Annotated in this window: 80 protein-coding genes, 11 tRNA genes, 1 other RNA gene and 1 riboswitch (1 of these 93 running past the window's edge); of the genes, 42 read left to right on the forward strand and 50 right to left on the reverse strand. The window is 71.3% G+C overall.

The window, feature by feature from the left end; all coding sequences use genetic code 11:
- On the forward strand, nucleotides 1–1040 hold the 3' portion of the coding sequence (locus ACGFZA_RS24315; protein ID WP_393681824.1) for an MFS transporter. 487 nt of this gene lie to the left of the window's left edge; only the last 1040 of its 1527 coding nucleotides appear in the window; its start codon lies off the left edge, out of view; it ends in the stop codon at nucleotides 1038–1040.
- 93 nt (nucleotides 1041–1133) lie between these two features.
- Entirely contained in the window at nucleotides 1134–1925 is a 792-nt protein-coding gene (locus ACGFZA_RS24320) for a TetR/AcrR family transcriptional regulator (protein WP_385282175.1), read from the forward strand.
- Here the strand turns inward: ACGFZA_RS24320 and ACGFZA_RS24325 are convergent.
- From ACGFZA_RS24325 to ACGFZA_RS24345, 5 genes are all read right to left on the reverse strand, one after another.
- Nucleotides 1919–2851 carry an NAD(P)-dependent oxidoreductase gene (locus tag ACGFZA_RS24325; RefSeq protein WP_393681826.1) on the reverse strand — a complete coding sequence of 311 codons (933 nt, stop codon included), beginning with the start codon at nucleotides 2849–2851 and terminating at the stop codon, nucleotides 1919–1921. The genes ACGFZA_RS24320 and ACGFZA_RS24325 overlap by 7 nt on opposite strands.
- Nucleotides 2852–2856: 5 nt before the next feature.
- Nucleotides 2857–3327 (reverse strand): PPOX class F420-dependent oxidoreductase, encoded by a 471-nt coding sequence (locus ACGFZA_RS24330; RefSeq protein WP_356319172.1) that lies wholly within the window; start codon nucleotides 3325–3327, stop codon nucleotides 2857–2859.
- A 24-nt stretch (nucleotides 3328–3351) separates the two neighbouring features.
- Complete coding sequence (locus tag ACGFZA_RS24335; RefSeq protein WP_385282169.1) at nucleotides 3352–4170, reverse strand: YceI family protein; 819 nt, start codon at nucleotides 4168–4170, stop codon at nucleotides 3352–3354.
- Between the two features lie 213 nt (nucleotides 4171–4383).
- Entirely contained in the window at nucleotides 4384–6876 is a 2493-nt protein-coding gene (locus ACGFZA_RS24340) for a DHA2 family efflux MFS transporter permease subunit (RefSeq protein WP_393681830.1), read from the reverse strand.
- Between the two features lie 23 nt (nucleotides 6877–6899).
- Nucleotides 6900–7421: a MarR family winged helix-turn-helix transcriptional regulator gene (locus ACGFZA_RS24345; RefSeq protein ID WP_385282163.1), complete on the reverse strand. Its 522-nt coding sequence runs from the start codon at nucleotides 7419–7421 to the stop codon at nucleotides 6900–6902.
- A 491-nt stretch (nucleotides 7422–7912) separates the two neighbouring features.
- Between ACGFZA_RS24345 and ACGFZA_RS24350 the strand changes: the two genes are divergently transcribed.
- On the forward strand, nucleotides 7913–8125 hold the full coding sequence (locus ACGFZA_RS24350) for a hypothetical protein (RefSeq protein WP_326737519.1): 213 nt from the start codon (nucleotides 7913–7915) through the stop codon (nucleotides 8123–8125).
- A gap of 87 nt (nucleotides 8126–8212) precedes the next feature.
- Here the strand turns inward: ACGFZA_RS24350 and ACGFZA_RS24355 are convergent, their stop codons facing one another.
- From ACGFZA_RS24355 to ACGFZA_RS24395, 9 genes are all read right to left on the reverse strand, one after another.
- Nucleotides 8213–9061, reverse strand: coding sequence for a hypothetical protein (locus ACGFZA_RS24355; protein ID WP_393681833.1), 849 nt, complete (start codon nucleotides 9059–9061; stop codon nucleotides 8213–8215).
- A gap of 79 nt (nucleotides 9062–9140) precedes the next feature.
- A complete protein-coding gene (locus ACGFZA_RS24360) occupies nucleotides 9141–10007 on the reverse strand; it encodes an RNA polymerase sigma factor SigF (protein WP_385282156.1) in 867 nt (288 codons plus the stop codon).
- 234 nt (nucleotides 10008–10241) lie between these two features.
- Nucleotides 10242–11120 (reverse strand): RNA polymerase sigma factor SigF, encoded by an 879-nt coding sequence (locus ACGFZA_RS24365; protein ID WP_393681835.1) that lies wholly within the window; start codon nucleotides 11118–11120, stop codon nucleotides 10242–10244.
- A gap of 373 nt (nucleotides 11121–11493) precedes the next feature.
- Nucleotides 11494–11787: a Dabb family protein gene (locus ACGFZA_RS24370; protein WP_385282151.1), complete on the reverse strand. Its 294-nt coding sequence runs from the start codon at nucleotides 11785–11787 to the stop codon at nucleotides 11494–11496.
- A 9-nt stretch (nucleotides 11788–11796) separates the two neighbouring features.
- Entirely contained in the window at nucleotides 11797–11961 is a 165-nt protein-coding gene (locus ACGFZA_RS24375) for a hypothetical protein (protein ID WP_168713694.1), read from the reverse strand.
- Nucleotides 11962–12630: 669 nt separating this feature from the next.
- Nucleotides 12631–12715, reverse strand: a tRNA-Ser gene (locus ACGFZA_RS24380).
- A 78-nt stretch (nucleotides 12716–12793) separates the two neighbouring features.
- The gene (gene tadA / locus ACGFZA_RS24385; RefSeq protein ID WP_385282148.1) at nucleotides 12794–13306 is read right to left on the reverse strand and encodes a tRNA adenosine(34) deaminase TadA; all 513 of its coding nucleotides are present in this window, start codon (nucleotides 13304–13306) and stop codon (nucleotides 12794–12796) included.
- Between the two features lie 9 nt (nucleotides 13307–13315).
- Nucleotides 13316–13876, reverse strand: a complete 561-nt coding sequence (locus ACGFZA_RS24390) for a hypothetical protein (protein WP_385282145.1) — start codon at nucleotides 13874–13876, stop codon at nucleotides 13316–13318.
- A gap of 249 nt (nucleotides 13877–14125) precedes the next feature.
- Nucleotides 14126–14335, reverse strand: a complete 210-nt coding sequence (locus ACGFZA_RS24395; RefSeq protein ID WP_385282142.1) for a hypothetical protein — start codon at nucleotides 14333–14335, stop codon at nucleotides 14126–14128.
- A 103-nt stretch (nucleotides 14336–14438) separates the two neighbouring features.
- On the opposite strand from ACGFZA_RS24395, the gene upp reads away from it, so the two are divergent.
- Nucleotides 14439–15074, forward strand: a complete 636-nt coding sequence (gene upp, locus ACGFZA_RS24400; protein ID WP_328949585.1) for a uracil phosphoribosyltransferase — start codon at nucleotides 14439–14441, stop codon at nucleotides 15072–15074.
- 232 nt (nucleotides 15075–15306) lie between these two features.
- Here upp and ACGFZA_RS24405 read toward each other — a convergent pair whose 3' ends face one another.
- The 6 genes from ACGFZA_RS24405 to ACGFZA_RS24430 form a co-directional block, all read right to left on the reverse strand.
- The gene (locus tag ACGFZA_RS24405) at nucleotides 15307–15903 is read right to left on the reverse strand and encodes a LytR C-terminal domain-containing protein (protein ID WP_385282292.1); all 597 of its coding nucleotides are present in this window, start codon (nucleotides 15901–15903) and stop codon (nucleotides 15307–15309) included.
- A 148-nt stretch (nucleotides 15904–16051) separates the two neighbouring features.
- On the reverse strand, nucleotides 16052–16348 hold the full coding sequence (locus ACGFZA_RS24410; protein ID WP_073736427.1) for a type II toxin-antitoxin system VapB family antitoxin: 297 nt from the start codon (nucleotides 16346–16348) through the stop codon (nucleotides 16052–16054).
- 338 nt (nucleotides 16349–16686) lie between these two features.
- Nucleotides 16687–17307 (reverse strand): HhH-GPD-type base excision DNA repair protein, encoded by a 621-nt coding sequence (locus ACGFZA_RS24415; protein ID WP_393681840.1) that lies wholly within the window; start codon nucleotides 17305–17307, stop codon nucleotides 16687–16689.
- 253 nt (nucleotides 17308–17560) lie between these two features.
- On the reverse strand, nucleotides 17561–18808 hold the full coding sequence (locus tag ACGFZA_RS24420) for an RNA polymerase sigma factor (RefSeq protein WP_393681842.1): 1248 nt from the start codon (nucleotides 18806–18808) through the stop codon (nucleotides 17561–17563).
- Nucleotides 18805–19218: a YciI family protein gene (locus tag ACGFZA_RS24425; RefSeq protein WP_385282132.1), complete on the reverse strand. Its 414-nt coding sequence runs from the start codon at nucleotides 19216–19218 to the stop codon at nucleotides 18805–18807. The genes ACGFZA_RS24420 and ACGFZA_RS24425 overlap by 4 nt, the downstream gene beginning before the upstream one ends.
- A 255-nt stretch (nucleotides 19219–19473) precedes the next feature.
- Nucleotides 19474–19770, reverse strand: a complete 297-nt coding sequence (locus ACGFZA_RS24430) for a DUF3303 family protein (RefSeq protein WP_385282129.1) — start codon at nucleotides 19768–19770, stop codon at nucleotides 19474–19476.
- Nucleotides 19771–20460: 690 nt separating this feature from the next.
- Here ACGFZA_RS24430 and uppS point away from each other — a divergent pair.
- Together uppS and ACGFZA_RS24440 are read left to right on the forward strand one after the other, a co-directional pair.
- On the forward strand, nucleotides 20461–21231 hold the full coding sequence (gene uppS / locus ACGFZA_RS24435) for a polyprenyl diphosphate synthase (protein WP_385282127.1): 771 nt from the start codon (nucleotides 20461–20463) through the stop codon (nucleotides 21229–21231).
- 41 nt (nucleotides 21232–21272) lie between these two features.
- Complete coding sequence (locus tag ACGFZA_RS24440) at nucleotides 21273–22739, forward strand: oxygenase MpaB family protein (protein WP_393681948.1); 1467 nt, start codon at nucleotides 21273–21275, stop codon at nucleotides 22737–22739.
- A 188-nt stretch (nucleotides 22740–22927) separates the two neighbouring features.
- On the opposite strand, the gene ACGFZA_RS24445 is transcribed toward ACGFZA_RS24440, so the two are convergent.
- On the reverse strand, nucleotides 22928–23512 hold the full coding sequence (locus tag ACGFZA_RS24445) for a TetR/AcrR family transcriptional regulator (protein WP_385282124.1): 585 nt from the start codon (nucleotides 23510–23512) through the stop codon (nucleotides 22928–22930).
- 149 nt (nucleotides 23513–23661) lie between these two features.
- Between ACGFZA_RS24445 and ACGFZA_RS24450 the strand changes: the two genes are divergently transcribed.
- The 3 genes from ACGFZA_RS24450 to ACGFZA_RS24460 all read left to right on the forward strand — a co-directional run bounded on the left by ACGFZA_RS24450 (nucleotide 23662) and on the right by ACGFZA_RS24460 (nucleotide 25397).
- The gene (locus tag ACGFZA_RS24450) at nucleotides 23662–24219 is read left to right on the forward strand and encodes a hypothetical protein (RefSeq protein ID WP_385282122.1); all 558 of its coding nucleotides are present in this window, start codon (nucleotides 23662–23664) and stop codon (nucleotides 24217–24219) included.
- A gap of 610 nt (nucleotides 24220–24829) precedes the next feature.
- Nucleotides 24830–25111: a type II toxin-antitoxin system Phd/YefM family antitoxin gene (locus ACGFZA_RS24455; RefSeq protein WP_350988139.1), complete on the forward strand. Its 282-nt coding sequence runs from the start codon at nucleotides 24830–24832 to the stop codon at nucleotides 25109–25111.
- 4 nt (nucleotides 25112–25115) lie between these two features.
- Nucleotides 25116–25397, forward strand: coding sequence for a type II toxin-antitoxin system RelE/ParE family toxin (locus ACGFZA_RS24460; RefSeq protein WP_350988137.1), 282 nt, complete (start codon nucleotides 25116–25118; stop codon nucleotides 25395–25397).
- 68 nt (nucleotides 25398–25465) lie between these two features.
- On the opposite strand, the gene ACGFZA_RS24465 is transcribed toward ACGFZA_RS24460, so the two are convergent.
- Nucleotides 25466–25553, reverse strand: a tRNA-Ser gene (locus tag ACGFZA_RS24465).
- Nucleotides 25554–25685: 132 nt separating this feature from the next.
- Here ACGFZA_RS24465 and ffs point away from each other — a divergent pair.
- The 6 genes from ffs (at nucleotide 25686) to ACGFZA_RS24495 (ending at nucleotide 34498) form a co-directional block, all read left to right on the forward strand.
- Nucleotides 25686–25782, forward strand: an RNA gene (gene ffs / locus ACGFZA_RS24470) — signal recognition particle sRNA small type.
- Between the two features lie 121 nt (nucleotides 25783–25903).
- The gene (locus tag ACGFZA_RS24475) at nucleotides 25904–28063 is read left to right on the forward strand and encodes a DNA polymerase III subunit gamma and tau (protein ID WP_385282119.1); all 2160 of its coding nucleotides are present in this window, start codon (nucleotides 25904–25906) and stop codon (nucleotides 28061–28063) included.
- Nucleotides 28064–28380: 317 nt separating this feature from the next.
- On the forward strand, nucleotides 28381–29631 hold the full coding sequence (gene purD, locus ACGFZA_RS24480) for a phosphoribosylamine--glycine ligase (protein ID WP_385282116.1): 1251 nt from the start codon (nucleotides 28381–28383) through the stop codon (nucleotides 29629–29631).
- Between the two features lie 453 nt (nucleotides 29632–30084).
- Nucleotides 30085–31812 (forward strand): hypothetical protein, encoded by a 1728-nt coding sequence (locus ACGFZA_RS24485; protein ID WP_393681849.1) that lies wholly within the window; start codon nucleotides 30085–30087, stop codon nucleotides 31810–31812.
- A 181-nt stretch (nucleotides 31813–31993) separates the two neighbouring features.
- Nucleotides 31994–33457 carry a N,N-dimethylformamidase beta subunit family domain-containing protein gene (locus ACGFZA_RS24490; RefSeq protein WP_393681851.1) on the forward strand — a complete coding sequence of 488 codons (1464 nt, stop codon included), beginning with the start codon at nucleotides 31994–31996 and terminating at the stop codon, nucleotides 33455–33457.
- A 126-nt stretch (nucleotides 33458–33583) separates the two neighbouring features.
- Nucleotides 33584–34498 carry a phosphoribosylaminoimidazolesuccinocarboxamide synthase gene (locus tag ACGFZA_RS24495; protein ID WP_385282108.1) on the forward strand — a complete coding sequence of 305 codons (915 nt, stop codon included), beginning with the start codon at nucleotides 33584–33586 and terminating at the stop codon, nucleotides 34496–34498.
- Between the two features lie 165 nt (nucleotides 34499–34663).
- Here ACGFZA_RS24495 and ACGFZA_RS24500 read toward each other — a convergent pair.
- From ACGFZA_RS24500 to ACGFZA_RS24535, 8 genes are all read right to left on the reverse strand, one after another.
- A tRNA-Gly gene (locus ACGFZA_RS24500) sits at nucleotides 34664–34736 on the reverse strand.
- A 22-nt stretch (nucleotides 34737–34758) separates the two neighbouring features.
- The gene (locus ACGFZA_RS24505; RefSeq protein WP_385282105.1) at nucleotides 34759–35370 is read right to left on the reverse strand and encodes a response regulator; all 612 of its coding nucleotides are present in this window, start codon (nucleotides 35368–35370) and stop codon (nucleotides 34759–34761) included.
- Nucleotides 35367–36653 carry a sensor histidine kinase gene (locus ACGFZA_RS24510; protein WP_385282102.1) on the reverse strand — a complete coding sequence of 429 codons (1287 nt, stop codon included), beginning with the start codon at nucleotides 36651–36653 and terminating at the stop codon, nucleotides 35367–35369. Before ACGFZA_RS24510 ends, ACGFZA_RS24505 begins: the two co-directional genes overlap by 4 nt.
- Nucleotides 36654–36672: 19 nt before the next feature.
- A complete protein-coding gene (locus ACGFZA_RS24515; RefSeq protein ID WP_393681854.1) occupies nucleotides 36673–37485 on the reverse strand; it encodes an ABC transporter permease in 813 nt (270 codons plus the stop codon).
- Nucleotides 37482–38429: an ABC transporter ATP-binding protein gene (locus tag ACGFZA_RS24520; RefSeq protein ID WP_385282096.1), complete on the reverse strand. Its 948-nt coding sequence runs from the start codon at nucleotides 38427–38429 to the stop codon at nucleotides 37482–37484. Before ACGFZA_RS24520 ends, ACGFZA_RS24515 begins: the two co-directional genes overlap by 4 nt.
- Before the next feature lie 145 nt (nucleotides 38430–38574).
- Nucleotides 38575–38647: transfer RNA gene (locus ACGFZA_RS24525), tRNA-Gly, on the reverse strand.
- 81 nt (nucleotides 38648–38728) lie between these two features.
- Nucleotides 38729–38800 (reverse strand) — tRNA-Gly (locus ACGFZA_RS24530).
- Nucleotides 38801–38965: 165 nt separating this feature from the next.
- The gene (locus tag ACGFZA_RS24535) at nucleotides 38966–39301 is read right to left on the reverse strand and encodes an Lsr2 family protein (protein ID WP_385282093.1); all 336 of its coding nucleotides are present in this window, start codon (nucleotides 39299–39301) and stop codon (nucleotides 38966–38968) included.
- A 384-nt stretch (nucleotides 39302–39685) separates the two neighbouring features.
- Between ACGFZA_RS24535 and purS the strand changes: the two genes are divergently transcribed.
- From purS to ACGFZA_RS24560, 5 genes are all read left to right on the forward strand, one after another.
- The gene (gene purS / locus ACGFZA_RS24540; protein WP_030929711.1) at nucleotides 39686–39946 is read left to right on the forward strand and encodes a phosphoribosylformylglycinamidine synthase subunit PurS; all 261 of its coding nucleotides are present in this window, start codon (nucleotides 39686–39688) and stop codon (nucleotides 39944–39946) included.
- Entirely contained in the window at nucleotides 39943–40623 is a 681-nt protein-coding gene (gene purQ, locus ACGFZA_RS24545) for a phosphoribosylformylglycinamidine synthase subunit PurQ (RefSeq protein WP_385282090.1), read from the forward strand. The genes purS and purQ overlap by 4 nt, the downstream gene beginning before the upstream one ends.
- Nucleotides 40620–42869 (forward strand): phosphoribosylformylglycinamidine synthase subunit PurL, encoded by a 2250-nt coding sequence (gene purL / locus ACGFZA_RS24550; RefSeq protein WP_385282087.1) that lies wholly within the window; start codon nucleotides 40620–40622, stop codon nucleotides 42867–42869. The genes purQ and purL overlap by 4 nt, the downstream gene beginning before the upstream one ends.
- A 177-nt stretch (nucleotides 42870–43046) precedes the next feature.
- Nucleotides 43047–43685 (forward strand): TetR/AcrR family transcriptional regulator, encoded by a 639-nt coding sequence (locus ACGFZA_RS24555; protein WP_385282286.1) that lies wholly within the window; start codon nucleotides 43047–43049, stop codon nucleotides 43683–43685.
- Between the two features lie 140 nt (nucleotides 43686–43825).
- Entirely contained in the window at nucleotides 43826–44626 is an 801-nt protein-coding gene (locus ACGFZA_RS24560) for a sterol carrier family protein (protein WP_393681857.1), read from the forward strand.
- Nucleotides 44627–44653: 27 nt separating this feature from the next.
- On the opposite strand, the gene ACGFZA_RS24565 is transcribed toward ACGFZA_RS24560, so the two are convergent.
- Together ACGFZA_RS24565 and ACGFZA_RS24570 are read right to left on the reverse strand one after the other, a co-directional pair.
- Nucleotides 44654–46096 (reverse strand): sulfatase, encoded by a 1443-nt coding sequence (locus tag ACGFZA_RS24565; RefSeq protein ID WP_393681859.1) that lies wholly within the window; start codon nucleotides 46094–46096, stop codon nucleotides 44654–44656.
- Nucleotides 46097–46446: 350 nt separating this feature from the next.
- On the reverse strand, nucleotides 46447–46539 hold the full coding sequence (locus ACGFZA_RS24570) for a putative leader peptide (RefSeq protein ID WP_385282077.1): 93 nt from the start codon (nucleotides 46537–46539) through the stop codon (nucleotides 46447–46449).
- Nucleotides 46540–47013: 474 nt separating this feature from the next.
- On the opposite strand from ACGFZA_RS24570, the gene purF reads away from it, so the two are divergent.
- Both purF and purM read left to right on the forward strand, forming a co-directional pair.
- Nucleotides 47014–48540, forward strand: coding sequence for an amidophosphoribosyltransferase (gene purF, locus ACGFZA_RS24575; RefSeq protein ID WP_393681862.1), 1527 nt, complete (start codon nucleotides 47014–47016; stop codon nucleotides 48538–48540).
- A 60-nt stretch (nucleotides 48541–48600) separates the two neighbouring features.
- The gene (gene purM, locus ACGFZA_RS24580; RefSeq protein ID WP_385282071.1) at nucleotides 48601–49674 is read left to right on the forward strand and encodes a phosphoribosylformylglycinamidine cyclo-ligase; all 1074 of its coding nucleotides are present in this window, start codon (nucleotides 48601–48603) and stop codon (nucleotides 49672–49674) included.
- A 185-nt stretch (nucleotides 49675–49859) separates the two neighbouring features.
- Here the strand turns inward: purM and ACGFZA_RS24585 are convergent, their stop codons facing one another.
- Entirely contained in the window at nucleotides 49860–50114 is a 255-nt protein-coding gene (locus ACGFZA_RS24585) for a DUF3073 domain-containing protein (protein ID WP_385282068.1), read from the reverse strand.
- 332 nt (nucleotides 50115–50446) lie between these two features.
- The gene (locus ACGFZA_RS24590) at nucleotides 50447–51529 is read right to left on the reverse strand and encodes a Leu/Phe/Val dehydrogenase (protein WP_393681865.1); all 1083 of its coding nucleotides are present in this window, start codon (nucleotides 51527–51529) and stop codon (nucleotides 50447–50449) included.
- 176 nt (nucleotides 51530–51705) lie between these two features.
- Here ACGFZA_RS24590 and ACGFZA_RS24595 point away from each other — a divergent pair, with 176 nt between their 5' ends.
- On the forward strand, nucleotides 51706–52551 hold the full coding sequence (locus ACGFZA_RS24595; protein ID WP_385286299.1) for a hypothetical protein: 846 nt from the start codon (nucleotides 51706–51708) through the stop codon (nucleotides 52549–52551).
- A 512-nt stretch (nucleotides 52552–53063) separates the two neighbouring features.
- Complete coding sequence (gene bldC / locus ACGFZA_RS24600) at nucleotides 53064–53270, forward strand: developmental transcriptional regulator BldC (RefSeq protein WP_003949541.1); 207 nt, start codon at nucleotides 53064–53066, stop codon at nucleotides 53268–53270.
- Between the two features lie 511 nt (nucleotides 53271–53781).
- Here bldC and ACGFZA_RS24605 read toward each other — a convergent pair.
- The 3 genes from ACGFZA_RS24605 to hrpA form a co-directional block, all read right to left on the reverse strand.
- Nucleotides 53782–54444 (reverse strand): DUF6274 family protein, encoded by a 663-nt coding sequence (locus ACGFZA_RS24605; RefSeq protein WP_393681867.1) that lies wholly within the window; start codon nucleotides 54442–54444, stop codon nucleotides 53782–53784.
- Between the two features lie 140 nt (nucleotides 54445–54584).
- Nucleotides 54585–54659 (reverse strand) — tRNA-Asp (locus tag ACGFZA_RS24610).
- Nucleotides 54660–54774: 115 nt separating this feature from the next.
- On the reverse strand, nucleotides 54775–58695 hold the full coding sequence (hrpA, locus tag ACGFZA_RS24615) for an ATP-dependent RNA helicase HrpA (protein WP_393681869.1): 3921 nt from the start codon (nucleotides 58693–58695) through the stop codon (nucleotides 54775–54777).
- Nucleotides 58696–58854: 159 nt separating this feature from the next.
- Here hrpA and ACGFZA_RS24620 point away from each other — a divergent pair, with 159 nt between their 5' ends.
- The 3 genes from ACGFZA_RS24620 (at nucleotide 58855) to ACGFZA_RS24630 (ending at nucleotide 61043) form a co-directional block, all read left to right on the forward strand.
- Nucleotides 58855–59214, forward strand: a complete 360-nt coding sequence (locus tag ACGFZA_RS24620) for a hypothetical protein (protein WP_385286294.1) — start codon at nucleotides 58855–58857, stop codon at nucleotides 59212–59214.
- 63 nt (nucleotides 59215–59277) lie between these two features.
- Nucleotides 59278–60162 carry a DsbA family protein gene (locus tag ACGFZA_RS24625; RefSeq protein ID WP_393681872.1) on the forward strand — a complete coding sequence of 295 codons (885 nt, stop codon included), beginning with the start codon at nucleotides 59278–59280 and terminating at the stop codon, nucleotides 60160–60162.
- Nucleotides 60159–61043 carry a cytochrome c biogenesis CcdA family protein gene (locus ACGFZA_RS24630; RefSeq protein WP_393681874.1) on the forward strand — a complete coding sequence of 295 codons (885 nt, stop codon included), beginning with the start codon at nucleotides 60159–60161 and terminating at the stop codon, nucleotides 61041–61043. The genes ACGFZA_RS24625 and ACGFZA_RS24630 overlap by 4 nt, the downstream gene beginning before the upstream one ends.
- 38 nt (nucleotides 61044–61081) lie before the next feature.
- Here the strand turns inward: ACGFZA_RS24630 and ACGFZA_RS24635 are convergent.
- From ACGFZA_RS24635 to ACGFZA_RS24650, 4 genes are all read right to left on the reverse strand, one after another.
- Nucleotides 61082–61158 (reverse strand) — tRNA-Phe (locus tag ACGFZA_RS24635).
- Between the two features lie 22 nt (nucleotides 61159–61180).
- A tRNA-Asp gene (locus ACGFZA_RS24640) sits at nucleotides 61181–61255 on the reverse strand.
- A 36-nt stretch (nucleotides 61256–61291) separates the two neighbouring features.
- Nucleotides 61292–61364: transfer RNA gene (locus ACGFZA_RS24645), tRNA-Glu, on the reverse strand.
- A gap of 177 nt (nucleotides 61365–61541) precedes the next feature.
- The gene (locus tag ACGFZA_RS24650; protein ID WP_385286289.1) at nucleotides 61542–63095 is read right to left on the reverse strand and encodes a metallophosphoesterase; all 1554 of its coding nucleotides are present in this window, start codon (nucleotides 63093–63095) and stop codon (nucleotides 61542–61544) included.
- An 85-nt stretch (nucleotides 63096–63180) separates the two neighbouring features.
- On the opposite strand from ACGFZA_RS24650, the gene ACGFZA_RS24655 reads away from it, so the two are divergent.
- From ACGFZA_RS24655 to ACGFZA_RS24680, 6 genes are all read left to right on the forward strand, one after another.
- Complete coding sequence (locus ACGFZA_RS24655; RefSeq protein ID WP_359131836.1) at nucleotides 63181–63531, forward strand: metallopeptidase family protein; 351 nt, start codon at nucleotides 63181–63183, stop codon at nucleotides 63529–63531.
- Between the two features lie 424 nt (nucleotides 63532–63955).
- The gene (locus tag ACGFZA_RS24660; RefSeq protein ID WP_393681877.1) at nucleotides 63956–64531 is read left to right on the forward strand and encodes a hypothetical protein; all 576 of its coding nucleotides are present in this window, start codon (nucleotides 63956–63958) and stop codon (nucleotides 64529–64531) included.
- Between the two features lie 241 nt (nucleotides 64532–64772).
- Nucleotides 64773–66989, forward strand: coding sequence for a DEAD/DEAH box helicase (locus tag ACGFZA_RS24665; protein WP_385286309.1), 2217 nt, complete (start codon nucleotides 64773–64775; stop codon nucleotides 66987–66989).
- Between the two features lie 234 nt (nucleotides 66990–67223).
- Nucleotides 67224–69371 (forward strand): FG-GAP-like repeat-containing protein, encoded by a 2148-nt coding sequence (locus ACGFZA_RS24670; RefSeq protein WP_393681879.1) that lies wholly within the window; start codon nucleotides 67224–67226, stop codon nucleotides 69369–69371.
- Nucleotides 69372–69529: 158 nt separating this feature from the next.
- Nucleotides 69530–71044 carry an amino acid permease gene (locus tag ACGFZA_RS24675; RefSeq protein WP_393681951.1) on the forward strand — a complete coding sequence of 505 codons (1515 nt, stop codon included), beginning with the start codon at nucleotides 69530–69532 and terminating at the stop codon, nucleotides 71042–71044.
- A 91-nt stretch (nucleotides 71045–71135) separates the two neighbouring features.
- Nucleotides 71136–71209 (forward strand) — tRNA-Lys (locus ACGFZA_RS24680).
- Between the two features lie 244 nt (nucleotides 71210–71453).
- Here ACGFZA_RS24680 and ACGFZA_RS24685 read toward each other — a convergent pair.
- Both ACGFZA_RS24685 and ACGFZA_RS24690 read right to left on the reverse strand, forming a co-directional pair.
- The gene (locus ACGFZA_RS24685; RefSeq protein WP_385286284.1) at nucleotides 71454–71864 is read right to left on the reverse strand and encodes an SHOCT domain-containing protein; all 411 of its coding nucleotides are present in this window, start codon (nucleotides 71862–71864) and stop codon (nucleotides 71454–71456) included.
- Between the two features lie 165 nt (nucleotides 71865–72029).
- Entirely contained in the window at nucleotides 72030–72404 is a 375-nt protein-coding gene (locus ACGFZA_RS24690) for a hypothetical protein (RefSeq protein ID WP_393681882.1), read from the reverse strand.
- Nucleotides 72405–72921: 517 nt separating this feature from the next.
- Here ACGFZA_RS24690 and ACGFZA_RS24695 point away from each other — a divergent pair.
- From ACGFZA_RS24695 to ACGFZA_RS24710, 4 genes are all read left to right on the forward strand, one after another.
- Nucleotides 72922–72995: transfer RNA gene (locus ACGFZA_RS24695), tRNA-Met, on the forward strand.
- 260 nt (nucleotides 72996–73255) lie between these two features.
- Nucleotides 73256–74377, forward strand: coding sequence for a PP2C family protein-serine/threonine phosphatase (locus tag ACGFZA_RS24700; protein WP_393681884.1), 1122 nt, complete (start codon nucleotides 73256–73258; stop codon nucleotides 74375–74377).
- Between the two features lie 271 nt (nucleotides 74378–74648).
- A riboswitch (cyclic di-AMP (ydaO/yuaA leader) is annotated at nucleotides 74649–74802 on the forward strand.
- 11 nt (nucleotides 74803–74813) lie between these two features.
- Entirely contained in the window at nucleotides 74814–75989 is a 1176-nt protein-coding gene (locus ACGFZA_RS24705) for a M23 family metallopeptidase (RefSeq protein ID WP_385286281.1), read from the forward strand.
- A gap of 213 nt (nucleotides 75990–76202) precedes the next feature.
- Nucleotides 76203–77147, forward strand: coding sequence for an aldo/keto reductase (locus ACGFZA_RS24710; protein WP_385286279.1), 945 nt, complete (start codon nucleotides 76203–76205; stop codon nucleotides 77145–77147).
- 185 nt (nucleotides 77148–77332) lie between these two features.
- Here the strand turns inward: ACGFZA_RS24710 and ACGFZA_RS24715 are convergent, their stop codons facing one another.
- The 4 genes from ACGFZA_RS24715 to ACGFZA_RS24730 form a co-directional block, all read right to left on the reverse strand.
- Nucleotides 77333–78994: a PrsW family intramembrane metalloprotease gene (locus tag ACGFZA_RS24715; RefSeq protein ID WP_393681887.1), complete on the reverse strand. Its 1662-nt coding sequence runs from the start codon at nucleotides 78992–78994 to the stop codon at nucleotides 77333–77335.
- Between the two features lie 274 nt (nucleotides 78995–79268).
- Nucleotides 79269–80228, reverse strand: a complete 960-nt coding sequence (gene trmB / locus ACGFZA_RS24720) for a tRNA (guanosine(46)-N7)-methyltransferase TrmB (protein WP_385286275.1) — start codon at nucleotides 80226–80228, stop codon at nucleotides 79269–79271.
- Nucleotides 80221–81477 (reverse strand): L-2-hydroxyglutarate oxidase, encoded by a 1257-nt coding sequence (gene lhgO, locus ACGFZA_RS24725; RefSeq protein ID WP_385286273.1) that lies wholly within the window; start codon nucleotides 81475–81477, stop codon nucleotides 80221–80223. Before lhgO ends, trmB begins: the two co-directional genes overlap by 8 nt.
- A gap of 133 nt (nucleotides 81478–81610) precedes the next feature.
- Complete coding sequence (locus tag ACGFZA_RS24730; RefSeq protein WP_385286272.1) at nucleotides 81611–83317, reverse strand: sporulation protein; 1707 nt, start codon at nucleotides 83315–83317, stop codon at nucleotides 81611–81613.
- Between the two features lie 1317 nt (nucleotides 83318–84634).
- Here ACGFZA_RS24730 and ACGFZA_RS24735 point away from each other — a divergent pair.
- On the forward strand, nucleotides 84635–86752 hold the full coding sequence (locus ACGFZA_RS24735; RefSeq protein ID WP_385286271.1) for an asparagine synthase-related protein: 2118 nt from the start codon (nucleotides 84635–84637) through the stop codon (nucleotides 86750–86752).
- A 328-nt stretch (nucleotides 86753–87080) separates the two neighbouring features.
- On the forward strand, nucleotides 87081–90500 hold the full coding sequence (locus tag ACGFZA_RS24740) for a BTAD domain-containing putative transcriptional regulator (protein ID WP_393681891.1): 3420 nt from the start codon (nucleotides 87081–87083) through the stop codon (nucleotides 90498–90500).
- Between the two features lie 206 nt (nucleotides 90501–90706).
- Here ACGFZA_RS24740 and ACGFZA_RS24745 read toward each other — a convergent pair whose 3' ends face one another.
- Together ACGFZA_RS24745 and ACGFZA_RS24750 are read right to left on the reverse strand one after the other, a co-directional pair.
- A complete protein-coding gene (locus tag ACGFZA_RS24745) occupies nucleotides 90707–92707 on the reverse strand; it encodes a sigma-70 family RNA polymerase sigma factor (RefSeq protein WP_393681893.1) in 2001 nt (666 codons plus the stop codon).
- A gap of 954 nt (nucleotides 92708–93661) precedes the next feature.
- Nucleotides 93662–94573, reverse strand: coding sequence for a TetR/AcrR family transcriptional regulator (locus tag ACGFZA_RS24750; protein ID WP_393681895.1), 912 nt, complete (start codon nucleotides 94571–94573; stop codon nucleotides 93662–93664).
- Nucleotides 94574–94910: 337 nt separating this feature from the next.
- On the opposite strand from ACGFZA_RS24750, the gene ACGFZA_RS24755 reads away from it, so the two are divergent.
- Together ACGFZA_RS24755 and ACGFZA_RS24760 are read left to right on the forward strand one after the other, a co-directional pair.
- Nucleotides 94911–96308, forward strand: a complete 1398-nt coding sequence (locus ACGFZA_RS24755) for an NAD(P)/FAD-dependent oxidoreductase (RefSeq protein ID WP_385286266.1) — start codon at nucleotides 94911–94913, stop codon at nucleotides 96306–96308.
- Between the two features lie 193 nt (nucleotides 96309–96501).
- Nucleotides 96502–98154, forward strand: coding sequence for a SpoIIE family protein phosphatase (locus ACGFZA_RS24760; protein ID WP_385286305.1), 1653 nt, complete (start codon nucleotides 96502–96504; stop codon nucleotides 98152–98154).
- A gap of 27 nt (nucleotides 98155–98181) precedes the next feature.
- Here ACGFZA_RS24760 and ACGFZA_RS24765 read toward each other — a convergent pair whose 3' ends face one another.
- Nucleotides 98182–99492: an MFS transporter gene (locus ACGFZA_RS24765; protein ID WP_393681954.1), complete on the reverse strand. Its 1311-nt coding sequence runs from the start codon at nucleotides 99490–99492 to the stop codon at nucleotides 98182–98184.
- A gap of 147 nt (nucleotides 99493–99639) precedes the next feature.
- On the opposite strand from ACGFZA_RS24765, the gene ACGFZA_RS24770 reads away from it, so the two are divergent.
- Complete coding sequence (locus ACGFZA_RS24770; protein ID WP_385286264.1) at nucleotides 99640–100194, forward strand: MarR family winged helix-turn-helix transcriptional regulator; 555 nt, start codon at nucleotides 99640–99642, stop codon at nucleotides 100192–100194.
- Nucleotides 100195–100653 lie beyond the last annotated feature (459 nt).

Here is a 100653-nt window from a genome sequence, read left to right on the forward strand (position 1 = left end):
CGCTGATCGGCGGGGTCATGCTCGACCACTTCTGGTGGGGCGCGATCTTCCTGATCAACATCCCGGTCGCCGTGATCGGCCTGGTGGCCGTGGCGCGGCTGGTCCCGGAGTCGAAGAACCCGAGCGGGGAGCGCCCCGACCTGCTCGGCGCGCTGCTCTCCACCATCGGGATGGCCGCCGTCGTGTACGCGATCATCTCCGGTCCCGGACACGGCTGGACCTCCGGCCAGGTGCTGCTGACCGCCTTCGTCGGGGTCGCCGTCCTCACCGGATTCGTGCTGTGGGAGCTGCACATCCCGTATCCGATGCTGGACATGCACTTCTTCCGGAACCAGAAGTTCGTCGGCGCGGTCGCGGGCGCGATCCTGGTCGCGTTCGGGATGGGCGGCTCGCTCTTCCTGCTCACCCAGCAGCTCCAGTTCGTGCTCGGCTACGGGCCGCTGGAAGCGGGCCTGCGCACGGCACCGCTGGCGCTGAGCGTCGTCGCGCTCAACCTCACGGGGCTGGGGGCGCGGCTGGTGCCCAAGCTCGGTACGCCCGTCACCATCGCCTCCGGGATGGCGCTGCTCGCCGCGGGTCTGGCCGCCATCGCCCTGCTGGGCGGGGAGGGCTACGGCGGGACACTGCTCGGCCTGCTCGTCATGGGCGCGGGCATCGCGCTCGCCATGCCCGCCATGGCCAACGCGATCATGAGCGCCATCCCGCCCGAGAAGGCCGGCGTCGGCGCCGGGGTCAACGGCACCCTCGCCGAGTGCGGCAACGGCCTCGGGGTCGCGGTGCTCGGCGCGGTCCTGAACTCCCGCTTCGCCGCCCTCGTCCCGTCGGCCGTCGGCGCGGCCTCGCTGCCCGCCGCCCTGGCCGCCGTGAGCGGCGACGGGGAGCGGCAGCGGATCACGGACGCGTTCTCCCAGGGCCTGGAGACCAGCATGCTGGTCGGGGCGGCGGCCGTGCTGGCCGGCGGACTGCTGGCGGCCGTGCTGCTGCGCCGGGCGGAGCGAGGAGAATCGGCTCGGGCTGATTCGGCCGCGGCAGCGGCATAGCATCGGACGGGACGTACCGGACCGTACGACTCCGTTTTTGGGGAACGGGGTACGTATCCGGTTCGTCCCGCCGGCAAGACGAGGGAGTGCCCCATGGTGTCCGCGGCCGATCGCGCGAAGGACCCTGCCCGGACCAGTGTGTGGCTGAACCACCGGCCACCGTCGCGCACCCGGAAACCGGACCAGCCCGCCGGGCTCGACCGCGACCGGATCACCGCCGCGACGGTCCGGCTGCTGGACGCCGAGGGCCTCGCCAAGTTCTCCATGCGCAGGCTGGCCGCCGAGCTGAACGTCACGGCGATGTCCCTCTACTGGTACGTCGACACCAAGGACGACCTGCTGGAGCTCGCCCTCGACTCGGTCTACAGCGAGATCGGCCCCCCGCAGGCGGACGCCTCCTGGCAGACCCGGCTGCGCGCGCTCGCGACCGCGTACCGGGAGCTGCTGGTCCGGCACGTCTGGGTCTCCCCGCTCGTCGGGAAGTTCCTCAACGTCGGCCCGCACGCGATGCTCATGTCGTACGCGATCCAGGACGTGATCCGTGCGACCGGTCTCCCGCTGGGGCGCCAGACCGGCGCGCTCTCGGCGGTCTTCCAGTTCGTGTACGGATTCGGCACCGTCGAGGGCCAGTTCGCCCAGCGCAGCGCGGAGGCGGGGCTCACCCAGGACGAGTACTTCCAGCAGGCGATGTCGGCCATGAAGGGACAGCCGCAACTGGGCCCGATCGTGGAGGACTCGCAGGACCTCATCGCGGCGCGGGGCGCCGACACCGTTCACGAGATGCACGAGCGGGACTTCGCGTTCGCGCTCGACCTGCTGATCGCGGGGATCGAGGCGATGCGGGAGCGGTCCCGGGACGCCGAAGAGGCCCGCCCCCGTCAGTAGCCCCGGGCCGGGTCCACGGCGAGCGCGGGCACCCGCCCCGCCTCCAGCTCCCGCAGACAGGCCGTGAAGTCCGTGACCACGTCGGCGTCGGCCGTGATGCCCGCGGAGTGCGAGGTGATCACCGTACGGGGGAGCCGCCAGCAGGGGTCCCCGGGCGCGGCGGGCTCGTCGGGCAGGACGTCGAGTACCGCGCGTCCCACCGTGCCCGCCTCCAGTGCCGCCTCCAGCGCCACCAGGTCCACGGTCGCGCCCCGGCCCACGTTGACGAAGGTGGCCCCGCCCAGGGCCGCGAACCGGGCCGCGCCGAAGTACCCGGCCGTCGCCCCGGTCAGCGGAAGGGCGGAGATCACCCAGCGGGCGGCCACCGGCTCGTCCGGGCGGACCATCGCGTCGAAGCCCGGCGGGACGGCGCGCGGGGTGCGGGCCACCCCCACTGTCCGGATGCCGCACGACCGCAGCAGCCCGGCGACGGCCGAACCGATCCTTCCGGCGCCGTGCACGACAGCCGTCTGCCCGGCCACCAGCTCCGAGGGGATGCGGCGCCATTCGCCCCGGGCGTGCTGCGCGGCGAACTCCGGAACCGACTGGCATTCCGCCAGCACCCAGGCCAGCACGTACTGCGCGATCCGCTCGCCCATCCGGCCCACCGTCCGGGTGAGCAGCGCCCCGGCGGGCCACGGACCGGCGCCCAGCAGGGCGTCCGTACCGGCGTTCACGCTGTGGAACCACACCAGGCCGTCCCCGCGCAGCGCGTCGGGCAGTGCGGCCCCCACGTACACATAGGGGCCGCCACCGGCCGGACCGCCGCGCTCCACGGGGCGTCCGGCGGCCCGCTCCAGGGCATCCGCCACCGGGGAGCCGACCTCGGGCCCGGCCAGCAGCCGGGCCCGGGACAGCAGTTCGGGCCGGGGGTGCGGCACGGCCACCGGGGTCAGCTGCCCGGGGCCAGGTGCGCCGGGAAGCCGCCCGTGGCGACCGGACCCCATCGCTCGGGGGTGATCCTGATGATCGACTTGCCCTGCTTCACCATGGCCGCCCGGTACTCGTCCCAGTCGGGGTGCTCCCCCGAGATGTTCCGGAAGTACTCGACGAGCGGCTCGACCGAATCCGGTGAGTCGATCACCTCGGCCGAGCCGTCGATCTGCACCCAGGGCCCGTTCCACTCGTCCGACAGGACGATCACGCTCACCCGCTCGTCACGCTTCGCGTTGCGGGTCTTCGCCCGTTCGGGGTACGTCGAGACGACGATCCGGCCCGCGTCGTCGACGCCGCAGGTGAGCGGGGAGCCCTGGGGGCGGCCGTCGGACCGGGTGGTCAGCAGGATCGCCCGGTGCCGGGGCCGGACGAAGGCCAGCAAGTCGTCGAGTTCCACGGCGGTGTTGGTCGCGATGTTCGATGCCATGGGACCGACCCTACGGCCGTGCGCTCAGGCAGTCGGCAGGGAATCGCCCTGCACGGCCTGGATGTCGAGCTCCACCCGCAGCGTGGTGCCGATCGCCGAGATGCCCGCCTGGATCACCTGGTTGTAGTTCATGGCGAAGTCCTCGCGGCGCAGTTCTGCCGTGGCGCTGAACGCCGCGCGGACGCCGCCCCACGGGTCCGGGCCGGTGCCGAGGTAGCTCAGGTCCAGGTCGACCGGACGCTCCACGCCGTGCAGCGACAGCTCGCCGTGCACGGTCCAGCGGTCGGGTCCTGCCGGAGTCAGCCCGCTGGAGCGGTAGGTGATCTCCGGGAACCGCTCGGTGTCGAGGAAGTCCGGCGAGCGCAGGTGCTTGTCCCGCATGCCGTTGCCGGTGTCGATGCTCGCCGCGTTGATGACCGCGTCCACGCGCGAGCGCTGGATGTCCTCGGCGATCTCGATCCGGCCGCCGAACTCGGTGAACCGGCCGTGCACGCTGGAGATGCCCAGGTGCTGCGCGACCGCGCCCACGGAGGAGTGCGCCGGATCCAGCGACCAGGCGCCCGGCGGCGGCAGTTCCACGCCGCCCTGGCGGGCCAGCACCACCGTGCCCGCCTCGACCCGGCCGCTCGCCGTGACGAGGGCGGTGGAGGCGGAGGGGGCGTACCCGACCGCCGTCACGATCACGGTGTACGCGCCGGCGGACAGCAGTGCGTCGGTGCGCACCGCCCCGTCCTCGTCGGCGGCGGCCCGCAGCACCTGCGTCCCGGTCATGTCGGTGACCGTCACGACCGCGTGCTGGACGGCCCAGCCGTCCCGCGTGCGTACCTGTGCGCGAAGTCCCATCCCGTTTTCTCTCCTTGCCCGTTGCTCAATGGCCCGCCCGCTTCGACCGAACGGGTCACTCAATGAGTCGGGCCCCGGGGCGGGGACGGCAGGCCGTCCCCTGCCTGCCGTCCCCACCGCCGGGGCCCATTTTTCCGCCGGCCGGGACAGACTCTCCGCTCGAAGTGCCATCCCGCCAGGGGTCTTGCGCGTCCGGGGAAATCCCCGGACGGATTACTCGCCCGGGTGGACGAGCTCGATGTCGTGGCCGTCGACCCCGTGACCGGCCACGGTCAGGGAGCCGGCCACCGGCGGGTAGCCGGTCGCGATGACCGAGTACTCGCCCGCGTCCAGGTCGGCGAAGGCGTACGCCCCGTCCTCCCCGGTCGTCGAGGTGGCGATCACGTTGCCGGCCGCGTCGACCAGCGTGACGCGGGCGTCGGCCAGCGGACGCCGGTTGGAGCCGGCCCGCACCACGCCCTGGACCAGCGCACCGGACTGCAGTGCGGCGTCGACCCGGGTGACACCCTGGCCGCCGATCTCCACGGGCAGCGCCAGCGGACGGAAGCCGGCCGCGTTGACCGCGACGGTCACCGAGCCGGGGACCAGCTCACCGAAGGTGAACTCGCCCGCGTCGCCGGACTTTCCGGTGGCCAGCACGTCGCCGCGCACATCGGTCACGATGACCATGGCGCCCTCGACCGGCGAGCCGCCCTCGGCTGCCCGCACGGTTCCGGCCAGGCCGCTCGTACCGGCGAGCAGGATGTCGTAGGCGAGCGGCTCGTCGCCGACGACCACGGTCGACGCCTGCGGCTGGAAGCCGTCGGCCGACGCGATCAGCACGTACGAACCTGCGCCCGGGGCGTCCAGACCGTAGCTGCCGTCGGCCTGCGCGACCGAGATGCCCAGCTGCCGGCCGCCCAGCGAGATCAGCGTGACGGCGGCCCGGGCCACGGGTGCGCCCTCGGCGCCGCGCACCACACCGCGTACCGCGGTGCCCTGCACGGTCTCCAGCGGGGCCGCGGCCTCCAGGGTGTCGACCGAGGTGACCCCGGCCGTGCCCTCGGAGACCAGCGCGGTGGTGCCGGCCGGGACCTCGGCCGCGGCGGCGGCCGGGACGGCCTCCGTCTCCGCCGAGGTGTCGCCCACGGCCTTCGTCCGCAGGGCGACCTCCTTGATGAAGATCGTGATGAGGAACGCGAGCAGTGCGGCCGGAGCGGCGTACAGGAAGACGTCGCCGACGCCGTGCCCGTAGGCGCTCTCCACGACCGTACGGAACGGTGCGGGCAGCGTGTCCAGGTTGGGGATGCCCCCGCCGCCGGTACCGCCGTGGCCCATGGCCGCGCCCTGGGGACCGAGGTCCGCCAGGCCGTCCTTGACGTAGTGGGTGACCCGGTTCGCCATGACGGCGCCCAGCGCCGAGACGCCGATCGCACCACCGAGGGAACGGAAGAAGGTGACGACGGAGCTGGCGGAGCCGAGGTCGGACGCGGCCACCTGGTTCTGCGTGGCGAGCACCAGGTTCTGCATCATCATGCCGATGCCGAGACCCATCACGAACATGAAGATCGCGATGTGCCAGTACGTCGTGTCGTACCGGATGGTGCCGAGCATCCCGAGGCCCGCGGTGAGCAGGAAGCCACCGCTGACCAGCCAGGCCTTCCAGCGGCCCGTCTTGGTGATGATCTGTCCCGAGACCGTCGAGGAGAGGAAGAGACCCGCGATCATCGGGATCGTCATCACACCGGACATCGTCGGCGACTTGCCGCGCGCCAGCTGGAAGTACTGGCTGAAGAAGACGGTGCCCGCGAACATCGCGATACCGACGAACAGCGAGGCGAGCGAGGCGAGCGTGATCGTCCGGTTGCGGAACAGCCGCAGCGGGATGATCGGCTCCTTGGCCCGGGACTCGGTGAAGACGAACAGCAGCACGAGCACCAGGGAGCCCGCGAGCATCACGCCGGTCTGCCAGGACATCCAGTCGTACTTGTCGCCCGCGAAGGTCACCCAGAGGAGCAGCAGCGAGACGGCGGCGCTGATGAAGAAGGCGCCGGTCCAGTCGACCTTGACCTCACGCTTGACGACCGGGAGCTTCAGGGTCTTCTGGAGCACGATCAGGGCGATGACCGCGAACGGCACACCCACGTAGAAGCACCAGCGCCAGCCCATCCAGCTGGTGTCGGTGATGACACCGCCGAGCAGCGGACCGCCGACGGTGGCGACGGCGAAGACGGCGCCGAGGTAGCCGCTGTAGCGGCCGCGCTCGCGCGGGGCGATCATCGCGGCCATCACGATCTGCGCGAGGGCGGACAGACCGCCGACGCCGATGCCCTGCACCACACGGCAGGCGATCAGCATGCCGCTGCTGGTCGACATACCGGCGACGACCGAGCCCGCGACGTAGATGACGAGCGCTATCTGGACCAGCAGCTTCTTGCTGAACAGGTCGGAGAGCTTGCCCCACAGGGGGGTGGTCGCCGTCATGGCCAGCAGCGAGGCCGTGACGACCCAGGTGTAGGCGCTCTGGCCGCCGCCCAGGTCGGAGATGATCTCCGGCAGGGCGTTGGAGACGACGGTGGACGACAGGATGGCGACGAACATGCCGAGCAGCAGCCCGGTGAGCGCTTCCATGATCTGCCGGTGTGTCATCGGCGTGCCGTCGGAGGAGTCGCTTCCTCCGTGCTTGGCGTGGCCGCCCCGCACACCGGTTGGTGTGGTCGTAGCCATTTAATTCCTTCTCTTTGCTTCTGTTACACGGGTGTACGGGTGTACGAGCCGTCGTGGCTGTCGGTGTGCCGGTAGCGGCAGTCGCCGCTGTGCTTTCCGGGGGCGCACCCGCCGGAGCCGCGGCAGGAGAAGCTGTCGCGCAGCCGGGCCAGCAACGTGTTGAGCTGCCCGACCTCTTCGTCGGACCAATCCTGAAGGTTGTGGGCGAACATTTCGGTCGTCCGGCAGTTCAGATCGTCGAGCACTCCCTCGCCCGCGGGGGTCAGCCGCAGGATGCGGGAGCGCTTGTCCGCCGGGTCCGGGGACCGTTCGATCCAGCCGCGTTCCGCCACGTGAGCGACGTGTCGGCTGGTCACCGACATGTCGACTGCGAGGAGCTCGGCCAGCCTGCTGATCCGCATTTCGCCGTGCTGACTCAGCAGGGCCAGTACGGCTGCCGAGCCGCCGGGGCATTCAGCCGGGAGGATGCGGGCCAGGCCCCGTTTGACGGCGCCGACGGCGCTGAGCTGCCGGGCCAGTTCTTGGTACTGACTCCGTGCGGCCACGGGACCCCCCAGACATCTCACCAGCCATCTTGTTGCTTAGGGCAACCATAGAAGCCGTTGGTTGCTGCAGGCAAACGAAAAGGGCCTTGCAGAAGTAAAGGAACGCAAAAGGCTGCGTAGGGTGCGGGTCAAACGCCCAGCGTGTGCGGGGCGCGCGTGGCAGGTGTGTCGTGCGCCACTTCGTGGGGCGGGGGCGGCGGTCGCCCCGGGGCCGCACCGGATCGAGTTCCCCGTCCGCGCGGCTTCGGCCGGGCCGCCCGGCCGCCCTTCGCGCATATATACGGGTGGGAGCGGGAGCGGCGCACGTCGCGGCTCCCAACTGTGCGCCAGGGTGCGGGTGTTGCATTCCGTCCAGGTGAGCGGAGCCCGTACGGGGTGAGGCGGTCCGGCCGGCTCGGCCACTCCGCCTTCACCGGTTCCCCGGTTATGGCCCCGCCCCTTCACCGCCCGGGGGTTGGGCCCTTCCGCCGAGTTCGCTAGGGTCCTGCGACATGGCACACAATCCCCACGCTCCGCAGGGTCCCGAGGGCAACAGCGACCCGGCAGGCAACACCCAGATGTTCCGCGCCTTCGTCGACGAGGGTGAGCCGCAGCGCCGGCAGCAGCCCGCCGCCGTGTCGTCCGGCCCGAGGACCGGACTGATCGCCGCCGTCGTCGCGGTGATCGTCGTGCTCGGCGCGGTCGCCTGGCTCGCGCTCGGCTGACCGGCCCTCCGGACTCTCCTGGACCGGCCGGCGCAGGGGGAGGGGCGGTGTCGCCCCTTCATCCGCCCGGCCGGTCCCCGTCCCCCGTCACTTCCAGACGGCGGTCACGTCCCGGGTCTCGACATGCATGCCCAGGGGTACCCGCCAGGCGTCCACACAGACGGTGTACGTCATCTTCCGCGCCGCTCCCGCGCCGATCGGTACGGGCAGCAGCGCTGTCGATTCCCGGGTCGCCCAGTCGATCCCCAGCCCGCCGATGATGTGCGTGGCGAAGGTGACGGTGCCCGAACGCGCCGGTGAGCCACCCGTATTGCGGAACTCCACGGTCACCTTCTCGCACCACCGCTCGTCCGCTGCCGCGCGCACGGGGGTGCCGACCTTCAGTACGGCGGGCCCGGCGGGGGTGGTGGGGGCCGTGGGGCCGGGTGACGAGGGGGACGGGGAGCCGGGCCCGGTGGAGCCGCCTGAGAGGCCGCCTGGCGGGCCGGATCCGCCTGAGGGTGTGCCGCGCGTCGTTCCGGTGGAGCCGGACGCTCCGGAGGCCCCTGCCGTGTCTGTGGACGCACCGGGCCGGGTGGCGTCCGGGCCGGAACCGCGCGCGCTCCCCGTACCGCCCGCGTCCGGGCTGTCCGTGCTGTCCGTGTCGTCCGTCGCGGTCGAGGACCCGGGGGAGGGCGAGGCGCCGGAGCGGCCCTTGCCCGCCCGGCTTCCATCCCCGGCGCCGTCCAGCGGCACCAGCGTGACCTTCCCCGAGGGCGCCACCGCCCCCGAGGGCGCCTTCCCCGGCCCCGCCGCGGCCGCGCCGACCGCCGTGTAGCCGTCCCCGCCCGCCTGGCCGCCGCAGCCTGCCAGTGCCCCGCCCAGACACAGCACGGCCGCCGAGACGGCGATCGCTGTGCCCCGGTGGCCGGGCCGGCCGCATGTCTGACGTCGCATCGCGACAGTGTCTCTGACGGACCGTCAAATCGGAACCCCTGGGATGGGGGCAGCGGACCCCCGGGATCGGGGCAGCGGGTCAGTCGGCGATGAGCCCCTCCCTGAGCTGGGCGAGCGTGCGGGTCAGCAGCCGGGAGACGTGCATCTGCGAGATGCCGACCTCCTCGCCGATCTGCGACTGGGTCATGTTGGCGAAGAACCGCAGCATGATGATCTGGCGCTCGCGCGGGGCGAGTCTGGCCAGCAGCGGCTTGAGCGACTCGCGGTACTCGACGCCCTCCAGGGCCGCGTCCTCGTACCCCAGCCGGTCGGCCAGCGAGCCCTCGCCGCCGTCGTCCTCGGGGGAGGGTGAGTCCAGCGAGGAGGCGGTGTAGGCGTTGCCGACGGCCAGGCCGTCGACGACGTCCTCCTCGGAGACCCCGAGCGCCTTGGCCAGTTCCGGAACGGTCGGCGAGCGGTCGAGCTTCTGGGCGAGCTCGTCGCTGGTCTTGGTGAGGGCGAGGCGCAGCTCCTGGAGCCGGCGCGGCACCCGCACCGACCACGAGGTGTCGCGGAAGAAGCGCTTGATCTCGCCGACGACCGTGGGCATCGCGAACGTCGGGAACTCCACGCCGCGTTCGCAGTCGAACCGGTCGATCGCCTTGATCAGGCCGATGGTGCCGACCTGGACGATGTCTTCCATGGGTTCGTTGCGGCTGCGGAACCGGGCCGCGGCGTAGCGCACCAACGGCAGGTTGAGCTCGATGAGCGTGTCCCGTACATAGGCACGCTCCGGAGTGTCCGTTCCGTCGGGGCCCGGTGCGGGGCCCAGTGCGGCGAGCCGCAGGAACAGGGAGCGGGACAGCGTACGGGTGTCGATGGCTTCCGGCGAGCTGGTGAGCACAACGGGTGCGGGTGCGCTCTTGGTGAGCGTGAGCACCTTCGAGCTGCCCTGTTCTGCGGACATGCCACCCCCTTGAGGTCGCGGACGGTCGCGGTGGCCACGACCATCGGAGGAACGCAGCCTCCACCTGAATACCGGAGGGGAGGCTGCGGCAAACGCGGTTCCCGCAGAATGTCACATGTCGGCAACACGCTGTAGTGACTTGTCGACAAGTTCTGGGGGTGTCTGCGCAGTTAACAAGGGGTGTGGGGCTTTTGGCCCGCGAGGAACACTCCGGAATCGGTCTACCCGATCCGGTTACGCCTCGATCCTGTTTGCGGATCGAAGTCGGGCGAAACTTCGGGCCAGGAGTCTTGACACATGCATCTGTGAGACTCCCAGTTCGGCGCTGATCTGGGACTGCGTCAGGTTGCTGTAGTAGCGGAGCATCAGGATCCGCTGTTCGCGTTCGGGCAGTTGTACGAGCAGATGCCGGACCAGGTCGCGGTGCTCGACGCCGGCCAGGGCGGGGTCCTCGTAGCCGAGCCGGTCCAGCAGGCCGGGCAGCCCGTCACCCTCCTGCGCGGCTTCGAGCGAGGTCGCGTGGTATGAGCGGCCCGCCTCGATGCAGGCCAGCACCTCGTCCTCGGAGATCTTCAGCCGGGCGGCGATCTCCGCCGTGGTGGGGGAGCGGCCGTGAGCGGTCGTCAGGTCCTCGGTGGCGCCGGTGACCTGGACCCAGAGCTCGTGGAGCCGGCGCGGCACGTGGACGGTGCGCACGTTGTCCCGGAAGTACCGCTTGATCTCGCCGACGACGGTCGGCATCGCGAAGGTGGGGAACTGGACCCCGCGTTCGGGGTCGAACCGGTCGATGGCGTTGATCAGGCCGATGGTGCCGACCTGGACGACGTCCTCCATGGGCTCGTTGCGGCTGCGGAACCGCGCGGCGGCGTACCGCACGAGCGGCAGGTTCGCCTCGATCAGCGCCGCCCGGACCCGGCCGTGCTCCGCGGTGCCCGCCTCCAGCCCCTGGAGCCGGCCGAAGAGCACCTGGGTGAGCGCCCTGGTGTCGGCGCCCCGGGTCCTGCCGGGCGGGACGGTGTCGTCGGGTGTCTCGGTCTGGATCGTCGGGGTCTCCTGGGACACCTGCGATGCCTGCGGCGCCTGGGACGCCTGCGCTTGGGGCCCCTGGGGCATCTGTGATGCTTGTGATGCCTGGTGTTCCTGCGGTGTTGGCGACTGGGGTGAGTGAGCCCCGGAGGATGCCTGGGGTGCAGGGGATGCCTGGACCGCATGAGGCGTCTGGGGTGCGGGGGGCGTCTGTGCCGCCGGTGTTGTCCGGGCGGCCTTATCGGTCTGGGGAGGCACTTGAGGCGCTGTACTGGCCGGCACGGTGACGCCACCCCTTTGCGGTCAACTTCGGTCAACTCATCCGTCAAAAGCGGTCATAGCATCACAAGACATGTCCACTATGTGCAAGCACCCCATAGCGCCGTGTTGACCTCGAATCGGTTTAAACACAAAGAAAGCCCCTCACCGTCGTGGTGAGGGGCTCGCAGGGCCGAAGGCGTCAGAACGGGTAGTCGGCCATCACCCAGGTGGCGAATTCACGCCACTGCCCGGCAGCCGCCTGGTGGGCCGGATGCTCGATGTAGCTCTTCAGCGCGGCCTCGTCGGCGACGGCGGAGTTGATGGCGAAGTCGTACGCGATCGGCCGGTCGGTGATGTTCCAGGCGCACTCCCAGAACTCCAGCCCGGGCACCTTGTCCGCCAGTCCCCGGAAGGCCTCGACGCCTGCGACGACCCGCGGATCGTCCCGCTCGACGCCGTCGTTCAGCTTGAACAGGACCAGGTGGCGGATCATGGGGTTCTCCTACTTCACGAGCTCGGACATGAAGTCGCCGACGCCCTGTGCGGCGTCCGAAACGCCCTCGAACCCTACCTGGACGAGATCCGCAGCCCGGGCGGGGGACGTGATGATCGTGTAGAGCACGAAGACGACTATCACGTAGAGAGCGATCTTCTTCGCTTGCACCATCGGCCCCTGACTCCCCTTCGATCCCCTGTGCAGTCGGGCGAGTCTATCCGCACGTATGGCCGTATCCGCTTGCCCTTTCCGATCACTCACGCGGTCTTTAAGGACCAAGGGCCCGGTGATCGAGGTCCTTTGCCCGACTGCGCGGCATCTGTGGCACGGCAGGATGGTGGACGAGCCCCGGCGGATCCGGCAGGAATCCGAGGGGCGAGGAACAGGACCCCTCTGTGGGGTCCTCGCCGCGGCCTTCCCCCGATCGCGGCGAGGGCTGGTAGGACCTGTTCTCATCGGGGGGAGCGGCTTGTCCCCCCGATGCCGCTCCCCCCGACCCAAGCGCACAGATGGCCCCGGGCCCGACCGCCGTCGGACCCGGGGCCATCGCCGTACCCGGCGCCCGTGGGGTCGGGGCCACTGTCGTACCCGCGGCCCGGGCGGGACGGACGCGGGTGGCCATGGCCGTCCCGCTGCCCGCGGGGCCTCGCTGTACGGCCCCGGGGGCCACCACTGCCGTACTCGCTGCCTGCGAGGTCCGGGCGGGACGGACGCGGGTGGCCACCGCTGTACCCGCTGCCTGCGGGGCCCGGGCCAGTGCCGCACCCGGCGCCCGTGAGACCCGGGCCCGGGCGGAAAACTCGAAGGGCCCGACGCTGTGCGTCGGGCCCTTCACAAGAGCGGTAGCGGAGGGATTTGAACCCTCGGTGAGTTTCCCCACACTCGCTTTCGAGGCGAGCTCCTTCGGCCGCTCGGACACGCTACCGAGAGAGAGCTTAGACCATCTCGGCCGTCCGTCGAAATCCGATTCCGCACAGCACCCCGCAGGCACGGGGACGCCAGGTCAGCGGTCGCGGAAGAAGGCCGTCAGGAGGGCCGCGCAGTCGGCCTCCAGGACGCCGTGGATCACCTCGGGGCGGTGGTTGAGCCGGCGGTCCCGTACGACGTCCCAGAGCGAGCCGGCCGCTCCGGCCTTCTCGTCCCGGGCGCCGTAGACGACCCGGCCCACGCGGGACTGCACCAGGGCGCCCGCGCACATGGTGCAGGGCTCCAGGGTGACGACGAGCGTGCAGCCCGAAAGCCGCCACTCTCCGAGGGCCGCGGCGGCCCGGCGCAGCGCGAGGACCTCGGCGTGCGCGGTCGGGTCGCCGGTGGCCTCGCGTTCGTTGTGGCCCGTGGCGAGCAGGGTGCCGTCCGGGGCGAGGACGACGGCGCCGACCGGCACATCGCCGGCCGCCGCCGCCAGGCCCGCCTCGTCCAGGGCGCGGCGCATGGGCGCCCGCCACGGGTCCCGTACGGGATCGTGCAGGGGTTGCTGTGCTGGGGAAGGGGGGTGCGGGTGTGGTGCTTCGGTCACCCGCGGACCCTAACGGACGGTCTCCAGGACCTCGGCCGCTCCCAGCGCGTCCGCGATCTCCGCCAGTGCGTCCGTCCGCAGCATCAGCAGCTCCGCTTCGGGGAGACCGAGGTCGGACAGCACCCCGGTGTCGCCGAGCGGACCCGCCGGTACGGCGTCGGGGTCCGGCCCGTCGTCGTCATCGTTGTCGGTGTTGTTGGTGTGGTCGGGGGATTCCGGCTCGCCGTCCTCCGTACCGTCGAGGCCGACGAGCTCTTCGAGGGCGGCAATCGAGTCCTCGGCCTCGGGTTCGCGGCCGAGCAGTTCATCGGTGAGCAGGATCTCCCCGTACGAGGAGCGAGCGGCGGCGGAGGCGTTGGAGACGTAGATACGCGGATCCTCCTCCCCGTCCACCCGGACGACGCCGAACCAGGCGTCCTCCTGCTCGATGAAGACGAGCACCGTGTCCTCGTCAACCGAGGCCTCACGGGCCAGATCCGTCAGATCCGACAGGGTCTCCACATCGTCGAGCTCCGTGTCGCTCGCTTCCCACCCGTCTTCGGTGCGCGCGAGCAGTGCGGCGAAGTACACCGTGACTCTCCCACTGGTCTTAGAGCCTCTCGTTCGGATCAGGCCGGATCAGGAAGCGGGGTCCGATCCCAACGAAAGACCCTGGGTGTGTCGGTCCGGCGGGGGGCCGGCCGGTGGTCCGGCTGCCCTGCGTCCCGCCCATCGGAATCGTGGCAGAAACGAGGGCTCCGCGAGAGCAGTTCCGTCGTTGCGTCGGCCACCAGTTCTCTTGGGCGCCGCCACCCGGGGGTTCCGCCACCGGCCGGACGGCTACCAGCGAAACGTCCGCATCCGCATGGCCTGGCGCATTCTGGCGGCCTTGACCCGGCGCGGCTGGACCCGGTCGCGGAGCGCCTTGGCCTCGTGAAGCTCGCGGAGGAACTGGGCGCGCCGTCTGCGGCGCTGCGCGTCGGTCTCCGGCGCGTCCCGCGTGTCCTGCGGCTCCGGTGCGTCCCGGTCCTGCTTCGCCCCGTCGGCCATCGGCTCGTCACCCCCAGGCTGGGTCCGTATGCCCCCACCTTCCCCCCGAACGTGCGGTTGATGCCAGCGCACGGGTGCGGGAGGCGCGGTTACTGTTGACGGCATGCGGATCCACGTCGTCGACCACCCGCTGGTCGCGCACAAACTCACCACCCTGCGCGACAAGCGCACCGACTCCCCGACCTTCCGGCGCCTCGCCGACGAGCTGGTCACCCTGCTCGCGTACGAGGCCACCCGCGATGTGCGCACCGAACAGGTCGACATCGAGACCCCGGTGACACCCACCACCGGAGTGAAGCTGTCGTACCCGCGGCCCCTGGTCGTGCCGATCCTGCGGGCCGGCCTCGGCATGCTCGACGGCATGGTGCGGCTGCTGCCGACCGCCGAGGTGGGCTTCCTGGGCATGATCCGCGACGAGGAGACGCTGCAGGCGTCCACGTACGCGACCCGTATGCCGGAGGACCTCTCGGGCCGCCAGGTGTACGTCCTGGACCCGATGCTCGCCACCGGCGGCACGCTGGTCGCGGCCATTCAGGAGCTGATCAAGCGCGGCGCGGACGACGTGACCGCGGTCGTGCTGCTCGCGGCGCCCGAGGGCGTCGAGGTGATGGAGCGCGAGCTGGCCGGGACGCCCGTCACCGTGGTCACCGCCTCGGTCGACGAGCGGCTCAACGAGCACGGCTACATCGTGCCGGGCCTCGGCGACGCCGGGGACCGGATGTACGGCACCGTCGGCTGAGGCTTCCGTTCGGACGGCCGACGGCCGGGGTGCTCCTGGAGCGCCCCGGCCGTCGTTCTGTGCCCCGGCGCTCATCGGCGCTCCCAGGCGGTCGTTCTTGCGCCTGGGAGCGCATCGCGCGCCCCAAGCGGTCGTCCTGCGCCCAGTGCTCACTCTGCGCCCCGGGCCGTCGTTCTGCGCCCGGGGTGCTTTCAGCGCCCCGGGCGCTCGTGCTGTACCGGCCCGCGCGTCCTCAGCAGGAGGACGGCTTCGGGGCAGGCTTCGTCAGGGCGGTCAGCGCCCCGGCCGCCGCCTGCGGCGTGCTGAACGCCTTGAACTTCGTCCCGATGATCAGATCGACGTCCGTGCTCTTGCGGGCGTCGGTCTTCGTCGCCGCCCCCGGCAGCTGCGTGCCGAGCACCGGGAACGTGCCGTTGACCGCGGTCGGAGAGCCCAGCAGTATGCCGGTCCCGGGGACCTTCTTGTCGTACGCGGCGGTGGCGTTGCCCACCTTGCCGATGGTGAATCCACGCTTCTTCAGCTCGTCGGCCGCCGCCTTGGCCAGTCCGCCACGCGGTGTCGCGTTGTAGACGTTGACCGTGATCTTCGCGGGCTTCGGCAGGACCTTCGCGGGCGTGGACGGCTTGGCGGTCGGGCAGTCCGCCTCGCGGTCGGCGGCGCTGGCCTGCTTGTCGCCGCCCGTGAAGACATCGATGAGCTGCAGCGTGCCCCATCCGGCCAGCCCGAGGGCGACCACGGAGGCGATGGCCGAGAGGACCAGTTTGCTGCGGCGGCGGGGGCGCCGCATGCGCGGGTACTTGTCACCCGTGATGCGGTACTTTCCGCCCATGCCGGGGGGAGTGAGCATGCTCATGGGCGCAGCGTAGTGCGACCCGGTGATGATGACTATTTGATGATCGACGGATCGCACCCGTCCGAGTGCGAAAGTGCACTCGAACGAACCCTGACGGGGAGTCGAACGGGCCGGTGAGGGTGCCTCAGCCGAGCTCGAGCACGCGGGCGTGCAGCACTTGGCGCTGCTGCAGCGCGGCACGGACCGCGCGGTGCAGCCCGTCCTCCAGGTAGAGGTCGCCCTGCCACTTCACGACGTGGGCGAAGAGGTCGCCGTAGAACGTGGAGTCCTCGGCGAGGAGCGTTTCGAGGTCCAGCTGGCCCTTGGTGGTCACGAGCTGGTCGAGGCGGACCGGGCGCGGCGCGACATCCGCCCACTGCCGGGTGCTTTCCCGGCCGTGGTCGGGATAGGGCTGCCCATTTCCGATGCGCTTGAAGATCACACGGAAAGCCTACCGGTCAAGGGCCTCCGGGCGCAGCCATGGAACGGGACTGCGATGCCTGCCGCGGAGGCATATAGGCGTCCATTCCGGAATTGGGGCCGTGACGAACGAGAGCGACAGCGCGAGAGGGGCGTACCCGGGAGCGCGGAGGGTGGTGCGAGCGGTGGCACGGTCGGTGGGTACGCAGCGGAGCGCCGGGGAGACCTCACACACGCCCCTCACACACGCACCTCACGCACGCCCCTCGCCACGCCCCGGTCCCAGCTGTCCAGATCCCGGCCTTGAGTGGGCAGCGGGCAACGGGCAGTGGGCAGTGGGTTCAGCGGGTTCAGTGGGGTTCACCTGCCCTTGGCAGCCGCCTTCGCGGCCTTCGCGGCCTGTTTGGCCTCCTGCTTGAAGGCGCGGACCTCGGCGAGCGACTCGGGTCCGGTGATGTCGGCGACCGAACGGTGCGAGCCGGGCTCCCCGTACGGCCCCGCCGCCTCCTGCCAGCCCGGCGGCCGGACCCCGAACTGCTTGCCCAGCAACGCCAGGAAGATCTGCGCCTTCTGGGTGCCGAAGCCGGGCAGGGCGTTGAGCCTTCTCCGCAGATCCGCCCCGGTGGCGGCGCCGGTCCACACGGCGCCGGCCTCGCCGTCGTACTGCGCCACCAGGAACTGGCACAGCTGCTGCACCCGCTTGGCCATCGAGCCCGGATAGCGGTGCAACGCAGGTTTGGCGGTGAAGAGTTCGACGAACGCCTCGGGGTCGTACGCGGCGATCTCATGGGCGTCCAGATCGTCTCCGCCCATCCGCTGCGCCAGTGCGTACGGTCCGGAGAACGCCCACTCCATCGGTACCTGCTGGTCCAGCAGCATGCCCACGAGCGCGGCGAGCGGGCTGCGCGCGAGAAGCTCGTCCGCCTCCGGCTGCTGAGCGATCCGGAGGGTGAGGTTGCGGCCCTTGTCGCTGTTGGTCATGGACCCGATGATTGCCAGCCGGGGGTGCGACGGCCAGTGAAACCACCGCCGATGCGACGGTTTGCAGCCGTTTGCCGCCTTTTTGTGTCGCTTCCGTAGCTTTCATTGCTTCCCGACATACCCGGCTTTCCGGCTTCCCCGACGCCCCCGGCGCGTGGCTCCTGACTCCTGGCCCAAGACCGTGCCGCCGTGACTCCGGGCTCCTGGCTCGCTCCCGCCTCCCGGGCGCCGACGCTGTCGGCCGCGGCCCGCGTCAGCTGTCGAGGCGGTCCGCCCGGCCGTACAGATAGCGGGCTTCCGGGAGGCTCAGGGTCCCGGAAGCCGCCGAGCGGTAGGCGGCGCGGGCCCCCTCGGTGTCGCCGGCCCGTTCCAGCAGATGGGCGCGGACGGCGTCCAGGCGGTGGTGGCCCGCCAGCCGGTCCGCGAGGGCGTCGGCCTCGGCCAGCCCGGCCTGCGGGCCGTGCACCATGGCGACGGCGACGGCCCGGCTCAGTTCCGCCATCGGCTCGGGGGCGATACGTACGAGGACGTCGTACAGCGCCAGGATCTGCGGCCAGTCGGTGTCCTCGGCACGGGCCGCCTCGTCGTGCAGCGCCGCGATGGCCGCCTGCACCTGGTAGGGCCCGGCGGGCCCCTCGCGCAGGGCCTCCGCGACCAGGGCGGTGCCCTCGGCGACGGCCGCCCCGTCCCATCGGGTGCGGTCCTGCTCGTCGAGCGGGACCAGCTCGCCGTGCGGTCCGGTGCGTGCGGCACTGCGGGCGTCGGTGAGCAGCATCAGCGCCAGGAGCCCGCTCACGGCGCCGTCCCTGGGCAGCAGCCGGCGGACCGAACGGGTCAGCCGGATCGCCTCCCGGGCCAGGCCGGCGCGGTGCAGGGCACGTCCCGAGGTCGCCGTGTAGCCCTCGTTGAAGATCAGATAGAGCACCTGGAGCACGACCGCGAGCCGCGAGTCCCGGTCGGCGGGCCCGGGCTGGACGAAGGCGGCGCCCCGGACCTTCCGCTTCGCCCGGCTGATCCTCTGGGCCATCGTCGCCTCGGGCACCAGGTGCGCCCGGGCGATCTCGGCCGTGGTCAGACCGCCGACGGCCCGCAGCGTCAGGGCGACCTGCGCGGCCGGGGCCAGATCCGGATGGCAGCACAGGAAGAGGAGCGTGAGGGTGTCGTCCTCGGACGGCGCCCGGCTGCCACCCGCCGCGGGTTCATCGGGCGCCGGTGCGGTGAAGGCGTCCCGGGGCGTGAGCGCGGCCGCCGCCTCCTCACGCGCGCGCCGGGCATCGTCGCTGCGGAGCCGGTCCACCAGCCGCCGGGACGCCACCCTGATCAGCCAGCCGCGCGGATTGTCCGGAACCCCCTGCTCGGGCCACTGCCGGGCGGCGGCGATCAGGGCCTCCTGCACCGCGTCCTCGGCGGGGTCGAAGTGCCCGTACCGGCGCACCAGCGCGCCGAGGACCTGCGGGGCGTGCAGCCGCAGCAGGTCCTCGACCTCGGACGTACGTTTCACACATCGCCCCCGCCGCTGTCGATGGCCCTGATGACCACCGGGGCGGCCGGCGCCCCGGCAGGCGCCGGGCACCGGGTGACGCGCGCGGCGATCTCGGTGACCCGCTCCAGGCTCTCGCACTCGAGTACCCAGTACCCGGCGAGCACTTCCTTCGTCTCCCCGTAGGGGCCGTCGGTGATCACCGGGCGGCCGTCCTCACCCGCGGTGACGAACCGGGTCTTCGCCGGTTCGACGAGTCCCTGGGCGTCGATGAGCTCACCGGTCTCGGCGAGATCGTCGTTGATCCCTCCCATGAACGCGAACATGGCCTGCACGTCCTTCTCGCTCCAGGCCGGATTGCCGGCGGACGCGTTGCCGCGCATCGCCTCGTAATCGGCCTGCGAGCCCTGCACCATCACCAGGTACTTCATGATTCCGCTCCCTCTGCGAGGTCCCGGCCGCCCCTCGTGGGCGACTCTCACAGGGGACGTCGGAGCGGGGCGACGGTTCTCGACACCGCGCCGGAGACCGTTCCGGGAAGCGCCGAGAATTCCCGGAACGGCCCAGGGGGAGCCGTGCGGTGCCGCCGCCGGATCGTCGGGTCCGTACGGGAACCGGAAACCGGTGAACGGTGGGACGGGCGGCGATGGTGACGTGGGGCCGGGGGTGCGGGTGAGGCGTCGCGATCAGCCCTTCCCCAGCGCGGCCAGGCCTTTCTGCATGTCATCGGTGTTCATGACCGGCTGGATCTCGATCTCCGCGCCGAGCCCCTCGAAGAGAGGCTCCGCGATGGAGGGGAGCACCGAGCTGTCCTGCATGTCGAAGACGAAGGTGCAGCACCGCTTTCCCTCGCTGGGACCGAAGTAGGCGGCCTCCGGCTTGAGGCGTTCCGCGAGCGACTGCATGATCGTCGCCAGGGTGCCGTTCTTGACCGCCTCGTTCGCGAGCTGGGTGTCCAGCTGGGCTCGCAGCATGACCCTCATGGCCTGGCTCCTTCCGTCCCCCGGGACCGGCGCGGATCCGTCCGCGCACGCGGGGCCCCGGCGACGTCCCGCTCAGCGTCACCGCGGGGGGCGGGGGCAGCCAACATCTCGTGCACCATCCGGGCTGCCCGCACTGCCCACACCGTCGGGCGGCTGTGACGGCTGACCGCCGTACGTCTCCAAGGTGCGGTCTACGCCACGGGCCCGACCCCACCGCGAGCCCACCGCCGGTAGAGCGAGGACGGACACACGCCCGCTGCGAGCAGGGGACGCCTGCCGTACGAGCAAGAGCGGACGCACTGCCGCTGCGAGCAAGGGCAGAGGGCAGAGGGCAGAGGGCAGAGGGGGAGCCAGATCCGAACGCTCCGGGGTTCCCGCACATGCTGTCGGCCGCTCCGACCGACGTACTTCCGACTGACGTACTACGGGTGATTGAGCCCGCATCGCGATGCGCCGCGCGCCGGGCACCGGCACCCTGCTGAGTGAGGAGCGGGCGAGGTAGGCGCTGCGCAGGCCGGTGGCCTGCTGCCTCCGCCCTCCGCGATCGGCATGACGGTCCCGGGCGGAGCCCGGCGGACGCGAGTCGAAGGGGGCGGTTCAGTGACGTTCGGTGCGACAGGGCCGTCCGGCCCCACACACGCGACGGACGGGACGGCGGGCAGCGCCGGTGCGCAGCCGGAGGATCCCGTCGTGCGGAAGGTGCCGGAGCAGCCCTCCCGGCCGGCCGGTGAGGAGGGGTGGCGCCCGGTGCCTCGCCACGTCGCGTGCGTGATGGACGGGAACGGCCGGTGGGCGCAGCAACGCTCCCTGCCGCGCACCTCCGGGCACAGGGCGGCCGAGGCGACGGTGATCGATGTCATCGAGGCGGCGCGGTCTGCGGGGGTCGAATGGCTCAGCCTGTACGCCTTCTCCACCGAGAACTGGCGGCGTCCGGGCGACGAGATCGACTTCCTCATGCGCCTGGTACGCCGAGTGGTGCGCAAACACGCGCTGCTGCTGCACGCGCGCGGCATCCGATGCCGGCTCCTGGGCGCCGAGGACCCGCGGATTCCCGCCCCGCTGGCCCAGGACTTCGCCGACCTGATGACGCTCACCGAGGCCAATCGCGGCATGACGCTGACCGTGGCGTTCGACCACGGCGGGCGTCAGGACATCGTTGCCGCGGCGCGGTCCCTCATCCGCGCCGGCGTGCCCGCCGATGCCGTCGACCAGGCGTGCTTCGCCGCGCACCTGCCCGTGCCCGACACGCCCGACGTGGACCTCGTGATCCGTACCTCCGGCGAACAGCGCATCTCCAACTTCATGCTCTGGCAGGTGGCCTACGCCGAGTGGGTCTTCCCGCCGGTGCTCTGGCCCGATTTCCGTGCGCCGCACCTTCTGGAGTGCCTGCACGAATACCGCCGCCGCGACCGCCGCTTCGGCGGGGTGGCGCCGCAGACGAAGGGACGACCTCACAGGTGAAGGACACGGACAGCAGCCGCTTCACGCCGAACGGGCCCGGTATCGGGGATCCGTACGGGAACCCCGGCCGGGAGGCCACCGCACCGCCGGAGGAATCCCTGTTCGGCCCCGGCTCGCAGTTCCACCGCTTCTTCAACGATCCCCGATGGGCCCTGGCCGTCGTCAGGGCCACGGTGCTGGAAGCGGCCCATCCGCAGATCGGCGCGGCCCTGGCCGACAACTCCTCGTTCGTGGTGCACCCGTGGCGCCGGCTGAGCAACACCCTCGTGAGCCTGCAGCGCATGTTCGGAGCCGACGAGGACACCAGGCAGAGAGAGGCGGCACGGCTCAACCGCCTGCACGCACGGCTGAGCGGAACGGACGCCAGGAACCAGCCCTACGACGCGATGGACCCCGAGGTGCGGGCGTGGGTGGTCGCGACGCTCTTCGAAAGCTCCGTCACCATGTGCCGGCTGAGCGGACAGCCTTTGGACCATGCCACGATGGAACGGCTCTACGCCGAATTCCGGGCGTTCCTGGCTGCCTTGGGGGACCAGGCGGGCCATCTCCCCTCCACGCTGCCCGAGTTCTGGCAGTACTACGACCGCATGGTCGCGGAGGAGCTGCAGAACACGGAAGCGCTGCGCATCATCCTCTACCAGCTCTTCGAGCATCTGCCGGCGCCGCCGCTGTTCCGTGGACTGCCTACGCTCTGGGCGGCCGGTCGCGCCCTGGCGGGGCCGGTCATCGGCACGATCACGGTGGCTTCGCTTCCCGAGGTCTTCCGGCGTCGTGCGGGGCTGCCGGAGGTCCCCGGTGCCCAGACCCTGATGCAGGGTGCCTACATGGCTGCCCGGCTGACCGGTTCGCTGCCCGACGACTGGATTCGGACGGAGAACTTCGTCAGTCTGCTCCAACTGTCTCCGGACGGCGACGGGCCCTGGTCCGAGAGGCTCACCACCCTGCGCACCCGGACGAAACGGGCCGGCGCGCTGTTCCGGCTGATCACGCCGGCAGCGGCGGAACCGGGCGCTCCGGGCGCGGCCGGGAACCAGCGAGGTGCCCGGGAGTTCTTCACCGATGTCCTGGACCAGACCGGGGACGGCAGTCTGGACTGGCCCGACCTCGCCGCCATGGCCCGGGAACTCTGCTCCCGTCTCGATCTGGACGAGCCGGAGGAGACGCGCTTGTACGACGCGTTCGCCGCGTGGTGGAGGGAGCTCCAGGCAGCCCTGGACAGTGACGGGGACGGTCGGGTGAGCGCGGACGAGTACGCGGCCGCAGCCCCGGCCCTGGCAGGACCGGCGCTGATCAGGGTCGCCGAGGTCCTCTTCGACGTCACCGACGCGGACGGTGACCAGTCGATCGATGCCGAGGAGTACCGGGCCCTGTTCAGGAGAGGTTTCGCGCGATCCGTCGCGGAGGGCGAAGGGCGGTACACCCGAAGCGCGTTCGTCCGGGAGTTCCTGTCCTTCATGTCAGGGCGCAGGCGCTCGACCCCCTACGACCCGCTGCTGTCCGACGCGTAGTCCTCCGCCGACCCCGCCCGGCTGCCCCTGCGGCACCGGGGCACCGGTGCGCTCCTGAACGTCGTTGGCCCCCGCGTCGAGTTGCGGGGGCCACCGACGTATGACCCGGTACGGTTCGGCGTCGTCCCGGAAGAACCTGGCGAGCGCACAGCGGCTGCCGGCCGCAGCAGGAGCCGTGCCGCAGCCGCTCAGGCGCCGCGTGCGCGCAGGATTCCTTCGACGCCCACGAGGAACGTCTCGGCGATGAGTTCCGGGTCGAAGAGGCAGCCCGCGGCCATGGCGCCGTCGCGGAGCATGACGAGGTGTCGCCCCGCTTCGTCGGCGGGTTGGTCGCCGACCTGCGCAAGCAACTCGGTGACCGTGTCGAGGAACCACTGGCGGTGGGCCAGGACGGCCCGGTGGATGGGGTGGGCGGGGTCGGGGTATTCGGCTACCGCGTTCAGGAAGGCGCAGCCGCGAAAACCGGGGCCCTGGATGCCCCCGGTGATGAACCGGGAGATCGCCCGGACCGCGTCGGCTGCCGACTGCCCGTCCGTGAGCGCCGCCTCGGTCCCCGCCCGGATGCCCCGGTCGGCCTGGGCGAGATAGGCGAGGACGAGCTCCTCCTTGCCGGTGAAGTGCCGGTACAGCGTGGCGCGGGTGACCTGCGCCTCCGCGATGATCCGGTCGACGCCGACGGAGTGGATGCCCTCCGCGTAGAAGATTCTGGTCGCCGTGTCGAGCAGCCGCGCCCGCGCCGCCGACGTGCTGCCCCCACCCTTGCCCTCGCTCATGCGGCCAGGTTACCCCGACCGATGAGGGAGAACGTTCGGTCTTGACAGTCCTGGTTCTGTTGCCTTCAATGAAGGAGACCGAACGTTCTCCCTCCTGATCTCGGCGCCCGCCGGCCGATGCCGGCTCGTCCCGCCTGAGAGGAACTCCCGTGGACACCCTCGTCGGCACCGCTCCCGCCAGCGTTCCCGCTGCCCTGCACAAGCTGTACTTCCTGCGCTCCGCGTTCGCCGTGGTGTGGGCGGCCCTGCTGTTCGCGACCGGCGACGGACTGGGCCCGCTCGCTGTCACGCTGCTGGTGGTCTATCCCTTGTTCGACGCGGCGTGCGCGGTCGTCGACATCAGGTCTGCCAGGAGGAACGGCCAACCACTGCGCAGCCTGTACGTGAACATCGCGCTCAGCACCCTCACCGCCCTCGCCCTCGCCCTCGCCGCCACCTCCGGCACCCCTGCCGTTCTGCGCGTCTGGGGCCTCTGGGCCGTCACCGCGGGCATCGTCCAGCTCGTCGTCGGCGCCGCCCGGCGCACACTCGGCGGCCAGTGGGCGATGATCGCCAGCGGCGCCCTCTCCACACTCGCCGGCGCCTCGTTCTTCGCCCAGGCGAACAAGGACGGTGCCTCCCTGGCCAACCTGGCCGGCTACGCCTTCCTCGGCGGCGTCTTCTTCCTCGTCTCGGCCCTCCGTATGGGCCGCGCCCGCACGATGTGACGCAACGCGGGGAACAGCCCCTGTGGACAAAGACCAGGACAACGGGGGCTGAGACGACGCCGAAGGGCCCCGCAGCAAGCTGCGGGGCCCTTCGACGTATTGCCCGGTGAGAGCAATGGCGGAGGATACGAGATTCGAACTCGTGAGGGGTTGCCCCCAACACGCTTTCCAAATGTTCGTCCGGAGGTTCGATGAAGTGCGGGGACGTCCTGACCTGCGGTTCAGGAGAGTCAGGCAGGGCTTCTGAACGATGCCGTACGCCGGTGAACGCAACCAGAACTGCAACCACAGGAGCCCAGCCCGTGCTCACGCCAGACGTCGGATGCTGAGCGGTTGTTCGGGATCCGTAGGCCGCTCGGATCCCGGAACAACTGGTCTCGGTGCGTGAGACTGCCACGAGCGGTACGGCTCGTGGGCGATCGCTGGCCGGTGCTTCTGCGGGGCTGCAAGCTGTGCGGCATCAGCAGAAGGCCGGCCGGTACACCCGTGCCGGCCCGGTGTGAGCTCTCTGGGTTGTCCCGCGCCTCCGGTGTGCTCCCTACGGACAGATCATGTTGCTGCGGCCTCCCATACCATCCCGACTTTCATGTACATCTGCTACATTCATGACATGAGTGAGCCAGTGATTGAATCCATGGCAGATGTCCGCAGTCATCTCGCTGACGTCATCGATCGTGCCCGCCGGCAGGAAACCCCGACGATCATCACTCGGCGAGGCAAGCAGGAAGCCGTCGTGATCGACATCCAGGAGTACCAGCGCCTGCGTGAGATCGCGGAGGGTGTCGAGGAGGCGTGGCTCAACCAACTGGCCGACGACGCCGAGTCCGAGGGTGCGGAGGGGTCGGTCTCGCTCGAAGAAATGGCCGCCCTGCTCCGTGCTCAGCAGGGCTGACGTGATGGGGTACGTCACACGCTTCACGCCGCACGCTCAGCGGAACATGCTCAAGGTCCCGCGTCCGGATGCCCTCCGCGTCCTGTACCGCCTCACCGAACTCCAGAAGGCCCTGGACGCCGGCGACACCGCATCGTTCGATATCAAAGCCCTCCAGGGGCACAACGCCCGCTGGCGACTCCGGGTCGGCGACTACCGCGTCGTCTACACCGTTGAGGACGGTCAGCTGATCGTGTGGGTCCTTGCCGTTGGCAACCGCCGCGACATCTACCGTCAGGTTCCGTAGGCCGACGCACGAAGAAGGCCCCCGCAGCAAGCTGCGGGGGCCTTCGACGTATTGCCCGGTGAGAGCAATGGCGGAGGATACGAGATTCGAACTCGTGAGGGGTTGCCCCCAACACGCTTTCCAAGCGTGCGCCCTAGGCCACTAGGCGAATCCTCCGCGGCAAACAATACAAGACGTTGAGGAGTGCTCGCGAACCCGTTCCGCCTCGGAGCTCTCCGGGCGGTCCGGGAGGGGTCTCCGGGGGTGGGGGAGGTGGACTTGCGGGGGTGGGGATCCGCTAAGGTGGGCGTCAGCCCCTCACGTGGCGCTATCTGACTGAACTCCCCCAGGGCCGGAAGGCAGCAAGGGTAGGTTGGCTCTGGCGGGTGCGTGGGGGGCCCTTGTATGTCCGGACCCGTCCGGGGCAAGGGCCGAGGCGTCCGGAATCGTGCGGTGAGGTGTTTCCGCAGCCGGTGGTGTGCCCGGTCCGGGGCCGGTTGTCAGTCGGCCCCGATAACCTCGTATGTGTGTCGTCCCTTGCGCTGTACCGCCGCTATCGCCCCGAGTCGTTCGCCGAGGTCATCGGTCAGGAGCATGTCACTGACCCTCTGCAGCAGGCCCTGCGGAACAACCGGGTCAATCACGCGTACCTGTTCAGCGGTCCGCGAGGCTGCGGCAAGACGACCAGCGCGCGCATCCTCGCCCGCTGCCTGAACTGCGAGCAGGGGCCCACGCCCACGCCCTGCGGGGAGTGCCAGTCGTGCCGGGACCTCGCGCGCAACGGGCCGGGATCGATCGATGTGATCGAGATCGACGCCGCTTCGCACGGTGGCGTGGACGACGCCCGTGACCTGAGGGAGAAGGCGTTCTTCGGGCCCGCGTCCAGTCGTTACAAGATCTACATCATCGACGAGGCGCACATGGTCACATCGGCGGGGTTCAACGCCCTGCTGAAGGTGGTCGAGGAGCCGCCGGAGCACCTCAAGTTCATCTTCGCGACCACGGAGCCCGAGAAGGTCATCGGCACCATCCGGTCGCGTACCCATCACTACCCGTTCCGGCTCGTGCCGCCCGGGACGCTGCGCGAGTATCTCGCCGAGGTGTGCGGCAAGGAGAACAGCTACGTCGAGGACGGGGTCTTCCCGCTCGTCGTGCGGGCGGGTGCCGGATCCGTGCGTGACTCCATGTCGGTCATGGACCAGTTGCTGGCCGGCGCGGCCGACGAGGGTGTGACGTACGCCATGGCGACGTCCCTGCTCGGCTATACGGACGGCTCCCTGCTCGACTCGATCGTGGACGCCTTCGCCGCGGGCGACGGGGCCGCCGCCTTCGAGGTCGTGGACCGGGTGATCGAGGGCGGCAACGACCCGCGCCGCTTCGTCGCCGACCTCCTGGAGCGGCTGCGTGACCTGGTGATCCTGGCCGCCGTGCCGGACGCGGGGGAGAAGGGGCTGATCGACGCACCCGCCGATGTGGTGGAGCGGATGTCCGCCCAGGCGTCCGTCTTCGGCGCCGCGGAGCTGAGCCGCGCCGCCGACCTGGTCAACGAGGGGCTCACGGAAATGCGCGGGGCGACGTCGCCGCGCCTTCAGGTCGAGCTGATCTGCGCCCGGGTGCTGCTGCCCGGCGCCTTCGACGACGAGCGTTCCCTCCAGGCCAGGCTGGACAGGCTGGAGCGGGGAGCGTCCTTCGCCACCACCGGGCCGGGGCCCTCGATGGGGTACGTCCCCGGGCCCGAGGCGCTGGCCCACGCGCCCGTCGTACCTCAGGCCCCCGCGCCGCCCTTCGCGCAGCCGGACACCGGGTCGGGGCCCGCCGCCGCACGGGCGGCGGCACGTGGGGACGCGCCCCCGCCCGCTCCCGCGCAGGCGGCTCCCGCACCCGACCCCGTGCAGCCGCCGCCCGCCGAGGCGCCCGCGGCCGGACAGCGGCCCGGCGCCTGGCCCGCCGCAGCCGCACCCGAGCAGGGCCGCAGGCCCGGAGGCTGGCCGACCGCCTCCACTCCGGGACAGGCCCCCGCACCGCAGGCCGCCACGCCCGCTCCGGCCCCTGCCGCACCCGCCGCCGCCCCGGCGCCCGCCCCCGCCGCGCCCGCTCCGGGCTCGGGCCAGGGCGCCGCACAGGTGCGCAACATGTGGCCCGACATCCTGGAGGCGGTCAAGGGCCGCCGCCGGTTCACCTGGATCCTCCTCAGCCAGAACGCCCAGGTCACCGGCTTCGACGGCGCCACCCTGCAGATCGGCTTCCTCAACGCCGGCGCCCGCGACAACTTCGCGAGCAGCGGCAGCGAGGAAGTGCTGAAGCAGGCCTTGTCCGAGCGGTTCAACGCGCAGTGGAAGATCGAGGCGATCGTCGACCCGTCGGGCGGTGCCGGCCAGCCCCCGCAGGTCGGCGGCGGCCGCCCCTCAGCCGCCGCACCGCCCGCACCGCAGCGCCCCGCGGCCCCCGCACCGCAGTCGTACGAGCCCCGGCCCGCGCCGGAGCAGCAGCAGCCGGGCGGCGGAGGCTCCGCCCCGGAGCAGGCATCCCCGTCGTACACCGCTCCCGAACCGCCCCGGTCGGTCGCCCCCGAGGACGACACCCCCGAGGCCGACGATCCCGACCTCGTCGACTCGGCTCTCTCCGGCCACGACCTGATCGTCCGCGAACTGGGTGCCACGGTCGTCGAGGAGTTCACCAACGAGTAGGGCGCTCGGGGTGGGGCGGGGTCGTTTGCTGCGCGGGGCCCTTCGGCCAGCGGTGGACGGGGTCCTTCGCTGAGTGGGCCGGCCCGTGCCGCCATGCGGCCATCGGGGCACGTGGGGTCCGTGCGGGCCGTGGCTGGTCGTGCGGGTCAGGGCTTCGGTCGCCATCGTCTTCGTCCGTCGTCCCCGGTCCCCCTCCGCCTCGGTTCACCGGTCATCCCCGTCCGTCCGGGCCCCCGGCCTCCCCGGACCGGCGCCCCGGGTGTCCACGGAGCGGCTTCCGTCAAGCGCGCCGCGCCCCGGCGGCTAGGCTGCACTCCGTGAAGGTCCTCGTCATCGGCGGCGGCGCCCGCGAACACGCCCTGTGCCGCTCTCTGTCCCTCGACCCCGACGTCACCGCTCTGTACTGCGCTCCCGGCAACGCCGGCATCGCAGAGGTGGCCGAACTGCACCCGGTCGACGCCCTCGACGGCGCTGCCGTCGCGCGCCTCGCGACCGAACTGGGCGCCGAGCTGGTGGTCGTCGGCCCGGAGGCACCGCTTGTCGCCGGGGTCGCCGACGCCGTGCGCGCTGCCGGTATCCCCTGCTTCGGCCCGTCCGGGGAGGCCGCCCAGCTGGAGGGCTCCAAGGCCTTCGCCAAGGACGTGATGGCCGGAGCGGGCGTCCCGACGGCCCGTAGCTACGTCTGCACCACGCGCGCGGAGATCGACACCGCCCTCGACGCGTTCGGTGCCCCGTACGTCGTCAAGGACGACGGCCTCGCCGCGGGCAAGGGCGTCGTCGTCACCGACGACATCGAGGCGGCCCGTACGCACGCGCTGGCCTGCGACCGCGTGGTCATCGAGGAGTTCCTCGACGGCCCCGAGGTGAGCCTCTTCGCGATCACCGACGGCACCACCGTGCTGCCGCTCCAGCCCGCCCAGGACTTCAAGCGGGCCCTCGACAACGACGAGGGCCCGAACACCGGCGGCATGGGCGCCTACTCCCCGCTGCCGTGGGCGGACCCGAAGCTGGTCGACGAGGTCATGCAGTCGGTGCTCCAGCCGACCGTCGACGAGCTCCGCCGCCGCGGTACGCCCTTCTCCGGGCTGCTGTACGCGGGCCTCGCGATCACCTCGCGCGGCGTACGGGTCATCGAGTTCAACGCCCGCTTCGGCGACCCGGAGACCCAGGTGGTCCTCGCCCGTCTGAAGACCCCGCTGGCCGGTGTCCTGCTGGGCTCCGCCAACGGGACGCTGGACGAGCTGCCCCCGCTGAAGTGGCGGGACGAGGCCGCGGTCACCGTGGTCATCGCCTCCCACAACTACCCGGAGACCCCGCGGACGGGTGATCCGATCGAGGGCCTCGACGAGGTCGCGGCACAGGATGCGCCGCATGCGTACGTGCTGCACGCCGGGACGCGGCGGGACGGCGACGCGGTCGTCAGCGCGGGTGGGCGCGTGCTCTCCGTGACCGCGACGGCCAAGGACCTCGCGGGCGCCCGTGAGCGTGCCTACACGGCCGCGGCCAGGATCCGGCTCGACGGCTCGCAGCTCCGTACGGACATTGCCAAGAAGGCCGCAGAGGCCTGAGCCCCACCGCTTCAGGTGAGTCTCGGACGTCTGGGAACTGCCCGCTTCAGGTGAGTCCGGACGTCTGGGGACTGCCCGTTCCAGGGAAGTCCCCAGACGTCTGAGACCTACCCGTTCCACGGGAGTCCCGGGCGTCTGGGACCCACCCGTCCCACGGGATCCCCGGGCACCTGAACCCCACTCGCTCACGCGAGTCCCGGACGCCTGAGCCGTACCGCCCGGCCACCACTGACGCGCCGATGCCCTATGGGCAGCGGCGCGTCAGCACCTTTACCCAAAGCCATTCCATCGAGTGACGGCTGAGCCATCCGGATGACGCCCGCCGAAGCCCCAACTAGGGTGCGGCGCAAGCGTTCCGGCACTTGGCCCACCGGCATTGCGATGTCAGTGACGGGTGCCACAGTGGGGGAGTGAGCAACACCGCCGTGGGGGCAGAGGGGGTGACGTCCGGCCGTGTCCGGTACCGGTACAGGTGAGGAGCTGGGTGCGCAGGCAGCGCGCGCCCGGGCTCTCGTCCTGCTGCGCATCCGCAGCAGGGCAACGGCAGTGGCACTGCTGCCGGCCGCGTTGGCCGTCGTGCTGTTCGCCGCAGGCGCGCAGGGCTTCGCCGAGGGCAGCGGCTGGGATGCGGTGCGCTGGGCCGTGACGGCCTGCGCCGTCGTGGTCCTGCTCGTCGCCGCGGCCGTCGCGATCGCGGTCGTACGGGCGGAGCCGGCGGTCAGCCCGACCGTCCCGCTCAGCGAGGAGGCGGCCCCGGACCTCTACCGGCTGGTCCGCGACCTCGCCGAGCGGCTCGACGTGCCCGCGCCCTCGGCCATAGCGCTCACACCCGACTGCGACAGCTGGCTGGAGGACCGCACCCACCCGGCCGCGGACCGGGCGGCCAAGGAGGCCGCACGGCGGGATCCGCGAGGTCCGGCGGACGGTTCGGGCCGTGGTCCGGGACGCCGGCGCCGGGTCCAGGCGGCGCCCGTGCTGGTGATCGGCTCCCCGTTCCTCTGGTGGATGCGGGTCGCCGAGCTGCGGGCGGTGCTCGCCCCGGTCGTCGCCGGCACCGGGCCCTCCGCCCACCCCGACATAGCCGCGGCGCGGCGTTTCGTGCGCGGGCTGGACGGCGCGGTCGCCGACGCGGCGGCACCCGTCCAGGGGCCGCTGCGCAAGGTCCTGCGGCTGCCGGGCCGCTTCATCGGACGGATCGCGCGGCTGCTGCTGCGCAGCTGTCGCGGCCATGCCGCCGAGATGGAGCGTGGTGTCGCCGCGGCTGCGTCGACGCGTGCCCAGGCCGTGGACTACGGGCTGCGGGTCGTAGCCCAGGAACAGGTCGGTCTCGCCTACGCGGGCTGGGACCGGCTGCTCACCCGCGTCGCGCTTCCCGCCTGGCGCATGGGGCGCTGGCCCTCCCGGCTGGACGCGGGCGTCGTCTCCGCCCTCACCGAGCTCTCCCGGCGCGACCGGCTGGCCGAAGGGTTCACCACCCGGCTCGGCGAGCGCCCCGCCTGCGACCTCCTGGAGGAACCGGGAGCGGCCGACGAGGCGGCGTCCCTGCTGGCCGCCCGACTCTTCCACGGCGGCCCCGCGGAGACCGGGCCCGACTGGGCCCCGGTGGACTGGCAGCAGTATCCGGAAGAGGTCGTCGACCGGAAGTGGCGTACGGAGGCGGCACGGCTGCACCGCGTCCTGGACACCATGGGCGTGCCCTCCGCCTCCGGCTCCGACACCTCCTGCGCCGGGGTGCCCACACTGGCGCGCGTCGTCGAGCATCTCGCCGCGGGCGGGAACGGGGGCGAGGAGCTCGCGGCCGGGATCAGCGCGGCCGTGGCCCGGGACGAGGCGCAGGCCCCCCAGCCGGCCACCGGCGGCGCAGGGGGCGCGGGCGGCGATGTGCTGGACCTCTGGGGTCCCGATCCGCTGCCGCTCTTCCCGCTCCAGCCGCCCCGTACCGGGACCGAGCTGCTCGCGGACCATGTCGCGGCGATGGTCTGCTGCGCCGCCGTCGACACGGCGGGCGCGGCGCCCGGACTGGACTGGCTCGACGGCCCCGCACTGCTGGTCGACGGCGCACGCCGGGCCGACCTCGGCAGCCCCGTCCTCAGCCTCGTCGAGGACGGCGACGCGGGGCCGCTGCGGTCCTGGCTGGCCTCCGTCGGCGTGCGTCCCGACAAGCCCGTCCGTCTCGTTTGAAACACGCCTGGACGGACGGCCGTTCACACCGATCGACACCCGATACCCGGAATGCCAGGTTCCGTTCACGTCAATTCGCGACGAACGGTGACGGAGTGCATGCGTTATGTGATGTGCTGGGGATCGGCGCTGACAGTCGGCGCACCACTGTTGTTCCGGGGGCCTGAGGGAGGGATGTGCCATGGGGGCGGAGCAGATTCGTCGTTGGGAGTCGGGTGCCCTGGCGCATGCCGTTACCGATCCCTTCGGCCAGGGGCCCCTTCCCTGGCTGCGCGGGAGCGAGAACTACTTCGACGACACGGGTCAGGTCGTGCCCTGGTACGCCGACCCCACCCTGCCCCGCGGCTCCACCGGTGGCGGCACCCGCACCGCCGACGACGTCCGCCGCCAGATCAAGGGCTTCATCTCCACCGGCGCCGCGGCCCCGGGCGAGGCGATCGACTTCCACATCACCGTGGATCCGCCCCAGCAGTTCTCCGTGGACATCTACCGGATCGGCCACTACGGGGGCGACGGAGCCGCCAAGATCACCACGAGCCCGCGGCTCTCCGGCATCGTCCAGCCCGCCCCCCTGACCGCCGACCGCACGGTCTCCTGCCACCACTGGTGGCAGTCCTGGCGGCTGCAGATCCCCACGTACTGGTCGATCGGCGCGTATGTCGCCGTGCTCACCACGGTCGACGGCTACCGTTCCCACATTCCGTTCACGGTCCGCGACGACCACCCGGCCGATCTGCTGCTGGTGCTCCCGGACATCACCTGGCAGGCGTACAACCTCTATCCCGAGGACGGTGTGACCGGCGCCAGCCTCTACCACGCCTGGGACGAACAGGGCAGGCTGCTGGGGGAGGAGGACGCGGCGGTCACCGTCTCCTTCGACCGCCCCTACGCGGGCGCCGGCCTTCCGCTCCACGTCGGTCACGCCTACGACTTCATCCGCTGGGCCGAGCGGTACGGCTACGACATCGCCTACGCCGACACCCGCGACCTGCACGCGGGCCGGATCGACCCGACCCGCTACCGGGGCCTGGTCTTCCCCGGCCACGACGAGTACTGGTCGGTCCCCATGCGCCGCACCGCGGAACGCGCCCGCGACAACGGCACCTCGCTCGTCTTCCTCTCCGCCAACACCATGTACTGGCAGGTCAGCCTCGCGCCGTCGCCGTCAGGCGTCCCCGACCGGCTGCTCAGCTGCCGCAAGCGCCGGGGCCCGGGAAAGCCCGCGCTCTGGCGCGAGCTCGACCGCCCTGAGCAGGAGCTGCTCGGCATCCAGTACGCGGGCCGGGTCCCCGATCCCCACCCCCTGGTCGTGCGGAACGCGGAGCACTGGCTCTGGGACGCGACCGGCGCCGGGGAGGGCGACGAGATCGACGGCCTGGTCGCGGGCGAAGCCGACCGCTACTTCCCGCGCACCACGCTCCCCGAGCACGACAACCGGATCCTGCTCGCGCACTCCCCGTACCAGGACGGCGACGGCGTGACCCGGCACCAGGAGACGTCGCTGTACCGGTCCCCCTCGGGCGCGCTCGTCTTCGCCTCCGGCACCTTCGCCTGGTCCCCGGCCCTGGACCGCCCCGGCCACGTGGACCCGCGCATCCAGCGGGCCACCGCCAACCTCCTCGACCGCATCTGCAAGCGCGCCTGAGGCCCGGCGGCCCCGCCCGCCCCCGGCAGCGCACGGTCCGCCCTCCTGCGCACCCCCTCCGCAGCCGTCCGCACCCGGATACGGGACAATCGGAACAGCTCCTGGATCAACCTACGCGGAGGCAGCGTGTCCGGATTTGTAGAAAAGCCCGAGCCCGTGCAGGTTCCGGGACTCACCCACCTGCACACGGGCAAGGTGCGTGACCTGTACCGGAACGAGGCCGGTGACCTCGTCATGGTCGCCAGCGACCGGATGTCCGCGTACGACTGGGTCCTGCCCACCGAGATCCCCGACAAGGGCCGCGTCCTGACCCAGCTCTCGCTGTGGTGGTTCGAGAAGCTCGCCGATCTCGTGCCGAACCACGTCCTGTCCACGGAGCTGCCCGCCGGCGCTCCCGCGGACTGGGCCGGCCGTACGACGATCTGCAAGTCGCTGCGGATGGTCCCGGTCGAGTGCGTCGCCCGCGGCTACCTGACCGGCTCCGGCCTCATCGAGTACAACGCGTCCCGCACCGTCTGCGGCCTCGCCCTTCCCGAAGGCCTCACTGACGGCTCCGAGCTCCCCGCGCCGATCTTCACCCCCGCCACCAAGGCAGCCGTCGGCGACCACGACGAGAACGTGAGCTACGAGGAAGTGGCCCGTCAGGTCGGCGCCGAGACCGCCGCAGAGCTGCGCCGCACGACCCTGGACGTATACAGCCGGGCCCGTGACATCGCGCGTGAGCGCGGGATCATCCTCGCGGACACGAAGTTCGAGTTCGGCTTCGCGCCCACCGCCGACGGCGGCGAGGAACTGATCATCGCGGACGAAGTGCTGACCCCGGACTCCTCCCGCTTCTGGCCGGCCGCAGCCTGGGAGCCGGGTCGCGCCCAGCCGTCGTACGACAAGCAGTTCGTGCGCGACTGGCTGACCTCACCGGCCTCCGGCTGGGACCGCAAGAGCGAGCAGCCGCCCCCGGCGCTGCCCCAGGAGATCGTGGACGCGACCCGCGCCAAGTACCTGGAGGCGTACGAACTCCTCACCGGAACACCCTGGAACTGAAGGCGGTCCGATGACGGGACAGCCCCCAGGGTCTCCCGTCTGGACCATGCCGGCTCCGTCTGGATCAGGCCCGGGCTCGCGGGCTGATCCAGACGGAAGACCCCAGGGCCTTCCGGCACACGAAGAAGCCCCCGGCCGAAAGGCCGGGGGCTTCTTGCTGAACCGAGCGGACGACCAGGTTCGAACTGGCGACCTCAACCTTGGCAAGGTTGCGCTCTACCAACTGAGCTACGTCCGCAAGCGCCGAAGCGCGAGAACTACTATACCCATCCCCGCTCGCGTGCGAGACGCACTGCCGCATGACGGTTCTCCGCCCCGAGCTTCGCAGCCGCCGCCGACAGGTAGTTGCGGACCGTCCCCTGCGACAGGGACGCCCGCTCCGCGATCTCGGCGACCGGTGCCCCGTCCGCCGCCAGTTCCAGCACCTCGGCCTCACGCACGGTCAGTGGCGAGTCCCCGGCGGCAATCGCGTCGGCCGCCAACTCTGGGTCCACATAACGGTTTCCGGCATGCACGGTGCGGATGATCCCGGCCAGCTGACGGGCGCTGACGGTCTTCGGCACGAACGCCCGCACGCCCGCCGCGAGGGCCCGCTTCAGATGCCCCGGCCGCCCGTGACTGGTCACGATCATGGTCCGGCAGGCCGGGAGTTCGGTCCGTATCGATGTGGCGACGCTCACACCGTCCGCCCCGGGCATCTCCAGATCCAGCACCGCCACATCGGGGCGGTGCGCCCGGGCCATGGCGAGCGCCTCGGGGCCGGTCGCGGCCTCCGCGACCACCACCAGATCGTCCTCCAGCGCGAGCAGCGCGGCGAGTGCGCCCCGGATCAGATGCTCGTCGTCGGCGAGCAGCACCCGTACCGCGGTCATCGTCGTTCCTCCAGAAGCGTCGTACGCGCTACGTCACCGGCGTACGGGTGGATGCCGGCGGACTCCGCGCGGGCCAGCGGGATGCGCGCGCTCAGCCGGAACAGGCCGTCCTGCGCCAAGCCGGCGTCCAGCTTCCCGTCGAGCGCGCCGAGCCGTTCGCGCAGTCCGGCCAGCCCGGAGCCGCTTCCCCCGGATGCTGCCGTGGGTGCCCCGTCGTTCTCCACGTCCAGCACCGCCTCGTCCGCCGATACGTCGAGCCGGATCGTGCAGTGACGCGGATCGCCGTGCCGCAGCACATTGGTCGCGGCCTCGCGCACCACCCAGCCGAGCGCCGACTGGACGGGCCCGGCCAGTCCCGTGCCGTCGCAGCCCGTCACCGCACAGTCGATGCCGGCTGCCCGCAACACGGCTTGGGCCCCGGCCAGTTCCGTGGTCAGATCGGCCTCCCGGTAACCCCGTACGACATCACGTACCTCCTGCTGAGAGGCGCGGGCTATCCGCTGCACCTCGACCATCTGGTCCAGCGCCTCGGGCCTGCCGCGCTGGGCGAGCTCCACCGCCAGTTCGCTCTTCAGCGCGATCACCGCGAGGTTGCGGCCCATCACGTCGTGCAGGTCCCGCCCGAACCGCAGCCGCTCCTCGGCGACGGCGAGCCGGGCCTGCACGTCCCGGGCCTCCTCGGCCTGCCACATCACACTCAGGCTCCAGGCGCTGGGCCGTACCGAGATGAGGACCAGTACACAGCCGAAGAGTGTCGTCGGCACGATGCCGGCCAGCGGACCGCCCCGCACTCCGGCCGCGGCCAGAACACCGGTGTTCAGAGCGGTGAGGAGAAGCGACTCGATCACGAACGTGCGGACCGGGACCAGGAGCACCCGGGTGATCACGAACGGCATCGGTGCGTTCAGGCACATGAGGAGCAGACCGGGCCCGGCGATCCCGTCCACCGCGGCGAGCGCGGCCAGCAGCCCCACTCCCAGCAGCAGCAGGCCCAGGGGAGCGCCCATGCGTCGCCGGGGGAAGGCGGAGACGCCGAGATAGTGCTCGTACGAGGGACGGACGTTGCGGTTGCTCAGCAGACACTGGGTCAGGCTCACCAGGAGCAGCGCCGCACCCAGGGCCAGCGGGAGAGGCTCGTGGCGGATGTCTTCCTTGAAAGGCGCCAGCTGCCACGACAGGGCGAAGAGCCAGGGGATCGAGGAGATGGTGAACCGCGAGTACAGGTCGATCCGCTGCAGCTTGCTGCGCTCCTGCCAGCCGCGGCGCCAGCCACGTACGCGCATCAACACGGCACACCTTCCCTCAGCGTCGCGGATCCCAGCGGAACCACCGCTGCACAGCAAACACCGCGAGCGCTGTCCAGACCAGCCCGGTCAACGCGGCCCCGAGCAGGTCGGTGCCGTCGGCGGCGCCGAGCCAGCCTGCCCGTATGAGCGTCATCACTCCGGTCAGCGGCAGGAGCTCGCACGCCGATGCGAGCGAGTCCGGAAGGATCTCCAGCGGCACGAAGAGCCCCGAGCCCATGATCGAGAGGAAGAACAGCGGGAGGGTCGTGAGCTGAGCCGTCTGCACGGTGCGGGTGAGTACGGAGGTGGCTGCGGCCAGAGCCGTCATCAGGACCACGCCCAGAAGCAGCCCCAGGAGGAGCAGCTCGGGGCGCTCGGGTGCGCCGAGGCCGAAGAAGGCGCTTCCTGCCGCGACGATCACCACGGTCTGCGCCAGGGCCAGTGCGGCCGAGGGCAGCGCGGTGCCGGTCAGGATCTCCCCGTCGGTGACCTCGCCGGTACGCAGCCGCTTCAGGACCAGTTCCTCGCGCCGCGCCACGTAGGCGGCGACCATGTTCATGTAGACGACCTGGAGCAGCACCATCCCGATGCCACCGGTGAGCGCCGCTCCGGCGACGGTCAGTCCGGTGCCGCCGAGATCCACCTGTTCGAGGGTCGACTTCATCGCCACGACCATCGCCGCGGGCATCAGCAGGGCGACGAAGACAGCCGTCCTGTTGCGGAAGAGCAGGGTCAGCTCGGCCCGTCCGAGTGCGGTCAGCCGGCCCCGGGCCGTCGTGGTCGAAGGCCCCTTCGTCGCGGTCCTCGCGGAGCTTGTCGCGGTCGTCATCGCACCGTCACCTCTTCTTCGGTCAGGGCCGCGGACTTCGCGATGTCGAGAAACGCCTCTTCGAGCGAGGCCGACCGGGCGTCGAGCCCGGCCAGCCGGACACCCGACTCCGCGGCCCAGTGCAGCAGTTCGGTCAGTGATTCCTGGAGCCGATGGGTGCGGATCTCTATCCGCCGGCCCTCGGCCGCGGCGCGCAGGCCCAGCGGCAGCTGTCCGGCCGTGGTCCCGGCGGGCAGTTCGAACCGGATGCGGGACGGGCGGGCGGCGGTCACCTCGGCGGTCGTACCCGAGGTCACGATGCGTCCCCGGTGCATGATCGCCAGCCGGTCGGCGAGCGCTTCGGCTTCTTCCAGATAGTGCGTGGTGAGCAGGACGGTGATGCCGTCCTCCTTCAGCCGGCGCACCAGCTCCCAGGTGTCGCGCCGTCCCTCGGCGTCGAGGCCGGTGGTCGGCTCGTCGAGGAAGAGCACCTCGGGCCGTCCGAGGAGGGCCAGAGCCAGATCGAGCCGCCGCCGCTCACCGCCGGAGAGCTGTTTGACCCGGACCCCCGTCCGGTGCCCGAGCCCCACCAGCTCCAGTGCCTCGCCGGTCGGCCGGGCGCCGCTGGTGCAGCCCGCCCACATCCGCACGGTCTCGGCGGCCGTCAGCTCGGACGGGAAGCCGCCCTCCTGCAGCATCACCCCGATGCGGGGGCGGACAGCGGCGCGTTCCGCGAAGGGGTCGTGGCCGAGCACCCGTATCGTGCCGCCGTCGGGACGGGCCAGGCCCTCCAGCAGTTCGACGGTGGAGGTCTTGCCCGCGCCGTTCGTCCCCAGCAGGGCGAACAGCTCGCCGCGTGCCACGGAGAAGGAGACACCGGTCACAGCCTCGAAACCGCCGGCATAACTGCGCCGGACGTCTCGCGCCTCGATCACGGACCCATGGGGAAATGCGTCGCTGGTCATGATTCAAGATTTCCTCCCGGACGGGGCCGGGAGCAGTGCGAGCTGTCATCGCAGTCCATGACAAACGTCATGGGGGTGGTGCGGGTCCGCCGGGAACGAATACGACGAAGGCCCCGGTCGAAATCGACCGGGGCCTTCGATCAAGAGCGGACGACCAGGTTCGAACTGGCGACCTCAACCTTGGCAAGGTTGCGCTCTACCAACTGAGCTACGTCCGCATGTGCAACCACTCGGCTTTCACCGGTGGAGCGAGCACTACTCTACCCGATCCACCGGAGTGGTTGAGAAGAGCGATGCAGAGCGGGTGACAGGAATTGCACACTGCGCCTTCCCCCTGGAAGGGGGATGTTCTACTACTGAACTACACCCGCACGCTGCGTCGGGTTCGGCTTTGCGGCCTTGCCCTTCGGCGTGCTCCAGACTCTAGCCGACCTGCGGGGGTGTCGCGCAAGTCGGCTCCCGCGGGGTGTCGCCCGGGCGGCCGCTGACGGACGGTCCGGTGCCCGCCGTCCGTCCTCCCGGCGTCGCCCGTCCGCTCAACTCGCTTCCTGGAACGCCTCGTAGACCTTCTTGGGGATCCGGCCCCGGGCCGGCACCTCCATCCGGTGCGAGCGGGCCCAGGCGCGGACGGCCGCCGGGTCGGGCGCGAGCGAGGTGTGCCGGTACAGAACGGGAACCTTGCCGTGCTTGGCGGCATTTGTCTGCTTGCGGCCTGCCGCCACGTACGGCGCCAGGCTCTTGCGCAGTTTCTTTGCATTGGACGGGTTGAGGTCGATCTCGTACGACTTCCCGTCCAGGGCGAAGGTGACCGTTTCCGCCGCTGCTCCCCCGTCGATGTCGTCGGAGAGTGTGACCACTACGCGCTGAGCCACGGATATCGGTCCTTTCCTACGGCGTCCGCGCCTGACATGCGTGGATGCCGGCCTTCCGGCTGTGAGCGCGGATGCGGGCCGACCGGTGTCGGCCGTTTAGGGGCAATGCCGCTTTCCCTGGTAATCATTTGTACAGCGGTGGGCACCGCATTGTGAAGCCCGCCCAATTACCTGCGCGTGTCAACCGGCTTTGTGTGCTGTTGGCGGGGATCTTTTTCGCAGGATTTTCGGCATCCGTTGTCGCGGCCGATATCTCGGCGTGATCTGGACCGTTCGATATCTACCCGCGTAGAATTTCTGGCCAGGTACGCTGAGTGGACCCGCGGGGGTCTGGGGAACCCCCCGGAGAAACAGCCGCACCACACCACCACACCGGGAGTGCCAGTGGCACGCGTCGTAGTCGACGTCATGCTCAAGCCCGAGATCCTCGACCCGCAGGGACAGGCTGTGCAGCGTGCGCTGCCCCGTCTCGGCTTCGAGGGAATCGCGGACGTACGTCAGGGAAAGCGTTTCGAGCTGGAGGTTGAGGGACCGGTCGATGACGCCGCCCTCACCCGTATTCACGAGATGGCCGAGACGTTCCTCGCCAACACCGTGATCGAGGACTTCACCGTGAAGGTGGAGAAGGCCGAGGAGTCGAAGTGACTGCTCGTATCGGAGTCGTCACCTTTCCGGGCACGCTCGACGACCAGGACAGCCTCCGGGCCGTACGGGTCGCCGGTGCCGAACCCGTATCGCTGTGGCACCGCGACAAGGACCTGCACCAGGTCGACGCGGTCATCCTCGCGGGCGGCTTCTCCTACGGCGACTATCTGCGGGCCGGAGCCATCTCCCGCTTCTCGCCGGTCATGGAGACGGTGATCGAGCAGGCGAAGGCGGGCATGCCGGTCCTCGGCATCTGCAACGGCTTCCAGATCCTGACCGAGGCGCATCTGCTGCCCGGCGCGATGCTGCGCAACAACCACCTGCACTTCATCTGCCGTGACCAGACCCTGCGCGTCGAGAACGCGGAGACCGCCTGGACCTCGGACTACTCCGCGGGCCAGGAAATCTCCGTACCCCTCAAGAACATGGACGGCCGCTACACCGCCGACGAGCGCACGCTCGACGAGCTGGAGGCCGAGGGGCGCGTCGCGTTCCGCTACGTGGATGTCAACCCCAACGGCTCGCTGCGCGACATCGCCGGCATCAGCAATGCCGCGGGCAACGTCGTCGGCCTGATGCCGCACCCGGAGCACGCCGTGGAGCCGCTGATCGGCACCGGTGGCACCGACGGTCTCGGTTTCTTCACCTCGATCATCAAGAAGCTGGTCAACGCATGAGCCTGGACACGGTCAAGCACGCGGCCGAAACCCCGGACACCGCGCAGCCCTGGAAGGAGCTCGGCCTCAAGGAGGACGAGTACGCCCGGGTCCGCGAGATCCTGGGCCGCCGTCCCACCGGCGCCGAGCTCGCCATGTACTCCGTGATGTGGTCCGAGCACTGCTCCTACAAGAGCAGCAAGGTCCACCTCAAGCAGTTCGGCGAGAAGGTCCCGGAGAACGACGCGATGCTCGTCGGCATCGGCGAGAACGCCGGTGTGGTCGACGTCGGTCAGGGTTACGCGGTCACCTTCAAGGTCGAGTCGCACAACCACCCCTCGTACATCGAGCCCTACCAGGGCGCGGCCACCGGCGTCGGCGGCATCGTCCGCGACATCCTCGCCATGGGCGCCCGCCCGGTCGCCGTCGTCGACCCGCTGCGCTTCGGTGCGGCCGACCACCCCGACACCAGGCGCGTCCTGCCGGGCGTCGTCGCGGGCATCGGCGGCTACGGCAACTGCCTCGGCCTGCCGAACATCGGCGGCGAGGTCGTCTTCGACGCCTGCTACCAGGGCAACCCGCTCGTCAACGCCGGCTGCATCGGCGTGATGAAGCACGAGGACATCCACCTCGCCCAGGCCTCCGGGCCCGGCAACAAGGTCATCCTGTACGGCGCCCGCACGGGCGGCGACGGCATCGGCGGCGTCTCGGTGCTGGCCTCGGAGACGTTCGACTCGACCGGCCCGGCCAAGCGCCCGGCGGTCCAGGTCGGCGACCCGTTCCAGGAGAAGCTCCTCATCGAGTGCACCCTGGAGATCTTCAAGGAGAAGCTCGTCGCGGGCATCCAGGACCTCGGCGGCGCCGGGCTCTCCTGTGCCACCTCCGAGCTGGCCTCGGCCGGTTCCGGCGGCATGCGCGTCGAGCTGGACACCGTGCCGCTGCGCGACTCCTCCCTCTCGCCCGAGGAAATCCTCATGAGCGAGTCGCAGGAGCGCATGTGCGCGATCGTCGAGCCGCAGCACGTGGACCGCTTCCTGGAGATCTGCGAGAAGTGGGACGTCATCGCCACCGTCATCGGTGAGGTGACCGAGGGCTCGCAGCTGGAGATCTTCTGGCACGGCGAGCAGATCGTGGACGTGCCGCCGCGGTCCGTCGCCCACGAGGGCCCGACCTACCACCGCCCGTTCGCCCGCCCGTCCTGGCAGGACGCGCTCCAGGCGGACGACGCCGGCAAGCTGGCCCGCCCGGCGAACGGCGCGGAGCTGCGCGAGCAGGTCCTCAAGCTGGTCTCGTCGCCGAACCAGGCGTCGAAGTCCTGGATCACGGACCAGTACGACCGGTTCGTGCAGGGCAACACCGTGCTCGCGATGCCCGAGGACGCCGGCATGGTCCGCATCGACGAGGAGTCCAACCTCGGTGTGGCCATGGCGACCGACGGCAACGGCCGGTACGCGAAGCTCGACCCGTACACCGGCGCGCAGCTCGCGCTGGCGGAGTCGTACCGCAACGTCGCCGCCTCCGGCGCCAAGCCGCTCGCCATCTCGGACTGCCTGAACTTCGGCTCGCCCGAGGACCCGGACGTCATGTGGCAGTTCGCCGAGGCCACGCGTGGTCTCGCGGACGGCTGCCTGGAGCTGGGCACCCCCGTCACCGGCGGCAACGTGTCGCTGTACAACCAGACCGGTGAGACCGCGATCCACCCGACGCCGGTCGTGGCCGTGCTCGGTGTGATCGACGACGTCACGCGGCGGACGCCGGTCGCCTTCAAGGAAGAGGGCCAGCTCCTCTACCTGCTCGGTGACACGCACGAGGAGTTCGGCGGCTCGGCCTGGTCCGAGGTCATCCACAACCACCTCGGCGGTATGCCGCCCAAGGTCGACCTGGGCCGCGAGAAGCTGCTCGGCGAGATCCTGATCTCGGCCTCCCGTGACGGCATGATCGACGCGGCGCACGACCTGTCCGACGGCGGCCTGATCCAGGCGGTCACCGAGTCCTGCCTGCGCGGCGGGAAGGGTGCCCGGCTGGTCGTGCCGGACGGACTGGACGCGTTCACGTTCCTCTTCTCCGAGTCGGCGGGACGCGCGATCGTCTCGATCCCGCGCAGCGAGGAGCTCCGTTTCAACGACATGTGCGGGGCGCGGGGTCTGCCCGTGACCCGGATCGGTGTCGTGGACGGCGAGGACGTCGAGATCCAGGGCGAGTTCAGCATCCCGCTGAGCGAGCTGCGTACGGCGCACGAGGGGACGATCCCCGCGCTGCTCGCGTAGCGCGTCGGCGGATACGCCCGTCACCTTGCGCAGAAGCCCCCGTCCGGTCTGGGCGGGGGCTTCTGCGCGCCTGTGGTGCCCGGAATCCGGCCCGCGGAAGGTGCCGCTTCCGGTCGAAATATACTGGGTACATTATTAATCCAAGCTTAACTTTCATCCTGGTACAGTGATGCCATGCTGACCGAGGGGCTGGGCCTGCGCGAGCGCAAGAAGATCCAGACGCGACGCCGTCTGCTGGCCGAAGCCATGCGGCTCTTCGGTGCCCGTGGCTTCGACCAGGTCTCGGTCGCGGAGATCGCCGAAGCGGCCGACGTGTCGAAGATGACCGTCTTCAACTACTTCGACAGCAAGGAAGGCCTGGTGCTCGCCCCCCTGGAGGAGCACATCGGCGATGTCGCCCGGGTGGTACGGGACCGGGCGCCCGGTGAGTCGGTGGTGGCCGGCGTGCGGCGCCACTTCCTGGCCGCCGTCGAGAGCCGGGATCCCGCGGTCGGGATGAGTGATTCGGCGGTCGTCCTCGGGCTCCTCCAGCTCATCCAGCAGACGCCGGCGCTGCTCACCCGGGCCCATGCCTTCTTCGTCCGTACCGGCGAGCTGCTCAGCGACGTCCTGGTCGAAGAGGGTGAGGAACCAGCCGTCGCGCGCATCGTGGCCGCCCAACTGATCGGCACCCGCAACGCCCTGATCGCCGAGAACCAGCGGCGCCTGCTGGCCGGCGAGGCGGCCGACGCGATCGCGGCGGACGCCGTAGTCCTCGCCGAGCGGGGTTTCGGCCTGCTCGAACGAGGCCTGAGCGGCTTCGCCACCCGCGCCTGACCGGCTGCGACCGTCTGCGGGCGCGGGGCTTGGTCGGCTGCGACCGGTTGCGCGAGCGGGCTTGGCCGGCTCGCGCCCCGCGCCCGAGGCGCTGGACGGCGGACCCGAGTGGTGGCCGATGACGCCGTAGGCTCCCCTCCATGCCGCCGTCCCAGAAGCGCGCCCGCCGCTACGACCCGGTCAGGACCCGCGCCGCGGTCCTGGCGCAGTTCGGCCATGTCCGGGCCGCCGTAGCCACCCTGACTCCCGAGCAGCTGAGCGCGCCGAGCGGGCTCGGCACGTGGACGGTGCGTGAGCTCGCCGTTCATCTGACCATGGCGCTCTCCCACGTCAGCAAGAACCTGGAGCTCCCCGAACCGGCCCTGGCCAAGCCCGAGGTGAGCCTGCTGGAGTGGCCGTTCTCCACGGCCGGGCGGGCCGGCCGGATCGCCGATGACACCGTGGCGCTCGCCGCCGCCCACGCTGATGTGGACGCCCTGTACGCGGAGGTGGCCGACCGCTTCGAGGCGTTGGTGCCCGGCGCCCCCGAGGACCGTCTGCTGGCCACTCGGGTCGGCGCCATGCGGCTCGGGGACTTCCTGGTCACGCGGACCGTGGAACTCGTCGTCCACACGTACGACCTCAACGAGGCGACCGGGCTCGGCATCCCGTACGACCGCCAGGCGCTCGCCGCCTGTACCCGGCTGCTCGCCGACGCCCTGGCGGAGAAGGCGCCGGGGGGCTCGGTCGAGGTGCGGGTCCCGCCCTTCGCGGTCGTCCAGTGCGTCCAGGGCCCCCGGCACACGCGCGGCACGCCGCCCAACGTGGTCGAGACCGACCCGCTCACCTGGATCGGGCTCGCCACCGGGCGTACGGAATGGGCACGGGAACGGGACGCGGCCAAGGTCAGCGCCAGCGGTGAACGGGCCGACCTTGCCGCGCTGCTGCCCCTGATGGGGTGAAGGGGCGGATGACCGTCCGGGCGGAGATCAGGAGGCGTTCGGATACGGCAGCAGGCCGGCGTCCGTCCGTTCCCAGGCCGCCCGCAGTCCGGCCAGCAGCTCCGGTTCGGCGGTGGCCCGGTCGGCCTGCTCCCGCTGGTCGTTCGCCAGGTTGAAGAGCTGATCCGCCCCGCCCTTGCCGCGGTAGTACTTCCAGTCACCGCGCCGCAGCGCACGCTCCCCGCGCACCCGCCAGAACAGGTCCCGTTCCTTCGGCTGCTCGCCGCGCAGCAGGTATCCGGCGAGGCTGACGCCGTCCAGCGGGTAGGCCGGGTCGGGCCGTGCCCCGCCCAGCTCCAGCAGCGTCGCCGTCCAGTCGGGCGAGAACAGCGGCAGGCCGCTCACCTGGTGGGGGTCGATCCGCGACGGCCAGCGAAGCACGGCCGGGACCCGGATGCCGCCCTCCTGGAGAGAGCTCTTGTTGCCGGAGAGCGGCCACTGGTACGAGAAGCGCTCGCCGCCGTTGTCGCTGGCGAAGAAGACCAAGGTGTCCTCCTCCTGGCCGGAGCGCTTCAGCGCCTTCAGCACCTCGCCGACCGACCGGTCCAGGTCCTCGACCATCTCCTTGTACTTGGCGAGCGAGCCCCCGTCGGCGTGGAACAGCCCCCCGAGACCCCCCTCCTTGATCTTCCGTACGATCTCGGCGCTCTCGGCCGTGTCGCCCTCGGCGATCCAGGGCCAGTGGGGAGTGGTGAAGTTCAGGTTGAGCAGCCACGGCTTGTCGTGGTCGCGCTGGACGTACTCGCTCGCCCGCTCGGTGAGGATGCGGGTGTAGTACCGCAGGTCCTTGTACTCGGCATCGCCTTCGTAGAGGTCGTACTCGCCGCCGAGGCCGAGCTTCGAGTAGTACTCCAGCGCCCCGCCGAAGTTGCCGAAGAACTCGTCCCAGCCCGACTTGGTGGGGCTGTAGTCCGGCAGGTAGCCGCAGTGCCACTTGCCGATCAGCGCGGTCGCGTACCCCGCACCGCGCAGCAGCGAGGCGAGGGTCGGATGGGTGGGTTCGAGGCCGGCCGAGCGGTCCGCGATGGGTTCGGCGAGGCCGCCCTTCGTACGCCCGGGGTAGCGGCCGGTGTACAGGCTGAACCGGGTCGGCGAGCAGGTCGCGGACCCGGCGTAGGCGTCGGTGAAACGCACGCCCTGCCGGCCGAGCCGGTCCAGGTTCGGGGTGCGGATGTCCGGCGAACCGTAGGAGGAGAGATCGGCCCAGCCGAGGTCGTCCCCGAGGATGAAGAGGATGTTGGGCCGCCGGGAGTGCCGGCCCCGGGCTGCCCGGAACGGCTGCTCGTGCGTGGCCGCCTCCGTCGGTGCGGCGACGGCGGGGGCCGTCGACAGCCCCACGGCGGCGGTCGCGGCGGTGGCGCCCACGGCCGTTCCGAAGGCGCGCCGCGACAGGGGATTACTTGAACCGGTGTGCGCATCACGAGTAGGCATGACTGCTCCAGGGCAGGACCCGGCCGCGGAGGGCGACGAGGGCGAAGGGGGATCCGTCCCGCCCGCCGGTGCCGGGGTGCGGCGACGGGTGCGGGCGTCGTGGACAAGGGAGGCGTACGGAACCGGCTACGGGCCGGACGGACGGTCACGGACGCGCGAGGGCCGCGTCGGGCGCAAGAAGGACAGGCGAGCGCCGGGAGCGGCAGGAATGCGAGAGGCCCAGGAGTCCCGCGCCCGTCCGGCCTGCCGGAACCGCCGGTCACACAGCGGCCGCGCGGAGAACGGGAGATCGGGGAATCGGGGGAGCGGGGTGGAGGAAGGGGAAAGGGAAGCCCTCGCGCGCCGGTGAATCAGGCGTGGCGACAGATGGCGCTCGACACACGTCCCAGATCGACGTGGCGGCGCTCCACGAGTGTGACCGTGCGATCACCGAGGGGCTGCATGGGGCAGGAGCCTGCCAATGAGGCATGCGCCTGTCAACGCCGGTCTCGCACTCCGGACGGCACGTCAGCCGGCCCGGCGGCTCCCGCCGGCTTGCGCGTCGGCGCCCGCGGGTGTCATCCCGGGTGTCACAAGAGGCCGCATACCGGTCGCCCGCGCGGCCACCCGGTGTGAGGCTCACCACGAAACGAGCGTTCGGCCACCCCGCGAGAGGCCGGGGCGGGGCTCCTCACGGAGTGCCACGAACGTGCTCGGCCGGCCTGCGATTCCGTGGCCGGAACCCGTCGGTAACCCGCCGTCGATCCGGGCGGCGACTGCCCCGAGGCGGCTGCGGCCGACTGCTCGCCCCCGGGCGCCGATCACTCCGCGTCACTGCTCGGTGCGGCCGTGGAGGGGGTTTCGGGGGTGCTTCTTCCGCAGTCCGGCGGGGCGTCCCCAATTCGGACCAGTGGTCGATCTCGCCTACACTCGGTGGCGTGCCTCGTGGTGATGGACGACTCAACCACGACCTGCTCCCCGGAGAAAAGGGCCCCCAGGACGCTTGCGGCGTCTTCGGTGTCTGGGCTCCGGGCGAAGAGGTCGCCAAGCTCACCTATTTCGGACTGTATGCCCTGCAGCACCGTGGACAGGAGTCCGCGGGCATCGCAGTGAGCAACGGGTCCCAGATCCTGGTCTTCAAGGACATGGGACTGGTCTCGCAGGTCTTCGACGAAACGTCTCTGGGATCGCTCCAGGGCCATATCGCGGTCGGTCATGCCCGCTACTCCACCACCGGTGCCTCGGTGTGGGAGAACGCGCAGCCGACGTTCCGTGCGACCGCGCACGGCTCGATCGCCCTGGGTCACAACGGCAACCTGGTCAACACGGCCCAGCTGGCCGAGATGGTCGCCGACCTTCCGCGCAAGGACGGTCGCGCCACCCAGGTCGCCGCGACCAACGACACGGATCTCGTGACGGCGCTGCTCGCCGGCCAGACCGACGACGACGGCAAGCCGCTCACCATCGAGGAAGCGGCCACCAGGGTGCTTCCCGAGGTGAGGGGTGCCTTCTCCCTCGTCTTCATGGACGAGCACACGCTCTACGCGGCCCGCGACCCGCAGGGCATCCGCCCGCTGGTCCTCGGCCGGCTGGAGCGCGGCTGGGTGGTGGCCTCCGAGTCCGCCGCCCTCGACATCTGCGGCGCCAGCTTCGTCCGCGAGATCGAGCCGGGTGAGCTCGTCGCCATCGACGAGAACGGCCTGCGCACCTCTCGCTTCGCAGAAGCGAAGCCCAAGGGCTGTGTCTTCGAGTACGTCTACCTGGCCCGTCCCGACACGGACATCGCCGGGCGCAACGTCTACCTCTCCCGGGTGGAGATGGGCCGCAAGCTGGCCGCCGAGGCCCCGGTCGAGGCCGATCTGGTGATAGCGACACCGGAGTCCGGCACCCCCGCCGCCATCGGTTACGCGGAGGCCAGCGGCATCCCGTTCGGCGCCGGACTGGTGAAGAACGCCTACGTCGGCCGGACCTTCATCCAGCCGTCGCAGACCATCCGGCAGCTGGGTATCCGGCTCAAGCTGAACCCGCTCAAGGAAGTCATCAAGGGCAAGCGACTGGTGGTCGTCGACGACTCGATCGTCCGCGGCAACACCCAGCGCGCACTCGTCCGGATGCTCCGCGAGGCCGGCGCCGCCGAGATCCACATCCGGATCTCGTCCCCGCCGGTGAAGTGGCCCTGCTTCTTCGGCATCGACTTCGCCACCCGCGCCGAGCTGATCGCCAACGGCATGTCCGTCGACGAGATCGCCACGTCGATGGGGGCCGACTCGCTCTCGTACATCTCGATCGACGCGATGATCGAGGCGACGACGATCGACAAGCCGAACCTGTGCCGCGCCTGCTTCGACGGCGAGTACCCGATGGAGCTCCCGGACCCGGAGCTGCTCGGCAAGCAGCTGCTGGAGACCGAGCTGGCGGCAGGCCCTGCGGCGACCGCCGCGGCCGACGCGCTGCGCCGTCCGTGACCCGGACCGCACGGCAGCCCTTCCACCAGCCCCGTTCTTCCACACGAAAGATCCCAGGCCATGTCTGAGACAACAGGTGCTTCCTACGCGGCAGCGGGCGTCGACATCGAGGCCGGCGACCGCGCCGTAGAGCTGATGAAGCAGTGGGTGAAGAAGACGCAGCGCCCCGAGGTCGCAGGCCTCGGCGGGCTCGGCGGCTTCGCCGGACTCTTCGACGCCTCGGCGCTCAAGCGCTACGAGCGTCCGCTCCTCGCCTCCGCCACGGACGGCGTCGGGACGAAGGTCGACCTCGCCCGCCAGATGGGCGTGTACGACACCATCGGCCACGACCTCGTCGGCATGGTCGTGGACGACCTCGTCGTGTGCGGTGCCGAGCCGCTCTTCATGACCGACTACATCTGTGTCGGCAAGGTGCATCCCGAGCGTGTCGCGGCCATCGTGAAGGGCATCGCCGAAGGCTGTGTGCTGGCCGGCTGCGCCCTGGTCGGCGGCGAGACCGCCGAGCACCCCGGCCTGCTCGGCCCGGACGACTTCGATGTCGCCGGTGCCGGTACGGGCGTGGTCGAGGCCGACCGGCTGCTGGGCCCGGACCGCATTCGCCGGGGTGACGCCGTCATCGCGATGGCGTCGTCCGGTCTTCACTCCAACGGGTACTCGCTCGTCCGCCACGTCGTCTTCGACCGGGCCGGCTGGACGCTGGACCGCGAGGTCGAGGAGTTCGGCCGGACGCTCGGCGAGGAGCTCCTGGAGCCGACCAGGATCTACTCCCTGGACTGCCTGGCGCTGACCCGTACGACCGAGGTGCACGGCTTCAGCCACGTCACCGGCGGCGGTCTGGCGAACAACCTGGCCCGGGTCATCCCGGACTCCCTGCACGCCACGGTGGACCGCTCCACCTGGACGCCCGGCGCGGTCTTCGACCTCGTGGGCAAGGCCGGCCAGGTCGAGCAGCTGGAACTGGAGAAGACGCTCAACATGGGCGTCGGCATGATCGCGATCGTCCCGGCCGATTCGGTGGACGCCGCGCTGACGACCCTGGCCGACCGCGGGGTCGACTCCTGGGTGGCGGGCGAGATCACCGACCGCGGCGCGCACACGACGGGCGCGGAGCTCGTGGGTACGTACGCGCGCTGAGCGCGGGAGCGGTCCGGCGGACGCGCTCGGCGGGGCGGCCGACGGGCTGCGGAAAATCGTACGGTCATGCGCCGGGCGGGCCGGAAGGTCCGCCCGGCGGCCGGACGCCACGACGCATCCGGACCTGGACAGCACAGAACCCGGTCCGGGACAGGCCCGGACCGGGTTGATGTGTCAGCGCGAGGTCAAGCGCCGCGGCGCTGTGACGACGGACCGGACTGGTCGTCCTCGTCGTCGTCATCATCGTTGTACTGATCCGCGTACTGTGCGTACGGGTCATCTTCCTCGTCGTCGTCCTCGAACGGCTCGGCGTTCGGTGGTTGACTCGAAGGTGATGCGCCCAGCTCATTGGCCAGACGCGACAGGTCAGTCCCGCCGCTGCTGTACTTCAGCTGACGGGCGACCTTGGTCTGCTTGGCCTTTGCCCGGCCGCGCCCCATGGCTCGACCCCCTCGGTGACGGGGCTCGACGGCCCCAGAGTCTTGACACGCGTTCATGTTTCAGGACGGACTCTCGACAGAGAGACCGCGCCTGTAGGGCTTTAACGGTACCTGCTTCCGCGGCCATACGGTACGCCGCCCGCATCACACGCCCCGGAAGAGGACCATCGAGGAGCTCCGTCCTCGCTGGTCAACTGCGATTTTAACCTCATATTGGCATGCGACCCGCCGACCGGCGTGAGTCTTGTCTCGCCGGTCGGCGGGTCGGTGGGCGATGCGCGGGAACGGCTCCCCGCAGGGAGCCCGGCACGCTCGGCCGACGGTGCCGGGGGTCAGCCGCGGCGGGCCTCGGCCATGCGCTGCTCGGCGATCCGGTCGGCCGCGGCCGCCGGCGGAATGCCGTCAGCCTTCGCGCGCGCAAAGATGGCGAGAGTCGTGTCGAAGATCTTCGATGCCTTCGCCCTGCACCGGTCGAAGTCGAAGCCGTGCAGCTCGTCCGCGACCTGGATGACACCCCCCGCGTTCACCACGTAGTCGGGTGCGTACAGGATCGCGCGGTCCGCCAGGTCCTTCTCGACACCCGGGTGCGCGAGCTGGTTGTTGGCCGCGCCGCACACCACCGAGGCGGTCAGCACCGGGACGGTGGCGTCGTTCAGGGCGCCGCCGAGCGCGCACGGCGCGTAGATGTCCAGATCTTCGGTACGGATCAGCGCCTCCGTGTCGGCCACGACGGCGACCTCGGGGTGCTTCTCGGTGATCCGGCGCACGGACTCGTCCCGCACATCGGTGATCACGACCTCGGCGCCGTCCGACAGCAGGTGCTCGACGAGGTGGTGGCCCACCTTGCCGACACCCGCGACCCCCACTTTCCGGCCACGCAGCGTCGGGTCGCCCCAGAGGTGCTGGGCGGAGGCGCGCATGCCCTGGAAGACACCGAACGCGGTCAGCACGGAGGAGTCGCCGGCGCCGCCGTTCTCGGGGGATCGGCCGGTGGTCCAGCGGCACTCGCGGGCCACGACGTCCATGTCCGCGACGTACGTGCCGACATCGCAGGCCGTGACGTAACGCCCGCCGAGCGAGGCCACGAAACGGCCGTAGGCCAGCAGGAGTTCCTCGGTCTTGATCTGCTCGGGGTCACCGATGATGACCGCCTTGCCGCCGCCGTGGTCGAGACCGGCCATGGCGTTCTTGTACGACATGCCGCGCGCCAGGTTCAGCGCGTCCGCGACGGCCTCCTCCTCGGAGGCGTACGGATAGAAACGGGTGCCGCCGAGGGCCGGGCCCAGGGCAGTGGAGTGGATGGCGATGACGGCCTTGAGGCCGGTGGCACGGTCCTGGCAGAGCACGACTTGTTCGTGGCCCCCCTGATCCGAGTGGAACAGGGTGTGCAGGACGCCGTCGGTCACATCGGTCACTGTGGTGACTCCCAAGTACGAAGCGGCGGGAAGACCCCCCTGAAGGTGGGGAGGGCCCCGGACCGACCGGCACGGACGGTCCGACTGGGCAAGAGCGTAAGTCCTCCGGGGGCGCGGAACCGGTCCAGTGCCGTGGATCACCCACTACAGGAGTACGGGCGTGACACGATCGCTGCATGTCGGTGGTGTCTTCGGTGCTCGTCCCTTACGCGTCCTACCTCCGGGTTTACGAGCCGCTGTCGGCCTTCCCGGAGGCCGAACGCGCTCATTGGGCCCGCTACGCGGGCGGCGGGCCGGTCCCTACGGCCCAGGACGAACTGCGCCGTTCCCTGGCCGACTTGGCGGCGACCCCGCCGGTCGGTGTGCCGGCGCACGAGAGCGCCGACGCGTTCGTCGCCGAGGTGGACGGCGTGGTGTGCGTCTGCCCGTGGCGGACCCGGCTGCGCGGGTGGCTGGCGCTGGACGGGCTGGCGGACATGTTTCCGGGGGCGGTGCTCGACGCGGTGCTGCCGCCCGTGGTGCGCGGGCAGGCCGTGGCGGACCACGAACGGTGGGCGGAGCGCAATCCTGATGCCCGGCCGTGGATCAGGACGGCGGTGTGGCAGGTCCCGGTGCGCTGGTTCGTCCTGTTCTCGGACGAGGAGCGCGAGTACCGGGAGGCGGGACAGGACGGTGAGCCGCCCGTGCTGCGGTACCGGACGCCGATGGTCCAGGCGCGGCGCAGGCTGGCCCGGGGTCTGAAGACGCTGCGGGAGTCCATGGACGACGGTCCGCTGACCGAGGGGCTCGTGGATGTCGGGCGGTGGCTGGAGGAGTTCCATCCGCGCTCGCTCGTGGAGCTGGACTACGGCGGGCTGGTGCACGCCCTGCCGGCCGAGCAGCTCGCCGGGGACCGGAGCGCCGCGGACGTGGCGGAGGGCATCGCGGCGCTGGGTGCCGGGGACGCCGAGGGCGCGAGCGAGGCGTACGCCCGTCTCGCGGAGCGCTGGAGGGCCGTGAGGGATCGCCAGTTCGCGAACTGACGCTCTATGAACCTGTGGCCTGTGTGACACGTGAGGGTGAAGAGGCGGAACCGTACCCCAGTGGTCGTAGGACCTACGTCCCGAACCGGGCCTTTGCCTCAAGCGTGATGGATAGCACTTACGGGGCCCTTGCGTCCTTCCCTACTCCTCGTGCCAAAATAGGACAAGGAGTCCGGGGAGGACTCCTTCCGTCCAAGTATGGGCGGAATGCTCAGCATTGCACTCTATGGGGGGTCTGATGACTCCTGATCGCTCTGTGACTGATCGTCACGGTGGCGTGACTGTCCGCTATGGCATGGTCCATCGGCTTCCGTCGCTGATGAACACCTGGGAGGGCAATTCCATCGGTTTGGCCGACGTGGCTGGACGGATGGTGTAGTTGTAGTGCCGAGGACAAGCCGTTCGTCCTATAACCGACTCGGCCCGCGTCCGCCATTTCGGGCAACGCGGGTCAAGGTGCAGAATTTAGAGGAAAGAACCGAGATGGTTCGGTTCTCCCGAGGAGGCCGCTCATGACCGCTCGCACCCCTGATGCCGAGCCGCTGCTGACCCCGGCTGAGGTTGCCACGATGTTCCGCGTGGACCCGAAGACGGTTACCCGTTGGGCCAAGGCAGGCAAGCTCACGTCCATCCGCACGCTCGGTGGACATCGCCGGTACCGCGAGGCAGAGGTCCGCGCACTGCTTGCGGGTATTCCGCAGCAGCGCAGCGAGGCCTGACATACCCCTGTCGCCGCGTCACAACTGGGCTTTTGGGTCCCCCAACCCGCATAGCCCACCCATAGCTCCATATGACGGGCGCCCGCCCCAACGGGCGCCATACCTGTGCCATACGGGTGTCGTCATGAGATCGCGCTGGACTCCGCCGGGTCCAGCGCGATCTTTTTGTGCGCCCGGCGGGCGTCGGCACCCGTCGTCCCCCCGGTGTCACGCCCTTATCCGGCCGCTGGAAACCGGGCGTCCGGTTGGCTCCGAGCCGGGCTTGTGCGGACGTATTCGACTCTGTCGGAAGGTGTGCGCCCCGGCCCCGTGGAGGGCGGATCGGGGTGGGGTGGAGGTTCTCGGGGGCACCCCCGCCGAGGGGTGCAATTGCACATATTAAATTCGCCAGTTGTAGGAAGGGTGTAAAGCCACCCCTTCTGAAAACAGTTTCGGTGACACCCGTCACATGGCACGAGTCTTGCCAAGTACGAGCCTGCCACTGCGGTGGAGCGGAACGCCAAGCCATTCGTCACGTGGCGGGAGGACTTTCGTCCCGCGTCCGTGTGGGGCCGCGCCGGTCCCTGGAGCCCTCTTCGGGGTCCTTGGGGCCTCCTCCGGGGTCCGGAGGAGGCATTGAAGGCGCTGAGGGGGCCGGGCGGGCCGGTGTCCGCGGGCGGCCGGACCGTCCTGCGGGGGCCGTATGCGACGGCTCAACGGCCTCCTGCGGGGCTCCGGGGCCCGTCACCGGCTCTGCGGTCCGTCGAGGCGGCCTCGGGGCGGTCACAGGCCCCACGGTCTGTTCCGGCGGCCGGGGGGTGATCACGGGCCGTGCGGTCTGTTCCGGCGGCTCCGGGGCGGCCGGCGGCCGCACGGACCGTTCCGGTGGCCGGGCGTCCGTCACGGGCCGTGTGGTCTGTTCCGGGGCTTCGGGGGCCGTCGGGGGCTCCGCCGTCCCTTCCGCCGGTCCGGGGGCCGTCAGGGGCTCCATGGCGAGCCGCAGCAACCGCGCGCAGACCGCGCAGTGCCGGGTGAGGTGGCGATAGCCCGTAGCCGCCGCCAGATGGGCGCGGAGCAGGGCGCGGATCTCGTGCCGGGGCGCACGCCTGCGCGCGGGGTCGGGGACCCGGGCCGGGACCGGCTCGCGGGCACCGGACCACTCCGGCAGGAAGCCCTCGCCCGTGGACGCCGCCATCCGCGCCACCTCCCGGTGGGTGCGCGCCGCCCCGCCCGGGAAAACCAGGGGCAGCCCTTGGCTTCTGAGTACTCGTCGGCGGACGCCGGAGTCAAGACGCACGAAAGCCCGGATCCAGGGGATCCGGGCTTTCGTCACTGCGGTCCTGACGGGATTTGAACCCGCGGCCTCCACCTTGACAGGGTGGCGAGCACTCCAAACTGCTCCACAGGACCAGGTTTTCGCGGCTGCCTTGCGGCTGGCTGCGAAGACAGACTGTACAGGAGGTCGGAGGGTGCGGTCGACCTCACTCCTGGTGGTGGGGCCGTTACGGCCCCACCGGCGTGCGGGCTACGGGGCCGCGGCGTCGATCGCCTTCACGATCCGCTTGTCGGAGACGGGGAACGCGGTGCCCAGGGCGTGCGCGAAGTAGCTGACCCGCAGCTCCTCGATCATCCAGCGGATGTCCAGGACCTCCTGCGGAACGGGCCTGCCCTGCGGCAGTTGCTCCAGCAGCCAGGCGTACTCGTCCTGCATCTCGTGGACCTTCTCCATGCGCGTGGTGTCGCGCTGGGCGTTCGTCGGCATCTGCTGGAGCCGGCGGTCCTCGGCGACCAGGTAGCGCATCAGGTCGGGCAGCCTGCGCAGACCGGTCAGGGTGACGAACCCCGGCGGCACGAGGCGGGCGAGATGATCCCGTACGTCCGTGACGTTGTTGATCAGGACCAGGCTGTTGGTGGTCTTCAGCCGGCGCTCGCAGGCCTGCCAGGCCGCCAGGATCTGCTGGACCTGGCCGATCGTGCGGACGGTCAGGTCCACCAGGTCGGCGCGCACCTTGTCGTACAGCTTCCGGAACGAGGACTCGTCCCAGGCGGGACCGCCGTGCGCGGCGATCAGCCGGTCCGCCGCCGCCATCGCGCAGTCGTCGAAGAGCGCCTGGATGGAGCCGTGCGGATTACGGGACAGGGCGAGCTTCTGCTGGTTCGTCAGCTTGTCCGAGGCGAACTTCGCCGGATTCACCGGGATGTTCAGCAGGATCAGCTTCCGGGTGCCGCGCCACATCGCCTGCTGCTGCTCGGCCTCTGTGTCGAAGAGCCGTACGGCCACGGTCTCGCCCTGGTCGACCAGGGCCGGGAACGCCTTGACCGGCTGCCCCGCCCGCCGCGTCTCGAAGACCCGGTCCAGCGTGCCGATCGTCCAGTCCGTGAGCCCCGAACGCTCGATGGACTCACCGGAGGGCCCCGCGGTCGCCGCGGCGGCCTGGGAGAGGGCCTGACGGGCCTTGGGGCGCAGCTGGACGCGCAGCGCCTCCAGGTCCTTGTCCTCGGCGACCTTGCGGCGGCGCTCGTCGACGACCCGGAACGTGATCTTCAGGTGGTCCGGGACCCGGCCCAGGTCGAAGTCGTCCGCGGTGACCGGGACGCCGACCATCCGCTGGAGCTCGCGGGCCAGCGTCACCGGCAGCGGCTCCTGCAGGGGCACGGCCCGGTCCAGGAACTTGTCCGCGTAGTTCGGCGCGGGGACGTAGTGCCGGCGGATGGGCTTGGGCAGGGAACGGATCAGCTCGGTGACCACTTCCTCGCGCAGGCCCGGGATCTGCCAGTCGAAGCCCTCGGACGTGACCTGGTTGAGCACCTGGAGCGGGATGTGGACGGTCACGCCGTCGGCATCCGCGCCGGGCTCGAACTGGTACGTCACCCGGAACTTGAGCTTGCCCTGCCGCCAGGAGTCCGGGTAGTCGTCCTTGGTGACGGCCCCGGCCTTCTCGTTGATGAGCATGGAGCGCTCGAAGTCCAGCGCGTCCGGCTCGTCCTTGCGCTTGTGCTTCCACCACGAGTCGAAGTGCGCGCCCGAGACGACGTGTTCGGGAATCCGCTGGTCGTAGAAGTCGAACAGCGTCTCGTCGTCCACGAGGATGTCGCGGCGCCGCGCGCGGTGCTCCAACTCCTCGACCTCACCGAGGAGTTTGCGGTTGTCGTGGAAGAACTGGTGGTGCGTGCGCCAGTCGCCCTCGACCAGGGCGTTGCGGATGAAGAGATCCCGCGAGGCCTCCTGGTCGATCCGGCCGAAATTGACCTTGCGCTGGGCCACGATCGGTACGCCGTACAGCGTGACGCGTTCGTACGCCATCACCGCCGCCTGGTCCTTCTCCCAGTGCGGCTCACTGTAGGTGCGCTTCAGCAGATGTCCGGCCAGCGGCTCGATCCACTCCGGCTCGACCCGGGCGTTGACCCGCGCCCACAGCCGGGACGTCTCCACCAGCTCGGCCGACATCAGGAACCGGGGCTGCTTCTTGAACAGCGCCGACCCCGGGAAGATCGCGAACTTGGCGCTGCGGGCACCCAGGTACTCGTTCTTCTCGGTGTCCTTCAGCCCGATGTGCGACAACAGACCGGCCAGCAGCGAGGTGTGCACCGACTGCTCCGGAGCATCGTCCTCGTTGAGTTCGATGCCCATCTGCTTGGCGACCGTGCGCAGCTGCGCGTAGATGTCCTGCCATTCGCGGATGCGCAGGAAGTTGAGGTACTCCTGCTTGCACATCCGGCGGAAGCTGGAGGAGCCGCGTTCCTTCTGCTGCTCGCGGATGTAGCGCCACAGGTTCAGGAACGCCAGGAAGTCCGACGTCTCGTCCTTGAACCGGGCGTGCTGCTGGTCGGCCTGCGTCTGCTTCTCGGACGGCCTCTCGCGCGGGTCCTGGATGGAGAGCGCGGCGGCGATGACCATGACCTCGCGGACGCAGCCGTTCCGGTCTGCCTCGATGACCATCCTGGCCAGCCGCGGGTCGACCGGCAGCTGCGAGAGCTTGCGGCCCAGCGGGGTGAGCCGCTTCTTCGGATCCTTCTCCTCCGGATCCAGCGCGCCCAGCTCCTGGAGGAGCTGCACGCCGTCGCGGATGTTGCGGTGGTCCGGCGGGTCGATGAAGGGGAACTTCTCGATGTCGCCGAGGCCTGCCGCGCTCATCTGGAGGATGACGGAGGCCAGGTTCGTACGGAGGATCTCCGGGTCCGTGAACTCCGGACGGGTCAGGAAGTCGTCCTCGGAGTACAGCCGGATGCAGATGCCGTCCGACGTACGGCCGCAACGGCCCTTGCGCTGGTTGGCGCTGGCCTGCGAGATCCGCTCGATCGGCAGCCGCTGGACCTTGGTGCGGTGGCTGTAGCGGGAGATGCGGGCGTTGCCCGGGTCGATCACGTACTTGATGCCGGGAACGGTCAGCGAGGTCTCGGCGACGTTCGTCGCGAGGACGACCCGGCGTCCGGTGTGGCGCTGGAACACGCGGTGCTGCTCGGCGTGCGACAGGCGCGCGTAGAGGGGGAGCACCTCGGTGTGTCTGAGGTTGCGTTTGCCCAGCGCGTCCGCCGTGTCACGGATCTCGCGCTCCCCGGAGAGGAAGACCAGGACGTCGCCGGGACCCTCCGTCTGAAGCTCGTCGACGGCGTCGCAGATCGCGGTGATCTGGTCGCGGTCGGAGTCCTCGCTGTCCTCCTCCAGCAGCGGGCGGTACCGCACCTCCACGGGATACGTACGCCCGCTGACCTCGACGATCGGGGCCTCGCCGAAGTGGCGGGCGAAGCGCTCCGGGTCGATGGTCGCCGAGGTGATGACGACCTTCAGGTCCGGGCGCTTGGGCAGCAGCCGGGCCAGATAGCCGAGCAGGAAGTCGATGTTCAGCGACCGCTCGTGGGCCTCGTCGATGATGATCGTGTCGTACGCGAGCAGCTCGCGGTCCGTCTGGATCTCGGCGAGCAGGATGCCGTCCGTCATCAGTTTGACGAAGGTCGCGTCCTGGTTGACCTGGTCGGTGAAGCGGACCTTCCAGCCGACCGCCTCGCCCAGCGGCGTGCTCAGCTCCTCGGCGATGCGCTCGGCCACCGTGCGCGCCGCGATCCGGCGCGGCTGGGTGTGCCCGATCATGCCGCGGACGCCACGGCCCAGCTCCATGCAGATCTTGGGGATCTGAGTGGTCTTGCCGGAGCCGGTCTCACCGGCGACGATCACGACCTGGTGGTCGCGTATCGCCTCCAGGATCTCGTCCTTCTTCTGGCTGACCGGCAGCTGTTCGGGGTACGAGAGGGCAGGCATCCGCCCGGCCCGCAGCGCGAGCCGCCCGGCTGCCTTCGTGGCCTGGGCCGCGATCTCGTCCAGCACGGCCTGCTGGGCCTCGGGCTTGCGAATGCGGCGCGCGCCTTCGAGGCGGCGGCCGAGCCGGTGCGCGTCGCGGAGCGAGAGCTGCCCGAGCTGGGACTGGAGATCGGCAAAGGAAGTAGACATACGGGTTCCAGGATCTCACCCGGGCCCGACGAACGGCGAACCTATTTCGCGCGGTCTCGGTCACCGGACCCGTACAGCCGGGGACGGCGTGATCACAGCACGTACCATTCCGGACAGTTGATCCTCTGTCGACGCCCCCTGCCGGAAGGCCCGCCCGCCATGTCCCGTTCGTCGTGGTGCTGCCTGGTGGCGGCCCTCGCGGTCGTCCTGGGGCTGTTCTGCGGACCGTCGACGGCTTCCGCGTCGCCGTCCCCAGCGGGTCCGTCCGCCGACGTGACGACGAGCCTCGGGCAGGGAGACGGACTTCCGGGCTGCGGCAGGACGGGCAAGCACGACGGCACCGAACCGGCCGTTCCCGGGCGGGCCCGCGCGGCCCACGACCTGGCGCCCGGTCTCGCCGAATGGGGTCTGCCCGCCGCCACCCTCCCGGGCCCGGCGCAGCCGCCCGCACCGATGACGCCGCGCGGACCCGACGCGGCCGCGCCGAGCCCGGTGGAACTCTCCGTACTGAGGGTGTAGACGGCCCGCCCCCGCCCTGCCGTCCCTCCTCATCCCTCCCGCATCACCAGCTCGGAGTTCCGCATGCCCACATCCATGCCCAAGCCGTCCTCGAAGCCGTCGTCCCGGGCAGCCCGCAGGAAGCCGCTGATCTACGGCGCCGGGGTTGTCGTCGCCGCCGCGCTGTTCGGTTACGTGTCCTACCGGGCGACCGCCCCCGACGCCCACGGCCCCGGTTCCTCGTCCTCGGTGGTGTCCGGTGTCACGGCGGACCCGGACGAGGGCGTCTACCCGGAGCTGGCGAAGCTCGCCCGGCGCGACGCCGGCGACAAGCTGGCGCTGGGCCGGGCGGATGCGCCCGTCGTCCTCATCGAGTACGCCGACTTCAAGTGCGGCTACTGCGGAAAGTTCGCCAGGGACACGGAACCCGCCCTGGTGAAGAAGTACGTCGACAACGGCACCCTGCGCATCGAGTGGCGCAACTTCCCGATCTTCGGCGCCGAGTCCGAGGCCGCCGCGCGGGCCTCCTGGGCCGCCGGGCAGCAGGGCCGCTTCTGGGAGTTCCACCGCGCCGCGTACGCCGAAGGAGTCAAGGAGAAGGGGTTCGGCAAGGACCGGCTGAAGGCGCTCGCCGCCGAGGCCGGGGTACCCGACCTCGACCGCTTCGTCCGCGAAGCGGACGGCCCGGCGGCCGCGGCGGCGGTGAGCGAGGACCAGGAGCAGGGGTACGGGATCGGCGCGACGTCCACCCCGTCCTTCCTGATCAACGGCCGCCCGATCGCCGGGGCGCAGCCGGCACAGACCTTCATCCAGGCCATCGAGCAGGCGGCTGACCGGGCGGAGAACCTGGGCCACGCGGGCCAGGACAGCAAGGACCCGGCATCCCCGAAGCCGGGCTCCGCGTCGCCGGAACCGGGCTCCGCGTCCCCCGGACCGGGCTCCGCCTCAGCTCAGGGCTCCGCGAAGTGACGGCGGACATCGGCTACTTCGCCGCGTTCCTCGGCGGGCTGCTGGCCCTGCTCAGCCCGTGCAGCGCCCTGCTGCTCCCCGCCTTCTTCGCGTACTCCATCGACTCCGCCTCCCGGCTGCTCGCCCGGACCGGGATCTTCTACGCGGGCCTGGCCACCACCCTCGTGCCGCTCGGCGCCGCGGGCTCGTACGCCGGACGGATCTTCTACAGCCATCGCGACGCCCTCGTACTCGGCGCGGGCTGGCTGATCATCGGGCTGGGCATCGCGCAGATCGTGGGACTGGGCTTCGCCTCGCGCCGGATCTCCGCCCTCAGCGGCCGGATCCGCCCCACGACCGCCCTGTCCGTCTACGCGCTCGGTGCCGTCTACGGCCTCGCGGGCTTCTGCGCCGGGCCGATCCTCGGGAGCGTCCTCACCGTCGCGGCCCTCGGCGGCAGCCCGGCGTACGGAGGACTGCTGCTCGCCGTCTACGCGCTGGGCATGGCGGTACCGCTCTTCCTGCTCGCGCTGCTCTGGGAGCGGTTCGACCTGGGCCGGCGGGCGTGGCTGCGGGGTCGTGCCCTGCGGCTCGGCCGCTTCGAGCTGCACACCACCACGCTGCTTTCGGGACTCTTCTTCATCGGCCTCGGCGCACTGTTCCTGGCGTACGACGGGACGACCGCGTTGCCCGGCCTGCTGAACGTGGACCAGTCGTTCGCCGTCGAGCAGTGGGCCCAAGGGATCGGTGCGCGCGTGCCGGACGGGATACTGCTGGTCGCGGTGGTGGCCGTGGTGCTGCTCGTGCTCGCGGTGCGCTCCGGGCGGCGCCGGGGCGGGGCCGGAGCGCACCCGGACGGGGACACGGACGCGGTGAACACGGCGGAACGGGAGGACGCCTGACACGACGAAGGCCCCGTCCATCGGACGGGGCCTTCGGGTGGTGGCTGGGGCCGGGATCGAACCGGCGACCTATCGCTTTTCAGGCGATCGCTCGTACCAACTGAGCTACCCAGCCACGCAGCTCACAAGGGCTGCAGCGGTCCTGACGGGATTTGAACCCGCGGCCTCCACCTTGACAGGGTGGCGAGCACTCCAAACTGCTCCACAGGACCAAGCTTTGTGCGACTAAGTGTCGCACAGGTTGTGCGTGCCCCCAACGGGATTCGAACCCGTGCTACCGCCTTGAAAGGGCGGCGTCCTGGGCCACTAGACGATGAGGGCAGAACTGCTGGTACAGCTTGCTTCTGCGTCTGTCGCCCGAAGGGAAAGTTGAGAAGCCGGTGACTCCGCTTCCCCTCAAGAGGTTCCGCTTCTCCTTCAACCTTTGAGGTTTCAGAACGGTCGAGTCCTGACCGGCGCCCTTGGGCACGTCGGAGACAATACACGTGCGTTTCGGTGTCAGCCAAACCGAATAGGGGAGGGCGTCGCGCCGGGCCGGCTCTCCTTCGGCAGATGGCGGCTGACCTCGGCGGTCGTCAGACCGAGGCCGCCGAGGGTGATCTCGTCCCAGGCCTGCAGACGGCGGGTGGACCGGTCCAGATAGAGCACTGACGCGAGCACCTGCTCCGGCTTCTCGTTCTGTACGGCGCGCAGCCCGCCGCCACCGGTGGAACCCTCGACCATCAGCCGGGTGCCGCCCTTCATGAGCTGGTTCTGCCGGTGGTGCACATGGCCGGCCAGGGCGAGGGGAACCGTTCCGTCCGTCTGCCTCACCGCCTCCGGCTCGTGGGCGACGGCGATGTCCACCGGGGTGCCCGCCCGTCGCTGGTCGCGCAGCGCGGCGGCGAGCCGCAGGCCCGCAGCCTCCTGGGCGCCCTCGGCCTGCTCGGGGCCCGTGCGGTCCGGGGTGAACTGCGGGTCCCCGATGCCCGCCACCCGCAGCCCGCCGACGTTCACCGCGCGGCCCTCGTCCAGCACGTGCACGTTCCTGAAGCGCTTGTTGCTCTGCAGATACTTCTGCGTCACCGCCGAGTCGTGGTTGCCGCGGACCCAGACGTAGGGCGCGCCCAGATCGCTGATCGGGTCGAGGAAGCTGTTCTCCACGGCCGCACCGTGGTCCATCGTGTCGCCGGAGTCGACGATCACGTCGATGTCGTACTGCTCGACGAGCGAGCCGATGATGTGCCACGCCGCCGGGTTGAGATGGATGTCGGAGACGTGCAGGACGCGCAGCGTTGCGGGGTCCGGGCTGTACACGGGGAGCGTCGAGGTGGCGTCGTACAGCTTGGTGACGTTGGTGACGAGCCGGGCGAGTTCCTGCTGGTAGACGTCGAAGTCGGTGACGATCGAGCGGGCGTCACCGACGACGGAGGGAGCGCTGGAGAGCAGCCCGGAGAACTTCGGCTCCAGGACCGACTCGGGGTTCCAGGTGGCGTACGCCCCGACGCCGGAGGCGGCCAGCAGCGTGAGCGCGAGGCCTCCGGCGGCCAGGGCGCGCCGGGGCCTGCGGTAGACGACGAGGCCGAGCGCGGTGGCGCCGGAGACGACCGCGACGACGGAGCGCACGGCGAGCTCACGGGCACCCGCGCCGACGTCGCCGCTGACCTCGTCCTCCAGGCCGGCGAGCCGTTCCGGGTGTTGGACCAGGGCCTCGGAGCGCACCGGGTCGAGGCGGTCGACGTCGACGTCGAGCCGGACCGGGGCGTGGTGCGAGTCCAGTTCGAGGGCGCCGAGCGGTGACACGTTGATCTTGGTGCCGCCGCTGAGGGAGGGCCGCAGGGTCATGGTCGTGTCCATCGGGCCCACGGGCGTACGGACACTGCCGACGGCGAGCAGCCCCAGCCAGGCGCCGAACAGCACGACGGCGACCAGGCCGAGCGCGCGGGCGAACGGATGCGGCGAACCGGCGGGCAGTGCGCCGCGGCCGGGCCGACTGCCGGAGCGCGGGCGTGGGCGGAGACGGATGAGGTGCCGGACGCGGGCTGCTGCGGCACGGAACGGGTCGCGGGCCATTGGGCGCGTATGCCCCGGCGGCCAGGCGGATATGCGCTTCCGGCACACCGGGGCACATCCGGCGCCCGTACGTGACAATGGCGGGGTGCTGGAGATGACGCGGGAAGCGTTCGAGGAACTGGTCGGCGAGGCGCTGGACCGGATCCCGCCGGAGCTCACCGGGCTGATGGACAACGTCGCGGTGTTCGTCGAGGACGAACCGGAATCCGATGATCCAGAACTGCTGGGGCTCTACGAGGGCACGCCGCTGACCGAGCGTGGTGAGTGGTACGCGGGCGTGCTGCCCGACCGGATCACCATCTACCGGGGGCCGACGCTGCGGATGTGCGAGTCGCGCGAGGACGTCGTCGCCGAGACGGAGATCACGGTCGTGCACGAGATCGCCCACCACTTCGGCATCGACGACGAGAGGCTGCACGCGCTCGGATACGGGTGAGGCCGATGGGGCACGCGCTGGGGTACGGGTCAGGCCGATGCGGCACGCGCTCGGATACGGGTGACGGCCGATGCGGCACGCGCTGGCGTGGCGGGGGGCTCTCCGTGCGCGGGTGCGGGTGGTGGCGGGAAGCTGCGCACGCGCTCGTCCAAGGGAAGCTGCGCACGCGCTGGGATACGGGTGGCGAGCTGCCGCGCGTACGCGGGTTGCCGGTCACGCGTGGGCGTTCGCGCTCGGGTCCGGGGCGCGGCGGAGGCCGTGCGCGCATGGATTCCGGTGAGTTGCGGCACACCCGCGAGGTGTGAACGAGGTGTGCGGGCCTGCCCGGGGGCGTGTCCCCGGCGGGGCGGCGGGAGTTGGGCACAGCGCTCCCGGCTCGTTTCCGCGATGCCGCGTCCTTCTTCGCGCCCCCGGAGGTGCCCCTGTGCGCCAGTTGCCCGTTCCCGTCCGCTGGGCGGCCGTCACTGCGGTGACGATCGCCGCGTCCACCGGCTGTATGAGCATCGGCTCCGACGGCGGGAAACCGGCGCCTTCCCGCTCCTCCGTGCCGAAGGGCTCGGTGGCGGAGCCGGACGGGTCCACGGTGGCCGGTACCGGCCGGGCCCGTACGGGGGGCGGCGCCGCGGCGCACTCCGAGGGCGAGGGGGGCCGGTCCGCCGGTCCGAGCGCCTCCGCCGCCCCCTTGGGCAGCCCGGGTGCGAAAGCCGGCGGGTCCGCAACGGCGGGGGCCGGTCATTCCCCGGCGCAGACCCCCTCCGCCCCGGGCCCCGGGGTGCCCGAGCAGCCGGAGCCGCCGGCTCCGTCGGATCCGGCGCCCGGCACCCCCGAGACCCCGCAGCCGCCGGATCCGCCCGAGCCCGAGCCGGAGCCCTCCGAGCCGGAGCCGCCGGCACCCTCGGCCTCGCCGGCCGCTCAGCTCCGTAACGACGCTCAGGACGCGAGGGACGGCGTCTACGCGATGCGGACTCCGGAGGCATCACCGCAGGTGGGACCCGCTTGAGGGGGTGGCCCGCCCGAGGCGGTTTGCGCAATGGGGGGAAGAGTGCGTATGGTTATAGATCGTTTGATCCCATTGCCCGGCGCCGACACAGAAGAGCGCCGTGTGGCGCGTACTCTCCCTTGCCGTGGCTGGACCGCATTGAGGCGGTCGAAATTGCGAAAACACGGAGTTACGGGCGCGTGCCGAGACTCCGGAAGGTTTCGCATTTCGCATGTCAATTTCCAGTTCTGACCACACCGTCATGCCCGAGAACGTCGAGAGCGCCGAGCTCATCGAGGCCGCAGAGGCCGTTGTCGCCGAGGTCGCAGAGGTCGCCGACGCCGTCGCGACCGACGCCCCCGAGGCCGAGCAGGCCGACTCCGCCGCCGACGACGCGGACGCCGAGCCGACCATCACGTTCGCCGAGCTGGGCCTGCCCGAGGGCATCGTCCGCAAGCTCGCGCAGAACGGTGTGACGTCGCCCTTCCCGATCCAGGCGGCGACCATCCCGGACGCCCTGGCCGGCAAGGACATCCTGGGCCGTGGCCGTACCGGCTCCGGCAAGACCCTCTCCTTCGGTCTGCCGACCCTGGCCGCGCTGGCCGGTGGGCACACCGAGAAGAAGAAGCCCCGCGCGATCATCCTCACCCCGACCCGTGAGCTCGCGATGCAGGTCGCGGACGCGCTGCAGCCGTACGGCGACGTGCTCGGCCTGAAGATGAAGGTCGTCTGCGGCGGTACGTCGATGGGCAACCAGATCTACGCGCTGGAGCGCGGTGTCGACGTCCTCGTCGCCACCCCGGGCCGTCTGCGCGACATCATCAACCGGGGCGCCTGCTCCCTGGAGAACGTCCAGGTCGCCGTCCTCGACGAGGCCGACCAGATGTCCGACCTGGGCTTCCTGCCCGAGGTCACCGAGCTGCTCGACCAGATCCCCGGCGGCGGCCAGCGCATGCTCTTCTCCGCCACCATGGAGAACGAGATCGGCACCCTGGTCAAGCGCTACCTGAGCAACCCGGTCACCCACGAGGTCGACTCCGCCCAGGGCAACGTCTCGACCATGTCGCACCACGTCCTCGTCGTGAAGCCGAAGGACAAGGCGCCGGTCACCTCGGCGATCGCCGCCCGCAAGGGCCGCACGATCATCTTCGTCCGCACCCAGCTGGGCGCCGACCGCATCGCCGAGCAGCTCATCGAGGCCGGTGTCAAGGCGGACGCCCTGCACGGCGGTATGACGCAGGGTGCCCGTACCCGCGTGCTCGAGGACTTCAAGAAGGGCTTCGTCAACGCGCTCGTCGCGACCGACGTCGCCGCCCGCGGTATCCACGTCGACGGCATCGACCTGGTCCTGAACGTGGACCCGGCCGGTGACCACAAGGACTACCTGCACCGCTCGGGCCGTACCGCCCGTGCCGGCAAGTCCGGTGTCGTCGTCTCGCTGGCGCTGCCGCACCAGCGTCGTCAGATCTTCCGCCTGATGGAGGACGCGGGCGTCGACGCCTCGCGTCACATCGTCCAGGGCGCGGGCGTCTTCGAGCCGGAGGTCGCCGAGATCACCGGCGCCCGTTCGCTCACCGAGGTCCAGGCCGACTCCGCGAACAACGCCGCCAAGCAGGCCGAGCGCGAGGCCGCCGACCTGACCAAGCAGCTGGAGCGCATCCAGCGCCGTGCCGTGGAGCTGCGCGAGGAGGCCGACCGCCTGGTCGCCCGCGCCGCACGCGAGCGGGGCGACGACCCCGAGGCAGCGGTGGCCGAGGTCGCCGCCGAGGCGGAGGCCGCACTGCTGGCCGCCACCTCCGTGCCGGAGCAGCCCGCAGCCCGCGAGGAGCGTCGCGACGACCGCGGCAACTACGAGCGCCGGGACAACCGCGGCGGCGACCGTGGCGGTTACCGCGGCGGCAGCGACCGCGTCGGCGAGCGCAGCGGCCGTCCGGCCGGCAGCAACGGCTACCGCGGCAGCAGCGACCGTCCGTCGTTCCGCGGCAGCAACGACCGTCGTGAGGACCGTCCCGTCGGTGGCGGTTTCCGCTCCGGTGGCGACCGTCGTGACGACCGTGGCGGCCGTTCCTTCGAGCGCCGCGACAACGACCGTCCGGCGTTCAACCGTGACCGTCGTGACGAGCGTCCCTCGGGCGGTTTCCGCTCCGGTGGCGGCGACCGTCGTGACGACCGTGGCGGCCGTTCCTTCGAGCGCCGCGACAACGACCGTCCGTCGGGCGGCTTCAACCGCGACAACGACCGTCCGGCGTTCAACCGCGACCGTCGTGACGACCGCCCGTCCGGTGGCTTCCGCTCCGGTGGCGGCGACCGTCCGTTCAACCGCGACCGTCGTGACGACCGCCCGTCCGGTGGCTTCCGCTCCGGTGGCGCCGACCGCCCCACCGGTCGCCGTGACGACCACCGCTCCACGGGCACCGGCACGAGCACCGGTTCCTTCGGCCGCCGCGACGACAAGCCGCGCTGGAAGCGCAACGGCTGATCGTCCGATCGCCTGACTGCGAAGACAGGGCCCGCACATCACCTCGGTGATGTGCGGGCCCTGTTTTATTGAACGAGTTCGAAATCCCCTGTCGAAGCCTGTGAGGCTGCTGTTAAAGTCAGCCGACTCGCAGGGGGAGTTGGGGCCGGGGGGCTTTCACACTTCGCACAGACCGCAGCGTGCGCTGCCGCGTCCTCCCCGTGCTGTTCGATCATCACTCGGGAGGGGACTGCTTTGACCGCGTTCGTTCGTGGCCGTGCCGCACTGGTGGGGTCCGTGGTGGGAGCGACCGTTCTGACAACGGCCGTGGTTCCTGCCGAGGCCGCCCCCACCGCGGTTCCGGCCGTCGTGGCGACCGCCGGCACCTACGGCCTCGACTTCTCCGGCGGGCGGCTGAACACCGTGGAGCGGAGCCCCAGTGGTGACCAGGTGGTGTACGAGCGTCGGGTGTCGGCCGACGGCGTGACCGTGGGAGCCCGGCAGGGCCTCGGGTACGTGGGGTACTTCGCCAACGGCGCTCACGCCAGACGGGTGCCCTGCGACATGGGTGACTGTGTGGAGCTGGTCGGCGCGGGCAACGGCAACTACGGCCTCGTTTTCGTCGGTGGCGACGGAGATGACGCCGGCCTGGAGGGCGTTCAGTACAGGATGCCGGGAAACGCGCACTGGGGGAGCCCCCTCTATCGGGCGGGTACCGCCAAGATCGTCGATCTCACCGGGCGCGCATGGGTCGTCAAGGGCGGCTCGCTGGGCGAACAGCAGGCCGGTGTGCACCCGAGCCCGAGCAACCGGGCCACCGCCGACCCCGTCGTCCGCAAGCCCACCGCCGCGTCCGTCTGGGGCACCACGCTCTGGGCCGCGACCTCCGCCACCGGCGCGCTCACCGCCACCGATCTGGGGCAGCGGAAAGTCGTGCAGACGCTCGCCACCGGCGCTCCCTGCGTGCTCAAGGAGGTGCGCACGGTCGGACGCTGGATCTACTGGAACTGCGGGACGACCGGCGCGGCCGGGGTGTACGACCGCACGGCGAAGAAGTCGTTCACCGTGCCGTCCGGGCCGGCCCTCGTCGGCGACGGGTACCTCGTCCGGCACGACCGGACCGCCGGGAAACTGCTGCTGACCGACTTCCACACGGGTAAGCCCGCCGCTCCCCGGGCGGTGGCCGACCTGCCGGCCGGGAAGACGGCAGACCAGCGACGGCTGACCTGGGCCGTGGACAAGTTCGGCGGGGACATCGCCTACGTCGACGCCGCGAACTCCGTACACATCGTGCCCAGTGGCGTGCCCGCACAGCCCCTCACGAAGACGGCTTCCGATGTCGGTGACTCCTACATGGACATCAAGGGCAGGTACGGCGCGGAGGCGTGGGCCAGCACCTGGCAGTTCAACAAGCCCGTCACCTGGACGTACACCGTCAAGGACGTGACCGGCCGTACCGTACGCACCCTGAAGGGCGGCTCCGGCACCGAGACGAGCGTCGAGTGGGACGGCCGGACGGACGCGGGGAAGTTCGCCGGCAGCAGCCGGCACACCTGGACCCTGCGGGCGACCGCGGAGGACGGCTCGGGGACGTACACCACCAGCGGGGCCATCACCGTGAGCGGTGGCACGGCGGGCTTCCACGACCAGGGCGCGCTCGGCACCGGTGACCTGGTCACCCTCAACCCGTCCGGTGGGCTGACCATTCAGTTCGGGCAGACCTCAGGCAGCTTCGCGGGCAAAAAGACAGGGACCGGCTGGCCGGCCGGCACCCTCGCCGTGCCGTTCGCGGACACCGGCAGCGACCGGTGCGCCGAGCTGCTCGTACGGATCCCGGGCGGCGAACTCCGTCAGTACACCGGCCGCTGCGGCCAGTCGGGTTACACGCCGAAGAGCAGCCACACCACGATCGGCACGGGCTGGCAGCAGTTCGACGTGCTGACCTCGCCCGGCGATCTGAACGGAGACGGCCGGGCCGACCTCCTGGCCCGCCAGACGACGACCGGCGACATGTACCTCTTCCCGGGGGCGGCCGGGGGGAAGTTCGCACCGAAGGCCAGGGTCTACACCAACTGGAAGACGTACGCCCGGATCACCGGCGTGGGCGACATCACCGGCGATGGCCGTGCCGACCTGCTCTGCCACGACCGCAAGGGCGGCCTGTGGCGTTACGACGGCCTGGGCAACGGCAAGTTCGCGCCCCGGGTGCCGGTGTTCTCGGGCTGGGGGAGCTCGTACAACGCGATGGTGGGCGTCGGAGACCTGTCCGGCGACGGAAAGAACGACATCGTCGTGCGCGACACGGCGGGCAAGCTGTACCGCAACAACGGCAACGGGAAGGGCTCGTTCGGGCCCCGCACGCAGATCGCCACCGGGTGGGGTCCGTACAAGGGGATCTTCTGAGGGACTGACGCCCTACACGGGCGGCAGGAGGCGCATGTCATGCCCCCGGCGCGGGAATCGCTGGGGGCATGACAATCAATCCCCGCGGTGCCCCCTCCGAGGAACCCGCCTCCACCGACCCAACCGGCCCGGCAGACGCACCTGTGGCCGACGCCCTCATGACAGAGGCCCTCCCCGCCGGGCCGCCGGCCGGATCGGACGAGGCGCGGCTGGCCGAACTCGGATACACGCAGACACTCGCCCGGCGTATGTCCGCCTTCTCCAACTACGCCGTCTCGTTCACGATCATCTCGGTGCTCTCCGGCTGCCTGACGCTGTATCTGTTCGGCATGAACACCGGTGGCCCGGTCCTGATCACCTGGGGCTGGGTCGGCGTCGGCCTCATGACGCTGTTCGTCGGGCTGGCGATGGCGGAGATCTGTTCGGCGTACCCGACCTCGGCCGGCCTCTACTTCTGGGCGCATCGGCTGGCCCCGCCGCGATCGGCGGCGGCCTGGGCCTGGTTCACGGGCTGGTTCAACGTGCTGGGCCAGGTCGCCGTGACCGCCGGGATCGACTTCGGGGCGGCGTCGTTCCTCGGGGCGTACCTGAACCTCCAGTTCGACTTCGCGGTCACACCCGGCCGCACGATCCTCCTCTTCGCCGCGATCCTGCTGCTGCACGGGCTGCTGAACACCTTCGGCGTGCGCATCGTCGCGCTCCTCAACAGCGTCAGCGTCTGGTGGCACGTGCTCGGTGTCGCCGTGATCGTCGGCGCGCTGACCTTCGTACCCGACTCGCACCAGTCGGCGTCGTTCGTCTTCACCGAGTTCGTGAACAACACCGGCTGGGGCAGCGGCTTCTACGTGGTGATGATCGGGCTGCTGATGGCCCAGTACACCTTCACCGGCTACGACGCCTCCGCCCACATGACCGAGGAGACGCACGACGCCGCGACCGCCGGCCCGCGCGGCATCGTCCAGTCGATCTGGACCTCCTGGATCGCCGGATTCGTCCTTCTGCTCGGCTTCACCTTCGCCATCCAGTCGTACGACGGAGCCCTGGGCTCCCCGACCGGTGCCCCACCCGCCCAGATCCTCCTCGACGCCCTGGGCGCCACCACCGGCAAGCTCCTGCTCCTGGTGGTGATCGGCGCCCAGCTCTTCTGCGGCATGGCCTCCGTGACCGCCAACAGCCGGATGATCTACGCGTTCTCCCGGGACGGCGCCCTGCCGTTCTCCCGCGTCTGGCACACGGTCAGCCCCCGCACCCGTACCCCCGTGGCAGCGGTCTGGCTGGCCGCCTTCGGCGCGCTGGTCCTGGGCCTCCCGTACCTGATCAACGTCACGGCGTACGCCGCCGTCACCTCCATCGCGGTGATCGGCCTCTACATCGCGTACGTCATCCCGACCCTGCTCCGCCTCCTGCGCGGCGACGACTTCCGCCCCGGCCCCTGGCACCTCGGCCGCTGGTCCCGCCCCATCGGCATCGTCGCGGTGGTGTGGGTGGTGGTCATCACGGCGCTCTTCATGCTGCCGCAGGTCTCACCCGTCACCTGGGAGACCTTCAACTACGCCCCGATCGCCGTCCTGGTGGTCCTGGGCTTCGCCGCCACGTGGTGGTTCGCCTCGGCCCGTCACTGGTTCCTCAATCCGGATCACAAGCGCACGATCGCCCGCAATACACCCCGCTGAACGGGGGCGCTGCCACGACGACGGGGCCCGGCAACCGATACCCGATCGGCGGCCGGGCCACGGCGGGCTATGCTCGGGGGTGATTCGCCGAGGGCCGTTAGCTCAATTGGTCAGAGCAGCGGACTTTTAATCCGTTGGTTGTGGGTTCGAGTCCCACACGGCCTACGCGAAGCAGGGCGGGATACCCCTTCTGACCTGCGACTCAGCGCCTCGACCGGCTTCGGCCGGCCGGGGCGCTCCGTCGTTCCGGGGCTCTCGCGTGAGCGGACGGTCCGGCGGCAGGCGCTGCGTGCGGCACGCGGGGACCGGCGGTCCGGGGACCGGCCGAGGTGCCTGGCACGACGGCAGACGCCGGTGCCGGCCGTGGAGTGGCCGGCACCGGCTCAGGTGTCCGGGAGGACACGGGAGGTCAGACCAGGAGCTTCGACTTCGCCCGCTGGTACTCCTCTTCCGTGATGGCGCCCTTGTCCTTGAGGTCCGAGAGCTTCGACAGGTCCTCGACGTGACTGCTCTTCGATGAGCCGCCCGCGTCCGACGTGCCCGCTGCGTCTCTCACGTACGCCTTGAAGGCGGCGTCACGTTCCTTCGCTTCCTTCACGTCGCGCGTCCCCATGGATTTGCCGCGCGCGATGACGTAGATCAGCACGCCCAGATACGGCAGCACCAGGGCCAGGATCAGCCAGCCCGCCTTCGCCCAGCCGCCGAGGTCGTCACTGCGGAAGATGTCCATGATGACCCGGAACAGGAGGAAGAGCCACATGATCCAGAGGAAGAACCAGAGCATGGTCCAGAACAGGTTGAGCAGGGGGTAGTCATCCATCGTTCCACTCCAGGCGCCGCGTTGAATGGCTGAATCTGGAATCAGTCATATCACCGCATTTGTGCACTCGCCCGTTGGAGTTTCCCCTGTTCCGCCGGGAGAGCGAAAGGGAACGGGCGGGCGCGGTGCGGCGCGAGGCGCGAGGTGCGGAGCGGCCTGCGGCGGCTACTTCTCCGATGCGGCGGGGGCGGGGGCGGGGGCCTCGGCCGTGGCCGGGTCGGTGGAGCGCTCCGCGGGCTCGGCCGGCGCCGGAACCGCGGGTGCGGCCTGGGCCTGCGCGCGTGCGGCCGCGGCGGCCTTCTTGCTGTGCACCATGATTCCGATGAAGCCGGCGATGAACCCGCTGATGAGACCCGATATCGCGTGGTTGAACGCGTTGACCGACTCGCTGTCCGGAAGACCGATGGCGGCGTAGTTCACCGCCGCGCTCATCACCGCACCCATCAGGCCGCCGATGAGGCCGCTGATGACGGCGCCGCGCACGGGAGAGGCCGGGGTGACCGGGGCGGGGGCGGGGGTGGGTGTGAGCGGTGCGGTCATCGTCGAGGGCCCTCCAGACAGGCTGCGATGGGAGACCGGGAGCGGCTTGACGGCGCGGTGACATGCGTAATCCGGGGCCTGCTCGCACGGGCAGCCCACCGGTCCGGGGGATGCAGCAGATACCTTGCGGCAGAACACGTGTTCCTTGCAACACCTTCTCGTTTTAAACACTTTGACGGGATCGTGAAGATCGTCCGCAGGGGGCGGCGATGCGCCTGACCGTCAAAGGGGCTGCGGGGGTTGTTTGTTCGGGTTCGCCGACGTCTATCCGCGCCTGGTGCCCAGTGGTTGGGGAGGGCTTCCGGTCGTTCCCGGCAGAGCGTGGTCGTGGTGCGGCGCGGGACTGGTCGTGGTGCGGCGCAGGACTGGTCGTGGTGCGGCGCGGGGGCGGCGGCCGGTCGTGGTGCGGTCGGCGGATCGGTCGCGGATCGGCCGTGGGTCGGCGGCGTCCTCGGGGGGGTGCGGGCGACGGGTGGTCATGAGCGCCTCGAACATGCCGTAGAGTTGTGTTTACCGACGCGGGGTGGAGCAGCTCGGTAGCTCGCTGGGCTCATAACCCAGAGGTCGCAGGTTCAAATCCTGTCCCCGCTACTGAAGAATCAGGCCCGGCATGCATACAGCGTGCCGGGCCTGATTCGTTTGTGTGTGTACGCCGTCGGCCCGCCGGGCCGACGGCCTGTGCGGGCCGTACGCCGCGTATCCCCCCATTGGCCGACGAGGAGTCGCCCCGCGACCCTGCTCCGGGAAGCCTGGGGTGTGGTGCGCGGTACCGTCCGCGGCCGTGGATGTACCGGGCAGGAGAGCAGCAGGTGGGGAAGCGGGAGAAGCGGAGGACGAGGCGTGCCGGTGGCGTGCGGACCCGCCGGTTCGTCCGGGCCCTTCCCGCCCTGATGATCGGCGGGGGCGTGCTGTTCGACGCCTTCACCCCGCCCGCGTTCACCGCCATCCCGTTGTTCGCGGCCGCGCCGCTGATCGCCGCGCCGTTCTTCTCGCGGGCCAGCACCATCCGTACCGGAGCCGCCGCCCTGCTGGCCGTCGTCGGGCTGCGGATCTACAGCGGCACGCTGCTCCGGGTCGTGCCGTCCATCGAACTGCTCACCGTCCTCACCGTCTCCGTCCTCGCCGTCGTGATCAACGACGTCGTGCGGCGCAGCAACGAGCAGCTGGCCTCGGCCCGGGTCATCGCGGAGACCGCCATGCGGGCGGTGCTGCCGACGCCGTCCGACCGGATCGGCGGCCTGCATGTCGCCGCGCGGTACGAGGCGGCGCAGGCGGACGAGTTCGTCGGCGGCGACCTGTTCTCGGTCACGGACACCCCGCAGGGCGTGCGGCTGGTCGTCGGGGACGTACGGGGCAAGGGGCTGGACGCCGTCGAGGCCGTGGCGGTGATCATCGGCGCGTTCCGGGAGGCGGCCGAGCAGGAGGAGTCGCTGGAAGGCGTGGCCCAGCGGCTGGAGCGTGCGCTGGCGCGCGAGTCCAGCACGCGCGGCGGTCTCGACGCCGTCGAGGGGTTCGTCACCGCGGTGCTCGCGGAGATCCCGCCGGGTGCGTCCTCGGTACGGATCGTCAACCGCGGCCACCCGGACCCGCTGCTGCTGCACACGGACGGGGAGCTGGAGGTGCTCGGGCCCTCGGTCCCGGCGCTGCCGCTGGGGATGGACCTGGGAGTGTGGCCGGACCGGTCGGACGTCTGGGACCTGCCCGCCGGGGCGACGCTCCTCCTCTATACGGACGGCCTCTCCGAGGCGCGTGACACCGAAGGCGTCTTCTACGACCCCGCCGAGCGGCTGCGGGGTCGGATCTTCCCGGGGCCCGAGGAGCTGCTGTCCGCGCTGACCGATGACGTGCGGCTGCATACGGGCGGCGAGTCGACGGACGACATGGCGTTGCTGGCGGTGGGCCGGCCGGCTGAGGGGCAGCCCGACCGGCGCAGGACTGTGAAGATCGTCGGCCTGGGCGATGGCGGCGGGTGAGTCCGAGGCCGGGGGTGGCGTGGGGGAGCGGTTGGCCATGATGCCACCGTCCGTAACCGAAGGGCACCCCTCCGCATAACATTTGACGCAACGTCAGAAATCGGTTGGTGACCGAGGGGTGATCAACTCGTCCGATTCCACCCGGTTGTGTCCCGTAAAGTCCAGGCCAAGGGGCTGAACGATCAGTGGGAACAGCTTGGAATCGGACCCCGGTGTCTATTAACGTTCGATAACGCAGCGCGGTTGTCCCAGCCGCCGTCAGTGGCGGCACCGTGCGCGAGCGCCGAATTCCGCAAGGGAACCGGGGAACCACCTACATGGGGTGAATCGGGCATCTCTGTCTCGTGACGAGACGGAGGAACCCGTAGGAGACCTTCCTGCTCCGAACCCGTCAGCTAACCCGGTAGGCGAGAAGGAAGGAAAGGAGTGCGCCCCCGTGGCGTCCAACAAGCCTGCCCCCGAAGCTCCCTCACGGTTCGTGCCCGAGTACGGCGACGACTTCGCGTCCCGGCCCGGCACCGTGGTCGGTACGGAGTACGGGGCCGCCTACGCGACCGATTACGGGACCGATCGGGGCAGCGACTTCGGAAACGACTTCCGCGCCGACGACTCAGGGCCCGACCGGACCTGGGAGGAATGGAATCCCACCGAGGACTCCGTCCGTCCCGTACGCGGCAAGCACCGCGTCGCCAAGCAGCGCAATGGTCTGGCCCGCAGCTCCACCGTCCTCGGCGTCGGCGTCATCGCGGCCGTCGGTGCGGGTGGCATGGCCACCGCCCAGAGCAAGCCGCCGGTCTCCATCTCTCTGCCCGATTCCATCGCGGACAATCTCCCCGACGCCAAGTCCCTCCCGGGCGTAGGCGCGCTGTTCTCGGGTGGGTCCGAGTCCGAGTCCGCGGCGGAGAAGGCCGAGGCGGCGATCGCCTCCGCTCCTCTGACCACCGCCGGCATCACCACCGCCGAGGCCGAGCAGGGCACCACCGACGCGGGCGAGGCCCTCCGCGCCCGCATCCTCCAGCAGGCCGAGCAGCAGCAGGACGCCGCCGACGCCGAGGTCAAGGCCGCAGCGGAGAAGGCCGCGGCCGAGAAGGCCGCCGCGGAGGCGAAGAAGCAGCAGGACGCCGCCGAGGCCAAGATCGCCGCGGAGAAGAAGAAGGCGGAGGAAGAGGCGAAGAAGAAGGCTGAGGCCCTCCGGCTCGCCAAGCTCGCCGCCAGCTACGCCATCCCCACCTCCTCGTACACGATCACCTCGACCTTCGGCGAGGCCGGATCGATGTGGTCCTCCGGCTACCACACGGGCCTCGACTTCGCGGCTCCCACCGGTACGCCGATCAAGGCGATCCACACCGGCACGATCAAGTCGGCGGGCTACTCCGGTTCCTACGGCTACCGCACCGTCCTGGAGCTGGAGGACGGCACCGAGCTGTGGTTCTGCCACCAGTCCTCGATGGACGTCAGCATCGGTCAGAAGGTCACGACCGGCGACACCATCGGACGCGTCGGCGCGACCGGCAACGTCACCGGCCCCCACCTCCACCTGGAGGTCCACACCCCGGACGGCACCGGCATCGACCCGATGCCCTGGCTGCAGGCCAGGGGCCTCACGGTCTGAGACCGTTCTCCCCCGCCGGTTCTCCGGCCGCGAAACCCCGGCAGCCCTGACGCTCACCCCCCGACGTCAGGGCTGCCGGTCTGTCTCCGTCGTCAGGGTCGGCCGGTCCGTCTCCGTCGTCAGGTGGGCCGGTCCGTCTCCGTCCCCTCGTCGCACCGGCTCGGATGTACAGGCCACGGAATAGTGGAGCCCGGGAAAACGGTTGTTCCACCCATGACTTCTCTCCGCAAGCTCGGCTCCTCCAGCCTCCAGGTCTTCCCGCTCGCCCTCGGGGGCAACGTCTTCGGCTGGACGGCGGACGAGGCGCAGTCCTTCGCCGTCCTCGACGCGTACGCGGCCGCCGGCGGCAATTTCATCGACACGGCCGACGCCTACTCGGCCTGGGTCCCCGGCAACGAGGGCGGCGAGTCGGAGTCCCTCATCGGCAAGTGGCTCGCCGCGCGTGGCAACCGTTCCGACATCGTCGTGGCCACCAAGGTCGGCGCCCACCCCGCGTACAAGGGGCTCTCCGCCACCACCATCAAGGCCGCCGCCGAGGAGTCGCTGCGCCGGCTCGGCACCGACCACATCGACCTCTACTACACGCACTTCGACGACGAGACGGTCCCGGTCGAGGAGATCATCACCGCCCTCGACCAGCTGGTGAAGGACGGCAAGGTCCGCGAGATCGCCGCGTCCAACATCAGCGCCCAGCGGCTCCGGGCCTCGCTGGACTTCTCCGAGCGCGAGGGGCTCGCCCGGTACGTGGCCCTGCAGCCCCACTACAACCTCGTCTCCCGGGACACGTACGAGGGCGAGCTCCAGGACACCGCCGAAGACGCCGGGCTCGCCGCCGTCCCGTACTTCGCCCTCGCCTCCGGGTTCCTCACCGGCAAGTACCGTCCCGGTACGTCCGTGGAGAGCGCGCGCGCCGGCAAGGCGTCCACGCACCTGGAGTCGGAGCGCGGGCAGAAGGTGCTCGCCGCGCTCGACAAGGTGGCGCAGGAGCGGGACGCGGAGATCGCGACCGTGGCGCTGGCGTGGCTGGCCGCCCGGCCGACCGTCGCCGCTCCCATCGCCTCGGCCCGTACGGTCGAGCAGCTTCCGGCGCTGGTGGCCGTCGCCGGACTGCGGCTCACGGATCAGGAACTGGCGGACCTCACCGAGGCTTCCGCTTGAGGCTTGAGGCTTGAGGCTCAAGGCGTGGGGAGTGGCCGTGAGGCTTGTGGCGGTCTGCCGGTCTGCCGGGGCTGTTCCGTCCGTCGGCCTGTTCGGCCTTGTCTGTTGCCCATCCGAGGTCTGATCGTCCCTGATCTGCCGTACTCCCGGGGCCTGTTCGTCGCTGATCCGCCGGACCGGCGGCCCTAGCCCTGCTGTCCGGAGCGCGGCTGGTCGTACGGCGGGTGCGTGGGCGGCGGGTGCGTGGGCGGCGGGTTCGTGTACGACGGTGCGCTGGAGGGGTAGCCGGCGTACGGGTATCCGGGGTGCGGGGCGTGGCCGCCGTGGGATGGGTACGCCCCGTAGCCCAGGCCCGGGCCCTGGATCTGTCCCGGGTGTCCCGGATGCCCCGGGTACAGAGGCCGGTGCACCGCGGGTACGAATCGGGGGCGCAGACGGCCCGTGGCCTGCGCCGCGTACACCAGGGCGGGGCCTGCCGTCTCTCTGCGCTGCCACAGGTGGTGCAGCAACTCCCGCTCGCGCTCCGCGAAGTCCGGGCCCGCCGCGCCGCGGCGGGCCTGACGGCGCAGAAAGGCGAGCGAGGTCGCGAACGACTCGTACTCGGCCACCGTGCGGGCCGCCGCCCTGCCCCGGACCTTGATCTCTTTCCGCGCTGCGGCCGATATGCGGGCGTGTGCGGGGTGAGGGGCGGCGTGCGCGGGAGCGTAGGCCGGGTGGTACGCGTGGTTGTGGGGCCTGCCGTGCGCGGCGCCGGCCGCTGTCGCCGCGCGCCGGCGGGCGATGTCCCTGGCCAGGCCGCGGGCCCGCATCGAGGAGAGGGCGAGAGGTTCGGCGGGGGACAGCCAGCCGGTCGCGGCGTACGCCGGCAGCTCGACGCCGAGGGTGCGCAGCTCCCGCAGGCGGGCCCAGACAGCCAGCCAGGTCACCAGCCCGAAGACCGGGACCATGAAGGCCCCGTACACGGCGTAGAAGCCGTACGGCCCGAACACGGACGACCCGTTCCACAGGGCGTGCATGCCCATCGCGAGGAGCAGTCCCAGCAGCGGGAGCGCGATGCGCCGGACCCGCTGATGGCGCCCACTGCTTGCGGCGATCCCGAAACCGACGCCGGTCAGCACGGTGAAGAGCGGATGGGCGAAGGGCGTCATCACCACACGTACGAAGAAGGTCGCCGCGGTCACCGAGGCGAAGCCCGAGCCCATCATCTGGTCCTCACCGAAGGCGTTGCCCAGGTAGAGGATGTTCTCGGTGAAGGCGAAGCCCGTGGCGGTGAAGCCGGCGACGACCACACCGTCGACGATCCCGCCGAAGTCCCGTCGCCGGAAGAGGAAGAGCAGCAGGATGGCCGCCGCCTTGGCGCTCTCCTCCACGACGGGTGCGATGACCGTGGCGCCCAGTGTGTCCGCGCTGCCCGGGTCGGCCGTGGCCGTGGCGATCCACTGCGTCGCGAAGGAGTTCGCGATGATCGCGACCAGGGCCGCCGCGCAGGCGCCCCAGGCGAAGGCGAAGAGCATGTTGCGCCACGGCCCCGGTTCGACCCGGTCCAGCCAGCGGAACGCCGTCATCAGCACCGGGACGGGCAACACGGCCAGGCCCAGACCGACGAGGAACCCCTGCGTCCCCGTCTGGTCACGGACCAGGGCGAGGATCACCAGACCGCAGAGCGCCAGCACGGTGAAGACGGCGACGACGCGGAGTGTCCTGCTTCGCCACAGCATGCCGACGCGGCGCGGGCGGTACCGCCACTGGCCCCGGTCCGGGGCGGCAGCCAGGACCTCGCCGACCAGGTGCTCCTCGAGCACCGGAACGGCCGGCTGTGAATGTCGCTGAACAGACCCGTCGGACACCCCACGACCCTAACGAGCGGGACTGACAACGGCCATGGCGCCTGGACGGCTCCCGGATCGGCGGAAGGCCGGGTGCCGGCTTCTCGGGCCACCGGCTCGGGCCACCCGTTCGACTGCCACGGGCCACTCGTCCCAGGCCACCTCGGGTCACTCACCGGTCAGCCCTGGCCGCCCCAGCAGCCCTGGCCGCCCCAGGTGAGCCCTGCCCACCTCAGGTCACCGACGCAGGCCGACGCAGGTCGGCTCAAGCCGCCTGACGCCGCCCCGTGGCCGTTCAGTGGCGGGCGAACAACAGGTCGTGCACCACGTGGCCCTTGTCCAGGCCCTGGCCCTCGAACCGGGTCAGCGGCCGGAACGCGGGCCGTGGTGCATAGCCGCCGTCCGCCGCCGTGTTCTCGAAGCGGGGGTGCGCGGTCAGCACCTCCAGCATCTGCTCCGCGTACGGCTCCCAGTCCGTCGCGCAGTGCAGGACCGCTCCGGGCTTCAGCCGCTGCGCCGCCAGATCGAGGAACTCCGGCTGGATCAGCCGGCGCTTGTGGTGGCGCGACTTGGGCCACGGGTCGGGGAAGTACACCCGCAGTCCGTCCAGGGCGTCCGGCTCCAGCATCTCGCGCAGCAGGATGATCGCGTCACCGTTGGCCACCCGGACGTTGGACACGCCGTTCCGGTCCGCGAGACCGAGCAGGTTGCCCTGGCCCGGGGTGTGCACGTCGACGGCGAGAATGCCGGTGCCAGGGTCGTCGGCGGCCATCTGCGCGGTGGCCTCGCCCATGCCGAAGCCGATCTCCAGGACCACCGGGAGACCGTCGAACAGCTCGGGCAGGTCGAGGACGCGCAGTCCGTCGATGTCCAGGCCCCACTTCGGCCAGAGCCGCTCTAGGGCGTCCTGCTGGCCGGGCGTGACCCGGCTGCGGCGCGGCTGGAAACTGCGGATCCGGCGCTCGTGGTGCGAGCCGGCCGGATCGGCCGCGGGTCCGCCGGGGAAGCGGGGCTCCTGGCGCAGTCTGCGCGCGCGCTCCAGGGCCGCGGCGCGCAGGTCGTCCGGGATTCCGGCCGTCGCGGGCGCGGCGGTGTCCGCACCGGTGGAGGCGGCGCCATCCCGTCCGGTGGCGGGCGCGCCGTCCGGGATGGTGGCGGGCGGATCGGTGGGGAGCGCACCGGAGGGGAGCGTGCTGTCCGTCTCGGCAGCGGCGTCGCCGGGCGTCGCGGGGGAGGGGTTCAAGGGCTCAGACACAATGCCCTGATTCTACGGCGGGCGGCTTCCACCCCGTCGCCTCTGCCCGGAGCAGCGCCCTGCGTGCCACCTCCCGCCCGATGGGCAGCGCGGCCGTGGCGGCGGGCGACGGGGCGTTGAGCACGTGCACGGTGTGCGGGGCCTCGCGGATCAGGAAGTCGTCCACCAGCGTGCCGTCCCGCAGCACCGCCTGGGCCCTGACCCCGGCAGGGGCGGGGCGCAGGTCGTCCTCCGTCACCTCGGGCAGGAGCCGCCGCACGGCAGCCGTGAACGCGTGTTTCGACAGCGAGCGGTGCACCTCGCCCGCCCCGTACCGCCAGTGCCTGCGGGCGATCCGCCAAGAGCCCGGCCAGCTCAGGGTGGAGAGCAGCTCGCGGGGGCGTACCACCGGCCAGCCGTACCCCTCGCGGGCCAGCGCCGGCACCGCGTTCGGTCCGACGTGGACGCCGCCGTCGTGGCCGCGGGTCAGATGGACGCCGAGGAAGGGGAACGCCGGATCCGGCACCGGATAGACCAGGCCGCGCACCAGCTCCGGCCGGGCCAGCTCGTAGTACTCCCCCCGGAAGGGCACGATGCGCATCCCCGGGTCGTCGCCCGCCAGCCGTGCCACCCGGTCGCAGTGCAGTCCCGCGCAGTTCACCAGCACCCGGGCCCGCACCACCAGGCCGTCCGCCGTCCGCACCGCGACGCCCCACGGCCGCCGGTCGATCGCGGTGACCTCCGCGCCGAACCTGATCATGCCGCCGCCGGCCCGCACCTCGGTGGCGAACCGCTCGGCGACCGCGCCGAAGTCGCACACCCCCGTCGTGCCCACCCGGATCGCGGCGAGTCCCCGCACCCGCGGTTCGTACTCGGTGATCTGCGCGGGCCCCAGCTCGCGCACGGGCAGTCCGTGCTCCCGGCCGCGCTGCACCAGGGCGTGCAGCCGGGGCAGCTCGGAGCGGCCCGTCGCGACGATCAGCTTGCCGGTCACGGCGTGCGCGATGCCGTGCTCCCGGCAGAAGTCGGTCATCTCCGCGGCGCCGCGGACCGCGTACCGCGCCTTCAGCGAGCCGGGGCGGTAGTAGATACCGCTGTGGATCACCCCGCTGTTGCGCCCGGTCTGGTGGCGCGCGGGGCCCCACTCCTTCTCCAGCACGGTCACCCGCGTGCCCGGTGCGGTCCGCGTGATCGCATACGCGGCCGACAGGCCGACGATCCCGCCGCCGATCACCAGCACATCGCAGTCGTACGCCGCGTGCGTCATCATCACGCCACCTCCCACCCCGATAGTGCACTGACCCACTGACAACGCGCTCAAACCAGTGCGGGCACAGCGTGGCGCATCTCGTGCCTGCCGGGCCCGGGGCGCCGGCCCGGCGGCCGGGCCGGCGCGGGGGCGGCTACGCGGGGGCGACGAGCAGCGGGCGGGCGCGTTCCCGCAGCTCGACGACGCGCGGTTCGTCCCCGTAGGGCTCCAGCCGGTGCAGCAGATCGCGCACGTACTCGGTGGTGCGTGCCGACGAGATGCGGCCGGCCACCTCCACGGCCCGGGTGCCCGCCGCGCACGCCGCGTCCAGATTCCCCGACTCCAGCTCGGCGACGGCCGACACGACGAGCCGCAGCCCGTGCGAGCGGACGAACTCCTCCGTGGGCCGGGAGAGCGCCTGCTCGGTGAAGCGCCGCACCTGCCGCGGCGCCTTCAGGTCGAGGTGGCACTCCGCGGCGTCGGCCGCGAACCGGTCGTACGAGTAGAAACCCAGCCAGGACGGGTCCGCGTCGCCGTCCCGCGAGCGCTCCAGCCAGCTCTCGGCGGCCTTGAGCGCGGCCCCGGCGGCCGGCGCGTCGTTGGCCTTCGCGTGGGCCCGGGCCTCCACCAGGCGGAAGAAGCTCATGGTGCGTGCCGTCGCGAGGCCCCGGTTGCGTTCGACCGCGGCCTGCGCGAGGTCGACGCCCTCGTCGGCGAAGCCGCGATAGGTCGCCTGGAGCGACATGGACGCGAGGACATAGCCGCCGAGCGGTACGTCGGCCGCGGCCCGCGCCAGACGCAGGGCCTGGATGTAGTAGCGCTGGGCGGCTTCCTGCTGACCGGTGTCGAAGGCCATCCACCCCGCGAGCCTGGTCAGTTCGGCCGCCGCGCCGAAGAGCGCCCGGCCGACCTCGTCACTGTACGAACCCAGCAGCAGTGGTGCCGCGTCGACGCGTAAGCACTCCGGGACCATGGACGAGCGCCAGTCCCCGCCGCCGTACTTGGAGTCCCAGCGGCGGGCGTCCTGAGCGGCCTCCCGCAGTTTGGACACGTCGCTGTGGCCGACCCGCAGGGGCGAGACGTCGTGCGCGGAATCCGGGCCGGGCTGGACGGGGATCGACAGACTGTGCCCGGGGGACGGCTGCGTGCCGTGGCCGGGAAGCGGAGAGGTGCCGGACGCGGCGGACGCGTGGCGTCCGGGGGCCGTTGCCGTCGGCTGCCCCGACGCGTCCTGCCCCGGTGCTGACCCGGACCCGCTCGACTGCCCGTGGGCGCCGGAGAGAAGTGACGTGCCTGGCGCACTCGATGCTCCCTGCGCCCCCGTCGCGCCCCGTGCGCCCTGCGTGCCGTGTGTCCCCAGGATGGCCGCCACTGCCGCCGTCGAGGCGCGTGCCACCGACGGGTCGGCGGGGGATATCAGCCAGCGGGATGCCGGGGTCGCGTACGCGCTCACCGAGAACGAACCCGCCAGCGACTGCCAGATCCCGCCGCTGCCCGCCCGCCGCCCGGCCAGATCAAGCCGGTACAGCTCGGTCGCCGAACGGACCGCCTCACCCACGTCGCGTGGGAACGCCAGCCCGACCTCCGGCGCCGGGTCGGCGTCGGCCAGCCCGATCTCGTGCAGCGGGACCGGCCGGCCGAGCTTCGCGCCGATCGCCGCAGCGATGAGATGGGGCGCGGCGCCCTGGGGCACCATGCCCTTGGAGACCCATCGGGCCACCGAGGTCTTGTCGTACCGAAGTGTCAGTCCGCGCTGCGCCCCGAGGTCGTTGACCCGCCGGGCGAGCCCGGCGTTGCTGATTCCCGCGAGGGCGAGAACGGTTCCGAGTTTCTCGTTCGGCCCGCGTTGCTCCCTGGACATGCGCCACCCCTCGACACACAGACGGCAGCCGCGTCACCGATGCGGCGCGCGGCATTCGTACCGGGTTCTCCCCAGGGACGAACCCCGGCACTCCGGCCGCACACGCATTTGGCCGAGCCCCGAGGAATATGCCGCCCTGCTGAGAACATCAGTAAACCCAGCGTAGTTCGCCGCATCCCTACCGTTAAGGGCCGGACGTCCGTATGGCGGGATTGTTGTCCGTACCGGCCATCGTGCGGTGATCAAAGGGGAGCCGGGCGGCGGGAGGGGCCGAAGAGGCGGGAGGGGCGGACGGGACGCGAACGTCGCGCGAAGGAAGAGCGGAGGAATGGCGGGGGCATGGAGGAGACTCTGTGGAGCCCCTCCGCGCCCCCGTGCGGAGATCGCCCGGACGGCCGCCCGGGGGCGTCGGGCGGAGGACGGGGGCGCGGCACGGAGGAGGGGTGCGGGCCGTGCGGTCCGGGCCGCCGACCAGCCCGGACCCGCGCGCGGGGGTGCGTCCGGCACCCCTTCCGGTACGGCCCCGGCGACCCTCGCCGGAGCGCCCGGCCGAGGTGTTTCCGCGTGCTCCTGGTGTGTGGCCGTGCGCCCGGCCGTGCGCTCTGGCCCGGCTTCGGCGGGAGCGCTTGCATGGGTGCTGCGTGGGTCGGCCCGCTGCACTGGAAACGGCGGGCTGGGGGAACACCGTCGCCTCATTCCCCGCAGGCGGCGGACCGGTCCGGGGGGTGGACCACGCCTCCCGGACCGTGTGTCGAGCCGGTTCGGCGCGGGGCGCCGGCGCGCCCCCGAAGGGAAGGGGCGGAGCCCTTCCGGAGCCTGGGCGAGGGACGCCGCGGACCCGGGTGCAGGTGCACCGCGGTCCGCACGGGTGAGGAGCAAAAAGGCATGAAAGCCCGCATATGTATGCGGTGTTGGCCGGTCGATCGGTTCCCGTGCCGTCCGAGATTGGCCTGATGTCGCCGGTCGGCCGAGGTTGGGCCGACGGGTTCACGGACATCTCGACCGCCGGCTGATCGAGGTGCCGGCCGTGGCCGGATCCGGGCCGTTACTCCGCGAGGCGTGCGGGGAACGCAAGGCGCGGAATCCGTAACTCCGTTGCCGCCGACGCCGACGCGCGCGGGCCGTTCGCGGAACGCCAGGTCCGACGGCCGCGCTCCGGCCTTTGCCAGGGGCGCATGCGCTCACGACGTGCGCCGTCCGTAGCCACTCCTGAGCGCCGTTGTCGTGGCAGCATGTCCGCAACGGCGCCGCGCGTTACCGGAGTTCTCCCGATACAGCTCTGCTGTGCCGTTTTGTCCACAGCCTGTGGAGGCGGCGATGCGTTGGTTGGTGGGTTGGAGCAGTATCGCCGCGAGCTTCGGCACGGTCGGAGCGGTCGGCGGCAGTGACGAGGGGCGCACGATGCACCCCGTGGGCTCCCAACTCCTGTGGGGGGACCCGGATCCCCTCTGGGCGGTGGGCGACTGGCGGCCCGACGAGATCCGCACCGTCCGGGTGGACACCGCCGAGGGCGCCCCCACCGCACGGCTCGCCGTCCTCGGCTGCTGCGGCGCCACGGACGAACAACTGCGCGTCGGGCTGCTCGCCGCACGCGGCGGCGCGCTGCGTCACCTCACCGCGTGGACCGGCAGCTACACGGCCGTCGTCCAGATAGGGCGACGGATCACCGTGGCCGGAGACCTCGCCGGAGCCCGGCCGGTCTTCTACACGCCCTGGGCCGGCGGCACGGCCTACGCCACCGCCGCGCTCCCCCTCGCCGACCTCATCGAGGCCCAGCTCGACATCGGTCACCTCGCCGCCCTGCTCGCCTGCCCCGAAACCCCGGAGGCGCTGCGCGACGGCACTCCGTACGAGGGGGTGAAGCGCATCCCGCCCGGGCACGCGCTGATCCTCCGCGAGGGTTCGCGGGAGATCACGGGGTACGAGGCGGTGGCCTCCCTCGCCGTCGCCGCACCCGAACTCGACCCGGTGAGCGCCGTCGAGGGGGTGCGCGACGCCCTCGTCGAAGCGGTGCGTGCCCGGCTCCTGGCCCCGCGCCACGCCCCGGAGACCCGGCCACCCGACCCCGGCCCCGTCCCCGGCATGGGCCCGGCCGAACGGCGAGCCGCCCGGGGCGCACCCGTCCCCGGAATCGGCTCCGACCTCTCCGGGGGCAGCGCCTCGGCGACCCTCGCCCTGCTCGCCGCCGGGCTCCCCGGTCTGCCCGGCACGATCCTGGGCCACGGCACGGGAGCGGGAGAGCGGCTGCTCGCCGTCACCTTCAACGACCTGACGACCCGCGCCCACGAGGACGAGCTCGAACGAGCCCGCGTCATCGCCGCCAACCCTCGGCTCCACCATGTCGTGGTCGCCGCGGGCGAAGAGGCCCTGCCTTTCGCCGGCCTGGGCCTGGAGAGCGGTCCGCTCACCGACGAACCGGCCCCCTCCCTCGTCCTCGTCGAACGCAACCGCCGCCGCCTCTCCGCGGGCAGCGCCGACCATTTCGTGGGCGACGGCGCCCGGCAGGTACTCGACGCCCATCCGGCCCGTCTCGCCGATCTGCTGATCGACCGCAGACGCCGCCATCTGCTGCGCCCGGTCGCCGCGCTCGCCAAGGCCGAGCGCCCGTCCGCGCACTCCCTGTTCGTGCCGCTGACCGTCTACCGGGCGGCCCGCCGGCTGGCCCGTACGTCCTACCGCACCGGTCTCGAAGCGGCGGCCGACCGCTTGCCCGACGCCAACCGCCTCACCCCCGGCCTCGACACCCCCGCCGACGCCTCGCTCGCCGCACTGGCCTGGTCCCGCCCCGGACCTGCGGCCCGGTGGCTCACCGGAGAGGCGCTGGCTGAAGTATCGGTTCGCCTTCAGGAGGCGGCGATCCGCCCCACCTCCGTCCAGCGGCCGGGCGAGGCCCGGGCCCGTGCCGCCCTCGCCCGGCACGCCGCAGGTCACCGCATCCTGGAACAGGCCGCCGAGGTCCGCAGCCAGCGGCTGCACGCACCCTTCCTGGACAACCAGGTCGTACGCGCCGCCCGCGCGCTCCCCGAATCCCTGCGGGTCCAGCCGGGCGCCCGCGCGGCGATCCTGCGCCGGGTCCTTGCGGGTGCGGGCATCCACGAGCTGCCGCCGGGCTGGGGCACCTCCTCCCAGGCCACCTCGACCGCCGTCACCCGGACCGGCCTGCGCGCCTCGCTGCCCGAACTGATCGCCCTCTTCGACGCCCCGCTGCTCGCCGACGCGGGTCTGGTGGAGGCCCGTGTCGTACGCAAGGCCCTGCGCGCCGCCTCCGAGGGGGAACCCCTCCCCCTGGACGGCCTGGCCGACCTCGCTTCCACGGAACTGTGGCTGCGCCGCCTCGTGTCACGACGCGGCACCTGCTGGACGGGGACGGCGGCGCCCCGGCAGCGCGCGGTCGCCGGCGGGGTCGCCCCGGCCAGACGGTCGCTGCAGGGGTAGTTCGTGGGCCACGGTCGTGCAGCCCCGCAGGGGTAGCACGGGGGCCATGGTTCTGGAGCCCGTAGGGGGACAGCTCGCGGTCAGCGGCCCTGGAGCCCGGCAGGGCGGTCCACGGTCCACGCGATCTGCGCCCCCGCAGGGCGGCCCACGACCCACGGCCCGCAGCCCGGAGCGCACGGCCCGGAGGGCGCGGCCCACGGCTCGTGCGCGGCGCCTTGTGGCCCGCCTCCTGGCCCGCAGCCCGATTCCCGCCGCCCGTTTCCCGCCGCGCTTGAGGTGGTGTGGCCTCCGATGCCCGGTTGTCCGAGCGGCGGGACACAATGGCGGAGTGCGGTATCTGATCCTGGGCGTCACGGAGGCGCGAGACGAGAGCGGCGCCGCGCTGCCCCTCGGCGGTACGCGCCTGCGCGCGCTGCTCGCCGCTCTCGCCCTGCGGGCGGGCCGCGCCGTTCCGGTAGCCGAGCTCGTCGATGACGTCTGGGCGGACGACCCACCGGCGGACGCCACCGCCGCGCTCCAGGCCCTGGTCGGGCGGCTGCGCCGGGTGCTGGGCAGGGAAGCGCTGGCCAGTGGCCCCGGCGGCTACCGTCTCGTCGTCCGGCCGGACGACGTCGACCTGCACGTCTTCGAGCGGCTGGCCCGGCAGGGTGGTGCCGAGCTGGAGGCCGGCGCCCCGGCCGATGCCGCCCGCACCTTGCGCACCGCACTCGCCCTCTGGCGCGGCCCCGCCCTGGCCGACCTGCCCGACGGGGACCACGGCCACGCGCTGCGCCCCGAGGCCCATCGGCTGGCCGCGCTGGAGCGCCGTATCGAGGCCGACCTGCGCTGCGCGGCGAGCGAAGGGCGTACGTCGGCGGACCCATGGCATGCGGATGCGGAGGGAAACACCTCGGCCGACCCATGGTGTGAGCCGGCCGAGGAGGCGCCGTCCGACGGTGCAGCCGCCCCGGCCTCCGCCGCCCCGGCCCCGGCCGCCCCGTCCCCCGCCGCCCTCGTCGCCGAGCTGACGGAGCTGACCGCCGCCCACCCGTACGACGAACGCTTCCGGGTACAGCTCATCCGCGCCCTGCGAGCCGACGGCCGGCAGGCCGACGCCCTCGCGGCGTACGAGGACGCGCGCCGTACCCTCGCCGACGGCCTCGGCACCGACCCCGGACCCGAACTGACCGCACTCCACCAAGAACTTCTCTTCGCCGCTCCCGGCCCGCCCGAACCGGCCCCCGCACGCGGCAACCTCCGGCCCAGACTCACCTCGTTCGTGGGACGCGAGCCCGAACTGCGTGCCATCCGCGACGACCTGACCCGTTCCCGGCTGGTCACCCTCACCGGCCCCGGAGGCACGGGGAAGACCCGCCTCGCCGAGGAGTCCGCAGCCCACGAGGACCGCACGGCCACCGCCCCGCGGGACGTCTGGCTCGCGGAACTCGCCCCGGTGGAGGACCCCGAAGCCGTCCCCGGAGCCGTGCTCTCCGCGTTGGGGCTGCGCGAGACGTCGCTGCTGCGGGACAGCACCCACGAGGGGCCGCTGCCGCGCACCGACCCCGTCGACGTGCTCGTCGACCGTCTCGCGCACGGCTCCCGTGCCCGGTCGGTCCTCCTCATCCTCGACAACTGCGAGCACGTCATCGACGCGGCTGCCGCACTGGCCGAAACGCTGCTGACCCGCTGCCCGCATCTGCGCGTCCTCGCCACCAGCCGTGAACCGCTCGGCGTCCCCGGAGAGTCCGTACGGCCCGTCGAGCCGCTCCCCGCCGACCCGGCCCTGCGCCTCTTCACCGAACGCGCGCGGGCCGTACGCCCCGGATTCGACCCCGAACACGAACCGGCGCACGATCCGGAGGCCGTCGCCGAGATCTGCCGCCGTCTGGACGGGCTTCCGCTCGCGATCGAACTCGCCGCCGCACGTCTCCGGTTGCTGGGACCGCGCCAGATCGCGGACCGGCTCGACGACCGGTTCCGTCTGCTGACGGGCGGCAGCCGGACCGTACTTCCGCGGCAGCAGACCCTGCAGGCGGTCGTCGACTGGTCGTGGGACCTTCTCGACGAGGACGAACGCACCGCCCTGCGCCAGGTCTCCGTCTTCGCGGGCGGATGGGACCTGGCCGCGGCGGAGGCCGTCGTCCGTACGCCGTCGGGCTCCGGGAAGCACACCGCCGCCGACACCGCGGACCTGATCGGTGCCCTGGTCGACAAGTCCCTCGTCGTCGCCTCCCCGACAGCGGACGGCGCGATGCGCTACCGCCTCCTGGAGACCATTCACGAGTACGCGGCGGAGCGCTGCGCGGAAACCCCGGAGATACGGGCGGCGGCCGGGCAGGCACACACCGCGTACTTCACCGCGCTCGTCGAGAAGGCCGAACCTCTGCTGCGCTCGGGCGAGCAACTGCCGTGGATCCGGCGGCTGGAGTCGGATCTCGACAACATCCGCGCCGCCCTTCAGCGCACCACGGCCGCCGGTCTTCCCACGGAGGCGGCACGACTGGTGATGGGCATGGCCTGGTTCTGGTGGCTGCGCAACTACCGCACCGAAGGCCTCACCTGGACCGAGCGCACCCTGGCCCTCGGCCCGGAACCCGCGGACGACACGGATCCCTGGTACTGGCCATGGATGAAGCTGCAGATGCTGGGGTTCTTCTTCGCGATGGACAGCCGGCCCGAGGACCAGGACCAGAGCGACCCCCGGCTCCAGGAGCTCATGGGCCGCCTGGCCGTGGCGTTCGCCGCGTCCGGGCCGCACGGCGGGCGGTTCCCCGGACTGCTCTGGCCGATGACCTCGTACCTCACCTGGTCCACGGCCGACGTACGGCGGAAGATCGATGTGGCCGTCGGCAACGCCCGTACCCACGGCGGGGACTGGGAATACGGCATCACCCTGATGTTCCGTACGCACATGGTCGTCGACATGCCGGGCGGCATGCCCGGCGTCGACGAGGACCTCGCGGAACTGCGTGTGCTGAGCCGTCGCATCGGCGACCGCTGGATGCGCGCCCAGGTGGCGAGCGCCGCGGCAGAAGCGGGCATGATGCGCGGGCGGTACGACGAGTCGCGTGCGGACTACGAGGAAGCGCTGCTGCTCGCCCGGGAGGTGGGAGCCCATGCCGAGTCCCCGTTCCTGCTGGCCCGCCTCGCCGAACTCTCCTACCGCACCGGCGACCTGGCCGCCGCCGAGGAGGGTCTGGACCGTTCGGAGGCCGAGGCGGAGCGCCACCGCACGCATGACGCCACGTCGTACGTCCACTACCTGCGGGCCCTCATGGCGCTCGACCGCGGCGATCCGGTGACCGCCCGGCGACGGCTCACCTCCGCCCAGGAGGAGAACGGGCGCGGAGGCCCGGCATCGCACTTCACCATCGTCCAGGACGGGCTCTCGGCCCGGATCGCGATGTACGAACCGGAGCCCGCGGGCGGCCCCACCGCCGGGGTGCGCGGGCTGACGGCGGCCCTCGTCGCGGCGAAGGAGGCGCAGTGCGCCGAGATCGTCACGGGGTATCTGGCGGACGGTGCTGCGATCGCGCTGCCGAAGGTGGGCCGCCCCGCAGAGGCCGCGCGCGTCCTGGCAGCCGCCGGCAACTGGCGGCTCTCCGGCCACAGGTCAGCGGCGGAGCAGTCCGAAGTGGACGCCGCCGAGCGCCAGGCCCGCAAGGAACTGGGGACGCTGCGGTACGAAGAAGAGCACGCGGCGGGACAGGAGCTGACCCTCGACGACGTCATCGCCCTGATGGAGGGTGTCGCCGCAGAGCTTCCGTGAGCGCGGAGGTCACGCAGGCCCCGGGCGCATGCGGAAGTCGCAGCTGCCCGGGTGTAGAGCCGGGCGCCGGGTGTACACCCGGCCCGGATGTACAGGGCGGGCCGGATGTACAGGGCGGACCGACGGGGCCGAGGCAGGCCGCACCCGGCGCCGAGGCAGGGCGGCGCCGCCGCCCAGGTCCCGGTCCGGGGCTTCTCCCGGCCGGGTCAGCGGCAGCTGATGCGGGATTCGGCCCAGTCGGCCAGGGCGACACCGCCGAACGGGACCGCCGGCTCCACGAGGAGCCGGATCCGCTCCAGCCCTTCGATGCCGACGCTCACCGGAACCGCCGGGTCGTCGCCGTTCATCACCGGGGACTGCCACAGTCGCACCCCGTCGCCGTCGAGCACCGAGAACCGCACCGAGCCCAGCCCCATGGTCAAGTCGTCCACGCCGACCACCGCCTCGTAACGCGTGCACGAGCGGTTCAGCTGGATGTCGACCGAGGAACGGCCCTGGACCGTCACCCCGTGCGCGTACTGCGTGCCGCCGATCGACATGCCGGAACGCTGCCAGACCCAACTGCTCTCGCCGAGCACCACCTCGGGGCCGGTGTGGTCACCGAGCAGTGTGTAGGCCAGCTCGCTGACCTGGTACACCTCCGGCACGGGAGCGGGCGGCGGCGGGGGAGTCGGTGTCGGGGGCTCCTTCGGCGCGGGGGACGGCGGAGGCGTCGGGGTCGGCTTCGGGGTCGGGGTGGGCGTGGGAGTCGGCGTGGGTGTCGGCGTAGGCGCGGGTTTCGGCGGGGTGGGCGCCGGCGGTGAGGGGGTCGACGGTGCTGGCGCCGGGGGTGCGGGCACCGTGGGTGTCGGCTTCGGCGGTGCGGGGGTCGGCACCGCAGGTGCCACGGCCGGGGGCCTGGCGACCGGCTTTGCCTCCGGGCGCGGCTGGTCGTCTCCAGCCAGCGCCCACACCAGTCCCGCCGCGGCCGCGACGGCGACCGCTGCCGCGATCCCGGCCTTCGCCGGAGCGCCGAGCCCTTCGGAGGCGGCGGCGCCACCGGCCGAACCCGCGGACGAGCCTCCTCCGGTCGCGGCGGCCGCGGCGCCCGCACCAGCGGCACCGGCAGCACCGCCCGCCACGATCCCGGCAGCCTTGAGCGCGTATCCGGCGGCGAACCAGCCGATGACCGCGACCGGCAGCAGTGCGGGAATACCGGCGTTGACATGAGCCAGTTCGCCCGCCGCGAGCCGGCACTTCGCGCACTCGTCCAGATGCCCGCGCAGGCCGCGCTCGGCCCGCATCCGCAGGCCCCCGCGGGCATAAGCGCCGAGCCGGTCGGCGTAGCGCGCGCAGTCGCCGCCCGCGGTGAGCGCCTGGCTCACATGGGCTTGCAGATAGGCCTGCTTGAGCCCCTCACGGGCGCGGCTGGCCAGTACCGACGTGGCGTTCGCCGTCAGTCCGAACAGCGGCGCGATGTCGCTGGGCGACTCCTCCTCGACGGTGGTGTGCCACAGGACGGCCTGCCAGCGCTCGGGGAGGCTGCGGAACGCCTGCATCGCCATCGACTGCTCGGCCTCGTGCATCGCCATCACGTCGGCCCCGAGATCGAGCGTGTCGGCGTCCGACACCTCGGAGCTGCGCGACGCCTGCGCGGCGAACACCGCGAAGTCGTCGACCAGATGCTCGCGCTTCGCGGTCTTGGTCCACGCGGCGGCGACGTGCCGGACCGCTGTCATCAAGTAGGCCCGCACTGCCTCCTCGGGCCCCTTGCCGCCCCGTACAGCCTGGAGTGTCCGGGCAAAGACCTCGGCCGTCAGGTCGTCGGCGGTGTGCGCGTCGCGGCAACAGGTGCGCGCGTAGCGGCGTACGGCGTCGGAGTGGCGAACGAACAGTGCCTCGTACGCGAGGTCGTCACCGTCCCGCATCCGCTGGATCAACTGCGCATCGGAGGGGGTGGACCCTGCGGGTGTACTGAGGGGCACCCGCTGCATGGGCACCGCTGCGGCGGTATCGACCGCGTCCCTGTTGATGCCCGCCGGGCTCTCGACCGGAGCGGGCGGCCACGGTCCGGGCAGGACGGTGCCGCCCGCCTCTTCCCCGTCGTCCGAGTGTCGAGGCCGCGCCTGGCCCGGCACCTGGTGGCTGGGCTGCCCGGTCGCCTCTCTGCCGCCGCCCGTGGTGGAGACACCGTCGAGCGGCTCTTCCTGTTGCCCGTCACCGCTCATCGCGGACGCCCCCGTATGCGCTTTCGGACCCGAACACCGGGCTAGCGTGCCACAGCGCGCGGAAGGGGCGACCCTTCAGCCCCGGCAACCACTCATCCGGGGCGTTTTCCCGAATGAGAGCACTAACGGACACTCGTTCGGGGAAGGAGTAACGGGATCTGTTGACGGGGCAGTCGGGGCGGATCGCGACGAGCGCGGCGGAATCACCCCCTTCGAACGGCGACCGCCGCATCCGGACGGAGATCGTGGCGCACACAGTCCGGTGCCTTGGAAGCTTGGCGGCCGCATGCGCGGTACGGGGGAGCCGCACCGGAGGAGGGGCGCCGCGACCGGCAGGAACAGCCGCACGCATGACGAGGACCGCCCCCAACCGCTCGGGCTGTCTCGCACCCGGACGAGACCCCCGACCGGGGCGAGGACAACCGCACCCGGACGATGACCGCCGCCGCAGCTCAGGACAGGAATCGCCGCACCATGATGGGGCCCACACGGTCAGGGAACCCCGCCCGGACGAGAACCGCCCCGACCGCTCAGGGCCCTCCTGCCGGACGAGAACCGCTCACCGGACGAGAACCGCCTCACCGGACGAGAACCGTCTCACCCGACGAGAATCCGTCTCACTCGGACAAGGGCCGCACCCCGCACCCGGGACGAGAACCGCCCCGACCGCACAAGGCCGCCTCACCGGACAGGAACCGCCTCACCTCGCTGAGATCGATCGCACCCGGACAGATCTCCCGCACCCGGATGAGACCTGCCCCGACCGCGTAAGACCGGCCCCACCCCGACGAGACCTGCCGCAGGGCCTGGGCACGCAAACCGCCTCACGCAAACCGCCTCACGCAAACCGTGCATGCAGGCCGCCGCGTCACGCAGACCGCGCACGCACGCCCCCTCGCCCAAACCCATGCACCCAAGCCCGCGCGCCCGAACCCGCACACGCAGGCCGCCGCCTCACGCAGGCCGCGAGCGCAGTCCCTCCAGCAGGATGTCCAGCAGCCGGGCGGACGCCGCCGCCTGCTGAGCCGCGTCGGGCAGCGAAGGCGCCGCCGTCGCGATGACCAGCAGCACATCGGCCACCGTCACATCACGGCGAAGCTCGCCGGACGTGCGCGCCCGGTCGACCAGTCGGCCCACGACCTCCAGCAGATCGGCCGCTCCGGCGCCCAGGTCCTCGTCCTCGACCGGTCCGGAAGGTTGCTCGCCCGCCCGCGGACCGCCCTGGACCGGAGCCTGGCCGGTCTCCTGGCGCTGCTGCGGCACCCGGGGTTCGTCCCACTCGTCGCCCGGCGCCCCTCCCGAGGCCCGTACGGCATGCGCATCGCCGACCACCGCAGACTCATCGGCCTCGACGCCCACCCGCAGTATCTGCGGAGGCAGCAGCCGCCCGGCGCCCGAGGCCACCGAGGTCCGCAGGAAGCGCGACAGCGCCGACCACGGTTCCTCCTCCTGGCCCAGCGCGGACCGGGCCTGGTCGGTAAGCCGGGAGGTCTCCTCCTCGGCTATCCGGCGCACCAGCACGTCCTTGCTGGGGAAGCGCCGGTACACCGTCCCGACACCCACTCGGGCGCGACGTGCCACGTCCTCCATCGGAGCGCCGTACCCCAGCTCCCCGAACACCTCGCGTGCGGCCCGAAGCACGTGCTCCAGATTGCGCTGCGCGTCCACGCGCAGCGGTGCCGAGCGGCTGTGGGCGCCGGCTCCGCCGGCCTGGGCGCCGAGCGCGGCCCCCAGGGTGCTCACGGCCGCCGACGGTGCCGTGGTCCCGCTGGACCCGACACCGTTCACCGTCCCGACTGTCCCGATCCGTCCGTTTCCTTCGGACGCGACCGCAGCAGTCGGCCAATGCGATTCCTGAATATGCATAACTGTTCCCCCGGTTATGACGTCTCCCCCCGGAGACTCCCGCCGTGTCAGTCGAGGGTGGACCGATGGTCACCGTCCGACACCCCGACGACATACGAACATAGTTGAGCCAGGGTCAATTCAGAAGGGGGCGGCCCGCCGGGAGCGCCGCCCGATCGGGGCACGGACCGGCCGGTCATCGATCCGCCCCCCTCCCCTCACCCTTCCCATTACCCCTGACCTGCGGGCTTTCACGAAAGCGGCACGAATACCGGCCGCGGCCCGCGGAGAACCTCCGGTCACACAATTTGCCGGGGCTGTGGACAAACTCCTGCGCACGTTGCGTCATGGGGTGGTGATGGCTTCAGATTCCGGGGGAACACCCCCCGGCCCCCCGCCGGGTGTGCGCATTCTCGTCGTCGGTGGGGGCTATGTCGGGATGTACACCGCGCTGCGTCTCCAACGGAAGCTGAAGCAGAGGCTGAGAAGCGGTGAGGCGGAGATCGTCGTCGTCACCCCCGACCCTTATATGACCTATCAGCCGTTCCTCCCCGAAGCCGCCGCCGGTTCCATCTCGCCGCGCCACGTCGTCGTGCCGCTGCGCCGGGTCCTGAAGCACTGCACCCTCGTCGTCGGGGAGGCCCGGCGCATCGATCACGCCAAGCGCACGGCCACCGTCACCACGCTCGCCACGGGCGAGGACGGCACCGGTGCCGTCGAGATCCCGTACGACGAGCTCGTCCTCGCCCCCGGCTCCGTCTCGCGCACCCTTCCGGTCCCCGGCCTCGCCGATCACGGCGTCGGCTTCAAGACCATCGAGGAGGCCATCGGCCTGCGCAACCACGTGATCGAGCAGATGGACATCGCCTCCGCCACCCGCGACCCCGCCATCCGCGACGCCGCCCTCACCTTCGTCTTCGTCGGCGGCGGCTACGCGGGCGTGGAGGCGCTGGCCGAGCTGGAGGACATGGCCCGGTACACCGCGCGGTACTACCACAACATCAAGGCCGAGGACCTGAAATGGATCCTCGTCGAGGCGACCGGCCGCATCCTGCCCGAGGTCGGGGAGTCGATGGGCAGGTACGCGGTCCGGGAACTGCGCGGCCGCAACATCGACGTACGCCTCGACACCCGGCTGGAGTCCTGCGAGGACCGGATCGCCGTGCTCAGCGACGGCTCCCGCTTCCCGACCCGCACGCTCGTCTGGACCGCCGGAGTCAAACCCGCCCCGCTGCTCGCCGCCACCGACCTGCCCCTCAACGAACGCGGCCGGCTCGTCTGCACCGCCCGGCTCACCGTCGACGGGACCGAGCACGCCTGGGCCGCGGGTGACGCCGCCGCCGTCCCCGACCTCACCGCCGCCGAACCGGGCAGGGAGACCGCCCCCAACGCCCAGCACGCCGTCCGTCAGGCCAAGGTCCTCGCTGACAACCTTGTCGCGGCCGTCGACGGCCGTCCCCTCAAGGAGTACCGGCACAGCTACGCGGGATCCGTCGCCTCGCTCGGCCTCCACAAGGGCGTGGCCCACGTGTACGGACGTCGCCTCAAGGGCTATCCGGCCTGGCTGATGCACCGCGTCTACCACCTGAGCCGGGTCCCGACCTTCAACCGCAAGGCCCGGGTGCTGGCCGAGTGGACCCTCGCGGGACTCTTCAAGCGGGAGATCGTCTCCCTGGGCTCGCTGGAACACCCCCGGGCCGAGTTCCAAATCGCCGCAGGAAGGCGCCCCCGGCCGGACGACGGCGACTGTCAGTAGGGTCCGACACACTGGACGTGTGACCATAGGTGGGCTCACATCTGCACAGAGTGACCCGGCCGGCAGCGACCGACAGTGACCACGAGAAAGACCGTCCCAGGGGCAAAAGACCGCCACCACACACTTGTGACGCCCCGGCAGAGGAAGCAGCCCGCCCGAGCGGACCAGACCGACACACGAGGCAATGGATTCCGTGAACTTCACGCGTTGGAGCGCCCGCCTACCCGGCACGCAGCGTCGCGCCGCCCGGGACGACCGCAGTCCCGTACCGGCGGCCCGCGCAGAGTACGCACAGGCCGACACCGGGGCGGGCCCTCCGGACGGTCCCGGCACCCGGTCCGCCGCACCCGCCCTGGAGGACCTCTCCGCCCGCGACATCCTCGGCCAGCTGCCCGCCCTCGTCGCCTTGGTCCACGGACCCGACCACCGCATCGCCTACGTCAACGACGCCTACACCGCGGCATTCGGCCCCCGCCCCTGCGGCGTCCCCGCGGCCGAGGCCATGCCCGAGCTCACCGAGCTCAGCCTGCTGCCGCTGATGGACCAGGTCCTGCGCAGTGGCACGCCGCGTACGGTCAAGTCCCGCAAGGCCGGGAGCGGGAATTCGTACACCGTCACGTGCACCCCCGTACGGCGCGACGACGACAAGAAGCACGAGAGCGGCGTCCTCGTCTACGCGGCGGACGTCACCGACCACGCCGAAGCGGCCGAGCGGCTGCGCACCAGCGAGAGCCGCCACCGCGAAACGGCCGTCACGCTTCAGCGCTCGCTGCTCCCGCAGGAGCTGGAACAGCCCGACGACCTGCGGATCGCCGCCACCTACCAGCCGGGCGGCACGGACGCCGCGGTCGGCGGCGACTGGTACGACGTCATCACGCTCGGCGCCGGCCGCACCGCGCTGGTCATCGGGGACGTGATGGGCCGCGGGGTGCGCGCCGCCGCGGTGATGGGGCAGCTGCGCACGGCCGTCCGGGCCTACGCCCGCCTCGACCTCCCTCCGCACGAGGTGCTCCAGCTGCTCGACGGGCTCGCCGCCGAGATCGACGCCAGCCAGATCGCGACCTGCGCCTACGCCGTCCACGACCCCAACGAGGGCCTGCTCGTGTACTCCTCCGCGGGCCACCTCCCGATCCTGGTGCGCGACGAGGACGGCCGGGTCCACCGCGCCGAGGACCCGACCGGCCCCCCGCTCGGCACCGGCGGCTGGATCCACACGTCGGGCACCATCGCCCTGCCTCCCGGCTCCACCGCCGTCCTCTACACGGACGGCCTGGTCGAGCGCCGCAGCGAGGACATCGACGAGGGCGTGGCCGCGCTGGAGAGGGCGCTGTCCGGCGCGAAGGGCTCACCGCAGGTGGTCTGCGACCGCCTGATGCGTTCCCTCAACATCACGGCGGAGCACGACGACGACGTCGCGGTGCTGGTCGTCCAGCATCCGGCCCGCACGGGCGCGACGGCGGAGCTGTTCCACAACGCCTCGCTCGACCTGCTCGGCGGCATCGAGGCGGCGCCGCGCGCCCGCGCCTTCGCGACGGGCGTGCTGACGTCGTGGCGCTTCCCGATGGAGCTGTGCGACCTGGGCGTCCTCGCCGCAGGCGAGCTGGTGGCCAACTCCCTCCAGCACGGGACGCCGCCGATGCGTCTGGGCCTGCGGCGCACGGACCGCAGGCTGATCATCGAGGTGACCGACGGCGACGACCACCTGCCGCGCCGCCGCCGCGCCGAACCGGGGGACGAGGCGGGCCGGGGCATCTCCATCGTCGCCTCGATCGCCACGTCCTGGGGCAGCCGCCGCACACCGGGCGGGGGCAAGGCGGTCTGGTGCGAGTTCGCCCTGCCGCAGTAGCGGACCGGGAGCGGCCGGCCCGGCCCGTCAGTGAACGGCGGCGACCGGCGCCGGCCCCTCGGCCGACGCGTTCTCCGGCAGCGACACGGCCACCACCCGCGACGGCACGGCCGCGAGCGAAGGCTGGTCCTGTACGGGGGTGAGCCGCCGCCCGAGCCGCAGCGCGAGCACCGTGATGCCCAGCGAGAACAGCACGAACGTCACGATGTACGGCCCGTGCAGCGAGGCCCCCATCGGGCCGCCCACAGCGGGTCCGACCGCCAGCGCCAGCTGCTTGCACAGCGCGAACGCCGAGTTGTACTGACCGACCATCGACTCCGGCGCCAGATCCGCGACCAGCGGCGCGACGGTCGGCGAGAGCATCGACTCGCCGAGCCCGAACAGCGCGTACGTGGAGATCATCGCGGCGGTCGCCATGGTCTGGCTGCCGTGCCCGAGACCCGCGTAGCCGGCCACGATCCAGGCGAACGCCCAGATCAGACCCACCGAGGCGATCACCCGGCTGCGCTTGCGGCGCTCGACCAGGCGCAGCACCACGAACTGGGCCACGACGATGACGGCCGTGTTGGCGGCCAGCGCGATCCCGAGCGTCGAGGGCTGGATGCCGGCGGCCTCGGTGCCGTACGCCGCGAGGCCGGACTCGAACTGTCCGTAACAGGCGAAGAACACCACGAAGCCCAGCACACACAGCTGCACCATCGCCCGGTGCGAGAGCAGCACCCGCAGCCCGCCACGCGGAGCGGACCCGTCGGCGGTCGCTTCCTTCACGACGACGGCTGGGGTACGCGGCATCCGCACGGTCGCCGCGATGGCGCCGAGCACGAGGAACATCACCGCTTCGATCAGGAACAGCAGGGTGAAGGACGAGGCCCGGCTCGTATCGACGATCAGCCCGCCGACCAGGCCACCGATGCCCAGCCCCAGGTTCTGCAGGAAGAACTGCATCGCGAAGGCGCGGGTACGGGTGGTGGTGTCGGAACAGCGGACGAGCATCGTGGCGAGGGCCGGCTGCATGACAGCCGTGCCCGCACCGAGTACCGCCGCAGACAGGACGGAGGCGGTGACCTGCGAGGAGAAGCCCAGTGCGACAGCGCCCAGGGAGGCGACGACCGAGGCGACGACCAGCACGGGCAGCGGCCCGCGGCGGTCGATGGCCCGGCCGGTGAACGGTAGGACGGCGAGCGCTGCCATGGCGAAGACCGCCAGTACGACTCCTGCCGTACCGGCACCCAGATCCCGCACCTGCGCCACGTAGACGTACAGATACGGAACGGTGAAGCCCAGCCCGAACGCGCTCAGCGCGCTCCCCAGCTGGATCCGCCGCAGTGCTGCACCCATTTCCCTGGTCACACTCACCTACCTCAAGGTCTCGAAACCACGCGATCGAACGACTCGAACCCGAAGACTTTAGCACTAAAGTTAGAAGCTCAACAATACAGGCCGAAGGACTTCGACGGCTACGGAGGGCGTGCCATACTGCGCGCCATGCCTGACACCACCGAGCCCGAGCTCCAGGAGCCGAGCCTCGACGAGCAGATCGCCGCCTACCAGCGCGAGTTCCAGGACCTGGACCCGCAGGTCGAGCAGGTCGTCTCGGCCCTCGGCCGGCTGAACCGCCGGATGAACGTGGCGTACGGACGGCAGGTCGCCGCGCTCGGCATCAGCAACGCCGAGTGGGAGGTCCTCAAGACACTCGTCCTGTCCGGTGCCCCCTATCGCCTGGGGCCCGGCGAGCTCGCCAAGCGCCTCGGCCTCACTCCGGCCGCGATGACGCACCGCATCGACCGCATGGCGGGCGAGGGTCTGGTGACCCGCGACCGCGACGAGAACAACCGGGTGCGCGTCATCGTCGAGCTGACGGACGAGGGTCGTACGAAGTGGCTGGAGGCGATGCGGATGGCCTCGCACTTCGAGGAGGACCTGCTCCAGGACCTCTCGGGCGACGAGCGGGGAGTCCTCGGCGAGATGCTGATCCGCCTCCTGCGCCGCGTCGAGCACGCCCAGCCGGACGCCGGCGGACGCCTCACCGACCTCGGCTGAGACCGCCCGGAGCGGGTGCCGACCGGGCGGCCGGGGAGGGGTTGACACGGCCCGTCCGGATCCGTAAGGTTCTTCGAGTTGTCACGGAGCCGGAACGGTTCGTCGACAACCGTCCGCCGCGAATGCGGCAACCAAATCTCAGTACGAACTCCCACTCGGGGTCTATTTCGGCGTGCCGGAATAGAGAACGAAGACTCGATTATGAGTCGGCGGGAAAATTCGATAGAGTTTGGACGTCGGAACGGCCCAACAGCCGGAAAGACAAACCCCGCTGACGGGGAATCGGACACGAAAGAGTCTGATAGAGTCGGAAACGCAAGACCGAAGGGAAGCGCCCGGAGGAAAGCCCCAGAAAATGTTCTGCGGTGAGTACAAAGGAAGCGTCCGTTCCTTGAGAACTCAACAGCGTGCCAAAAGTCAACGCCAGATATGTTGATACCCCGACCTGCTTCGGCAGGT

The sequence above is a fragment of the Streptomyces sp. NPDC048211 genome (assembly GCF_043202315.1).
Classification (GTDB): domain Bacteria; phylum Actinomycetota; class Actinomycetes; order Streptomycetales; family Streptomycetaceae; genus Streptomyces.

Bases quoted from the DNA above. Each gene is read 5' to 3' on its own strand.
- ACGFZA_RS24320 (WP_385282175.1), top strand. From the start codon at position 1,134: ATGGTGTCCGCGGCCGATCGCGCGAAGGACCCTGCCCGGACCAGTGTG.
- ACGFZA_RS24330 (WP_356319172.1), bottom strand. From the start codon at position 3,327: ATGGCATCGAACATCGCGACCAACACCGCCGTGGAACTCGACGACTTG.
- ACGFZA_RS24335 (WP_385282169.1), bottom strand. From the start codon at position 4,170: ATGGGACTTCGCGCACAGGTACGCACGCGGGACGGCTGGGCCGTCCAG.
- ACGFZA_RS24340 (WP_393681830.1), bottom strand. From the start codon at position 6,876: ATGGCTACGACCACACCAACCGGTGTGCGGGGCGGCCACGCCAAGCAC.
- ACGFZA_RS24350 (WP_326737519.1), top strand. From the start codon at position 7,913: ATGGCACACAATCCCCACGCTCCGCAGGGTCCCGAGGGCAACAGCGAC.
- ACGFZA_RS24355 (WP_393681833.1), bottom strand. From the start codon at position 9,061: ATGCGACGTCAGACATGCGGCCGGCCCGGCCACCGGGGCACAGCGATC.
- ACGFZA_RS24360 (WP_385282156.1), bottom strand. From the start codon at position 10,007: ATGTCCGCAGAACAGGGCAGCTCGAAGGTGCTCACGCTCACCAAGAGC.
- ACGFZA_RS24365 (WP_393681835.1), bottom strand. From the start codon at position 11,120: ATGCCCCAGGGGCCCCAAGCGCAGGCGTCCCAGGCGCCGCAGGCATCG.
- ACGFZA_RS24370 (WP_385282151.1), bottom strand. From the start codon at position 11,787: ATGATCCGCCACCTGGTCCTGTTCAAGCTGAACGACGGCGTCGAGCGG.
- ACGFZA_RS24375 (WP_168713694.1), bottom strand. From the start codon at position 11,961: ATGGTGCAAGCGAAGAAGATCGCTCTCTACGTGATAGTCGTCTTCGTG.
- ACGFZA_RS24395 (WP_385282142.1), bottom strand. From the start codon at position 14,335: ATGGCCGACGGGGCGAAGCAGGACCGGGACGCACCGGAGCCGCAGGAC.
- upp (WP_328949585.1), top strand. From the start codon at position 14,439: ATGCGGATCCACGTCGTCGACCACCCGCTGGTCGCGCACAAACTCACC.
- ACGFZA_RS24405 (WP_385282292.1), bottom strand. From the start codon at position 15,903: ATGGGCGGAAAGTACCGCATCACGGGTGACAAGTACCCGCGCATGCGG.
- ACGFZA_RS24415 (WP_393681840.1), bottom strand. From the start codon at position 17,307: ATGACCAACAGCGACAAGGGCCGCAACCTCACCCTCCGGATCGCTCAG.
- ACGFZA_RS24425 (WP_385282132.1), bottom strand. From the start codon at position 19,218: ATGAAGTACCTGGTGATGGTGCAGGGCTCGCAGGCCGATTACGAGGCG.
- ACGFZA_RS24430 (WP_385282129.1), bottom strand. From the start codon at position 19,770: ATGAGGGTCATGCTGCGAGCCCAGCTGGACACCCAGCTCGCGAACGAG.
- ACGFZA_RS24445 (WP_385282124.1), bottom strand. From the start codon at position 23,512: ATGAGCGAGGGCAAGGGTGGGGGCAGCACGTCGGCGGCGCGGGCGCGG.
- ACGFZA_RS24455 (WP_350988139.1), top strand. From the start codon at position 24,830: ATGAGTGAGCCAGTGATTGAATCCATGGCAGATGTCCGCAGTCATCTC.
- ACGFZA_RS24460 (WP_350988137.1), top strand. From the start codon at position 25,116: ATGGGGTACGTCACACGCTTCACGCCGCACGCTCAGCGGAACATGCTC.
- ACGFZA_RS24490 (WP_393681851.1), top strand. From the start codon at position 31,994: ATGGGGGCGGAGCAGATTCGTCGTTGGGAGTCGGGTGCCCTGGCGCAT.
- ACGFZA_RS24505 (WP_385282105.1), bottom strand. From the start codon at position 35,370: ATGACCGCGGTACGGGTGCTGCTCGCCGACGACGAGCATCTGATCCGG.
- ACGFZA_RS24510 (WP_385282102.1), bottom strand. From the start codon at position 36,653: ATGCGCGTACGTGGCTGGCGCCGCGGCTGGCAGGAGCGCAGCAAGCTG.
- ACGFZA_RS24515 (WP_393681854.1), bottom strand. From the start codon at position 37,485: ATGACGACCGCGACAAGCTCCGCGAGGACCGCGACGAAGGGGCCTTCG.
- ACGFZA_RS24520 (WP_385282096.1), bottom strand. From the start codon at position 38,429: ATGACCAGCGACGCATTTCCCCATGGGTCCGTGATCGAGGCGCGAGAC.
- purL (WP_385282087.1), top strand. From the start codon at position 40,620: ATGAGCCTGGACACGGTCAAGCACGCGGCCGAAACCCCGGACACCGCG.
- ACGFZA_RS24560 (WP_393681857.1), top strand. From the start codon at position 43,826: ATGCCGCCGTCCCAGAAGCGCGCCCGCCGCTACGACCCGGTCAGGACC.
- ACGFZA_RS24565 (WP_393681859.1), bottom strand. From the start codon at position 46,096: ATGCCTACTCGTGATGCGCACACCGGTTCAAGTAATCCCCTGTCGCGG.
- ACGFZA_RS24570 (WP_385282077.1), bottom strand. From the start codon at position 46,539: ATGCAGCCCCTCGGTGATCGCACGGTCACACTCGTGGAGCGCCGCCAC.
- purM (WP_385282071.1), top strand. From the start codon at position 48,601: ATGTCTGAGACAACAGGTGCTTCCTACGCGGCAGCGGGCGTCGACATC.
- ACGFZA_RS24585 (WP_385282068.1), bottom strand. From the start codon at position 50,114: ATGGGGCGCGGCCGGGCAAAGGCCAAGCAGACCAAGGTCGCCCGTCAG.
- ACGFZA_RS24595 (WP_385286299.1), top strand. From the start codon at position 51,706: ATGTCGGTGGTGTCTTCGGTGCTCGTCCCTTACGCGTCCTACCTCCGG.
- bldC (WP_003949541.1), top strand. From the start codon at position 53,064: ATGACCGCTCGCACCCCTGATGCCGAGCCGCTGCTGACCCCGGCTGAG.
- ACGFZA_RS24605 (WP_393681867.1), bottom strand. From the start codon at position 54,444: ATGGCGGCGTCCACGGGCGAGGGCTTCCTGCCGGAGTGGTCCGGTGCC.
- hrpA (WP_393681869.1), bottom strand. From the start codon at position 58,695: ATGTCTACTTCCTTTGCCGATCTCCAGTCCCAGCTCGGGCAGCTCTCG.
- ACGFZA_RS24620 (WP_385286294.1), top strand. From the start codon at position 58,855: ATGTCCCGTTCGTCGTGGTGCTGCCTGGTGGCGGCCCTCGCGGTCGTC.
- ACGFZA_RS24625 (WP_393681872.1), top strand. From the start codon at position 59,278: ATGCCCACATCCATGCCCAAGCCGTCCTCGAAGCCGTCGTCCCGGGCA.
- ACGFZA_RS24650 (WP_385286289.1), bottom strand. From the start codon at position 63,095: ATGGCCCGCGACCCGTTCCGTGCCGCAGCAGCCCGCGTCCGGCACCTC.
- ACGFZA_RS24665 (WP_385286309.1), top strand. From the start codon at position 64,773: ATGCCCGAGAACGTCGAGAGCGCCGAGCTCATCGAGGCCGCAGAGGCC.
- ACGFZA_RS24675 (WP_393681951.1), top strand. From the start codon at position 69,530: ATGACAGAGGCCCTCCCCGCCGGGCCGCCGGCCGGATCGGACGAGGCG.
- ACGFZA_RS24685 (WP_385286284.1), bottom strand. From the start codon at position 71,864: ATGGATGACTACCCCCTGCTCAACCTGTTCTGGACCATGCTCTGGTTC.
- ACGFZA_RS24690 (WP_393681882.1), bottom strand. From the start codon at position 72,404: ATGACCGCACCGCTCACACCCACCCCCGCCCCCGCCCCGGTCACCCCG.
- ACGFZA_RS24710 (WP_385286279.1), top strand. From the start codon at position 76,203: ATGACTTCTCTCCGCAAGCTCGGCTCCTCCAGCCTCCAGGTCTTCCCG.
- lhgO (WP_385286273.1), bottom strand. From the start codon at position 81,477: ATGATGACGCACGCGGCGTACGACTGCGATGTGCTGGTGATCGGCGGC.
- ACGFZA_RS24730 (WP_385286272.1), bottom strand. From the start codon at position 83,317: ATGTCCAGGGAGCAACGCGGGCCGAACGAGAAACTCGGAACCGTTCTC.
- ACGFZA_RS24735 (WP_385286271.1), top strand. From the start codon at position 84,635: ATGCGTTGGTTGGTGGGTTGGAGCAGTATCGCCGCGAGCTTCGGCACG.
- ACGFZA_RS24745 (WP_393681893.1), bottom strand. From the start codon at position 92,707: ATGAGCGGTGACGGGCAACAGGAAGAGCCGCTCGACGGTGTCTCCACC.
- ACGFZA_RS24750 (WP_393681895.1), bottom strand. From the start codon at position 94,573: ATGCATATTCAGGAATCGCATTGGCCGACTGCTGCGGTCGCGTCCGAA.
- ACGFZA_RS24755 (WP_385286266.1), top strand. From the start codon at position 94,911: ATGGCTTCAGATTCCGGGGGAACACCCCCCGGCCCCCCGCCGGGTGTG.
- ACGFZA_RS24765 (WP_393681954.1), bottom strand. From the start codon at position 99,492: ATGGGTGCAGCACTGCGGCGGATCCAGCTGGGGAGCGCGCTGAGCGCG.
- ACGFZA_RS24770 (WP_385286264.1), top strand. From the start codon at position 99,640: ATGCCTGACACCACCGAGCCCGAGCTCCAGGAGCCGAGCCTCGACGAG.